This is a genomic window from Ruegeria sp. H6, assembly GCF_056532975.1.
Window position 1 is genome coordinate 449,121 of sequence record NZ_JBQFOA010000002.1, and the last position, 112,819, is coordinate 561,939.

A 112,819-nucleotide genomic window follows, 5' to 3' on the forward strand; every position below is an offset into this window, starting at 1 on the left:
AACAGGGCATCGACACGCTGCTGGTGGCGGACCCTTCGAACATGGCCTGGCTGACCGGCTATGACGGGTGGAGCTTTTATGTGCCGCAGATGGTCATCCTGCCCCGGTCAGATTCACCGCTTTGGTGGGGGCGCACGCAGGACATGGCCGGGGCCGCGCAGACCACGTGGCTGAGTTCCGATGCCCTGCACGACTGGCCCGAAGAGCATGTGCAGCACCCCGATCATCACCCGGTCGAGGCGCTGGTTGCCCTCTTGCGGGATCATGGCTGGACCTCGCGTATCGGGGTCGAGATAGACAACTATTATTACTCGGCCGCAAGTCATCGCATCCTTGAGCGGTCCTTTGGCCCCGACGCGATGATTGATGCGACGGGTCTGGTCAACTGGCAACGCGCAGTGAAAAGCAACGCCGAGATCGAAATGATGCAAAAGGCGGGCATTCTGACCGCCCATATGCACGGCGTGTTACGCGCGGCGTTCCGGGAAGGATTGCCCAAGAACCAATTGGTGGCCGAGGTTCAGGCCGCAGGCATCGCCGGACTGCCAGATCTGGCCGGTGACTACCCGGCCATCGTTCCGATCGCGCCCTCGGGGACCGAGGCTTCAGCCTCGCACATCACCTGGAATGACCGACCGCTTGCACGCGGAGAAGCCACCTATTTCGAGATATCAGGCTGTTATCGCCGCTACCACTGCCCGGCCAGCCGCAGCCTTTTTCTGGGCGATCCGCCAGAGGATATCCGCCGCGCCGAGGCTGCGGTGCTGACGGCCATCGACGACACTCTGACAGCGGCGCGCCCTGGCACCACCTGCGAGGATGTCGCGGCCTGCGTCTATGCCAGCTTTGCAAAAGCGGGCTATGTCAAAGCCAACCGCACCGGATACCCGATCGGTCTGAGCTATCCCCCTGATTGGGGCGAACGCACCATGAGCTTGCGCCCCGGCGACACAACAGTGCTGAAGGAAAATATGACCTTCCACCTGATGCCCGGGCTTTGGACGCCGGATTGGGGATTGGCCATCACCGAAAGCTTTGTGGTCACCGCAGATGGCGGCAAGCCACTGGCGGACATACCGCGAGAGATGGTCGTGAAGCCCTAGGCGCGCTGCGCGGTAAAGAAAGACCGCAACAATTCGGCGCATTCCTCGGCGGCGATACCGTCGTACACCTCAGGCACATGGTGTGATTGAGGGTGCGAGAATACGCGCGCGCCGTGGGCGACCCCACCGGATTTCGGATCGGACGCACCATAATAGACGCGTCGGATTCGGGCAGCGGCCAAGGCGGCAGCGCACATGGCGCAGGGTTCCAGCGTCACGTAAAGATCGTGCTCTGGCAAACGCTCAGAGCCAGCAGCAGAACAGGCGGCGCGTAGGGCCAATATTTCTGCATGCGCTGTCGGGTCCGCCAATTCGCGCGTGCGATTGCCAGCGGTGGCGACAACCGTGCCATCGGGTGAGACGATCACGGCACCCACAGGCACTTCGCCACGCTCAGCAGCTGCCCGCGCCTCCTCAAGCGCTTTTGACATATGGGATTTGAACACCATACCCCTGACTGCCCCAGAAACCTGCCTTTCGCAAGCGGGCGGGATGCGTTATGGCCGGGGGATGAGCAATACCCCTCCTCCCGGCGACCGGATCGCCAAAGTGCTGGCCCGCGCCGGAGTCGCCTCGCGCCGCGAGGCTGAACGCATGATCGAAGCGGGTCGCGTGACCGTCAATGGCAAGGAAATCAGCAGCCCCGCGCTGAATGTGACGACCAGGGACAAGATCACCGTTGACGGCAAACCGGTATCTGCACCGGAACCCTCGCGGCTGTGGCTCTACCACAAGCCTCCGGGTCTGGTGACCACGGCGCGCGACGAAAAAGGGCGGGCCACGATCTTTGACGATCTGCCAAAAGACATGCCGCGTGTCATGAGCGTGGGGCGGCTTGACCTGAATTCCGAGGGTCTTCTGCTGCTGACCAATGATGGCGGCATCAAGCGAAAGCTTGAGTTGCCAGCGACAGGCTGGCTGCGCAAATACCGCGTGCGCGTGAACGGGCGCCCGAAAGAGGAAGACTTTGAACCGCTGCGCAAAGGATTGGTCATCGACGGCGAGCGCTTTCAACCGATGACCGTGACGCTGGACCGTCAGCAAGGTGCAAATGCCTGGCTGACCATCGGCTTGCGCGAGGGCAAGAACCGCGAAATCCGGCGCGCCATCGAAGATATCGGCTTTGTGGTGAACCGGCTTTTGCGCGTCTCTTATGGCCCGTTTCAGCTGGGCACGCTGAAATCCGGCGAGGTTGAAGAAATCCGCCGCAAGGTGCTGCGCGATCAATTGGGGCTCGACGGGTCGGAAAAATCCGAGACGTCGCCAAAACGCCCGACCCGTCCGCAGCGAAAACGGGCGCCGACCGGCAGAAAAACTCGCAAGTGACGCGGGTTATGCAACCTTCCCCCTAGCGCCAAGCCTGTGCATCCTCTAAGTTTTCTATGAAGGCTGCCGTGGGGAAATATCATGTCCGGAACCGGAGTGCAGAAACTGGCCTATGTGGCCTTGCTGGCGCTGTTGTTCGGCGTCTGCACCGGCCTGCTGGGGGGCTTATAGGCGCATGGCCAAACGCTATGGCGGAAAATACAGCCCCCAAGACGGGTCCGAGGCCACTCAGGTCAAACAACGCGGCCAATTTGACGGCGCGCGTGTAGAACCGGCTGGTGCGCGGGCCAACCTGCTGTTTCTGCCTGCGGTTCCCTTGGTTTTTTTGTCGATCAACGATGGTGCCATCGGCATGACGATGGGGTTGGTCGCGGCGGGCCTGTTGACCGCTGCCGCGTTTTTGCTGCGCGAAGGGTTGCGGGCCGAAGCGGCTTATAACGCGCGTCGAACCGCGCGCCGCCCTGCATTTCCCCGCAAGATTTTCGCCAGCGTCCTGACCGGTCTTGGGGCCGCGCTGGCATCCTACCGGTCGGAATACCTGGATGCTGAAACGGTTGGACAGATCAGCCTGTTGGCCCCGGTTCTGTTTGGGGCAGCCGCGGCGGGGCTGCATTCGCTGTCATTCGGCCTTGATCCCCTGCGGGACAAGGGCATGGAAGGCGTCGACACCTTCCAGCAAGATCGCGTAGCACGCGTCGTTGATGACGCTGAAAAGCACCTGGCCGAGATGACCGACGCGATCAAACGCGCTGGCGACCGTCAGGTCGAGGCGCGGGTCGAGCGATTTCAGGATACCGCCCGCGATCTGTTCCGCACGGTCGAAGAAGACCCGCGCGATCTGGCGGGTGCCCGGAAATACATGACCGTTTATTTGCAGGGCGCGCGCGATGCGACGGTCAAGTTCGCAGATGTGTATGCGCGCACCCGGGATGCCCAGGCTTTGGCTGATTATTCGGCTTTGCTGGACGATCTGGAGCAAAATTTCGCGGCGCGAACCCAGAAAATGCTATTGGATGACCGCAGCGATCTGACGGTTGAAATTGATGTGTTGCGCGAAAGACTGCAACGCGAAGGTGTCCGGCTGGATTGACCGGCCGAATTTTGAACGAGGATTACCCCATGTCCGATGAAATCAAGAACAAGGCGGTCGAGGCCGAAACGCTGGTGCAGGAAGTGACTGCCGTGGCTTTGCCGGAACCTCAGGCCGAGATCATACCGCTGGAAGATGCGGATGAACCCGTTGGCGCAGAGATCCGCAAACGCATGGACGAGATCGACATGGACAACACCAACTCGATCGTTTCGTTCGGCTCGTCCGCTCAGGCCGAGTTGCAGGAGATTAGCCAGGCGATGCTGGCGGATGTGCGCAACAAGGATGTAGGCCCCGCCGGTGACAGCCTGCGCAACATCGTCACCACCATTCGTGGGTTTTCTGTCAGCGAGCTGGACGTGCGCCGTGAACGCAGCTGGTGGGAGAAACTGTTGGGCAAGGCCGCCCCATTTGCCAAGTTCACCGCGCAGTTCGAAGAAGTGCAAAGCCAGATCGACAAGATCACCGATGACCTACTGGGGCACGAGCACACCCTGCTGAAAGACATCAAATCGCTCGACCTGCTCTATGAAAAAACGCTGGGTTTTTACGATGAGCTCGCGCTTTACATTGCAGCCGGTGAAGAAAAGCTGACCGAGCTGGACAGCCAGGGCATTCCGGAAAAAGAGGCCGAGGTTCAGGCCGCGCCCGAAGACGCCCAGGTCATGAAAGCGCAGGAATTGCGCGATCTGCGGGCCGCCCGCGACGATCTCGAACGCCGGGTGCACGATTTGAAATTGACGCGACAGGTTACAATGCAATCCTTGCCGTCCATTCGTTTGGTGCAGGAAAACGACAAATCGCTGGTCACCAAGATCAACTCGACCCTGGTGAATACCGTGCCGCTTTGGGAAACGCAGCTGGCGCAGGCCGTCACCATCCAGCGCAGCTCTGAGGCTGCTGCGGCCGTGCGCGATGCCAATGACCTGACCAATGAGCTGCTGACTGCGAACGCGGCAAACCTGCGCGAGTCGAACAAGGTGATCCGCGAAGAGATGGAGCGTGGTGTCTTTGACATTGAGGCTGTGAAACAAGCCAACGCGGACCTGATCGGCACCATTAACGAAAGCCTTGCCATTGCGGACGAAGGCAAAGCCAAGCGCGCCGAGGCCGAGGTCGAACTGCAGAAGATGGAGGCAGAACTGCGCGACACGCTGGCATCGGCCAAAGCCCGCAAGGATGACGGGGACGACGCTGCCGGCAATCCGGCGCAGGGCTAAGGACGGCTTCGATGGGTCTGGCCGGAAGGTTTCAGCGTGCTTGCGCCACGGTTTCGCTGATCGCGCTTACCGCGTGCGAGACGGTGTTGGAAACAGCGCCTGACCCACAGCCGCGTCCAGCTCAGCCGCAGGTTGCGGCCAATGCCTATGTGCCGCCGTCCGCCGCCAGTCAGGATCTTGCGCGGTTTTATCGACGAATTGAGCGTGACCTGCAGACGCGCGGCCTGTTGCGGATTGACGGTGGCGGGCCGGACACGCCCTACGAGGCGGACGATCTGGCCCGGAACTTCGAGCGGATCGCGTTCTTTAGTGAATACCCCGACGATGTCGCCTCGATCGGGGCCCGGCAGACGGACGGGCAGCTCAGCCGTTGGTCCGGGCCGGTGCGTGTTCAGCCCGAATTCGGCCCCTCGGTCGCGCCTGAAATTCGCGAAAAGGACAAAGCGGATGTGACAGCCTATACCGCCCGGCTGGCAAAACTGACCGGGCATCCGATCTCGACCGTCAGTCGCAATGGCAATTTCCATGTGTTCTTTGCCGGTAAAGACGACAGCAGCTACGTGGTCGGTCGGCTCAAGCAGTTGATACCCAACATCGGTCAGGCGACCTTGGATCTGATCGCCAATCCGCGCCCCTCATTCGATTGCTTTGTCTTTGCATCTGCCACCAGCGGTTCGCCCAACGTCTATGTGCGTGCGGTTGCGTTGATCCGGGCAGAGCTGCCCGATCTTGTCCGGCTCAGCTGTATTCATGAAGAGATCGCGCAAGGTTTGGGCCTGCCCAATGACAGCCCGGCGGCGCGCCCGTCGATTTTCAACGACGATGATGAGTTTGCCTTGCTGACCAGCCATGATGAAAAGCTGCTGAGGTTGCTATACGATCCTCGTCTGAAACCAGGCACCACTGTTGAGCAGGCGCGGCCAGTGGTGCGGATCATTACCCGGGAGATGATGGGCCTGCCCCTCTGACCGATTTTACAGGAGAACCCCAATGGGAATTTTCGATTTTCTGACCGGAGAATTCATTGACGTCATTCATTGGGTCGACGACACGCGCGACACGATGGTCTGGCGGTTCGAGCGGGAAGGGCACGAGATCAAATACGGCGCCAAGCTGACCGTGCGCGAGGGACAATCGGCGGTCTTTGTGCACGAGGGACAACTGGCGGATGTGTTCACGCCAGGCCTTTACATGCTTGAAACCAACAACATGCCGATCCTGACCACGTTGCAGCATTGGGACCACGGCTTTCAATCTCCGTTCAAGTCCGAGATTTATTTCGTCAACACAACCCGGTTCAACGATCTGAAATGGGGCACGAAGAACCCGATCATGTTGCGCGACCCGGAATTTGGACCGACTCGTATTCGTGCCTTTGGTACCTACACAACTCGCGTCAAGGATCCGGCGAAATTTCTGGTCGAAATCGTCGGCACCGATGGCGAGTTCACGATGGATGAGATCAGTTTCCAGATCCGCAATATCATCGTGCAGGAATTCAGCCGCGTGATTGCCGGTTCGGGCATCCCTGTTCTGGACATGGCTGCCAACACCGCCGATCTGGGCAAACTGATCGCGGCCGAGGTCTCTCCGGTGCTGGAGGGTTATGGGTTGGAGATGCCCGAGTTCTACATCGAAAACATCTCACTACCGCCCGCGGTTGAGGATGCGCTGGACAAACGCACCTCGATGGGGCTGGCCGGGGATCTGGGCAAGTACACCCAGTATTCGGCGGCCGAGGCGATGACCGCCGCCGCCAACAACCCCGGTCAGGGCGGCGGCATGGGCGCTGGCCTTGGGATGGGTATGGGCATGGCGATGGCCAACCAGATGGCGAACATGGCAGCGGGTCAACCATCAGGCCCGTGGGGAGCCCCCGCCCCCGCTGCCCCGCAGACGCCCGCGCATGCGGCACCGCCGCCACCCCCACCCGTTGAGCATGTTTGGCATGTTGCGGTGGATGGCCAGACCAGCGGCCCGTTCTCGAAGGCCAAGATGGGACGGATGGCCACCGATGGCGAAATCACCCGCGACACCCATGTCTGGACCGCAGGTCAGGACGGATGGAAGAAAGCGGGCGATGTGCAGGAACTGGCGCAGTTGTTCACGATCCTGCCACCCCCGCCGCCGGGAAGCTAAGCGAGTGAATGAAGCCAATTACATGTCCCCATACTCCCGTCGCGACCTAAGTTGCGCCGTCAAATTGGCCGCGCTGTTTGGATGGGTGGGTGTAATTGGCGTACCACTTTTTTCTTCTGAATTTCGAAACGGTATCGATCTGAACTCGCTATCTCTTGTTTTTTGGTATGCGTTGTTTGGCTTGCCATTTTCTCTTTTTATTTGCTGGCTGTTAGTCAAACCGTTTCTACGTATCATGATGCGCCACCAAGTCAGCTATTTTCGCGCTATCATTTGGGGTGCAGGAATTGCGGGCAACATCATCGCTATTCGACTGATCATCAGGTTTCTTATAAGTTGGCGTTTGTCGCAGAATCCCAAAAGCACATCCAGTTTTGGCGACGGAACTGGCACCATCTCGGTAAACGGTGTCTATACCGACTACGGCTGGTGGTTATTTGCAAAAAGTTCTCTGAAATTTCTTATTATCTGTATTGTAGCAGCGTTGGTGGTGCGCATGATTATAGGCCCAGGGAACAGCAGCCCTCAAACAGAGGTCAGTCAATGACCGAAGAACACCGTTTCCCCTGTAACAACTGCGGTGCGGATTGCCGCTTTAACCCCGGTGACGGGACACTGATCTGCGATCATTGCGGCAATACCGAGGCGATCGGGGCGGGCCCTTGGGGAGGGGCCAGTCTGCGCGAGCTAGATTTTGATGCGGCCATTGCAGACCGCCTGCCGGACAGCGAGATCGAAGAGACGCGGGTTTTGAGCTGCCCGAACTGTGCCGCTCAGGTCGAGTTTGATCCGAACACACATGCTGCGGAATGTCCGTTTTGCGCCACACCGGTCGTGACCGATACGGGCGTGAACCGGCATATCAAGCCCCGCGGCGTGCTGCCGTTTGCGCTTGATGAACGCTCGGCGCACAAGGCGATGGGGGACTGGTTGGGCCGCTTGTGGTTCGCACCAAACGGCCTGAAGGACTATGCCCGCAAGGGGCGCAAGATGCAGGGCATCTATGTGCCCTACTGGACCTTCGACGCAGACACCAAATCCGAGTACCGGGGGGAACGCGGCGTTGTTTACTATGAAACCCGGACTGTGATGCGCGACGGGAAACGGGTGCAGCAACAGGTGCCAAAGGTACGCTGGAGCCCCAAATCGGGTCGCGTCGCCCGCTTTTTCGATGATGTGCTGGTGCTGGCCTCCCGGTCTTTGCCCAAATCCTACACGGACGCACTGGAACCCTGGGACCTGCCCGCGCTGGAGCCCTACCAGCCCGAGTACCTGGCCGGGTTCCGGGCCGAAGCGTATACCGTCGAGTTGAACGAGGGATACCAAGAGGCGCGCGGCCACATGGCTCGGGTGATCGAACGGGATGTGCGGTTTGATATCGGCGGGGATCGCCAACGCATCCATGCGCTGGATACCGAAATCCGGGATGTGACCTTCAAACACATTCTGCTGCCTGTCTGGATGGCCGCTTACAAATATCGCGGACAGACCTATCGCTTTGTCGTCAATGGACGGACAGGCCGGGTTCAGGGCGAACGGCCATGGTCGGCGATCAAAATCGCCATTGCGGTCACCCTTGGTCTGCTTGTGGCAGCCGGGGTCGGATATCTTGCGGCGACAGGGCAGCAATAGTGGTTAAGGCTTGCAGCCGACTGATATGCCGTTAGTTTTCTCTCAGGGCACTTGGGGGGACATGTGACACTTTCGGTTTTGAACCAACTTCTGCACGCGCGCCATTCCTGTCGGGCGTTTCGTCCTGAGCCCGTACCTCGCGACATGATCGAAAAGATCCTGACCAGCGCGGGCCGAGTACCCAGTTGGTGCAACGCCCAGCCGTGGCAAGTGATCATCACCAGCGCAGATGAGACGGACAGATTCCGCCGCGCCTTGCAGGCCGAAGTAGCAACCGCACCGGCAAACCCGGATCTGCCGTTTCCCACCGGATATTCCGGTGCCTATCAGGAACGCCGCCGCACCTGTGGCTGGGCATTGTACGAGGCTGTTGGCGTTGAAAAAGGCGACCACGAGGCTTCGGCCCGACAGATGCGCCGCAACTTTGATCTGTTTGACGCACCACATTGCGCGATCCTGTCCAGCCCTGCCGAGTTGGGGCCTTATGGTGCGATGGACAGCGGTGGCTTTGTCACGGCCTTCACGCTTGCAGCGCAGGCGTTGGGCGTCGCGACCATCCCTCAGGCAGCGGTGGCGGCCTATGGGCCGTTCCTGCATCGTTATTTCTCAATTCCCGAGGATCGGTTGATCTTGTGTGCGATCTCGTTCGGGTTTGCAGATACCGATCATCCCGCCAACGCCTTTCGGACAGAACGCGCGCCGTTGGACGCATTCGTCGACTGGCGCGACTAGACAGGATCAGGAAACATGCGCGCCCTTTTGCAAAGAGTATCTCGAGCATCTGTGACCACCGGCGGGCAAGTGGTTGGCCGTTGCGGCCCCGGATTGCTGATCCTTGTCTGCGCCATGCAAAGCGACGGGCCGGATCAAGCGGTGGAACTGGCGCTAAAAATCTCAAAACTCAGGATTTTCAAGGACGACAAGGGCAAGATGAACCGGTCGATCCTGGATGTTGGCGGGACCGCACTTGTAGTCAGCCAGTTCACTCTGGCGGCAGACACGTCGCGCGGAAATCGCCCCGGCTTTTCGAACGCTGCACCGGCTGAGGAAGGGCAACGTCTGTATGAGGGTTTCGTCCAACAGCTCTCGGGTCTGGGCATTGGCGTGGAGACGGGTGTCTTTGGTGCGGATATGGACGTTGAACTGGTCAATGATGGGCCGGTCACGATCATGATGGATATCTGAGACTGCGGCGTTTGGCGCAGCAAGGGGTAAGCGAATGACACAATCCAGCAATGCGCTTCGCGAAATCGAGGAGATCTCGGATCTGGTCCTTACGATGTCCGATGGCTGCCGTTTGTCGGCCCGCGTGTGGCGGCCGGTGGATTGTCTGGACGATCCCGTTCCGGCCATTGTCGAACACCTGCCCTATCGCAAACGCGACGGCACAACAGCGCGCGATGCGTTGACCCACCCATGGTTTGCCAAACGGGGCTACGCCTGCATTCGTGTCGATATGCGCGGCAATGGCGACAGCGAAGGATTGATGGAGGATGAGTATACCCAGCAAGAGCTGGATGACGCAGTCGAGGTGATCGCCTGGCTGGCCGACCAGCCCTGGTGCACCGGATCGGTTGGCATGATGGGGATCAGTTGGGGCGGCTTCAACTCTTTGCAAGTTGCGGCATTGCGGCCCGAGGCGCTGAAGGCGATTATCACCCTGTGTTCGACGGCAGATCGTTACGCGGATGACATTCACTACAAGGGCGGATGCCTTTTGAATGAGAACCTTGGCTGGGGCGCGACGATGTGGTCCTATTCCTCGCGCGCACCGGACCCGGCATTGCGGGACAACTGGCGTGCGCTTTGGCTGGACCGGCTAAAGGCCCAACCCTTTCTGCCGTCGCTCTGGCTGCGTCATCAAAGCCGGGACGCTTATTGGAAGCACGGGTCCGTGTGCGAGGATTTCGATGCCATTCAGGCGGCAACATTGGCCATCGGCGGTTGGGGGGACAGCTATAAGAACACGGTTCCCTATCTGGTCGAAAACCTGAACGCGCCGGTCAAAGGGATCGTTGGGCCATGGGTGCACAAATACCCCCATTTCGCCATTCCCGAACCTCGGATCGGTTTCCTGCAAGAGGCGCTGCGGTGGTGGGATCATTGGTTGAAAGGTCTGGAGACCGGGGGCGAAAACGACCCTGATTACCGCGCCTATCTGATGGATGGTGTGCGCCCGGCCCGTTGGTACACGGAACGCGCGGGCACCTGGATCGCAGAACACGGCAGCGCGACATCACATCTTGAAACCGTTGACATGGTGCTTAGCGATGCTGGCTTGGATCAGCCCGGCACATTGGACCAAAAGGTTCGCTCGCCGCATCACTGCGGTATGGACAGCGGTGAGTTCTGCGCGATCTGGCTGGGTCCGGACATGCCCGGTGACCAAAGGGCCGACGATGCCATGTCTGCCTGCTTTGACAGCCCGCCACTTAGCCAGGATATGGCGATTACCGGTGCGCCGCGCATCCGCTTGCGGCTGAGCGCGGATAAACCGCAGGCGCAATTGGCCGTGCGGCTCAATCACATTCATCTTGACGGGGCGTCCACGCGGATCACCTATGGTGTATTGAACCTGACCCATCGCGACAGCCATGCCGCGCCTGCCCCCCTGACAGAAGGCGAGCCTTATGAGGTTGAATTGAACCTCGACCATATCGCCTATTGCGTCCCCAAAGGTCACCGGCTTCGCGTCGCGATTTCCAGCGCCTATTGGCCATTGATCTGGCCTTCGCCGGACACTGCGGAACTTCACCTGACGGGCGGCAGTCTTTCGATTCCCACTCGGACGCGGCCAGGTCGGGACGAATACACGTTCCCGCCTGCAGAATCGGAGAAGCCACACCCGGTCGCGACTCTGCGGGACCCAAGCAATTCGCGGCGGGTAGAATCAGACATGAACACAGGCACTGTCCGACTGGTGATAGAGGATGATTTTGGACAGGTTCGCCACGAAGATCATGGCCTGATCAGCGGCAGCCGGGCACGCGAAGAATGGTCGATCCATCCTGACAACCCATTGTCAGCACGAGGGTTTTGCCACTGGACCCAAGAATTGTCTCGCGGCGACATACACCTGAGAACCGAAGCCACTTGCGAAATGTGGTCAGATCGCGACTGTTTTTTCCTGAAGGCGGAAATGCAGGCATTCGAAGGAGAAGAGCTCGTCTACTCAAATCAAATCAACGACAAAATACCGCGTCATGAGGTATGATGCGGGCAAACAATCGATCAAGTTTTAAACTTGCCCGGGCGGCAGAAATGCGCGAACATTGACTCATGCGTCAATAAAAAGCCCGATAGAGGCTAATCCAATCAACTGGGAGAATTTGGATGAACGATCAACTCACTCACATGTCTAAACTGGTCGCGGCCGGACGAATGTCGCGCCGTGAATTCATGGGCCGCGCTGCGGCACTGGGTGTTTCCATCGCGGTGGCGGGCAGCGTTTTTGCAACTGCCGCACGGGCGGCGGGACCTGTCAAAGGCGGTACAATCCGCGTTGGGATTCAAGGCGGTGGCTCTTCGGACAGTCTTGATCCGGCGCTCGCGGCAAACGCCACTGCAACGCAGGTTATTCGCTTGTGGGGCGAACCTTTGCTGGAACTGAATCCCACAGGTGGTCTGTGGCCGCGTCTGGCTGAAAGCTTTGAGGCCTCCGCTGATGCGCGCGTCTGGACCTTCAAGATCCGCTCGGGCGTGAATTTCTCGAATGGCAAAACAATGACGGCCGATGACGTTCTGGCCACGATGGAGCGTCACGCCGGCGAAGAATCGCAGTCCGGCGCACTTGGCCTGTTGCGCGGCATCCAGTCCATGAGCGTCGAGGGCGACAAGTTTATTGTCGAACTGGACAAACCCAACGCCGACCTGCCCTATCTGCTGACCGACTACCACCTGATCATCCAGCCCAATGGCGGCAAGGACGATCCGACCGCGGCGATCGGAACCGGGCCATATGTGCTGAGCGATGTGGAACCGGGCGTTCGTTTCGTCGGAACCAAGAATTCCGACTATTGGGACGACACTGTGGGCCATGCCGACACGATCGAACTGATTGTCATTAACGACGACACGGCGCGCGTAGCTGCGTTGCAGTCGGGTCAGGTGCACATGATCAACCGCGTGCCACCACGCACCGCGAATCTGGTTGGCCGCGCGCCTAACATCAATCTGCGCACCACATCGGGTCCGGGCCACTACGTGTTCATCATGCACGCCAACACCGCGCCTTTTGACAACAATGACCTGCGACTGGCGCTGAAATACGGCATGAACCGTCAGGAGATGGTCGACAAGATTCTGTTCGGATTTGGCTCGGTCGGGAACGACACGCCGATCAACAGCTCGTATCCGCTGTTCATCGAATCGGAACAGCGTGAATACGATCCGGACAAAGCGGCATTCCACCTCAAGGAATCCGGCTTTGATGGGTCGATCCTGTTGCGGACATCGGACAACTCGTTCCCAGGTGCGCCGGATGCTGCGGCCCTGTTCCAGCAATCCTGTGGTGCCGCCGGTATCAATATCGAGATCAAGCGCGAACCCAATGACGGCTATTGGTCCGAAGTCTGGAACAAGCAGCCCTTCTGCACCAGCTATTGGGGTGGTCGCTCGACGCAGGACTTCATGTTCTCGACAGCGTATCTGTCAACCGCTGACTGGAACGACACCCGGTTCTTCAATGAGCAGTTTGACCAGCTTCTGTTCGCCGCGCGCGGCGAGCTGGACGAAGCCAAACGGGCCCAGATGTATGCGGACATGTCCACCATTCTGCGCGACGAAGGCGGCCTGATCTGCCCGATGTTCAACCAGTTCATTGACGCCACAACCTCGGACGTGGAGGGTTGGGTCGATGCTCAGAACGGGTTTGATCTAAACAACTTCTATGCACCGATGACCATGTGGGTTGCTGCCTGATATGGGAATCGCTTTAAAACTTGTGGTCCAGCGCATTGCGCTGGGCCTTTTGCTGTTGTTGGCTGTATCTGTACTGATCTTCGCCGGCACGCTTATTCTGCCCGGCGACGTGGCCCAGTCGATCCTTGGCCAGTCCGCAACCCCCGAAGCGCTCGCCAACCTGCGCGAAGAGCTTGGGTTAAACGAACCTGCTGTCACCCGCTATTTCGATTGGCTGTTCGCCGCCATGCAGGGTGATCTGGGTACTGCGCTGACCAATGGTCGTGACATTGCCGAGAGTATCGGTCAACGCATGTCAAACACACTGTTTCTGGCCTTCTGGGCTGCCATTATTTCTGTGCCCCTTGCGATCCTGCTGGGCCTGATCGCTGTCCGCTACAAGGACCGCTGGCCTGACAAGCTGATCTCAGCGGTGACACTGGCGTCAATCTCGATCCCTGAATTCCTGATCGGTTACCTGCTGATGTATTTCATCGCCGTGAAACTGGGCTGGTTCCCATCTGTGGCGATGATTGGCGACCATATGAGCCTATTGCAAAAGCTGCAGGCCATTGCTCTGCCCGTCATGGTGCTGACGCTTGTGGTGCTGGCGCATATGATGCGGATGACCCGAGCGGCAATCCTGAACGTCATGCAATCGGCCTATGTGGAAACGGCTGAGCTCAAAGGTCTGACCGGCTTTCAAGTCATCGCCCGCCATGCCTTCCCAAACGCCATCGCCCCGATTGTCAACGTGGTGATGCTGAACCTCGCCTACCTGGTGGTCGGTGTCGTGGTGATCGAGGTGGTTTTCGTCTATCCGGGCATGGGTCAATACCTGGTGGATCACGTTGCGAAACGCGATGTTCCGGTGGTTCAGGCCTGTGGCCTCATATTCGCAGCCGTCTACATCGGCCTTAACATGGTCGCGGACGTCGTTTCGATCCTCGCCAACCCGCGTCTGAGGCATCCGAAATGAAGAACATCCCTATTTCCGCTCTGATCGGGTTGTTCCTGACGGCCCTCTACTTTCTCGTGGCGCTGTTCGCGCCGCTTATTGCGCCCTATGGCATGGCCGAAATTGTCGGCGGTGTGTGGGAACCCTCGAAGATCGAGATCATGCTTGGGATCGCGCCCGAGGGTTTCACCGAGTCGAACTTCTGGCTGGGCACCGACAACATCGGCCGCGATCTGCTAAGCCGGATGATCTATGGCGGGCGTACCACCATTTTCATCGCGACGGCCGCGACGATCCTGTCTTTCGTGACCGGCTCGGTCCTTGGCTTCTTTGCCGCCGTGATGGGCGGCTGGGTCGATCAGGTGCTATCGCGCTTTGTCGATCTGATCATGTCGATCCCGACGCTGATCTTCGCGCTTGTGGTGCTGTCTGTGATGCCTGTGACCGTGCCGATCCTGATCGTCGTGATGGGTTTGCTCGATTCGACCCGCGTCTATCGTCTGGCGCGCGCCGTGGCTGTCGACATCACCGTCATGGACTATGTCGAGGCCGCACGCCTGCGGGGTGAGAAAATCGGCTGGATCATCTTCCGTGAAATCCTGCCCAACGCACTGTCTCCGCTGGTGGCTGAAATGGGCTTGCGGTTCATCTTTGCCGTTCTCTTCGTTTCGACCCTTTCGTTCCTGGGTCTTGGTGTTCAACCGCCCGAGGCTGACTGGGGTGGCATCGTGAAGGAAAACAAGGAAGGCATCGTCTACGGCATTCCCGCCGCCCTGTTGCCTGCCGTGGCCATCGCGACGCTGGCGATCTCGGTCAACCTTGTGGCTGACTGGGTTCTCAACCGTACCACATCGCTGAAAGGAGGCCGGGGATGACTGATACCCTTCTCAAGGTCCGCGACCTCAAGATCGGCGCAACTGTTTATCCGCCGGGTGAGAAACCTCATGACATCGAGATTGTGCACGGGGTCAGCTTTGACCTTGAGCGCGGCAAGGTGCTGGGGCTGATCGGTGAATCCGGTGCCGGGAAATCGACCATCGGTCTGGCCTCGATGGCCTATGGCCGGGGCGGCGTTAAGATCACCGGCGGCGAAGTCTGGGTCAACGGTCGTGATATTCTCAAGACGTCACTTGGCGATATCCGCAAGCTGCGCGGGGGTGAGGTTACGTATGTATCCCAATCCGCCGCAGCGTCTTTCAACCCCGCCAAAAAGATCATGGATCAGGTGGTCGAGGCTGCGGTCGAGCAGAAGAAGTTCAGCCGCAAAGAGGCCGAAGCCCGGGCGCGCGAGCTCTTTGCGAAACTAGGCTTGCCCGATCCGGACAACATCGGTGATCGCTATCCGCACCAGGTCTCGGGCGGTCAGCTGCAACGCTGCATGACGGCCCTAGCGCTGTGTCCCGAACCCGATCTGGTGGTGTTCGATGAACCCACTACGGCGCTGGACGTGACCACGCAGATCGACGTTCTGATGGCCATCAAAGAGGCCATCGCAGACACCGGTGTTGCGGCACTTTATATCACCCACGACCTTGCGGTTGTTGCGCAGGTAAGCGACGACATCATGGTTCTTAAGATGGGCAACACGGTCGAATACGGCACCACGGATCAGATCATCAACAACCCGCAAGAGGAATATACTCAGGCGCTTGTATCGGTCCGCTCGATTGATCACGAAGAAAAACAGCCCACATCCGAACCGGTGCTGCAGGTCGACGGGATCACCGCGCGCTACAAGGGGCTGAATTTCGACGTGCTACACAACGTCAATGTTGAGCTTCATCCGGGGCAAACCCTGGCAGTTGTGGGCGAATCCGGTTCGGGCAAGTCGACGCTCGCGCGGGTGATCACCGGGCTTTTGCCACCACGCGATGGTGAGATCACCTTTGCCGGACGCAAGCTTTCGCCCGATCTGGCCGGGCGCACCCGCGAGGATCTGCGCGAATTGCAGATGATCTACCAGATGGCAGATGTCGCGATGAACCCGCGTCAAACCGTCGGTACCATCATCGGACGCCCGTTGGAGTTCTACTTCAACATGCGCGGATCGGAGAAACGAAAGCGGGTCATCGAGTTGCTGGATGAGATCGAGCTGGGCGAAAAGTTCATCGATCGCTATCCGGCGGAACTGTCTGGTGGTCAGAAACAGCGTGTCTGCATCGCCCGATCTCTGGCAGCTAAACCCAAGATCATCATCTGTGACGAAGTCACCTCGGCGCTCGATCCACTGGTGGCGGATGGCATCCTCAAACTGCTTTTGAACCTGCAAAAGATTGAGGATGTGGCCTACCTGTTCATCACCCACGACCTGGCGACGGTACGCGCCATCAGTGATAGTATCGCCGTAATGTATCAGGGACGCGTGGTGCGCTATGGGCCCAAGTCGCAAGTGCTGAGCCCACCGTTCGACGACTATACCGACCTGCTGCTCAGCTCGGTGCCAGAGATGCATCTGGGCTGGCTGGAAGAGGTTGTCGCGCACCGCAAGATGGAAAGCGCTGGCAACTGATCACGGGCCAAGCCGAAACACTGAAATCCCGGCGCTTGTCACAAACAAGTGTCGGGATTTTGCTATTCGGGGCGAGAATTGGCACGTCGCCCCCAAAAATCAGCGTAACCTGCCGAGAAATACCTCACACGAGAAAGAGCAAACATGGACCGCAAGCTGCTTCTGATCATTCTGGATGGCGTACCCTATCGCAATTTTCGGCGCCTGTTCGGCAACCTCGAAGGTTGGGTCGACAACGGAACAGCCCGTGTATGGAAACATCGCTCGGTGCTGCCATCCACATCGGCAAGCTGCTATGCTTCGATCCACACAGGTGTCACCCCGCAAGAGCATGGTTGCACCGGAAACGGCAATGTCTTTCGCCTGAAACACAAGGACATCTTCAGCCAGGTGCGCGAGGGCGGAGGCATCACGGGTGCCGTCACGCACAGTTTCTGGTCGCAGTTTTTCAATCGTCACCCCTTCGATTACGTTCGGGACGTGGAGTATGACGAACCGGACAGCAAAACGATCAACCATGGCCGGTTTCATTCGATGACCGGGTACGGCAAAGACAACCAGATGACGCCTAGCGATGTGGATCTGTTTGGATCACTCACCAACCTGTGCCTGCGGTTCGGATTGGATTATGGCATCCTGCACACCTGCACATTGGACAGCATGGGCCACAGGTTCTTTCATGACTGCCAGGAAATGGACCATGCCTGTTTTGTCATGGATGAGATGCTGGCCCCTTTCATCCCGCGCTGGCGCGACATGGGCTACGAGGTCATCGTGACGGCCGATCACGGACAAGATGAACGCGGCCACCACGGAGGGCGCAGCCCGTTGCAGCAGGAAACGGCGCTGTATTACTTTGGTGAGGCCGAAGGGCCGGATGCGGATACCGTGATTGATCAGCTACAACTTGCGCCGACAATCCTGACACGCATGGGCGCACCGGTTGCGGAAACCATGAAGGCCCAACCGTTCCTGCGCTAAGCCTCAGTCGTATGGCCAGATGCCCTGCCCCAACGCTTCGATCGCGACCGAGATACGTTCAAAGCTGTCCGCCGCGCGCCCGACGGAATGGCGCGCGCGAAGGTAGCCGTGAACCAGGCCCGGCTCATTGATCCAATGGGCATGCCCTCCTGCGGCGGAAATTTTTCTGCAATAGGCCGGGCCATCATCGCGGAGCGGATCACAATCAGCTGTCACCACAAGGGTCGGCGGCAAATGGGCGAAATCCGTATCCTGCAGCGGCGCAAAACTCGGATCGTTTTGCGGTGCGGCACCGCCACAGCGAATTTTCTCGTAAAACACAATATCATCGCGGGTCAAAAGCGGTGCCTGCGCGTGTTCGATATACGAGCCTTGGGAACTGTCCCCGCCCAGCCCCGGATAGATCAGCACCTGCCCCAGCACATCACTTAGCCGCCCGCGCGCATGATGGGCCACCGCAGCGGCAAGGTTCCCGCCTGCGCTGTCTCCGGCCAGAACGATCGGGGTGTCGAATTCCTGCACGATCCAATTGACCGCCGTCCAACTATCCTGAAACTGCGCCGGATGCACATGGTCCGGGCACAGGCGATAATCCACCGAGACAACCCGATACCCGGTCTGCGCGCAGATTTCGGCGCAGACATCGTCATGGCTGTCGAGCCCGCCGACAACAAAGCCGCCGCCATGGAAATAGACTACGGTTCGCGTTGGATCGCCGATTGAATAGACGCGGACCGGCACGCCGTCAGCCAGCCTGTCCTCGCATTCGATCCCGGCGGGTCTTGGTTGCCGGAACGCTGCGCACATGTCGTCATACACGCGGCGCTGATCTTCAACGGACAGATCCACCGCATCATCGGGATAGCATTCGGCGGTGCGTCTTATGAACGCCCATGTTTCTTCGTCAATCAGGCGTTCATAATCCATTGTCTCTCCGGCTTTAGTCAGACCATTCCCACGGCCGGGTGAACGATCCCAGCACTTTGGCAACATCGTCATCCGAAGAACCGTTCGCGTCAAGCTGCGCGACAAGGCCGCGCTTTTTATCATCGATGACCACGGCGACACGTGCTGCCACGCCCGCCTCTTCCAGCGCGCCGTTGTAAATGCGCGTGATTGCCTGTTTGCGCAGTTCGGGTTTGAACACTTTACCGACTGCAGTTTTAGGCAGTTCGTCGAGAATGGTCATGTGCTTGGGCTGTGCTGCGCGTTCGTGGACATGCACTTTGCAGAAATCCAGCAACTCCTGCTCGGTCGCACTGGCCCCGTCGACCAGTTCGACAAAGGCGCAGGGTACCTCGCCGGAATGTGCATCCGGCTGGCCGATCGCCCCGGCAAAGGCCACGGCGTCATGACCCAGCAGGGCCTCTTCAATTTCAGCCGGGTCGATATTGTGCCCGCCGCGAATGATCAGGTCTTTGGCGCGCCCCGTGATCCAGAGATAGCCATCCTCGTCAAACCGGCCCAGATCACCCGTCCGCAGGTATTTGTCGAAGTGGTAGAGGTTCGCGTTCTTGTCCGCCTCGGTATAGGTATTGCCTGCATAGACACCCGGGTTCGAGATACAGATCTCACCGATCTGATCCGCGCCGCATTCTGTCGGTCCATCCGGGCCGTCCAACAGGATTTTGACATCCGTGTAAGGGAACGGGATACCGATTGAGCCGATCTTTTTCTCACCATCCACCGGGTTGCACGAGACCAGACAGGTTGCTTCGGTCAGGCCATAGCCCTCGACGATCGTCACGCCGGTGGCATCCTCAAAGCGGCGGAACAGCTCGACCGGCAAAGGAGCGGACCCAGAAAAAGCGGTTTTGACCGAGGAGATATCGGCATCCACCGGTCGCTGCATCTTGGCGGAAATCGCGGTGGGTACGGTGATGATGAACGATACTTTCCAGCGTTCGATCAATTTCCAGAAATTGTCAAAGACGCCATCGCCGCGGTAGCCTGCGGGCGTTGGGAACACCACATGCGCGCCAGATGACACCGCCGCCATCACAATCACATGCACCGCAAACACATGGAACATCGGCAATGGGCACATGATGACGTCGTTTTCATCAAACAGCAGCGTCTTGCCCAGCCAACCGTTATAGATCAGGCCCGAATATTTGTGCTGCGCCACCTTGGGCATTCCGGTGGTGCCGCCGGTGTGGAAATAACAGGCAACCCGGTCCTCAGCGCTGTCTTCAAAGCTCAGCGTCGTCGGCTGTTTCGCAAGCTCTGCATTGAAGTTCTTGTAGTTTGCGTGGGCAAGCTTTTCCTTGTCGCCCATCTTGGGGCGCAGAAATGGCACCAGCCAGGATTTCGGAGGCGTCAGGTAGCGGTTCAGATCGATCTCAAGGATCGTGCCCACGCCCGGCGCATGGCGCACCGCCTCTTCGACCTTTTGGGCCACATCTGCCTTGGGGAAGGATTTCAGCGTGACTACCACCTTTGCTCCTGTTTCGCGCAGAATCGCCGCGATTTGCTCTGGCTCCAGCAGCGGGTTGATCGGGTTGACGACCCCGGCCACCGCGCCCCCCATCATAGTGATCAGCGTCTCGTTCGAGTTCGGCAGCACATAGGCCACCACGTCCTTTTCCCCGATACCCAGCGAACGGAACAGGTTGGCCGCCTGATTGACCTTGCCCAAAAGCTCGGACCAGGTCAGCGTTTCGGCTTTATCGGTCGGACCGGACAGCAACTGGAAACTGATCGCCTTGTGGTTGGGGAATTTCTCTGCCGTGCGTGATAGCAATTGATGGAAAGTTACCGGAAGATCCCGATCCTCCCACGGCATCTCCTGCTCTATCCGCGTCTTGTCTTCCAATCCCACAAACGCCATGTGGCTCCTCCCGCTTGTCTCTCCCGTTTCGCGCACGGGCTATGGGTTGCTTCCAAGATGGGAGCAAAAACCAGTGCACGCAAGCAAGGCCTTAGCTTTCGGTCAGGCAAAACAGTAGAATGACGCAGCGGCGGAACCTCGGGTTCCCGAGCGTCACCTTATTCGGCGGCGACGCCATCGGTAAATTGAAGCCGCGCCAGACGGGCATATAGACCACCCTGCGCCACCAGATCGTCATGGGTGCCCTGCGCAACGACACGACCGGCCTCAAGCACAACGATCCTGTCGGCCTTTTTCACAGTGGCCAGTCGATGGGCCACGATCAGCGTCGTACGCCCGGCCCGCATCTGGTCTACTGCGCCCTGAACCGCCCGTTCGCTTTCGGCATCCAGGGCCGATGTCGCCTCGTCCAGCAGCAACACCGGGGCATCCCTTAGAATGGCGCGCGCGATGGCGATACGTTGTTTCTGCCCGCCAGACAGCATCACGCCGCGTTCCCCAACAAAACTGTCATAGCCTTCGGGTAAGGCCGCGATAAAGTCATGCGCGGCAGCGGCGCGCGCGGCGGCCTCGACCTCGGCATCCGACGCATCCAGTCGACCAAAGCGAATATTCTCGCGCGCCGATGCAGCAAAGATCACCGGGTCCTGGGGAACCAGCGCCATGTGTTTGCGAAACTCTGCCCGGTCCAGATCGCGCAAGTCCATGCCATCCAGTGTGACGCGCCCGGCTTCGGGATCATAGAACCGCTGGATCAATTGAATGACGGTCGTCTTGCCCGCGCCTGAGGGGCCGACAAAGGCCACCGTCTCTCCGGGTTGAACCGTCAGCGTCAGATCGTCCAGCGCAACCACCTCGGGGCGCGAGGGATAGCGGAACGTAACATTGTCAAAACCAATCTCGCCGCGAATGGGTTCGGGCAGAACCTGTGTCTTCGCCTGATCGGATACCGTGTCTTGCGCGTTCAGCAATTCCACCAGCCGCTCGGTCGCCCCCGCGGCGCGTTGCAGTTCGCTCCAGATTTCAGACAGGGCCGCAACCGAGCCTGCCATAATGACCGAGTAGATCACGAACTGGATCAACACGCCTTCGGTCATCACCCCGTCGCGCACATCATTCGCACCCATCCACAGAACGCCAACAATTCCGGAAAACACCAGAAAAATCACGATGACGGTCAAGATCGCGCGCGTCTGAATACGCCGCAGCGACACCACGTATGAGGTTTCCGTCATTTCGCCAAACTGTGCGCGGCTGGCCTGTTCATGGGTAAAGGCCTGCACCGTCTGCACCGCGCCCAAGGCCTCACCCGCGTTGCCGGACGAGGCTGCAATCCAATCCTGATTTTCCCGGCTGATCACACGCAAACGACGGCCCAGCACCAAGATGGGCACAATGACCAGCGGAATTAGCAACAGCACCAACCCCGTCAGCTTAGCCGAGGTAAGCAGCATCAGAACAAGGCCACCGAAAAACATCAGCATATTGCGCAGAGCGATGGAGACGGATGATCCGATGACCGATTGGATCAGCGTCGTGTCGGTTGTGATACGGCTGAGGACCTCACCGGTCATGATGCGTTCGTAGAATTCGGGGCTCATGCCGATCACGCGGTCGAACACCGCCTTGCGGATATCGGCAACCACTCGTTCGCCCAGGCGTGTGACCAGCGTGTAGCGGACCCCGGTCCCGATGGCCAGGATCGCCGCAATGCCCAGCGCGGCCAGAAAGTACCAATCCAGCAGCTCACCATCTTCGATGCGAAAGCTGTCCACCACCCGGCGCACCGCCATCGGCAAAGTCAATGTCATGCCAGCGGTCAGAACCAAAGCGCACAGTGCGCCAAACATCATCAGCTTGTAGGGCCGCATGAACGGCCACAACGAAGCCAGCACCCCCAGCTTTTTGGACCCGGCCCGTTCTTCTTCGGCGCCCGGGGCAGGTTTGCTATCTGATCTGGCGGTCTCGGGTCTTGCCATTCTTGGCCCTGTTCTTGATCGGACGAAAGTGATCGCTTCTTGGCGATAGCCGCGCGCGGGGTCAAGCGTGCGTCACCGTTAGCTCACCCAACAGGTCCATTTGACGCAAGAGCTATTGGCTCAGGTGGGCCTTGAAAATCTGCAAGGTATGCGACCTGGATTTCGAACATTTCAACGACCTGAAAACGCGAATTTCACCGTGAAATCATATACATCAACAGGTTCAACCGGTTGTTAAAAGCACATACATGTTGCGGAGGTTTTCAGGCTGGAGCGGGCGGCGGGAATCGAACCCGCTTCATCAGCTTGGAAGGCTGAGGTAATAGCCAGTATACGACGCCCGCTCAGCCCGGCTGGGTGTATTTCATCACTTTTTGGCCGTCAATAGCCGATTTGGCAATTCCAGTGGGGAAAGTGCCAGGGGGCTTGCTCAGATTTCCTCGCCCGGCAAGGCGAGCGGGCCGTTTTCCCCCATCAGGTGGCGTTCGGACAACCAAGGGTTCAGCTCCAATGCCTTGGTCAAGGCGTCACGCGCTTCGTCGATGCGTTCCAGCCCCAGCAGCGTAAGGGCAAGCCCGCTGATGGCAGCGACGTGGTTGGGGGAGAGCTCGATGGCTTTGTCCAAATCCGGCAAAGCCGCCTGATAATCACGCTGCAAATAGTATGCAAAGGCGCGCTGGTTGTATCCTTCGGCATAGGCCGGGCAATAGGTGATCAACTGGTCAAAATCCTTGATCGCGCCGACAAAATCCTGCGCCTGCAATCGGGCTAGGCCGCGATCCAGAACCACTTGTGCACTATTGTCCGGGGCATCCATCCAATACGTCCACAGCTGGCTCGACAATGCGCGGGCGGCGCGCTCATCTTTTGCCGCCTGTATCTGTTCAATCAACTGGCTGACACCAGCAGAATGGTCCGGTGACGCCGGGCATTCCTCGGCCTGAGCGGCAAGGGTGCTTGCTGCAATGGCGACTATGGTCAGGGCAATCCGTTTCATGGGCCAATGGTGGCGCAGTGAATGGTTTCGTCAACAAAAACCCGTCACAGCACGCGGTATTGTGAGGGCTGCGCCGCGCCCGGCGCTTCAAGCAGCCTAACGCCAGATGTTCGGTACAAACGAAATCAACACTGCAACGCCATTGAAGCGGTAGTGAATTTTTTGTCCCGCTGTGCGGCAACAGCATGTCTTGACGCTGGGCTGGGAAAAGCCCAGCGTCGCGCCATGTTTCCAATTCGTGACCATAACCCATCGGGCCGCACGCCTTACGTCGTTTATGGGCTGATGGCTGCCAATATCCTGATCTTTCTCAGCTATGTAGGGTTCATTGGAGATGCGCGGCTTATCAGCGGGCTGTATCAGAATTACGCAATCATTCCCGCGCATGTTTCAGATGGCATTGCGCTGGAAACGCTGGTCACATCCATGTTTTTGCACGGTGGATGGATGCATTTGGCTGGAAACATGCTGTTTCTCTGGATTTTCGGCGACAATCTGGAAGATGAGATGGGGCATCTGCCGTTTTTGCTGTTCTATCTCATCGCTGGCATCGGCGCCGGACTGGTCCACGTTGCCACCGGCCCGGATTCAATCGTCCCGACGATTGGCGCCTCTGGTGCAATTGCTGCGGTGATGGGAGGATACCTGTTGCTGTTTCCCAAGGCCCGCGTCGATATCCTTTTGATCCTGATCGTCTATTTCAGGATCTTCTCGATCCCTGCATTTGTCATGCTGGGCGTTTGGCTGGCGATGCAGGCGTTTGGAACCCTGACCAGCGACCCGGATCAGGGCGGTATCGCCTATTGGGCCCATACCGGAGGATTCGTAGCAGGCCTGATCCTGTGTATCCCGCTTTGGCTGAAACGCGGGGGCCCCGCCTTTTGGGATCGAACCCACGGCCACCCGCCCCATCCCGAAAGCGAATACAAGCTGTCGCGGTCACGCATTCCGCGCGTGCCGCGCCGGTAAGGGGGTTAGCCCCGGATTACCTTGGCAAAACTGTCAAAGATCGGTTCATTGGCACAGATGACCTCGCCATCTTCCAGAACGCTGCCTTCAGGGTTCAGCGGCTGCACAAAGCCACCGGCCTCTTTCACGATGATGATGCCCGCGGCCAGGTCCCAGGCGTTCAGACGGCGTTCCCAATATCCTTCGTAGCGACCAGCAGCGACATAAGCCATATCCAGCGCGGCAGAGCCCCAGCGGCGCACACCGGCGCATGCGGGCATCAGACGGGCCAAATCCTGCAACGTTGCCGGCAGATCAGAACGACCTCCAAACGGCAAACCGGTGGCAAAGATCGATTCGATCATGCGATGGCGGCCCGACACGCGGATACGGGTGTCGTTCATCCAGGCGCCCTCGCCTTTTTCGGCAAAATACATCTCGTCCTTGGCGGCATCATAGATGACGCCCGAGACGATCTTTCCCTTATGCTCCAGAGCGATGGAAATGGCCCAATGCGGCAAGCCGTGCAAAAAGTTGGTTGTTCCGTCCAGCGGGTCGACGATCCAGCGACGGGTCGGATCTTCGCCATCAATCGCGCCGCCCTCTTCGGCCAGCCAACCATAGGCCGGGCGGGCGCCCAGCAGTTCCTCTTTCAGGATGGCTTCGGCTGCGATATCGGCCTTGGACACGAAATCGCCCGCGCCTTTCATCGACACCTGCAGGTTCTCGACTTCACGAAAATCCTTGACCAGAGACCGCCCCGCCTTGCGCGCGGCTTTGATCATGATGTTGAGATTTGCACTGCCAACCATTGTGAAAAGGCTCCTGTCCGGTCAAACCGCGCGTATACTGGGGCAATGCGCCCTTGCCAAGGGGGGTGTTGCGCATAGCGGACCCGCAATATTTGCCTATTGGGATTGCAGCTTGCGCGCCTCCGTCCGGGCAAGCCCGACCAATTCCTGAACATACGGTTTTTCCAGGTCCTCGGACCGCACCGCAGCATAGAGCCTGCGGGTGATCCCCTCTTTGGTCAGTGGTCGCGTCACATAGTCCGAGCTGTATTTGACCTCGCGCACAACCCAATCCGGCAGCACGGAAATCCCGCGGTTGGAAGCAACCAACAGCAAGATGACAGCCGTCAATTCCACTTGCCGTACCGCCGCCGGCTCCACGCGATTGGGGATCAGCAACTGGCTGAAGACATCCAGCCGCGTGCGTTCAACCGGATAGGTGATCAGCGTCTGGCCCCTAAAATCCTCGGCTTCGATGAAATCTTTTTCTGCCAAAGGATGAGAGGACGCCGCGACAAAAACCGCATTATAATCAAAAAGCTCGACAAATTCGATGCCCGGCAGATCTTCGGGGTCGGAGGAAACGACCAGATCAACCTCTTCTTTCTGCAGGGCGGGCAAGGCGTCAAAGGCCAGGCCGGGGCGGATATCGACATCGACATCTCCCCATGACTTCCGAAACGCCTCAAGCACTGGGAACAACCATTCAAAACAGGCGTGGCATTCGATCGCGATATGCATCCGACCCGTGCGACCGTCGCGCAGGGACGAGAACTCCTGCTGTGTTGCTTCGACCTGCGGTAAAATCTGTTCGGCCAGCCGCAACAGGCGCAAGCCTGCCGCCGACAGCTTCATCGGTTTGGAGCGGCGCTGGAACAGCTCGACCCCGGCCTGATCCTCGAGCCCCTTGATCTGATGGCTGAGCGCCGATTGGGTGATGTTCAACTGATCCGCGGCGCGCGCCAGCCCCCCGCATTCATGAATCGCCTTGATTGTCCGAAGGTGACGGAATTCGATATGCATCTTTCGCAAGGCTCATGTTGTTCTTGAATAATATGAGTTTGTCTCACAATCGTTCAGGTGGCACAAGGCCCATGTTGCCAACCAGTGAGACCAAGATGACCAAGCCCGAGATTTCCTTTGAGTTCTTTCCGCCCCAAACGCTTGAGGCCTCATTCCGGCTTTGGGATACGGTCCAGACACTCGCGCCGCTTGAGCCGCGTTTTGTGTCGGTCACCTATGGCGCGGGCGGCACAACCCGAGAGTTGACCCGGGATGCGGTCGCGACACTGCACAATTCTTCGGGGCTGTCGGTGGCGGCACATTTGACCTGCGTGGATGCCACGCGGCAGGAAACCCTTGAGATTGCTGACAGCTTTGCCCGTGCAGGCGTTGAAAACATCGTTGCCCTTCGCGGGGATCCGCCAAAGGGTCAGGACCGGTTTGTTCCGCACCCGGACGGGTTTGCCAATTCGGTGGAGTTGATCGAAGCGTTGGCCGAGACCGAGATGTTCAGCATCCGGGTGGGGGCTTATCCCGATATTCACCCCGAAGCACGGAATACACAGGCGGATATCGACTGGCTCAAGGCCAAACTGGACGCCGGCGCAGAAGAAGCGCTGACACAGTTTTTCTTTGAGGCCGAAACCTTTTTCCGCTTTCGGGATGCCTGTGAAAAGGCTGGCATCGACAAGCCGATTGTCCCCGGCATCCTGCCCATCGAAAACTGGAAAGGTGCCCGGAAGTTTGCCCAGCGCTGCGGCACCGTGGTACCAGCCTGGCTGGATCAGGCGTTTGAAAAGGCTATCCGCGATGACCGCGAGGACCTGTTGGCAACGGCCCAGTGCACAGAGCTTTGTTCGGACCTTATCGAAGGCGGTGTGGACAAATTGCACTTTTACACGCTCAACCGTCCGGAACTGACGCGCGATGTTTGCTTTGCCCTGGGAATCACACCGCGCGCAGCGCTTCAGAACGTGGCATGACGGCTCCATAGGGGTTCTTGCGCGCAATTGATCTGAACGCCCGATGCGGTTGCGTTGTCCAAACGGACACAATGCAATTCAAAGCGATCTTACTGTTACCATTCACTTGGGTAATACCCGGTAAAATTTGACAAAAAAGTGGCGAAAGGCACACTGGGGTCAGTGTAGTTTTTAACGAGTTTTCCGATTATGGAGCCCACAGCCAAGACACAGGCTCGGACCGACGCATTGCATGCACTTGGTCTTACCCTAGACGCCAGCGCCGCCGAGATTCGCGCCGCTTGGCGTGATATCGCCTTCCATGCACATCCCGATCACACCGATGGTGACTATTCGGGGTTTTCAAAGGCCAAAACAGCTTATGATTTTTTGCGCAAGGAAGGGTTTACCACCCAGGACCCGGATGCCCCGGCTATGCCGCGGCGCCCGCGCCTGAAACGGCGGTTGATCGACCTTGCCGATGACGAGATCGAAGCCTGCAGAAATCTGCTGAACCCGGATCGCGCGCTGGCGCATATGTCCGACGATGACGATGTGTCGTGCTCAGGATCGGGCATCGCGCCATCTGATCATGTACCGGACGCCATCGGCTGCTTTGGGCGTGACCTGACGTTTTTCGTCGCCACGTCCGTCTGTACCGGTTCAAACCGGGTGGCGTTGCCGACCTCGATTTTGGCTGCGCGGCGCAATGCGGAAACCGAGATTCTGTCGTTTCAGTCAAAGAATGCCGGTGGGGGCGAGGTTGTCATTCCAGACACGATCCGCGAGCGAAAGTTCCCCGGTGCAAGAAGCGTGAAAATCCGCTTTGAAGCCGACCAGGACACACGCGACGCGTTTGGGCTGACAAACTAAGAAAAAACCCGGCCGTTTCAGGCCGGGTTTTGATTTCTGACGGTGGATTAGTTGGTCACCGGACCTTCCGAAGTGAATTTTGGAATGACGCTGGTCGAAGCAGCGGCTGCTTCGATACCTGGCCAGTTGCCTTCAGCCAGATTGATATTGCCCGGAATGTCTTCTTCGAAGAAGCCAACCACAACATCGGTGATGTTCAGGTAAAGCTTGTCATCGACAATGCGCCACAGGTTCGGGTTGGCCGGCACTTTGCCGCCTTTCGAAACGCCATACGCGCAGTGACCATCATACTGAGGGGCATAATAGGCCGGGTTTTCCAGGAATTTGTCGCGATTCTCTTCGGTCGAGAACGCCCAGGTAGCGCCATTATATTCGGCGGTGATATCCGAACGCCCGCGCACGGCTTCGGGCTGAGATTGACCAACGGCCGCCTGATCCAAGCCGCGATAGGCGACGACATCATAGCCCGATACGGCAAAGCCGGTTCCATCAACATACTGATCACCCGCGAAGGCAGGGGCAGAAAAGGCCATCACAGCGGCAAGACTTAATGCGAAGCGTTTCATGTGTTCAATCCTCATGTGCTTTCGAATTTCGTGGCGCCCGTCTTTCGGGTCGTCCCAGACAATAAGAGTTTTTACCCTGCAGCGAAGTCCCCCTCGCGATGGTGTGACCGGTGACGAGAGAATGTGAGGCAATCCCGGCCGAATGTTACAAATCAACTGACAAGACAGGGGTTGGACTTTGACAAATGCAATATTAGCTGTGGTCTCAGCGGCCGCTGGGCCCGGCATCGTTTGGAAAGGCACAAGATGAGCGATCAATCAACATACACTCCCCCAAAAATCTGGACCTGGGACAGCGAAAGTGGCGGACGCTTTGCCAATATCAACCGACCCATCGCAGGCGCGACCCATGATAAGGATTTGCCGATCGGCAAGCACCCGTTCCAGCTTTATTCGCTGGCGACACCCAACGGGGTCAAAGTGACCGTCATGCTGGAAGAGCTTCTGGCCCTTGGCCATGAAGAAGCCGAATATAACGCCTGGCTGATCAACATCGGCGAAGGCGACCAGTTCAGCTCGGGCTTTGTCGAGGCCAACCCGAACTCGAAAATCCCAGCCCTGTGGGACCGGTCCGGGGACACCCCGATCCGGGTTTTCGAAAGCGCGTCGATCCTGTTTCATCTGGCCGAAAAGTTCGGGGCCTTCCTGCCCAAGGATGGCATCGCACGGACCGAGGTCATGAATTGGGTTTTCTGGCAGATGGGTAGCGCGCCTTATCTGGGCGGCGGCTTTGGTCATTTCTACGCTTACGCGCCTGAGAAATGGCAATACCCGATCGACCGCTTTGCAATGGAAGCCAAGCGCCAGTTGGATGTTCTGGATCGACAATTGGCCGAGAACACCTATATCGCCGGCGAAGACTATTCGATTGCCGACATGGCCATATGGCCGTGGTACGGCCAATTGGTTCTGGGTCGGCTGTATGACGCGGCTGAATTCCTGGACGTTGCATCCTACAAGAACGTCATGCGTTGGGCGAAAGCCGTTGACGAGCGTCCGGCGGTTCAGCGGGGCCGCATGGTCAACCGCGCCTTTGGTGAGCCGCATACCCAATTGCACGAGCGTCACGACGCGAGCGATTTTGAACACCGCACCCAGGACAAACTGGAAACGGCAGACTGATTATTTCAGAATTGGGGGCCGCGTCGGATCGCTTCCGGGCGCGGCACTTTGCAAACTGGGCTCTTGCAATTGCGGCAGGTCGAAACGCAGCCCGGTTTTTGCCAAAAGCGCCGTGGCCGGGTCGCTTGGTTCAAAGAATCCAACATCCAACGCGCCGGCTTCGATCCCTGAAAACGTCAATGCTTCGGACACCGCGCGTGCCAACGCGGGTTTCGCCCCTTCGACCGCGCCAACAAAGCCCAACAGATGACCCTGACCGCCTTCGGGTGAGGTTGTTCCAACCAGATAGGCCGCAGCAGCCAGCCCCGCCGCAGTTGACAGTTTGGTATCCAGAGCACTCAGCAACACATCCGGCAAACCGCCCGGTGCATTGAATTCGGCCAAGTGCTGCTGCACCTCTTCGGGTCCATGTTGCAAGGTGCTGGACAGCCATGACAGGGCTTCGGCGGGGATCAGCATGGCGGATGGCGCAGTATCAAGGTTCAGGCCCAGCCCAATCCCCTGCCCGGACAACATGTTGGACAGAACGCGACCAGAAAGGGCGATGTAGGGCACGGGGCGTCCGGCAAACTGCGCAAGCCGGTCTTCCCGGTCAAACGCCAGCACAAAGCGCCCGTCTGCCACATCGAACAATTCAGGCGAGATGTTTTCGCCCTGCGCCTCTTCGGTCAGCATCAAAAACAGCTCGCTGTCGGCCAGACGTTCAAAGAAACGCAATCTGGCCGCGCCATCCTCGGGTACTGCCTGCATGGCGCTATGGGCCTCATCCAAAGCCGTGATCTCAGTCATTCAGTACCTCTTTGACCCGAGCCCGCAGGACGGGCAGCAACTCGTCCTCAAACCACGGGTTTTTCTTCAGCCAAGCCGTATTGCGCCAGGACGGGTGAGGCAAGGCAAAGACACGCGGCGCATGATCTTTCCACGCCCGAACCGTCTCGGTCACGTTTGTCCGGGATTTCAGATGGTATTTATGCGCATGCCCGCCGACCAATACCGTCAAAGGAACATCGCCCAAGTCTGCCATCACCTTATCATGCCAGGTTTGTCCGCAAATCGTAGGCGGCGGCAGATCGGCGTTGCGGTCATTGTAGCCCGGAAAACAGAACGCCATGGGCACGATGGAAACAGTCGACCGATCGTAAAACGCCGCCTCATCCAACTGCAACCAATCCCTCAGGCGATCTCCGGACGGGTCGGTAAAGGGGCGACCGGATTCGTGCACCCGTGCGCCCGGAGCCTGGCCCGCGATCAAAATCCGGGCGCCAGGTCGAAACCAGACCACCGGACGCGGGCTGTGGGCCGTCGCGGTCTGCGCAAAGCGATCTGCACAAAGGCGGCAAGCCCGGATTTCTTCGACCAAACTGTTCATCTGTTCCCAAGATAATATTTACGAATTTGATGAAACTTAGGCACTCGGGACGCCGCACCCAAGTGCCTTGTGATGGAGCGAGAGATCACAGATCGGTTCAAATCTTTGGATGCGCATTGATCATTTGTTTCATAATTCGACATAATGTGGCCAACAAGGATCGGTAGAACACATGTCTTCAAGCCGACACAACAAGACGGAAAAACAGGCCCCGCATGCTGGAATTTGAGAATGTCAGCAAGTCTTTCTGGACCGGAACCCGCCGCAAGGTGATTCTGGACAGGGTCTCGTTTCGCGTGGAATTGGGCACGTCGCTGGGTGTATTGGCGCCGAACGGCACCGGCAAAACGACATTGATCAACATGATGGCGGGACTGGAAAAACCGGATGAGGGCGTGATCCGGCGCGATTGCCGGGTGTCTTTTCCCATGGGGTTCACAGGCGGGGTCGCCAAACGTCTGTCGGCGCTTGAGAACGCCCGGTATATCGCGAAAATCTATGGAATGGATCCGGACTATGTCGAGGCATATTGCAGTTGGCTGTGCAATCTGGGTGAGTATTTCAACCAGCCGCTGGGCACCTATTCCACCGGTATGCGGGCGCGGTTCACCTTTGCGTTGATGCTTGCGTTGGATTTCGACATGTATCTGATTGATGAGGGGATGCCCTCGTCCACGGATGTTGATTTCAACCAAAAAGCCGGGGATATCCTGAAAGAAAGGCTGCGCACCACGACGCTGGTGATCGTGTCCCATAGCCCCGCAGTGCTTGAAAAATTTGCGCGCCAGGCGGCGGTCCTTCTGGATGGCCAACTCTACATGTTCGACTCCTTGGAAGAGGCAAAGCAGTTATATGACTACCAAACCCAAGGTTAGAAAATACAATTCCGACCAGACGCCCCAGGGCGAAGGTACGGCCAAGGCCCGGTCCGAGGCTATTTCGCGCATTCGCAAGGGCACTCAGGCCAGTAAATCGGGCGAAGATGTGCAGCCTGGTACCGAGTTGGATGCCATCAAGCGTGAAGGCCTGACAGGCCGGCAATTGCGCATGGCCCGAAGGTTGGCCCAAAAGAACGGTTTGGCCGCTACATCGGATTACGACGCCGTCCGTCTGTTGCGCAAAAAAGGGATCGATCCGTTTCAGCGAACCAACTTGTTGGATCTGGCCGCAAATGATCAACCGGATGCAGAAGCCTCGGATGTAAAGGTACAGCTGCCGCAACCTGCCGTGCAGAAACCGCGCAACCTGCCCGGCCCCGAGCTGAGCCCGGCCGAGCGGCGCGAGTTCGAGATTGGTCAGATACAAAAAGACATCGCGCGCAGGCGTCGTCGCAAACTGTTTGCCCTGTTTGCGCGACTTGCCTTTTTCGTGTTTCTGCCAACAGCGCTTGTAGGCTATTATTTCTACCAGGTCGCGACGCCCATGTATGCCAGCGATTCCGCATTTTCGATCGATTCCGCTGATGCAGGTGGCGGCCTTCTGCAGGGAACGCAATTCGCGACGGCGGAAGATTCGGTAAAGACGCAAGAATACCTTGAATCCAAAGACGTTCTGGTGCGCCTCAATAAAGACATCGCATTTGCCGAGATATTCCAACAGCCCTGGATTGACCCGATCCAGCGCCTGTCACCTGACGCGACCCTGGAAGAGACTTACAAACTGTACAAAAAGATGGTGACGATCGGCTTTGATCCGACCGAGGGGATTTTGCGTATGGAGGTTGCCGCCCCCGATCCCAATCTGGCGGTCAACCTGTCGAACCTTCTGATTTCTTATGCTGAGGAACGCATCAACGCCTCGACCGAGAAGAAACGGGAAAGCCAGATGCGTGACGCAATCGAGATATTCGAAAACGCAGAACAAGCACGAAGAGAAGCGCAGGAAGACTTGATCGAACTGCAGCTTCAAGGGGCTATTCTGGACCCGCAAAGCGTGATTGCCGGTTTGCGCTCGCGCATAGAGCAGATCGAAACGCAATTGCTGGACAAGGAACTGCAATTAGCCGCGCTTTTGGACAACACACGACCGAACAAAGCCCGGGTTGATGGCGTTCAGGCCGACATCTCGCGCATCCAACAACAGCTGGACGAGCTGAATGCCGAAATGCTGGATGCTTCTGCGGGCGAAAACTCGCTGGCCCGTTTGAGCTTGCGCATTCAGATGGCACAGGCGGACCTGACCGCGCGGGATATGATGCTGCAAAACTCAATGCAGCAAATGGAAACCGCCCGATTTGAGGCGAATAAGCAGGTGCGATATCTCACCGTCGCTGTGAACCCTGTCGCAAGTGAAGAAGCCAGCTATCCGCGCAAGTTCGAAAATACGATTTTGGCTTTCCTGTTGTTTGCTGGTATCTACCTGATGATCTCGCTTACCGCGTCGGTCCTTCGTGAACAGGTATCCTCGTAAGTAACATGAAACATGTAAAAATCGCCGACCTGACCGTCGGCAACGACCTTCCGCTGACACTGATCGCTGGTCCCTGTCAGCTTGAATCGGCCGATCACGCCCAGATGATTGCCGGAGTTTTGAAAGAAGCCTGCGACAAGGCGGGCGCCCAGTACGTCTTCAAGGGCTCGTTCGACAAGGCCAACCGGACGTCTGTAAACGCCAAACCCGCCTTGGGCCTGGATAAAGGGTTGCAGGTTCTGCAATCGGTGAAGGACAGCATCGGCGTTCCGGTGCTGACCGATATCCATGAGGCAGAGCAATGCGCCCCCGTCGCCGAGGTTTGTGATATCCTGCAAATCCCCGCCTTTTTGTGCCGCCAGACCGCCCTGTTGCTGGCTGCCGGGCGCACAGGCGCGGCGATCAATGTCAAAAAGGGGCAGTTCCTGGCCCCCTGGGATATGCCCAATGTGGTGGCCAAAATCGAAAGCACGGGCAATGACCGTATCCTTTTGACTGAACGCGGTGCGTCTTTTGGGTATAACCGCCTTGTTGTCGACATGCAGTCGCTGCCCGAAATGGCACGCACCGGATATCCGGTGGTGATGGATGCAACCCATGCTGTGGCACAGCCCGGCGGTCTGGGCGGGTCGTCAGGCGGTCAGCGAGAGTTTGCCCCGGTTCTGGCCCGCGCCGCGGTTGCCACCGGGGTTGGTGCGGTCTTTACCGAAACCCATCAGGACCCCGACAATGCGCCCTGTGATGGGCCGAACATGATCTATTTGGATCAGATGCCCCGGCTGATCGATACCCTGATGCAGTTTGACACTCTGGCCAAAGCCAACCCTGTTCAGATTTAACGATCGAGATTCTTATGCCCAAGCCGACACCCGAGGTGGCCCAGAACACCTGGCGTTTTCTGCGCGACCCGATGATCAAGCCAACCGGCTTTCGCGAATATGACGCGCGCTGGAAATACCCGGATGAGATCAACCTGCCCGGCATGACGGCTTTGGGCCTGGGATTGGGCACTCAGATGCATCGTCGGGGCATTGAACCGGTTATTGCTGTTGCAAACGACTATCGCGATTATTCACTGGCGGTGAAGAACGCGCTGATCCTTGGGTTGATGCAAGCCGGCATTCAGGTCAGAGATATTGGCCCAGCGCTGAGCCCGATGGCCTATTTCGCCCAGTTTCACCTAGACGTCCCGGCGGTTGCGATGGTTACAGCCAGCCACAACCCGAATGGATGGACCGGCGTGAAGATGGGGTTTGATCGCCCGCTAACGCATGGTCCCGATGAAATGGCCGAGCTGCGCGATATCGTTCTGAACGGCGAAGGCGTGGCACGCGCCGGTGGGGCATATGAGTTCGTGGATGGCGTGAAAGAGGCCTATCTCGACGATCTGGTTGGCGACTTTAAAATGTCTCGCCCGCTCAAGGTCGTGTGCGCCACGGGCAATGGGACTGCCTCGGCCTTTGCGCCTGAATTGTTCGCGCGGATGGGCGTCGAGGTTGTGCCCAGCCACAACAGGCTGGACTACACCTTTCCCAACTACAATCCGAACCCCGAAGCCATGGAGATGTTGCACGACATGGCAGCCGCCGTGAAATCCAGCGGCGCGGATATGGCGCTGGGGTTCGATGGTGATGGCGACAGGTGCGGCGTTGTGGATGACGAGGGCGAAGAGATTTTCGCCGATAAGGTCGGTGTCATCATGGCGCGTGATCTGGCAAAGATCTATCCCGGCGCCACCTTTGTGGCAGATGTGAAATCCACCGGCTTGTTCGCCAGCGACCCAGAGCTCAAGGCCCATGGGATCAAGGCGGACTATTGGAAAACCGGCCACAGTCATATGAAACGCCGCGTGAAACAAATCGGCGCGCTGGCGGGGTTCGAGAAATCCGGACACTACTTTCTGGCCGATCCCATTGGCCGGGGATACGACTGCGGCATGCGCGTGGCCGTCGAGCTTTGCAAACTGATGGACCGGAACCCCGATCAAAGCATGTCGGACCTGCGCAAGGCACTGCCCAAAACCTGGGCCACGCCAACGATGTCCCCCTATGCCGCCGATACCGAAAAATACGACATACTCGACCGGTTGGTGACCAAACTGGTCGCCAAGGCCGATGTCGGCGAGACGCTGGCTGGACGGGCGATCAAAGAAGTCGTGACCGTCAATGGGGCACGTGTGATCCTGGACAACGGCAGCTGGGGCCTCGTGCGCGCGTCGTCCAACACGCCCAATCTGGTCGTTGTCTGCGAAAGCAGCGAAAGCGAGGATGAGATGCGCGCGATTTTCGCGGAAATCGACGCCGTTATCCGCACAGAGCCCGGAGTAGGCGACTACGACCAGACGATCTGAGGGCTGGCAGTCGCCCTCAGTTCCCGCCCAACAGTTTGCGCAGGCTCTTGTTTACTTCGGTCTCAAGTTTCTTGCGCACCGCATCTTCGACCTGATCGCTGTCGGTAATCGTGGTGTCCAGTTCCTTGCCGACCTTCTCCAGCACTTTCTGTTTGGCGTCATCTTCCAGCTCTTTGACTTTTCCTTCCGCCGCAGCTTCCAGAACCTTGGTGAGGTCAGGCTTGATCGACGGGTTGCTCCACGGTCCTTTGATGCGCACGGGAACTGAAATCCCTTCGCCCGAGTTTGCCCGCAACGCAACCGGCGTGAACAGATAGTCGATATCTTGTTTGCCAAGACCAATGCGCCCTTTTCCGTCCGCCCGGAAATTGTCCAGCTTCATCAGCAGGTCATCGTTCTGAAGATCGCCGTTCTTCATGGTGAAGCTAGCCGTCAGGCTGTTGAAGACTGTGGTGCCACCTGACCCTTCGCCCCGTCCCATCAGCCGGTCCAGATCGATGCCCGCAATCACCCCGCTGCCGACATTGATATTGCCCTTGCCGCTGAGCGAGTTCATGATCTGATCTTCGGTCTGCCCAACGCCCAGAAACTCCAGCGAACCGGACCCTTCGCCCGACAGGCGGTCGATACCGCCCAAGGTTTCAAGCGCCTGTTTCAACTCGATCCCTTTGGCCTTCAGATCTCCCCCAACCGACAGACCGTTTCGGTTGTTGGCCACCACCTGTCCGTTCAGTTGACCGGAAAACAGCGTTGCCGGGTTCATCTGCAAAACTGCCCTGGATCGGTCCAGAGACAGCGTCAGATCGCTTTTGCCAAAAGACATCCCCGGTACGTCAATCTTGTTGGCCTGCAACCGGATCGACCCGTTTGCAAGCGCCAGCGCCGAGGCATCAATCGGGTCGGTGGACCAGCCGTCGCTGCTGGACGAAGTTGACGCGCCACCCGAACCCGAGGCCTCTGAGTCCGCGAATTTGGACAGGTCCAATTCGTCCGCTTTCAACCGCGCCGTGATGTTCGGCGGGTCAGAGATTGTGATGTCCGCCTCACCCGTGATCGTGTTGTCATCCAGCTTGGCGGTCATGTTCCGCATCGAAACGCGCCCGTCGCTGGTATAGGTCATCTGCCCATCGATCCGGGCCACGCGCCCCAACCCTTTCGGCACGGTAACGCCGTCCTGCCCAAAGGCCGTCAGCATTTTATGGGTGTTTTTAGCCGTGACCGCGACTTTGCCGTCCATTTCACCGGCCAGATTGACACGACCGTCAAATGACACATCTCCGCCCGGCGCCAGCAACTCAAGTTGCAAGGGCGTCACTACACCCGACGAAAACGCGGGCAGATCGGGGATGGTCATATCTACCTGAACCGTACCGCCGGGCACGGGCATCTGGGCTTCCATCTGCATGGGCGCAGAGACGCTGGGCCAGCTTGCAAAAAGGTCCACATTGGCAAAATCCATGCTGGTTTCGCCGTTTTCGATATAGATCAGCCGCGCCTGCGACAGCTCAAGACGATCAAGTGTCACCGGCGCCCCTTCGACCGTCTCTGCGGTGCTGGTCGTCGAAGTGGTCGCGCTGTCGGGATGGTGCAATTCCCAGTTCCCACGACCATCAGACAGCTCAAGCCGCAATACCGGATTCTGCGCAACAACCCGTCTGATGCGAAGCTCACCTCCCAGCAGGGCCGAGGCATCGACGCCGACAGCAAGGCTCTGCGCGCTCAGCATCGGGTCAGGCCCGGCCCATGGCGCATTACCAAAGGTCACGGGCCCAGTCTCCATCCCCAGAACGGGCCAGAATGAGATACGGACATCACCCGACAGTTCAAGATCACGGCCGGTTTGCGCCTTGACCTGCTCAGCCAGAATCGCGGCCAGCTTGTCGCCCGGCATCAAAAGCAACGCGCCGATCACCAGTCCGAAAACCGCGACAAGAATGAAAACCAGTCTGAAAAGCCATTTCATGTTCAGCCACCCGCCTTTTCGGCATTTCTGCTCTTTTGCCCAAGTCAGCCCTGTGCGCGTGACATTTGCAAGGGGAAGCTTTCCCCACTATATGCCGCGCCATGAGTAGCAATCCGCCAAATCTCCGCCCCGACCTGGCCCCAGCGGCCCAGATCACCGATACCCCGCGCCGGGGCCAGCCAACGCTTGGTATGGTGTCTTTGGGCTGCCCCAAAGCTCTTGTCGACAGCGAGCGGATCCTGACGCGTCTTCGGGCCGAAGGGTATGGGATCTCACCTGACTATGCCGGTGCGGATGCCGTGATCGTGAACACTTGCGGATTTCTGGACAGCGCCAAGGCCGAATCCCTCGACGCCATCGGCGAAGCCCTGACCGAGAACGGCAAGGTCATCGTCACGGGCTGTCTAGGGGCCGAGCCGGATTACATTCGCGAACATCACCCGCGCATTCTGGCCGTCACCGGCCCGCATCAATATGAACAGGTGCTGGATGCGGTGCACGCGGCAGTGCCCCCCGATCCAAATCCGTTTGTTGATCTGCTGCCTGCATCGGGCGTCAAGCTGACCCCGCGCCACTACAGCTATCTCAAGATTTCCGAGGGCTGTAACCACAAGTGCAAGTTCTGCATCATCCCCGACATGCGTGGCAAACTGGCCAGCCGCCCGGCTCATGCGGTCCTGCGCGAGGCCGAGAAACTGGTCGACAGCGGCGTGCGCGAGTTGCTGGTTATTTCACAAGATACCTCTGCCTATGGGCTGGATCGCAAATACGACGTGAACCCGTGGAAAGACCGTGAAGTGCGCAGCCACATCACCGATCTTGCGCGCGAGTTGGGACAGTTCGATGCCTGGGTCCGGTTGCACTACGTCTACCCCTACCCGCATGTGCGCGAGTTGATCCCACTGATGGCAGATGCCGGGTGCAATGTGTTGCCTTATCTGGATATCCCGTTTCAGCACGCGCACCCGGACGTTCTGAAACGCATGGCGCGCCCGGCTGCGGCGGCAAAAACTCTGGACGAAATCGCAGCGTGGCGCGAGATCTGTCCGGATATCACCCTGCGCTCGACCTTTATTGTCGGCTATCCCGGCGAGACCGAGGCCGAATTCCAGACCCTGCTGGACTGGATGGATGAGGCGCAGTTGGATCGGGTTGGCTGTTTTCAGTACGAGAATGTGGATGGGGCCAGATCAAACGACTTGCCCGATCATGTGGCGCCCGAGGTAAAACAGGAGCGTTGGGAACGGTTCATGGAAAAGGCCCAGGCCATTTCCGAAGCCAAGCTTGCCGCGAAGGTCGGGCAACGGATTCAGGTCATCGTCGATGACGTAGATGATGAGGCCGCAACCTGCCGCACCAAGTCAGATGCCCCAGAGATTGATGGCAACCTGTTCATCGACGAAGGGTTTGAATCGTTGACACCCGGCGACATTGTAACAATCGAGGTGGACGAGGCTGACGAATACGACCTGTGGGGTCGCCTGATCGCCTAGAACATCCCCAGCAGCGCAACGCCCCACGCAACGCCTGCGGCAACCGCCGTCAAGGCGACGGCAGCGCTGGCGGCGTCCTTGGCCTGCCCGGCCAGAACATTGTGCTCGGTCGAGGTGTGATCCACCGCCCGCTCGATTGCGGTGTTGAACAACTCGGCCACCAGAACCAGCACCCCCAGAACCAGGATCAGGGCGCGCAACCCGTCGCCCACGGGCAAACAAACCACCAGAATAGCCGAGATGACATTGGCCCAGATCCAGACCCGAAACGAGTATTCTTCTTTGTAGGTTGCAACAATTCCTTGCCAGCTCCAGCGGGTGCGGTCGCGCAAACGGACAAAGAAGTTTTTCATTCTGCAGCTCCTGGTCTGAGGCAGAACGGGTTTATGCCCGTTCTCTTCCCCGGCCAACAAAAAAACCGCCCCTCGGGCGGCTGCAAACAGGCGTGGAAAGCAGGCGGCCCGTAATTGGGCCGCCCGCCAGATAGGTTACTGAGCGACCGGGTTACATACGGTCTGGCCCGCTTCGGTCGTGGCCAGCTCGGTGCCTGCCGGACATGTCGGCGTACCGAACTTGTCGTATTCAGGGGTGATATAAACCGGGGCCGGTTCTTCCTGCTGCGAGCATGCAGTCAGTACAAATGCCGTAGCGCAGATGGCAGCGAGTTTGAGTTTCATGTCCGTCAGTCCTCTATTACTTTTCTGATATTGCCCAATTTTTCGGGGCCGAGACCAGAATAGGCTCAAGACGCCTATCTGGCAACCGAGTTGATCACAAAGCCGTGAGACAAGGCGAAACCATGCTGGTCAGGCGATCTGCGACCCCCAGCAAACAGGTTCCGAAAGACCCGTTTCACGGCTTGAGGCGATCAAAAAGCCAAGTGTTGCGGCAGTATTCAGGTGTCCGATCCGCCGATGCGATTTTCGCCAGATGCCCCTCGCAATGATCCGGGTTCGAGCACCCTGAACAGCGCAAAACAGCGTCCGAGATTTCGTCAATTGTGACTGCTCCCGACAGAGCAGCCTCTTGCAGGTCAACTCCCAGCGTGGTTGCCATCTTGTCAACCAGTCCGGCGTGACGGCGCAGCGTTTCCTTGTCGGACATGCGGTTCCCTTTCCAGCTTGTTCTGCCAAAAGATAACCGATCCGCCGCTCATATCGTTTGATTCAGGTCAATTCGGCACACCCAGGTGATCCAGATAGGCCCGGGTCGCATCCTGAACACGGCGAAACCGATCTCCACCCAGTTTTTTCCCGCCGTACCAGCGGGTTACCACGATCACATGATCCGTCAGGCCGGCCCGCTCCATCATGCGCAGAATGACCATGCCTGCCCCGGCCTCTCCGTCATCTGCTTTCAATCCTCCGGTCGGTAGGACTGCGGCCCATGTGTTGTGCGTGGCCTTGGCATAGGCTTTGTCTGACTTGAGCTCTGCCAATAATGCATCCACATCTGATCGGTCGCCAACAGGGCCGCCGGACACAGCGTATTTTGATTTGCGATCCGTCAGGACCACGCCCAAACAGGTCAGCCCGCTCATCGCGACAGCCCCAATCCGCGCGCCGTGGTTATTACCGCCTCAACCCGTTTGGCATTCGGTGGATGTGACGCAAAAAAGATATCGCCAGGGTCAGGGATCCTTTGGAAATACCTCAGCCCGATTAACGGATCGTATCCTGCGTTGTGGGTGATACGTGTCCCCAATTGATCCGCTTCCAATTCGAACGTTTTGGAATAAGCCTGGGTTCCGACCTTGGCGCCCAACTCCTGAGCGCGCTCGATTCCCGCGCCTGAGTCGCCCTGCACCCGGGCCAAATCGCCGAAAATCTGCGCGCTTTCCCGGGCATTTTGCGCCTGTTTGGCGATATGGCCAAGAATGTGATGCGCCGCCTCATGCCCCATGACAAAAGCCATCTCGTCTGCGTTGTTCGTAGACGCGATCATGGCTTGCGTGAAAATGATCAGCGGCTGGCCGTCTTCACCGAGTGTTTGAAAAGCGTTGGCCTCGGCGCCCGGGTTTATACCGACAAGGATGACGAAATCACAATTGACGGTTCTGGACCTGCGTCGACACTCCTGTCGCGATGCGGTGCCGACGGCTTGGCTGACCTGCTGGAACGTGGCTGATTTGGCCTGCAACTCGGGCGATCTTGGCTGCCATTTCTCGGCTTCGACAGCAATGATCGACCCCGTGGAACAGGCCGCCAACAGCAAGATCAAACCCAAGGCAAGACGCCGCATCCAAGTTCCTTCCATTCCACACGGCCCACTTGCAGGCGTCGTTTCACCATTGACGGCAAAGCAACCGGGTTTCAATGCCCGACGGGTTGCAATGACGGCAATCGCGCGGCACTGTGACCGTATGTTTTCGATTGAGCATGAATTCGACTCGACTGTCATTACTCTGATCGACGAAGGCCCTAAGCCTTTGCAAGAGGACATCGTCATCAACAACTTCGCCGAATGTGTCACGCTGGAACAACTGGACCCGCGCACCGACACGATCCAAAAGATCACTCTGTCCCCGGAACAGGTTCGCGATCTGGCCGCGGCCCTCGATCTGCCCGAAGGCGTCTATCAGATTCAGGAACGCGACCCGGGCAAAGCCTGATCTACGCGCCAAGGCAAAACCTGCTCGCGCTTCGCGGACTTTTTGCTATTTCGATTGAAATTTCACGCGTCTCGCCATCAATTTGCACTTGAATCCAGGCCGCTGCGCGCCGAGATAGAACCTGCCTATGTAAAAAAGGTTAACATATGTCGCTCAAAAACCCTCAAGCGTTAGAATTTCTGCAATCCCGCAGATCCCGGCCCGCCAAAACCCTTGTTGGCCCTGCCCCGACCAGGGACGAGTTGCATCCGCTTTTGGTCGCCGCAGCCCGCAGCCCTGATCACGGCAAACTGGAGCCCTGGCGTTTTATGGTGCTGGAAAAAGGCGCCATGCCCCGTCTGGCGGAATTGACCGAAGCCCGCGCCCGGGAGTTGGGCAAAAGCGAAGAAGACGTCGCCAAAGCCCGCAGCCAGTTTGACATGGGTCACCTCGCGGTCGCCGTGATTGAGGTTCAAAAGCCGTCCGAGAAAATTCCGGCGGTCGAACAGACCTATTCGGCCGGTGCGGTCTGCCTTGCGCTTTTGAATGCCGCTCTGGCCGCTGGATGGGGGGCCAACTGGTTGTCTGGCTGGCAGTCCCATGACCGCGCGTTTTGTGAACACGCCTTGGGTCTGGCCGCAAATGAGCGTGTCGCTGGGTTCATTCACATTGCCACCGAAGGTGCCGTCCCGCCCGAACGACCCCGGCCCGATGTCGGGTCGCTGACCCAATGGGTTTCGGAATGATCATCCTCAATTCGTTTTTCGCAGCACTAGGCCAGATCGGAGATCCCAGGTTCCGTTCGGTTCTGTTGCGCGGGGTCGGTTTGACGATTGTTGTCCTGATCGCGGCCTGTGCGGGCGCGATTTGGCTGATCAACATTCTGTCGGGAAACGAAATCTCGCTGCCCTTCATCGGCGAGGTGCCCTGGTTGAACGATGTTCTGAACTATTCCGGGATCGTTTTGGTCCTGATATTGCCCGTTTTCCTGATGATTCCGGTCGCATCGGCCATCATTTCGCTGTTTCTGGACGAGGTCGCGCAGGCGGTCGAGGACCAGCATTATCCAACGTTGCCCAAAGTGGACCCGGTGCCGCTGTCGGACGCAATCAGCGACGCGCTGAGTTTCTTAGCGGTGCTGCTGGTCGCAAACCTTCTGGCGCTGATCCTTTACTTGATGTTCGCGCCGCTGGCTCCGTTAATCTTTTGGGCCATGAACGGGTTCTTGCTGGGGCGGGAGTATTTCACATTGGTCGCCATGCGCCGCCTTGGCCGGGAAGGGGCGCGTAATCTGCGCGCCAAACACGGATCGACCGTTTGGGTCGCGGGCACGCTGATGGCAATTCCCCTGTCGATCCCGTTTGTGAACCTACTGATCCCGGTGATCGGAGTGGCGACATTTACGCACATCTTTCACAAGCTTGGCGGCCAGAGGCCCTGAATTACTCGCGCGGCTCCAACTGGTTAAGCCAGTCAAAGTCGCGCACCGAGATCAGACCGGAAATGATGACGCCCGCAATAATCGCCCACAGCACAAAGGTAATACCTGTGGTGATCCACAGCTTCTTCTTCATGTGATGCACTTCGGGCGCCCCGGCATGGGTTCCGGGCACGATATCGCCCAGATCGCCTTGCGTCTTGATGCGCACGGGAAGCACAATCAAAAGCGTGAGAAACCAGATAACGGCGAACAGAACCAGCGCTGCGGTGATCGTCATCGAGTGGCCTCAGACCTGCTCAAGCTCGACAAGGCAGCCATTGAAATCCTTTGGATGCAGGAACAGAACAGGTTTGCCATGCGCGCCGATTTTCGGCTCGCCCGATCCAAGGACACGCGCGCCGGTTTCCTTCAAGTGGTCGCGGGCGGCAATGATATCTTCCACCTCGTAGCAAACATGATGAATGCCACCAGCCGGGTTCTTTTCCAGGAATCCGTTGATCGGGCTGTTTTCGCCCAGCGGATACAGAAGCTCGATCTTCGTGTTTGGCAGTTCGATGAACACCACAGTGACACCGTGATCGGGTTCATCCTGCGGCGCGCCCACTTTGGCCCCCAGCGCGGAACGGTATTGCTCGGCCGCGGCTTCGAGGTCGGGAACAGCTATGGCTACGTGGTTCAGGCGGCCGATCATGGAACTCTCCTGTGGTCTCGCGTTGCACAGGTTATGGGGTCTGACCCGACAAAGGGCAAGTGCGCCAAATTGCCCATTAACCCTGTATTAGCCAGATGTTCCTAGCGTGAGTCATCCGCTGAACAGGAGCACTGCCATGGACGATTCGGGACCTTTCGCCTCGCCACCGCCACCAACCAAACTGCGCCCGCTGCTGGGGCAGACGATATTGGTGGTCGAAGACAGCCGCTATGCGTGTGATGCCATTCGCCTGATGTGCCTGCACAGCGGCGCGCGTATTCGCCGGGCGGATTGCATCAAATCTGCGCGGCGACACCTGAAACTCTATCGCCCGTCCGTCATCATCGTTGATCTGGGGCTGCCCGACGGATCCGGTGCGGATCTGATCGCCGAACTGGCGCAAGACGCCCCAAGGATCAGCGTGATCGTGGGCCTGTCCGGGGATGACAATGCCGAGGATACGGCACTTGGCGCAGGCGCGGATGGGTTCCTGGCCAAGCCGTTGACCTCTTTGGCACAGTTTCAAACCTCGATCCTGCAGCTTTTGCCCGAAGATCGCCGTCCCGGCGGATTGGCCTCGGTCCGGGATGAGGTGATCGAGCCTGACCCGCTGGCTTACATGGATGACATGGCCCATATCGCGGGTGTTTTGACCGGTCCGAATGATCAAAACACGTTGGACTACGCGGCGCAGTTTCTGCGCGGCGTGGCACGGGACGCGGATGACAAGGTGTTGGCTCAGGCCGCACAAGACCTCAGCACTTCGCGGGCACAAGGCGCTCCAATCACGGCACTTGCGGCGCGGTTGGCCGGATTGGTGCAAAATCGCCTCGAACGGAAGGAGGCGATCTGACATGGAAATCGCGTATTTTGTGACCGCTTTCCTGTTATGTGCCTGGACGTACCGGCAAACGCGGCGGTCAGCCCGACGCATCAGAACGCTGCGCCGGGGGGTCGGAAACCCGCTGGATTAAACGCCGGCCACTCGGGCCGGCGATAGGCGATTATTCCTGGGGGATAAGCCGCAGACCCAGCTCCATCAACTGGTCCGAGGTTGGATCAGAGGGCGCATCCATCATCAGGTCTTCGGCGCGCTGGTTCATCGGGAACATCATGACCTCGCGGATGTTGGCCTCATCGGCCAGCAGCATCACGATCCGGTCGATCCCTGCGGCACAACCACCGTGCGGCGGCGCGCCATAGTGGAACGCATTGAACAGCGCGCCAAAGCGGGATTTGACCTCATCCGCGCCATAGCCTGCCAGTTCAAAGGCTTTCAGCATGATTTCCGGCTTGTGATTTCGGATAGCGCCCGAAACCAATTCATATCCGTTGCACGCCAGATCGTACTGATATCCACGCACGTCCAGAGGATCGCCCTGCAAGGCCTCCATCCCGCCTTGCGGCATTGAGAACGGGTTGTGTTCAAAGTCGATCGCGCCGGTTTCCTCGTCCTGCTCGTAGATCGGGAAGTCCACGATCCAGGCAAAGGCAAAGCGGTCTTTCTCGGTCAGACCAAGTTCCTCACCGATCACATCGCGCGCCTTGCCCGCGACCTTTTCAAAGGCTTTCGGCTTGCCACCCAAGAAGAATGCAGCATCGCCAACACCCAGACCCAACTGCTGGCGGATCGCCTCGGTGCGTTCGGGGCCAATGTTCTTGGCCAACGGCCCTGCGGCCTCCATCCCCTCGCCCTGATCGCGCCAGAAGATATAGCCCATGCCCGGCAAACCTTCTTTTTGGGCAAAGGCATTCATACGGTCACAGAACTTGCGGCTACCACCTTTCGGCGCGGGGATGGCGCGAATCTCGGTGCCGTCCTGCTCCAACAGCTTTGCGAAAATCGCAAAGCCAGAATCGCGGAAGTGGTCGGAGACCACTTGCATTTTGATAGGATTGCGCAGGTCGGGCTTGTCGGTGCCGTACCACAGCGCGGAATCCTTATAGGAAATCTGCGGCCAGTCCTGATCGACCTTACGACCACCGCCAAACTCTTCGAATACACCGGTCAGAACAGGTTGGATCGTGTCGAATACGTCCTGCTGTTCAACAAAGGACATCTCAAGGTCAAGCTGGTAGAAATCGGTGGGCGAACGGTCGGCGCGTGGATCTTCGTCGCGGAAACAGGGCGCGATCTGGAAATACTTGTCAAAGCCAGACACCATGATCAGCTGTTTGAATTGCTGCGGCGCCTGTGGCAGGGCGTAGAACTTGCCCGGATGCAGACGCGACGGCACCAGAAAGTCGCGTGCGCCTTCGGGCGAGGACGCGGTGATGATCGGCGTCTGATACTCGCGGAAACCCTGATCCCACATGCGGCGGCGCATCGAGGCCACAACGTCCGAGCGCAGTGTCATGTTCTGCTGCATCGCCTCACGGCGCAGGTCCAGATAGCGATAGCGCAGGCGGGTTTCCTCGGGGTATTCCTGATCGCCGAACACCATCAGCGGCAGCTCATCGGATGCGCCCAGAACTTCCAACTCACGCACGTAAACCTCGATCTCGCCGGTCGGCAGTTTCGGGTTCACCAACTCGGGGTCGCGCGCTTTGACGGTGCCGTCGATGCGGATGCACCATTCGGACCGGACCTTTTCCAACTCGGCAAACGCTGCGCTGTCGCCATCACACAGAACCTGAGTGACGCCGAAATGGTCGCGCAGGTCGATGAACAGCACGCCGCCATGATCTCGGACCCGATGCACCCAACCGGACAAGCGAACAGTTTCACCGACATTGGCGGCGGTCAGAGCGGCGCAGGTGTGGCTGCGATAGGCGTGCATGGATGATATCCCTTCGGGCGCAGAATTGGTCGCGCCGATACACCCCGTCAGGCCCGGAAAGTCAAGGCGGGATGGCACATCAGAAGGGTCTTTGAACGTTGCCCGAGTAGAAATAGACACCCAGGCCCACCGCAAAGATGATATTGCCCGCAATGGCATGCAACAGCACCGCATAGAAGAACGAGCCGCGTTTCTTGTAGGCCCAGGCAAAAAGCAGCCCACCCGCAAAGGTCATGGCGGCGACAAGCCAGCTCCAATACATCAGATGTGCAAAGGAAAAAATCGCGGCATTCAGCACGTAAATGGCGCGCCCGTCAGGTAAAATCGCTTGATAGCGCCTGAAAAACAGTGCGCGAAACAGCAACTCCTGTGGCAAAGCGGACAATAGCGGGTAACCAATCCAGATAAACGCCAGCATCTCGGGCCGGTATTTCAACAAACCAAATGCCACGTCCGGGCGCGTGGCATAGATCAATCCAACGCACAAAACCGTCATCGCAATTGTGAACACCAGAACCTCGGCCCAGGACCAATTGGCCCAACCATATCGCAGCTCGGCCCAGTGAAAGCCCGGTGTCACGTGCAACAGCACAATGCCCAGACCGGTCGACGCAAACAGTGCCGGAAACATCCAATTCGGGGGAAACAGAACTGCGATCATCAGGGGAAGACCGATGAAGAACAGGCCAAACTCCAGCCGCAAGCGCGTGTGTGAGGCCCCGGCTTCGAAGAAAGTGCTGTCTCGTGTCACGTCTGCACCCATTCTGCCGGGATCAGCCCGCGCAACGAATTTCCCACATAGACAGAGCGTGCATTTTGCAGGTCGGTCAAGGTCAGAACCGCTTCGGTCACCTTTTTGCGATCCAACAGCTCTTGACGCAGAACACCCGGCAACAGACCGCAAGACAGCGCTGGCGTCACCAAAGTACCGTCAGCCGTCTCGACAAACAGGTTGGTGATCGTACCCTCGCAAAGCTCGGCGCGTTCGTTCAGAAACAAAAGCTCATCCACCCCATCGGGCAGGGCCGCTCGCGCTGTATCATAGACAGCGCGCCGTGTCGTCTTGTGCCGCAGCCATGGATCATCCGACGCCAGAACCTGATCCGCGTTGGCCACGCGCCAGAGCGGAGGCTTATCAGCCAGCGCTGCGATCGTCAGGTCAAAACACCCGTATGTATCCAGCGTCAGGCGACAGCGCAGCGGTTGATCGCCATTTGAGGGTTCAAGCGCGCCGTTCGCAGCGTCCAGATCGAAGGGAAGCCCTAAGGCGCGGGCCGTGCGGGCCATGCGCGCCAGATGTGCTGCCTTACGCACGAACCCATCGCCGGGCCGATAGGCCAACGTTTCGATCAGGCGGAAATCAGGCTCAATTGGCGGGCGAAGCGGGCTTTCCATAGCGCCTCCTCATATTCCGATGGGGCCGTGCTGTCCCAGACGACACCGCCGCCGACATTCAGGATCGCCCGATTGTTTTCGACCATCAGGGTGCGGATGGCCACATTGAATTCCGACCGTCCATCCGGCGCGGCCCAGCCAATGGTGCCGCAATAAATGTCGCGCGGCCAGGGCTCCAGATCCGAAAGAACCTCCATCGCGCGAATCTTGGGCGCCCCGGTGATCGAACCACAGGGAAAGAGCGCCGTCAGAATGTCCGCCAACCCGACGCCCAGATGCAGTTGCGCCTGTACCAGTGACACCATTTGATGCAGGGTCGCATAGGTTTCGACCTTGAAAAGCTCGGGCACATTGACCGAACCGGGCAGCGCAACGCGGCTGATATCGTTGCGCAGCAAGTCAACGATCATCAGGTTCTCGGCCCGGTTTTTTTCGTCTGCTGCCAGAAACGCGCGCCGACGTTCGTCTTCTGCTGGATCATCACTGCGCGGCTGCGTGCCCTTCATAGGCCGGGTTTCAATCCGACCGTTGGTGTCAGTGCGAAAGAACAATTCGGGCGAACGGCTTAGAAGATCAGGCAACCCCTCTTGCTGGACCAGCGCACCATGGCCAACCGGCTGGCCCGCCGCCAACATGGCGTAAAGGCCTGCGCTGTCTCCGGTGGCCTCAAGATCGATCGGAAAGGTCAGATTGGCCTGATAGATGTCCCCGGCCCCGATGGCGTCATGAACAGATCGAAACGCCTGCGCATAGCGCGTTTCGTCCCAGCGCGGCTTGAAACCCGTGACCGCGCCGCCGGGATTGGGCAGGCCCACCCGATCGGGCGCATCATACACGCCAAAGCACAACAGCGGCAGACGGCGATCCCCCGGCAACCGGTCCAAAAGGCACGGTTCCAGCACATAGCCCAGCTCATAACTGGCATATCCGGCCAGCCACGCTCCATCGGCGCGTGCAGCATCCAGCGCCGCCAGCGCCTGGGGCACCTGGTCTGCGTGATCTGCTTGGATGATATGAGACGGGCGCTCAAACCGGGTACCCCGCCCGGCCGGGCCTTGATCGAAACGAATACGCACTTGCATCCCCATTTGACGTGCAACGCGATATAATGAAGTCGCGTCGATGGAAAAGAGGAGAAAGCGGCAATTTCACCCTTGTTTCCGATCCCCCTTGCACCTTTTCGCGCGGTCCCTATAACGCAGGACAATTTGGGTGCCGGGATGGTGCCCTGACTCGCGGAAAATTGAAGGGACCAGGCCATGCCGAGAAGAACCGACATCCAGTCGATCATGATCATCGGGGCGGGCCCCATTGTCATCGGACAGGCCTGCGAGTTCGACTATTCCGGCGCACAGGCTTGCAAGGCGCTGCGCGAGGAAGGGTACCGGGTCATACTGGTGAACTCGAACCCTGCCACCATCATGACCGACCCCGGTCTGGCCGATGCCACCTATATTGAACCGATCACCCCCGAAGTGGTCGCCAAGATCATCGAGAAAGAACGCCCCGACGCGCTGCTGCCCACGATGGGCGGGCAGACTGGCCTGAATACCTCGCTGGCGCTGGAAGAGATGGGCGTGCTGGAAAAGTTCGGGGTCGAGATGATCGGCGCCAAGCGCGACGCGATCGAAATGGCCGAAGACCGCGCCCTCTTCCGCGAGGCGATGGACCGGCTGGGCATCGAAAACCCCAAGGCCGAGATCGTGACCGCGCCCAAAGACGACACAGGCAAGAAAGACCTGGATGCCGGTGTTGCGCTGGCTCTGGACACGCTGGAAACCGTGGGCCTGCCTGCCATCATCCGCCCCGCCTTTACGCTGGGCGGCACGGGTGGCGGCGTGGCCTATAACCGTGAGGATTACATCCATATCTGCCGCTCGGGCATGGATGCTTCGCCCGTTGGTCAGATCCTGATCGATGAAAGCCTTTTGGGCTGGAAAGAGTATGAGATGGAGGTGGTGCGCGACACCGCCGACAACGCCATCATCGTCTGTTCCATCGAAAACGTCGACCCGATGGGTGTGCACACGGGCGACTCGATCACTGTGGCCCCAGCGCTGACGCTGACCGACAAAGAATACCAGATCATGCGCAATCACTCGATTGCCGTGCTGCGTGAGATCGGGGTCGAGACCGGTGGGTCGAACGTGCAGTGGGCGATCAACCCGGTCGATGGCCGTATGGTGGTGATCGAGATGAACCCGCGGGTGTCTCGCTCGTCTGCGCTGGCGTCCAAGGCGACCGGCTTCCCGATTGCCAAAATCGCCGCAAAACTTGCCGTGGGTTATACGCTGGATGAGTTGGACAATGACATCACCAAGGTCACGCCTGCCTCGTTCGAGCCGACAATCGACTATGTCGTCACCAAAATCCCGAAATTCGCGTTCGAGAAATTCCCCGGCTCGGAACCCTACCTGACTACCGCGATGAAATCGGTGGGTGAGGCCATGTCCATCGGCCGTACCATCCACGAATCGATGCAAAAGGCGCTGGCCTCGATGGAATCGGGCCTGACCGGCTTTGATGAGATTGAAATTCCCGGCCTGAACGTTGGCGTCTGGGACGAGGCCGATGACAAGGCCGCCGTGATCAAGGCAATCAGCCAACAGACGCCGGACCGTCTGCGCACCATCGCGCAGGCGATGCGGCACGGGCTGACTGATGACGAAATCTTCGGCGTCACCAAGTTCGACCCGTGGTTCCTGGCCCGTATCCGCGAGATTATCGAGGCCGAGCGTCAGGTGCGCAAAGACGGCCTGCCGGTGACCGAAGAAGGTATCCGCAAGCTGAAAATGCTGGGCTTTACCGATGCGCGACTGGGCAATCTGACCGGTCGGGATGAGGATAACGTCCGCCGCGCCCGCCGCAATCTGGGCGTCACTGCCGTGTTTAAGCGCATCGACACCTGCGCCGCCGAATTCGAGGCGCAAACGCCTTATATGTACTCGACCTACGAGGCCCCGATGATGGGTGAGGTCGAATGCGAAGCGCGGCCCAGTGATCGCAAAAAGGTCGTCATCCTCGGCGGTGGTCCGAACCGGATCGGTCAAGGCATCGAGTTCGACTATTGCTGCTGCCACGCCTGTTTCGCGCTGACGGAAACCGGCTATGAGACCATCATGGTCAACTGCAACCCCGAGACGGTCAGCACCGACTATGACACCTCGGACCGTCTGTATTTTGAGCCGCTGACCTTCGAACACGTGATGGAAATCCTGACGAAAGAGCAGGAAAACGGAACGCTGCACGGTGTGATCGTTCAGTTCGGAGGGCAAACGCCGCTGAAACTGGCCAACGCGTTGGAGGCTGAAGGTATCCCGATCCTTGGCACCACGCCAGACGCGATCGATCTGGCCGAAGACCGGGAACGGTTCCAGGCGCTGGTCAACGATCTGGGTCTGAAACAGCCCAAGAACGGCATTGCCTCGACCGACGGCGAGGCCCTGGCCATTGCAGATGAGATTGGCTTTCCGCTGGTGATCCGCCCGTCTTACGTTCTGGGCGGTCGCGCGATGGAAATCGTCCGCGATATGGATCAGTTGAAACGCTATATCAACGAGGCCGTTGTGGTCTCGGGCGATAGCCCTGTTCTGCTGGACAGCTATCTGGCGGGTGCGGTTGAACTGGATGTGGATGCACTGTGTGACGGCACCGACGTCCATGTGGCGGGTATTATGCAGCATATCGAAGAGGCCGGGGTGCACTCGGGCGATTCAGCCTGTTCGCTTCCACCCTATTCGCTGTCAAAAGAGATCATTGATCAGATCAAGGATCAGGCGTTCAAACTGGCCAAAGCACTGAACGTGGTCGGTCTGATGAACGTCCAGTTCGCGATCAAAGATGATGAGATCTACCTGATCGAGGTGAACCCTCGTGCCTCGCGCACCGTGCCCTTTGTGGCAAAAGCTACCGACAGTGCCATCGCGTCCATCGCGGCGCGTGTGATGGCCGGCGAGAAACTGGCGAACTTCCCGATGCGCCCGGCCTATCAGGAAGGTCAGGACACCAAGATCGCGGACCAGATGACGCTGGCCGATCCCGACATGCCCTGGTTCTCGGTGAAAGAGGCTGTGCTACCCTTCGCCCGTTTCCCTGGTGTCGATACGATCCTGGGCCCCGAGATGCGCTCGACCGGTGAGGTTATGGGCTGGGACCGGAGCTTCCCGCGCGCCTTCCTGAAGGCACAGATGGGGGCCGGAATGGTTCTGCCATCGCAGGGGCGCGCCTTTATCTCGATCAAGGATGCCGACAAGGGCGAGGCCATGCTGGATGCCGCACGGGTGCTGACCGAACGGGGCTTTGCGCTGGTCGCAACCCGCGGCACGCAAAGCTGGCTGTCCGAACAGGGCGTCGCCTGCGATGTGGTCAACAAAGTGTATGAAGGCCGCCCCGATGTGGTCGACATGCTGAAAGACGGTCAGGTCCAGTTGGTCATGAACACCACCGAAGGGGCGCAGGCGGTCGAAGACAGCAAGGCGATCCGCTCCATCGCCCTTTATGACAAGATCCCCTATTTCACCACCGCGGCCGCCAGCCATGCCGCTGCATTGGCGATCAAGGCGCAAGCCGAAGGCGACGTCGAAGTTCGGTCGTTGCAGGGCTGAATTGGCATAGCCCCGGCCTAGCTCCGGGGTATTTCTGCCGCTCTTGCAACATAACTCGGCAGAGAGACTGCGATTGTTTGGGTTCCCTCGGGTCAAGAAACCTTGATCTAACCGATCCGTGACTGCATTTTGGGCAAATCCAAAACCGCAGGTCCAGCCATGTACACGCCCGCCATTACCGGCACCGGTGTTTTCACACCCCAAAACGTCATCACAAATGCCGAACTTGTCGAGGCGTTCAACGCTTATGCGGACAAGCAGAACGAGTTGAATGCGACGGCGATTGCAGCGGGTCAAGCCGAACCTATGCAGCATTCATCCGAAGAGTTCATCGTCAAGGCCTCGGGCATCGAAAAGCGGTACGTGATGGACAAGGCGGGTGTGCTTGATCCCGAAATCATGCATCCCACACTGCGTCAGCGCAGCGATGAGGAACCCGGGATCATGACGGAAATGGCGGTCGCGGCCTGCGAAACCGCGCTGGCCCAAGCCGGGCGCACGGCGGCGGATGTCGATCTGGTGATCTGCGCGGCCTCGAACCACGAACGGGCCTACCCCGCGATTGCCATCGAAATCCAACAGGCGCTTGGGATTGGCGGGTTCGGGTTTGACATGAACGTCGCCTGTTCCTCGGCCACGTTTGGTATTCAGGCGGCTGCCGACATGATCCGTTCGGGCTCGGTTCGGGCAGCACTTGTGGTCAACCCCGAGATCTGTTCCGGCCATCTGGAATGGCGCGACCGCGATTGCCACTTTATCTTTGGCGATGTGGCGACCGCCACACTGATCGAACGGATCGAGGACGCAACGGGCCCCCATTTCGAGGTGATCTCGACCCGGTGTGAGACACAATTTTCAAACAACATCCGCAACAATAATGGCTTCTTGCGCCGCTCTCGCCCCGACGGCGTGAAAGATCGCCGCGACATGCAGTTCATGCAAAATGGGCGAAAGGTCTTCAAAGAAGTTCTGCCGATGGTCAGCAAACACATTGCCGACCATCTAGAAGCCGAAGGCATCAGCAACACCGATCTGAAACGTCTATGGTTGCATCAGGCCAACAAGACGATGAACGACTTTATCGGCAAAAAAGTCATGGGACGCACCCCTGAGCCCGCTGAGCAGCCAAACATCTTGCAGGATTATGCGAACACGTCCTCGGCAGGGTCGATAATTGCCTTTTCCAAGTACTCGGACGATCTGACCAATGGCGATTTCGGGCTGATCTGCTCGTTCGGGGCCGGGTATTCCGTGGGGTCGGTGATCGTAAAGCGCCACGCCTGATCGGCTTGGCTTTGCCGGGGCGATCTCAGCTTACGCTTTCTTCTTCCAGATGCAGCTTCATCTCGATCAGAACCTGTTGCAGCAGGCTGGTTTCTTTCAACAGCCGTTTTGCTTCGTTCACGGTGATGATGCCGTCTTCAATGGCGGCCTGATATTCGGTCATCAGCATGGCAAAGCGCTGGCTTAGTGCGATTACATCCGCATTGACACCGCCGGTGCGAGGTTCGTTGGAATTTCGTCCGTCATAAGACAGCGTAATATTCTGCAAATCAGCAAGGGCCGAAGTCACATGCGGGTACGACGCCGCATTTTCCAGATGCGCGACCGCATCCACCGGCATAAACCGGTCCGCATGCTCTGCGTTGTCCGAATAATATCGTCCAAGGGTGGCCTTTGATTTTCCGGTGATCTCACACGCTGCTTCGATCCCCACATCTTTGACCAAAGCTTCGGTGTGTTTTTTCAAATAGGCCCCGATATCTGCCATTCTGTTACCCTTGTTGCCCCAAAATTTCTTCTCGCCACCCCCACCGTTAACCATACGGGGGAATGGGCAGAGAAATTTCCCATATTCGATTCATAATTGAAATGCCATATTTTGACTATCCCTCAGATATGCAGGGATTTTGTGAGTGAGTGGCGGCAGTTCATGCCGGTAATGAGTGAAAGTAGGGTAGATTTTCCCCTACATTGTTTTGGCCTTATGTTGGCCGATGGCGCTGCTGTTGTGGAAGCGGGGTTTTCCATCCCCAAGAGCTTCGGCTCGGCCTCGTGACTGCAACGGCGGCGTCGTCTTTTTTTAAGTCAAACTCATGGCTTGCCCCTTTTGGTGTTGGGATTTAGACCCATCGCATGGCCAAGCTGTATTTCAACTATTCGACCATGAATGCGGGTAAATCGACGGTATTGCTGCAGGCTTCGCACAATTACCGTGAACGTGGTATGTCCACATATCTTATGACCGCCGAAATAGATGGCCGCGCGGGCGAAGGCCGTATCGCGTCGCGGATCGGCATCTCGGAAAAGGCGGATACTTTCAAACCATCCGACGATGTTTTTGCGATGATTGAGAATCGCTTGTCACAAGGTTCGGTGGCCTGCGTCTTTGTGGATGAGGCGCAATTTCTGACCGAAGATCAGGTCTGGCAGTTGGCGCGCGCCGTTGACGATCTGAAGGTTCCAGTGCTGGCCTATGGGTTACGGGTGGATTTTCAGGGCAAGCTGTTCCCCGGATCCGCCGCATTGCTGGCGTTGTCGGATGAGATGCGCGAGGTGCGCACCATCTGCAAATGCGGCCGCAAGGCGACGATGGTGATTCGGCAGGACGAAAACGGCAACACGATCACTGAAGGCGCGCAGGTGCAGATCGGCGGAAACGAAACCTATGTCTCGCTGTGCCGCAAACACTGGCGCGAGGCCATGGGGTCTTAAACCGGGTTAGGCAATGGCCGACCGGCCATGAACGCCGCCACATTGTCCAGCGCCATGTTCCCCATATTCGTGCGCACTTCCTCGGTCGCCGTTCCGAGATGCGGGAACAAGGTGGCATTGTCCAGATCGCAAAGCGCTTGCGGCACAACCGGCTCAATTTCGTAAACGTCCAGCCCGGCGCCGGCGATTTGCTTTGATTGCAAAGCCTGGATCAGGGCGGCTTCGTCAACAACTTCTCCGCGGGCAATATTCACCAGAATGGCGGACGGTTTCATGACGTGCAGCACATCTGCATCGATCAGATGGTAGGTTTCCGCGCCGCCCGGAACGGCCAGCACAAGAAAATCCGCAGCCGCGGCAAGGGTCCGTAGATCGGGAACGAATTCTGCCGCAAAGTCCAACTCTTTGCGACCGCGCGCTAGGTACAACGTTTTCATGCCAAAGCCAAAATGACACCTTCGCGCAATGGCTTGGCCGATGCGTCCCATACCGACGATGCCGACGGTTTTTCCGGTCACATGATGCCCCAGCATCTGAGTTGGATGCCATCCCTGCCATTGGCCAGACCGCACCAGACGTTCGCCTTCGCTTGTGCGGCGCGCTGTGGACAGCAGCAGTGCCATGGCAATGTCTGCGGTCGCATCGGTGACCGCGCCGGGCGTGTTGGAGACCTGAACACCCGCAGCATGCGCCGCTTGCACGTCAATATGGTTGTAGCCGACGCCAAAATTGGCCAGCAACCGACACCGTGGCGTGGGTGTTTCGGCAAATATTTCGGCCGAGAACTGATCGCCGAGTGTTGGCACCACGATGTCGAACTCGGTCAGCGCCCGCAGCAACTCTGATCGCGACATGGGCGCGGTTTCGCTTCGGATTTCAACGTCGAACTCGGACCGGGCCCGCGCCTCGACCGCTGGCGTCATGGGCCGCGCGATCCAAAGCCTCATCAATGCATCCTTCCACCTTTGGGCACCGTGCTGTCGGGCCCGATCAGCACAATCTCGCCGTCCTCATCCGGCAGGCCCAGAACCAGAACTTCGGACATGAACCGGCCGATCTGACGCGGCGGGAAATTGACCACCGCCATGACCTGTTTGCCGACAAGAGATGCGGGATCATAATGGGCGGTGACCTGGGCAGAGGTCTTCCGCTCACCGATCTCGCCCCCGAAATCGATCCACATCTTGATCGCGGGTTTGCGCGCCTCTGGGTAAGGCTCTGCCCGCAGAACTTCGCCGACACGGATGTCGACCTTCAGGAAATCATCAAACGAAATCTCACTCACGTGACAGCTCCTTGGATCGTTGGGTTGCGGCTGTGACCGCGCGTTGCAGCAAGTCCGGGAAACCGGTTTCCTGATGCATCAGAACCTCTAGCGCAGCTTGGGTGGTGCCATTGGGTGAGGTCACATTGACCCGCAGTTGCGCCGGGTCGTCTTCGGCGGCCTTAGCCAGCGCGCCAGCGCCGGCAACAGTCGATTTGGCAAGCTTCATGGCCAAATCATGCGGCAACCCGTTGGCTTCACCCGCCTTGGCAAGCGTTTCGATCAGGTGAAACACATAGGCCGGACCTGATCCGCTTAGGCCAGTGACCGCATCCATCTGGGATTCGCTGTCGAGCCGCACCGTTTCACCGATCGCCGTCAGCAGATTTTCAGCCAGCGCCAGATCGTCATCCGTTGCATCGCCGTTGCCCACCAGCGCGGTGATCCCCTGACGGATCGCAGCCGGTGTGTTCGGCATGGCCCGAATGATTGGCGTGCCCGCCCCCAGGATATTTTGGAACATGTCGATCGATGTTCCGGCTGCGACCGAGACGAACAGGCTTTTGCCGCCGCCCAGCGCTTGAATCGCGGGCAAAGCCTCGCCCATCATTTGCGGTTTGACCGCCACGAGCACGACCGCAGGTGATTCCGGCAATGGCGTGTTGAGGTTGACGTTTTGCGCCTTCAGCCAGTCGGAGGGAAAAGGATCAATCACCCAGACCGAGGCAGGCGGCAATCCGTGATCCAGCCAACCCGTCAGCATCGCCGAGCCCATTTTCCCGCATCCCAGCAGCACCAGCCCCTGGTCTGCGACGCGCGACATGTCCATGATTTGCCCCTCCCCATCGTTCAGGCTTGGGGCAAAGCTTTACGCGCGGCCGTAGGCCTCTGCAATGGCGACTTGCATGGCGTCCTCGGGGTCGCGATTGCCCCAGGTGACAAGTTGAATGGCCGGGTAATACCGCTCAGCGCTCAGCACCGCGGCGTTGATCATCGTGTCAATCTGTTCCGGGCTGGCCATCTGACCGCCCGCCAGTACCAGACCATAGCGATAGACCATCAGCTTTTGTTTGGCCCAATAGGTAAAGGCACCGGCCCAACACTGATCGTTCATCTTGTTGAGAAGTTCATAAAGAACGGTTTCACGCTCGGACGGGGGCTCCATCTCGAACGAACAAACCATGCGCAGTGTTTCGTCATAGTTCGACCAGGCCAGTGTGATTGAATAGGTGCGCCACTGTCCTTCGACAGCCATGGCGATCTGATCATCCCCGATCCGGTCAAAATCCCAGTCGTGGTGTTCCGCAAGATGTTCAACAATGTCAATCGGATGAAGGTCTTCTTCGAGATACTGCTCGGAAAGGGCCATAATGCCACCTCACTAATCTCTAGCATTTTGGGGCTGGCAGCGCCCCAGCGCTAGTTGCCTGCTCTACAAACCGGGCTTCCCCCTTTGGCCTGTACTAAATATGGTGCGATGTGGCTGACTCTGTGACAACCCCCATTTTTGGGGATAACAGCAATAAGTTGTGGACAGTTGGCAACGGCGCTCAAAATATTGGCGGCTGCGGCAGCTTTGTCTTGATAAAATTCTGCAACGCGTCATCATTCGCCGCACCGCATTGCCCGATCCTGATCGGCAGGCGCGCGACGGCGGTTTCTCAGAAAATTTCAGATTGGGCAGAGGTGCCGGACTATTTGTCCAGTTTTGCCTCCAGCGCGGCGATGCGCGCCTCAAGTGCCGCGTTTTCCTCGCGCGCTTTCTGGGCCATGGCGCGCACGGCGTCGAATTCTTCCCGGGTGACAAAGTCACGATCGGCCAACCAACGGTCGATCATAGATTTCATCGCATTCTCGGCCTCATCCCGCGCACCCTGGGCCACACCCATTGCGTTGGTCATCAGCTGGGACATGTCATCTAGAATATTGTTGCGCGTTTGCATGAGTTCACTCCGATATCGCGGTTGCTCCCTTATATGGGCAATGATTGGCTCAGTCTCAAGGTTGACTTGTCCCGCCCTGCACGGGCAATGAGACGCACATGCAGGCTGTCATTCAATTTCCCGATTTATCCCCCGAGCTGTTTTCGATCTCTGTGTTCGGCTTCGAATTCGCCCTCAGATGGTATGCGCTTGCCTATATCGCCGGCATCCTGATCGCCTGGCGTCTGGCAGCGATGGCGCTGAAGCGCCCTGCCCTTTGGGCGCGCGAGACGCCACCGATGCGCCCCGACCAGCTGGAAGACTTCATCACATGGGTCATTCTGGGTGTCATCCTTGGCGGCCGTCTGGGTTTTGTCCTGTTTTATCAACCGGCCTATTACCTGACGCACCCGCTTGAGATACTGAAAGTCTGGCAAGGGGGCATGGCATTCCACGGTGGATTGCTGGGCGTTATTCTCGCCTCGTTTCTCTATGCCAAACGTCATGATATCCCCGCGCTGTCGCTGGGTGACCTGGTTGCCTACACTGTACCGCCGGGCCTGTTTCTGGGCCGACTGGCCAATTTCACCAATGCCGAGCTTTGGGGGCGCCCCAGTGAATTGCCCTGGGCCGTGATCTTTCCCGGTGCCGCAGCGCAGGATTGCACCAATGTTGCTGTCGGTCTATGCGCCCGCCACCCCTCGCAGCTGTATGAGGCTCTGTTGGAGGGACTGCTGCTGGGTGCGCTTCTGCTTTGGCTGGCCTATCGGCGTGGCGCATTCAAATGCCCGGGCCTTATCATGGGCGTGTTCCTCGCGGGTTATGGCGCATCGCGATTTCTGGTCGAATTTGTCCGCCAACCCGACGCGCAGTTCATATCGGCCGGAAATCCGCTGGGACTGGCCTGGCATATCGGCGGCTATGGTCTGACGATGGGGCAGTTTCTGTCATTGCCGATGATCGCGTTGGGCCTGTGGTTTGCGTTGCGCGCTCGGCGACAGGCATGAGCCTGACCGACCAACTGTTAGAGCGCATCCGGCTGGATGGCCCGATGCGCATCGCGGATTACATGGCAGAGTGTCTGCTGCATCCCGAATTCGGCTATTACGCGACCCAGGACCCGTTCGGGTCAAAGGGCGACTTTATCACCGCCCCAGAAATCAGCCAGATGTTCGGAGAACTGATTGGTCTCTCTCTGGCACAGTCGTGGATGGATCAGGGCGCACCATCGCAGTTCACTCTGGCAGAGTTGGGCCCTGGGCGCGGTACGCTGATGTCCGACATCCTGCGCGCCACGGCATCAGTTCCCGGATTTCACGACGCCGCACGGATCGTACTGCTTGAGGCCTCACATGTCTTGCGCACCAAGCAAGCCGAGACCCTGCAAGGCTATGACCCAAAGTGGGTTCAGTCGGTGGACGAGTTGCCCAACCAGCCGCTGTTTCTGGTTGCAAACGAGTTTTTCGATGCCCTGCCGATCCGGCAGTTTGTGCGTGACGGCACCGGGTGGCGAGAACGCCTGATCGGTGCTGATGACGGTGCATTGACCTTTGGATTGGGCGCTGCTGCGGAACAGCCTGGCCTGACCGACCGGCTGGACGACACCCAAGACGGTGATCTGGTCGAAATCTGCGCCGCTGCAACACCTATCATTGCAAAGCTTGCGCATCTGATCGCCACCTGTGGGGGCGCTGCCTTGATCGTGGATTATGGCGATTGGCGATCCTTGGGGGATACGTTTCAGGCCCTGCAAAACCATCGGCCCGTTGATCCGTTGGCGCATCCGGGACAGGCAGACCTGACGGCGCATGTAGATTTCGAACCGCTGGCGCAAACGGCGCGTGCAGCCGGGTGTGCCCATACCCGATTGACGCCACAAGGTGTGTTTCTGGAAAGGCTTGGCATAACGGCCAGGGCACAAGCGCTGGCAAGACGCCTGTCCGGGACAAATCTGGAAACGCATATTGCCGCACATCGACGGTTGACGCATCCCGATGAAATGGGAAACCTGTTCAAAGTGCTGGGCCTGTTCCCGGCAGATGCGACACCTCCACCGGGAACGGAACGATGACTCTGGAAATTCTGACTTCGGATTTGCTGTCACCTGTGCATCATGGCTTTTTCAGCCGACGCGGCGGGGCCTCTTCCGGTATCTTTTCGGGATTGAATTGCGGCCTGGGCTCCTCGGACCAGTCCGAAGCCGTCGCTTTAAACCGCCGCCGTGTTGCTGAGGCGATGGGAGTTGATCAGACCAGTCTGGTCGGCGTGCACCAGGTGCATTCGCCAACGGTCGTAACCGTCGATCAGCCGCTTGACGGCGAAAAACCCAAGGCGGACGCCCTAGTGACCGCCACGCCCGGCCTGGCCCTGACAATTCTGACAGCTGATTGCCAGCCGGTCTTGTTTTCAGACCACTCGGCAGGCGTCATCGGTGCCGCACACGCCGGATGGCGCGGTGCGTTGGATGGTGTGCTTGAGGCCACTTTGGACGCAATGGAGGCATTGGGCGCGTCGCGGGCGACAACATCGGCAGTGATCGGACCAACGATTTCGCAGCGCGCGTATGAGGTCGGGCCCGAGTTCATGGATGCCTTTCTGGTCGAATCTGCTGAGAACGCCCGGTTTTTTGCCAATGGCGACGGCGACCGGCTGAAATTCGACCTGCCAGCCTATGGGCTTCATAGGCTGCGCACGGCTGGAATCGGCAATGCCGAATGGTCGCGACACTGCACATATTCCGATTCGGATAGGTTTTTTTCTTACCGGCGTGCGACCCATGCACAAGAAGTTGATTATGGGCGCTTGATCTCGGCCATTCGGCTCTGAAACTGGGCTGAAATAAGGCAGTCGCGCCTCCTTTCCGACACATTTATTGTGTTTATCTGACTCAGAATCGTTTCAAATTGTCGTCAGTGTTCAGTGTGTTATCTGAGAAATCAGCCCGAAGGCTGACGCCTGGTAAGAAAAGAGGTGTCTGAGTCCTTCCTTTTGTCCTCAATTCATCCCGCATCAGCCTTATCTGTGCCGCAAACCCGCGTCAGATTGAGTGTTGTAACGGAAATCCGGGGTCAAACCCGAAGCAGGCAGGACAAAAAACATGAACACGAAATCACGCTTTCTGAGTGCCGTTGTTGCGGCGGTTAAAGACAGGGAACTCGAAATGCCCTGGAAGCGGGTTTCAAGCAATTCAGTCAGAGTTGCTCGTCGTTTGGCCGAGCGTCGCTGACCGAAATCCCCAACGGACCAAGCTGCCGGTCCTATGGGCATAACGCACTGGATTGTGCTCCGGTCCTGTGCGCTGCGACGCAGATGGGTTTGCGTCGCGTCTGTTAGGGGCGTGTGTGTGCGGGCAATTGATGTCCGCGTTTAATGAGTTTGTCTGGGGGGTCAGATTTTGACCAAAAAAGAAGTTTTTCTTTCGTGGTTCGGTCCGGTTTCGGTGCCCGTTCTGCGTCTGCCCTAAGAATAAAGGCAAAGAACAAGACCGTCTGGCAGGACGTCACGGGGGTTATGCCTGCCTGTACGGAAAAAAGAGGGGTCGGAATACGTATGTCTATTCCTAATTCTCTGGCACGAGCGGCCAGAAATGCTGTTGAGACGTCTTCAATACTGCGCGACGCACCGCGTCCCAGTACTGTACAAAAGGCGCAGCTGCGGCGCTATGAAGTAAGCACTCTGCTCAGCAATGGCGATGTAGAGCAAACGCGCCACATCGCGCCTGCATTGCCCATGTTCGAAGACGCGTTTTGCGCCTTCACCCGTGGATCTTTGGTTGAAACACCCCAAGGGCCCATGGCGATCGAAGATCTTATGCCCGGAGATGACGTTCTCACTCAGGACGGCGCATCTGAAACCGTGTTGTGGAAGGGTTCGGTAACGCTGGTTCCGGGGCGCGAAGATACACGCGGCCGAACGCGGCCGCTGACACGCATCATGGCAGATACGTTCGGGATGCAGAAACCGCTGTCAGGTGTCATCACAGGTCCAGCCGCCCGACTGCTTGGGACACCGACACACATGCGCCACCTGAACGGGGGGCGACCGATGTTGACGCCGGTGCACGAGTTTCAAGATGGCATGAGCGTGATCGAGACACTGCCGCCAACTCCGGTCGAGCTGTTTCACATCTGCCTAGCCCGACATTCCGTGATCCGCGTCGATGGCCTGCAGTTCGAAACCTATCATCCCGGCGTAAACGCGGTTCGGATGATCAGTCATTCCTTGCGTTCGCTCTATCTGAACCTATTTTCACACATAGATTCGCTGAATGACTTTGGGCCGCTGCTTTTGCCGCGTGCCGGGGACGGCGAAGTCGACGCCATTACCGCGTGATGGCATATCGTTACTGTTCTGCAAGTGTGGGGGCATCATGCAGATACTACTGAGTTGGGTCGTATACCTGACGGTGGCAGCGTTTCTGCCACCCTGTAGCGCCAATCAGAGCCGGGTTGCCGTCAGGCCATCCGGTTCATCCGGTCTTCCAATACGTCAAATGGCACGCCTGGCTCGTCTTTTGCGCCTCGGATAACAAGCGACGTCTTGACGCTGGCCACGTTCGGCGTGGTCAGCAACTCACCTGTCAGAAATTGCTGAAAACTGCTCAGGTCCGGTGCGACGCATTTCAGGATGAAATCCACCTCGCCGTTCAGCATGTGACATTCCCGAACCAGAGGCCATTCGCGACAGCGGTTTTCAAAGGCGCTGAGTTCGGCTTCGGCCTGACTCTCAAGACCGACCATGGCAAAAACCTGAACCTCGAACCCCAACTCGCGCGCATTGACGTCGGCGTGGTAGCCGTGGATATATCCCGCCTCTTCCAGTGTCCGAACGCGGCGCAGACAGGGCGGAGCAGAGATTCCGACCCGCTTCGCCAGCTCGACATTGGTCATTCGACCGTCAGCCTGCAACTCCGCAAGAATTTTTCGGTCGATTTCATCCAGCCGGGTCGTGACCATTAAATGCTCCTGAATTTTTCAGTTCTTATATCAGCACCCCACCGATGCGCAATAATATTTCACAATCGCGCAATATTCCGTATCACCTGATGGAATATCGCGGGTGATTCATGCTCCAAACCGATAACAGATGCGTGCGTTTAATAGGGCTTTAAGCCCCGTCTTTGCATCGCTATATCCAACCGCGGTGGGCCTGCGGCCCAACGAATGGCAGAAACAGTGGGGGTACCATGGCCGACACAAGACATACCAAGGTTCTGATCATCGGTTCGGGACCGGCCGGATACACAGCTGGCGTTTATGCCAGCCGCGCCATGCTGGAACCCATTCTTGTGCAAGGTATCGAGCCCGGCGGCCAGTTGACCACCACGACCGAGGTCGAAAACTGGCCCGGTGACACCGAGGTTCAGGGCCCTGATCTGATGGTGCGGATGCAGGACCACGCCAAAGCGATGGGCGCTGAGGTCATCGGCGACATCATCAATGATCTGGACCTGAGCCAGCGCCCCTTTACCGCCAAGGGCGACAGCGGCACGACCTATACCGCCGATGCGGTCATTCTGGCCACGGGCGCACGTGCCAAGTGGCTGGGTCTGCCGTCCGAGGAGAAGTTCAAAGGCTTTGGTGTATCGGCCTGCGCAACCTGTGACGGGTTCTTCTATCGCGGACAGGAAATCGTGGTGATCGGCGGCGGCAACACCGCTGTGGAAGAGGCGCTGTTCCTGACCAATTTCGCCAGCAAAGTTACCCTGATCCACCGCCGCGATGAACTGCGGGCAGAAAAAATCCTGCAGGATCGCCTGCTCAAGAATGAAAAGATCGAACCCCTTTGGTTCCACCAGCTGGAAGAAGTTGTGGGCACCGATGCGCCCCTGGGTGTTGAGGGCGTGAAGGTCAAGAACGTGCAAACCGGCGAGATTTCTGAGATCCCGTGCAAAGGTGTTTTTGTCGCCATTGGTCACGCACCGGCCAATGAGCTGGTCAAGGACACGCTGGAAACCCATATGGGTGGCTATGTCGTGACCAAGCCTGGCACAACCGAAACATCAATCCCCGGCGTGTTCGCCGCGGGCGACCTGACCGACCACGTTTATCGGCAGGCGGTCACCAGCGCCGGCATGGGCTGTATGGCGGCTTTGGACGCGGAACGGTTTCTGGCCGAACAGGATTAAGGCGCATCCGCGTCATGACATCCGATCACGGACGGTTTTCACCCTCGGGCAAGGGTCACTTGACCCCTGCCTGCAGGCAGACCACAGTCATTCAATGCAATGCAGCAGATGGATGATCTGATTGAGTAGTTTGCTTTGGCGCGGCGGATGGGTGACGCGGCTTAGGATCGCAAGCGGCCTTGTGCTGTTTGTCTTTGCATTTTTCCACTTCATCAATATCGGGCTGGGCCTGTTTCACACCGATCTTCTGCATGGAATGCAGGACGGGCGAAATGCAGTAACGCGCCATGGCATCGGCAGCGTGATCCTGTATTTCGCATTGTTCGTTCATGCCGGGCTGGCCATCATTTCTCTGGCGCAGCGGCGAACGCTGCGCATGCCGTTCAGCATGGCCCTGCAGGTGATATTGGGGCTTCTGATCCCATTACAGCTGATCGCGCATATCGTCCACACCCGCTATGCGCATGAGGTTTTCGGCGTCAATGACGAGATGGGCTATATCATCATCTTGATGTGGCCCAGCACGGCGATCTGGTTGCAAAGCCTGCTGTTGCTGGTCGTCTGGATCCATGGCTGTATCGGGCTGCACATGTGGCTGCGTATCACCAGATGGTGGCACCAGTTGGTACCCTACCTCATCGGGTTTGCGGTATTTGTGCCGGGCTTTGCCCTGGCCGGAGTGTTGACCGAAGGGCGCCGCATCTGGACCGATTTCGCCGATCCTTTCCTGCGCGAGCAGTATATCGAGCATTATAACTGGCCCTCGACGGAAGAGTTTCAGGCCCTCTTCGGAGTGACCGGTAATTCGCGAACCATCTTTGTGGCTTTGCTGGTGCTTGCGGGCCTGATCTATGTCGGGCGCAAGCTCTGGCGGCGCAGGCATTCCGTTCGTGTTCGCTATGTCAACGGGCCCGAGGTTGTGTCGGAAAAGGGCATGACTTTGCTTGAGATGTCGCAAGCCAACGGCATCCCTCATACCGCGCTTTGCGGTGGCAAGGGCCGCTGCACCACATGCCGCGTGATCGTTGAGGACGGTGCAGAAAAGCTGCCACCACCCAGTGACGTCGAAGCCCGCAGCCTGAGCGCCGTTGGGGCCGCCGAAGGCACCCGGCTGGCCTGTCAATTGCGGCCAAGCGATCCGCTGACCGTGTTTCGCGTGTTTCGTCCGGATGGCGGGCGCGACCGCGCCCACGCCAGCCACGGGCAGGAACGGCAATTGGCGGTGCTGTTTTTGGACATGCGCGGCTTTACCGCTCGCACAGCCGGACAACTGCCTTATGACATCGTCTTTCTGTTGAACCGCTTTTTCGATGCGATCGTGCCGTCGATCCTGTCCCATGGGGGCATCGTGGACAAATATATGGGCGACGGGTTGCTGGCGATGTTCGAAACCTCTGACGAGGCCAGCTCGGCCCGCGCGGGGCTAGAAGCGGCTGCGGATATTGGACGCGCACTTGAGCGGTTCAATCAGCGTCTTGCAGCCGAGGGCAGCAAGGAGATCCGCATCGGCATGGGGCTGCACCTGGGCGATCTGGTCCTGGGTGAGATTGGGGCGGCCAAACACGCGCCCCGCACGATCATCGGTGATGCAGTCAATGTTGCCAGCAGGCTGGAGGGCGAGACCAAAGCGCTGAGCGCCGAGTTGCTGGTCTCCGCAAACGTCCTGCGCGCCGCGGGCCTGGACAGCCATCCTGACGGCATGCGCGATTTTCAGTTGCGCGGCGTAGCGGATCCGGTTCCCGCTTTGCCCGTCAAACGTGCTGCGGATCTGGAACAGTTTTTGCAGCCTTTGGAACAGACGGCTTAAACACCCGAAGAATTCGCGCGTGAAACGAAAAACTGGTCCAAAGCCCGGCAAAAGGTCGGAACATCTTTCCGAAACAGGCAAAAACCGCGCATTTCTTCCTTTGTTTGGGCATCTCTATGGACATTGGCCGGATAGCGCGGCAAATGCCTCGCAAATCCACAATGAAACATGCGCCAAAACGCGACGACAAGAGAATTGATATGACGATGTTGAGCAACCTGACTCCGATCCCGGAGCTATTTGTTTCCTACGAATCCGCGCAAAAACTTAAGGTCGAAGCTGCGGACCTGACCAGCTGGGACCTAAGCCCGCGTCAGATTTGCGATCTTGAGCTGCTGATGAACGGTGGTTTTAACCCGCTCAAGGGTTTTTTGACCGAGGCGGATTACAACAACGTCGTCGACAACATGCGTCTGGCCGACGGTACGCTTTGGCCGATGCCGATCACGCTGGATGTCAGCGAGGACTTTGCCGACACTATCGAGCTGGGTCAGGACATCGCCCTGCGCGACCAGGAAGGCGTGATCCTGGGCACCATGACCGTGACCGACCGCTGGACCCCAAACAAGGCGCATGAGGCCGAGAAGGTCTTTGGCGCGGATGACGATGCACACCCGGCAGTGAACTACCTGCACAACGTCGCAGGCAAGGTGTATCTGGGCGGCCCTGTGGTCGGCATCCAGCAACCCGTTCACTATGATTTCCGCGCCCGACGCGACACCCCGAACGAGCTGCGCGCCTATTTCCGCAAACTGGGCTGGCGCCGCATCGTGGCGTTCCAGACCCGCAACCCGCTGCACCGCGCGCATCAGGAATTGACCTTCCGCGCCGCCAAGGAAGCGCAGGCCAACCTGCTGATCCACCCGGTTGTCGGCATGACCAAACCCGGCGACGTGGACCATTTCACGCGCGTGCGCTGCTATGAGGCGGTGCTGGACAAATACCCGGCCTCGACCACCTCGATGAGCCTGCTGAACCTGGCCATGCGGATGGCTGGCCCGCGTGAGGCCGTCTGGCATGGTTTGATCCGTGCCAACCACGGTTGCACCCACTTCATCGTCGGCCGCGACCACGCCGGCCCGGGTAAGAACAGCCAGGGTAAAGACTTCTACGGCCCCTATGACGCGCAAGACCTGTTCCGTCAGTTTCAGGACGAAATCGGCGTCGAAATGGTCGACTTCAAGCACATGGTCTATGTGCAGGAACGCGCTCAGTACGAGCCCAACGATGAAATCGCCGACAAGGACAACGTCACGATCCTGAACATTTCGGGCACAGAACTGCGCCGCCGTCTGGCCGAGGGCCTGGAAATCCCCGAATGGTTCAGCTTTCCCGAAGTTGTGGCCGAACTGCGTAAGACCAAACCGCCGCGCAGCCAGCAGGGCTTTACCGTGTTCTTCACCGGCTTCTCCGGCTCGGGCAAGTCCACCATCGCCAACGCGCTTATGGTTAAGCTGATGGAGATGGGGGGCCGTCCGGTGACGCTGCTGGATGGTGATATTGTTCGTAAGAACCTGTCGTCCGAATTGGGATTCTCGAAAGAACATCGCGACCTGAACATCCGCCGCATCGGTTATGTTGCCAGCGAGATTACCAAGAATGGTGGTATTGCGATCTGTGCGCCTATCGCCCCATATGCCACGACCCGCCGCGCCGTTCGTGAAGAGATCGAGCAATTCGGTGCCTTCTGCGAGGTACACGTCGCCACCAGCATCGAGGAATGCGAACGCCGCGACCGTAAGGGCCTGTATAAGCTGGCACGCGAAGGCAAGATCAAAGAGTTCACCGGCATCTCGGACCCTTATGATGTGCCTCAGAACCCCGAACTGAGCGTCGAGACCGAGAATGTCGAGGTCGACAACTGTGCCCATCAGGTGCTGCTGAAACTGGAAAGCATGGGCCTGATTGCAGGCTCCTGATCAAAGATTGATCCAATAACAAAGGCCCCCGGAATTCCAGGGGCCTTTTTGTTCCTCAGTATGGGCTGGTGTCAGCCCGGCAGATCGACCTGACCGCGCATCAATACATATCCCTGCCCTGCAACCTTGATACCGGTCATTGCATCAACCGGCCCGACCCGCGTGACCGTGGCCTGCCCCGGGCGCCCCATATCGTGGCCTTGTTGCGCAACGAACGTGTCCTTGTCCATCAGACCATGTTTCCAAAGATAGGCCGCCATCGCACCCGTGGCGGACCCGGTAAAGGGATCTTCGGGCGGGCTGGGCGGCGCCAACAAGAGGCGCGAGAACGTGTCTCCTGCCTCTGTCGCACCTTGCAACGTCACAAGAAACGGCTCGGCCATGTCCGAGCCGGAGAACCCGGCTTTCTCGGCCACCTTGCGCAGCGGACCTTCAACGAGGCGGGCCGCCCGCAAAGCGTCGTGATCGCGCAAGACCGTAATACAAAATGGCAGTCCGGTAGACACGAATTGCGGTGGCGAAACTATCGCGTCCTCGGGCAAACCGACGGTTGCGGCAACCAGATCAGTGGGCACATACTCACCAAATTGCGGTGCGACCTGAGTCATCTCGATCTCGTCCCCGTCCAGTCGGATGGCAACGATACCGGCCCCGGTTTCCAGGCTTAGCTCATCGCCTTTGACCATGCCGCGTGATCGCATGGCGGCAACGGTCGCGATTGTGGGGTGACCGGCAAAAGGAATTTCCCGGCTTGCCAGAAAATACCGGACCCGGACATCGGCCACGTCGGAGGGGCCTGTAAACGTGCACTCCACCAATGAGGTTTCGCGCACGTAAGACATACAGGTTTCCTGCGACAATCCCGCCCCGCCATGAACAACCGCGCAGCCGTTGCCACCGAATGCGCGGTCGGTGAATGCATCGACCCAATCGAATTCAAACCGACCCATAAGCGCACTCCAACAAAAAAAAAGCGTCGCCGCATGTTTCACCGGCAACGCATCCAATGTCACGCCATTTCGGCAGAGCGCTTAGCCTGCGCTAATGCACAGCCACCGGGGACAGGTCATGTTCGCGGGCCAGCACAAAGGCCAGCTTGCGATCGGCGACCAGCGCCAGTTGCTGCCCATCGGAATCGTGCACCGCGTAAAGCTGGTCCAGATCACCCGCCTGATCGCGCAGATCGCGGGGCAGATCGGCCACATCAACTGTCTTCACATAGACGATGCCGTCGCCTTCGGTGTTCAGTTCAATCGGTGTATTCATTGCTCTTACCCCTTTCTTATGTTGATCGTTTGCACCACGGTTTCGGGAACCGCCCGGGTCAGGTCCACATGCAGCAGACCGTTTTCCATGATCGCTTCGCCCACTTCGACGCCATCGGCCAGCACGAACATGCGCTGAAACTGGCGTGCCGCGATGCCGCGATGCAGGAATATGCGCCCCTCGCTATCGTCGCGTTGCCGACCTAGGATCACCAATTGGCGATCCTCGATTGTGATCGACAGATCCTCTTCTGCAAAACCGGCCACAGCCAGGGTGATGCGATAGGAAAAGTCCGAGGTCTGTTCGATATTGTAAGGTGGATACCCTTCGTTACCGGCCTTTGCAGACCGTTCCAGAAGACGTTCCAACTGCTCGAACCCCAAAAGATGCGGGTAAGAGCCCAAGGTAAGTTTCGACACGTATTTTCGTCCTTTTTTGTCAAAGCGACGTCTGTTTCGGCCCCATTCTGGCAACCGTGTACGATAGAATATGGGATTATGTCGGGATGTCCACAAGGTCTGGTCGGATAAAGCCTGACACACTATCTTGTGTGTCAAGCACCACTAATCAGCCGAGTCGCCAATGAACGCGCCCACCGACCTTTCCATGAAAACCGACGATGTTCTGCGGGTCGAGCTGGAGGTTTTTCGCCGCCAGCACCGTGATCTGGACGAAGCGATCGAGGCGCTGCATGACCGCGGGACAGCCGATCAGTTGACGCTGAAACGGTTGAAAAAGGAAAAACTGCGTCTCAAGGACATCATCCGCATCATCGAAGACCGACTGACCCCTGATATCATTGCTTGATGGCCGTCTGACGCATTGCCAGCCAATCGGATTTGGCTATAGTGCGCGCTCTTTCCTTAGGGCGGGGATAAAAGCGGATGAGCGATGTGAATGTGGGGATCATCATGGGCAGCCAGTCGGACTGGCCCACGATGAAAGAGGCCGCCGATATTCTGGATGAATTGGGTATTGCTTACGAAAAACGCATTGTCTCGGCCCATCGCACGCCGGATCGTCTTTGGGATTACGGCAAAACCGCCGTGTCCCGTGGCCTGCAGGTCATCATCGCTGGTGCTGGTGGTGCCGCGCACCTGCCAGGGATGATGGCATCAAAAACGCGGGTGCCGGTGATTGGCGTACCTGTTCAGACGCGGGCCTTATCCGGCGTGGATTCGCTCTATTCCATTGTCCAGATGCCCAAAGGGTTCCCGGTCGCGACCATGGCCATCGGGTCGGCTGGTGGTGCCAATGCCGGGCTCATGGCCGCTGGCATTCTGGCGCTTCAGGACCCGGCATTGGCCGAACGGTTGGACGCGTGGCGCGATGCACTGTCCGTGTCTATCCCCGAGGAACCTCAGGGATGAGCCGGGTCGGGTTTCTCGGGACCGGCCACATCGCAGCCCCGATTGCGCGTTTGATGGCCGCGAAAGGTCACCAGATAAGCGTGACAGAACGGAACGCTCAGGTCTCGGCCAAGCTGAAACAAGAGCTTGGAGCTACGGTTGGCGATCCTCAGACCGTGATCGATGCATCGGACATCGTGTTTCTGTGCCTCCGCCCTCAGGTCGCGGTCGAGGTTTTGACCCCGTTGCGGTTCCGCGACGAACAGAAAATCGTCTCGGTCATGGCGGGTGTGTCGGCGGAACAGCTTGCATCTCTCTGTGCCCCGGCGGCGGATTTCGTCCAGACCATCCCGCTGGGATTTTTGCAGACCGGCGGATGCCCGATGGCGGCCTATGGCAATGATCGCCTGCTGGCCGACCTGTTTGAGCCGGAAAACCCGGTGGTGAAGGTCGAGACCGAGGCCGCGTTGAACGCGCATTTCGCGATCTGCGCCATGGTTCCGGGCCTGCTCGACCTCATGACAAGCGGGGCTGAATGGCTAGCGCATGAGACTGGCGATGCAGATGGGGCAGAGTTTTATGTAACCCAGCTGATGTCCGGGTTTCTTGCCGCCATGGAACAAGGTGGGGCCGGTCGTCTGGCGGAAGAACGGGATGCGCTGGCCACCGAAGGCACCTTGAGCCTGCAAATGACACAAACCTTGCAGCGCGGCGGTGCCCATGACGCGTTGAACGATGCGCTCACCTCGATAGGCAAAAGGTTGGAGAATTGATGATGGCAGAGAAGCTCGCCCCCGGCGCAACGATCGGGATTTTGGGCGGTGGACAGCTTGGCCGGATGCTCTCGGTCGCGGCGGCACGGCTGGGCTTTGTCAGCCATATTTACGAGCCGGGTGCAAACCCTCCGGCGGGACAAGTCGCAGACCGGGTGACAACCGCAGGCTATGACGATGCCGATGCGTTGCAGTCTTTTGCCGCATCTGTCGATGCCATCACTTACGAGTTTGAAAACATACCGACCCAAGCGCTGGATGTGTTGGAGGCACACCGCCCCATCCGCCCGGGGCGCGAGGCCTTGCGGGTCAGCCAGGATCGGCTGACCGAAAAGACTTTTCTGCACAGCCTGGGCCTGAAAACGGCCCCTTTCGCTGACATCACCGATCTGCAAAGCCTGCAGGCAGCGATCGATGAAATCGGAACACCTGCAATCCTGAAGACGCGGCGGTTCGGCTATGACGGCAAGGGGCAGGCGCGGTTGAAAACCGCTGAGGATGCCGAAGAGGCGCTGAAAGATATGGCCGGTGCTCCATCCATTCTTGAGGGCTTTGTAAACTTCTCGCATGAGGTTTCGGTCATCGCCGCGCGCGGGCTGGATGGGCAGGTCGCCTGTTTCGACCCCGGCGAGAATGTGCATCGGGACGGCATCCTGCACACAACGACCATTCCTGCCCGCCTTTCACCAACGCAACGAACGGATGCGGTATTACTGGCCGCCAATATCCTCAACGCGCTGGACTATGTCGGTGTCATGGGGGTTGAGCTGTTCGTGACGCCCGAGGATCTGATCGTGAACGAAATTGCGCCGCGCGTGCATAACTCGGGGCACTGGACCCAGAACGGATGTGCCGTGGATCAGTTCGAACAGCATATCCGTGCGGTTGCCGGTTGGCCCCTGGGGGATGGCCAGCGGCACAGCGATGTCGTCATGGAGAACCTGATCGGGACAGATATGGACCGTGTGCCTGCTCTTGCCACCGAACGGGATGTTGCATTGCACCTCTATGGCAAGGCCGAGGTCAAGGCGGGCCGCAAAATGGGGCATTTCAACCGGATCATACGCTGACCGGGATCGCACTGGCGTGCGATGCCTCCGGCGGGAGTATTTGGGAAAAGATGAAGTGTCGATCAGGTGACAAACCGAGCGGCGATGTCCCCTGACATATAGCTTATGCGACCCTGCGCCAGGGTTGCGGACACACGATGGGTGTCAGCGTTCAGTATCACGATGTCGGCACGTTTTCCCGGAGTCAGGTGGCCGCGATCCGACAGACCCAGAACACGCGCCGGTCCGCTGGAGATAAGCGCCCATGCACCTGCCAGATCCAGCAGGCAGGAACGCGCCAGCATCAACGCTGCGCGTCGGGGGCTGGGGTAGTGATAGTCAGAGGCCAGAGCATCGCACAGCCCCATCGCAATCAGGTCCAGCGCGCTGGCGTTGCCTTTGTGCGACCCGCCCCGGACCACGTTGGGCGAGCCCAGGATGATGTGATCTCCGCCATCCCGTGCGGCTTGCGCGGCATCCACCGTTTCAGGAAATTCCGAGATCACGGCGCCGCGCGCGCGCCAGTCCGCGCGGCACTGTGCGGTCCCATCGTCATGGCTGCCCAGACGAACCGCTGTTTCGGTCAGTTTCGCACACAGATCGTCCAATGCCGCCGGTACATCGTCGCCTCGTTCGTGCATAGACAGCAGCATCTGAAAGTGCTGTTCCGGGTTACGACCGGCCTTCAACGCCTGCCCCGTCAGACGCGGTGGTTTGCGCCCTTCGGCCAGACGATCATGAGGCAGGTGGTCATTGAACACGACGTAAGGCACCTGCCAATCGGCGATCCGCGCCGGCAGATCGGCATAGTCATCCAGCATATGCGTCTCAAACCGCAACTGGGGGATCAGATCGGTCACGACATCGTCTTTGACCGCTGCGATGGCCTGAAACACCTGCGCGGCAAATTCCGGGCTGCGCACGCCCCCTTCCCAACTGTGAAACTGGGCCAGAACGGCTGTGGTAATACCGTTAGCGGCCAGTTCTGCCTCGACCGAGAGAATGCCTTCGGCCATTTGCTTCATCGCGCCACGGCGCGGCGCAATATGGCGTTCGAACCCGTCACCGTGCAAATCCACTATGCCCGGCAGAATAAGGTAGCCCGTCAGGTCGACCTTTCGGGAAGTCGGCGTGGGTTGGACTTGACCGCCGCCGATTGTCAGATCCGCGCGCGCAACGCCTTGATCCGGCAAGAGGACATCTGCACCGGTGAACGTCAATTCAAGTGATGTCATCTGGTGGGCTCCGAAACGGGTTCAGAACAATCCTGCCCGATACAAATCTCGTCAATGACGTCCATCACGCCGTCGATCCACGTGATTTCGGGGTCAAACGCGCCAAACTCGATAAAGTGTAGCGCCTGCGCCATAACGCGCGGATTGTTCATCATGAAGGTGTGGGTCACCGGCAGCACGATGTGGTCGGCCATCCCCTGAACCCGTGTGCTCTCGACCGAGACCTTGCCGTCATCCGGCCCGTCGATCATCGAAGAGAATATCAGGTTCAGCGAGTTCTGACCGGCAATCACACCCAATTCGAAATCGACCGGGGGCAAGCGACGCGGCACGCCTTCGGGGCCGGTTCCAAGTGCCAGCCCGGCGGGACCGTGCAACAGGCCAAAAACCTCCCAATCGCCCAGTTCATCGACCAATTGGCTGCCCTGGTTCGGAGGGCCCAACATCACCACGCGGCCCAGATTTTCGGGTTTGTTATCCTGCAGCCAGTAGCGCAGAAGAATGCCGCCCATCGAATGGGTCACCACATTGGCCTGATCACTGCCACAGGCAGCAAAGGCGCCGGGTAGGGTTTGATCGGCTAGGTCCGCAATCGGCAGGTCGGTCGAAGGGTATCCCGGGCGCACAACTTTGTAGTCATGCGCCTTGAACAGTTGCTCCATGACAGAAAAGGACGCCTCTGTCCTGGCGAGCCCGTGCAACAGGATTACGCATTTCGCGTTTGCCACAACGGGCACAAACATCAAAAACAAGGCGACAAGAATTCTCATGCCTGCCAGATAAGGGCAATGGCGCGCTTAGGGAAGCCCTAGCCCCGCGGCAACCGCACCACCGCCAGCGCGATCCCGCCCAAGACCAGGGCTGTTCCGATCAGCAATCCAACGGACACCTGTTCGCCCAACAAGACCGCACCCGCAAAAATGGCGATGATTGGCACGCTCAATTGCACGACAGCGGCAATAGCGGGAGCAAGTTGCGGCAAGACGCGATACCACAGCGCGTAACCCAATCCGGAAGTGGCCGCGCCAGACACTGCCGCCAGCACATAGCCCATGCCGGTCATCTGCCAATCAGCGCCGACCACAAACACGGATGCGACCGTCAAAGGCAAAGCCACAACGAAATTCGCTGCTGTTCCCGACAAAGCATCCGGCTCGGACCGGCCGGCCAGTGAATATGCGGCCCAACCAATACCGGCGGCGATCATGAGGATTGCACCTTTCGCATCAACCACAACAGCACCAGACGGCCACAGAACATAGGCAAGCCCTGCCAATGCGATCGCCGCCCCGGCAAGTTGCCGTGCGGTTGGCTTTGCCCCTGAAAGGGCTGTCACGGCAAACATCGTAACCTGCACGATACCGAACAGGATCAATGCGCCCAAGCCTGCATCGAGCGAAATATAGGCCAGCGAAAACCCGATCATGTAAACGAACAGCGACCCTGCCCCGATCACTCGCCTTGTGTTCATCAGCGGCAATTGTCCCCCCTGCCCCAGAACGAGCAGTGACAGGATCAGAGCGCCCGACAAGACGCGCACCACGGCAAACCCAACCGGATCGCTCGTCCCGCTTTCAACGGCCAGACGGGTCAAAATAGAGTTTGCCGCAAAAGCGCACATGGTCAGGGTGGTGAGTAATATCAGTCGCATATCAACCGCATACCTGTTTCAGACCGGATTGCACACTCACTTTCCCGCAGGCAAATTGGCCATCCTTCTTTTGTTCAAAAATACCTCCGCCGGAGGCATGGCCGCGCAGCGGACATTCCAAAACGAAACAGGGCCGCCCGAAGGCGACCCTATCTTTTTGCTGTGTGGCGTCCCTGTCGGCATTTTTGACCTTATTGGCCAAATGCCGATCGGGGTCGTCAGAATTCGCCAGGGCGAATTCGACGTGCTTACATCATGCCGCCCATGCCGCCCATGTCGGGCATGCCGCCAGCAGGTGCCGCGCCTTCCTTGGCGGGCTTGTCGGCGACCATGGCTTCGGTGGTGACCAGCAGGCCAGCAACCGATGCCGCGTCTTCCAGAGCGGTACGGACAACTTTGGCCGGGTCGATCACGCCGAACGAGAACATGTCGCCATATTCTTCGGTCTGCGCGTTGAAGCCAAACGCTGCGTCGGACGATTCACGGACCTTGCCCGCTACAACCGCACCGTCAACACCTGCGTTCTCAGCGATCTGGCGCAGCGGCGCTTCGATAGCTTTGCGAACGATGTTGATACCGGCATTCTGGTCAGCGTTTGCGCCTTCCAGCGATTCCAGTGCTTTACCGGCCTGAACCAGAGCAACACCACCGCCCACAACAACGCCTTCCTGCACAGCAGCGCGCGTTGCGTTCAGAGCATCGTCCACACGGTCCTTACGCTCTTTCACTTCAACTTCGGTCATGCCGCCGACGCGGATCACGGCAACACCGCCTGCCAGTTTGGCAACGCGCTCTTGCAGCTTCTCACGATCGTAATCCGACGAAGTTTCTTCGATTTGAGTGCGGATCTGAGCAACACGTGCTTCGATCTCGGCTTTCTCGCCAGCACCGTCGACGATGGTGGTTTCGTCTTTGGTGATTTCGATTTTCTTGGCGGTGCCCAGCATGTCCATGGTGACGGACTCGAGCTTCATGCCCAGATCTTCGCTGATCACCTGACCACCGGTCAGGATTGCGATGTCCTGCAGCATGGCTTTGCGGCGATCGCCGAAGCCAGGTGCTTTGACAGCAGCAATTTTCAGGCCGCCGCGCAGTTTGTTGACCACGAGGGTCGCCAGCGCTTCGCCTTCAACGTCTTCGGCAATGATCAGCAGCGGTTTCTGCGACTGGATCACCTGCTCCAGCAGCGGAACCATCGGCTGCAGCGAGGACAGTTTCTTTTCGTGCAGCAGGATCATGCAGTCGTCGAGCTCTGCAATCATCTTGTCTGCGTTGGTGACGAAGTAAGGCGACAGGTAGCCACGGTCGAACTGCATACCTTCGACAACATCGGTCTCGGTTTCCAGACCTTTGTTTTCTTCGACGGTGATAACGCCTTCGTTGCCAACCTTCTGCATCGCGTCTGCGATCTGCTGGCCGATTTCGGCTTCGCCGTTGGCCGAGATGGTGCCAACCTGAGCGACTTCGGCCGAGTCTTTGACTTCGCGCGAAGCCGACTTGATGCCTTCAACAACCTTGGCAGTTGCCAGATCGATGCCGCGCTTCAGGTCCATCGGGTTCAGACCCGCTGCAACCTGCTTCAGGCCTTCGCGAACGATGGCTTGCGCCAGAACGGTTGCGGTGGTGGTGCCGTCACCGGCTTCGTCATTGGTGCGGCTGGCGACTTCTTTCACCATCTGCGCGCCCATGTTTTCGAACTTGTCTTCCAGTTCGATTTCCTTGGCAACCGAAACACCGTCTTTGGTGATGCGCGGTGCGCCGAAGGATTTGTCCAGAACCACGTTGCGGCCTTTGGGGCCCAGGGTCACTTTAACCGCGTCGGCCAGAACATTAACGCCTGACAGCATACGGTTGCGGGCATCGGTGTCGAACTTGACGTCCTTTGCAGCCATGTCGTTTCTCCTTGAGAAAATGTATTGAGATGAAGATCAGAGTGAAGCGCGCGGCTTACTCGATGATCCCCATGATGTCGCTTTCTTTCATCATCAGCAGCTCTTCGCCGTTGACCTGGACCTCGGTGCCCGACCATTTGCCGAACAGGATCTTGTCGCCAGCTTTTACAGCCATTGCGATCAGTTCGCCGCTGTCCTTGCGCGCGCCTTCACCGGTTGCAACAACCTCGCCTTCGCTGGGTTTTTCTTTCGCGCTGTCAGGAATGATCAGGCCGCCTGCGGTTTTCTCTTCGCTTTCAACGCGACGGACCAGCACACGGTCATGAAGCGGTTTCAATGCCATCTTTGCAGCTCCTTGGGCTCAAAGTTTGTTTATCCTCCCCTCGCCTGTTGGCGAGGCGTTAGCACTCGGGTCATCCGAGTGATAACGACGCATAGCTAGGGGGTGCGGTGGGGCGAGTCAACAAGCTGTGAAGAATTTTCTTTAACCCAGAGCGGGACACACGACCAGGTGGCAAGAAGGGCAGGTCTTAATCCGTGCTTTCCCAACTGTAGGCCCAGTGTTTCAATCCCTCAGAGCCCGCGTCAGACAGGGCATAGACACCCTTTTCCACCTTGTCGAACCATCCATAGTGATTGTCCCGCATCAGCCGAGTGGCCCCAGGCACACCGGTCGCGCCGGCAACCTCGGCCCCTTTGGTCGCACCGTGTTCAGCCAGATGCGCGGCGCATTTCAACGCATCCTGCCGATAGGCCGTAACAATCCCATGCCGCGTCGCCCCGCCCGCGTTCGGATCTCCCTCCAGGCGGTCAAACTCACGCAACAAACGCGCCGCTTTGGCCTTGGTCTTTCGGGGGGCATAGGGGCCGGGGTCACAATGCACCTCGGCCCGACCGTCCGGGCGAACCGTGATCAACCCCAGCCCCAACCGACGGCACATCGCTAGATTATCGCGCAACGCACGCCGGGCACTACGCCCTTTTGGCTTGCACACCGCGATATAGACCCGATCCGTCACTTTCAGCCGAGCAATTGCCTGATGAAACAGCGCAAGCGAGAACCGTAGTTTCAACTCGACAATGACTGGATCCTCGCCGGGCCGCATGGCAACAACGTCAGCTGCACCCACTTCGCCCTTCACGAGGTACCCCTGACGTTCGAGCAACGCCTTGACGGGAGGATAGAGGTCTTGTTCGCGGTTCATCACCCAAAAGTCTATGTCACGTTTTTGTCCCGGTCTATCCGCCCTGAATGCCGATGCCCCAAATCCAATTTTCCTGCAGTGCGTTCAAGGGATTTGCCAAAGTCCAAGTTTCTTGATTCAATGAACCCAGATAGAACTCCCCTATAGATTTTTGTTGAGGTCAGAGCAAATTTGAAGAAGAACATTCGCCCACTTCTGATCGCAGAAGCCGCCAATCCAGAGTGGGTCAGTGTTCCACTGATTGGCTGGTCGCTGGCTCGTGCAATCCAAAAGGAAACCGATGCGCACATTGTGACTCAAATTCGCAATCGCGATGCCTTTCTGCGCGCAGGATTGACGGAAGGCAAAGACTTTACCGCTATCGACACCGAGGCGTTGGCTGCGCCGGCCTTCAAATTGGCTCAGGTCCTAAGAATGGGCGAGAATCGAGGCTGGACAATGGTGTCAGCGATTCAATCCCTAACCTATCCCTTTTTTGAAAGGAAACTGTGGCACCTGTTTGGTGACCGCATTCGAGCCTGCGAATTTGACCTGGTGCACAGAATTACGCCGCTTTCACCAACGGCAACAAGCCCAATTGCGGGTTGGTGCAAACAGCATCATATTCCTTTTGTTGCTGGGCCGATAAACGGTGGCGTAGCTTGGCCACCGGGCTTTTCAAAGGAAAGGCTCAGTGAAAGAGAATGGCTTTCATATGTCAGGTCCGCCTACAAATACCTGCCTGGAAGAGGCAAATCTCTGAACTCGTCATCAGCAATAATTGCCGGTTCACACAGCACCAGAGCGGAGTTGCCCCAGGCGATCCTCCCCCGGACCGTCTATATCCCGGAAAATGCGGTAGATACCGACCGATTCAATAAGACCACCTCACCCTCGGACAAGCTTCCGTTGCGCGCTTGTTTCGTCGGCCGATTTGTACCGTACAAAGGACCGGATATGGTGGTCGAGGCAGCGCTTCCCCTTTTGAGCAAAGGTAGACTGACGCTGGATATGATAGGCGACGGCCCAATGCTGGAACGTCTGAAATCTCTTGCAGCGTCGCAGGGCGTTAGTGATCAGATAAGTTTTCATGGATGGCTAGAGCACAAATCCGTTCAAAACATCATGTCGAAATGTTCGGTTCTCGCCTTCCCCTCTGTACGTGAATTCGGCGGGGGCGTTGTTCTTGAGGCGATGGCTTTGGGCGTGGTCCCAGTGGTCGTTGACTATGCCGGCCCTTCAGAACTGGTCACAGATAAGACGGGCTATCGCCTGCCTCTGGGAAATCGTGAAGAAATCATCGAAGCCTTGAGAAACCAGCTAACCGAGCTTTGCGACAAACCCCAAATCTTGCACGAGGTCTCACGCGCTGCAGTTGATCGTGTGGAAAAACTATATACCTGGACAGCCAAGGCCCGCCAGGTTCTGAGTGTCTATGAATGGGTTTTGTCCCCAGCCGGCGACAAACCTACGTTCGAATTCTAAAGTTCAGCAGCCTCCAAAAAACACGTGCAGTTGCGCAGAGTGTGGAATAGAAGCGGCCCAAACTCGATTTACCTAGGATCACGCACATGACCATTCTCGTTTTTGGCCACAAATCGCCCGACACCGACTCGACCGGATCGCCTATTCTCTGGGCCTGGTATCTGAACGAAATCAAAGGTGAAGATGCCAAGCCGGTGTTGCTGGGTGAACCCAACACCGAAGCTGCCTTTATGCTGGAACGCTGGGATCTGACCAAACCTCAGATCATCGGCGATGTGGCCGAAGACGCGCCGGTTGTCATCGTTGACACCAATAACCCGGCAGAATTGCCCGCAAGCATCAACAGCGCCGATATCCGTGCCATCATTGATCACCACAAGCTGGTCGGCGGCCTGGAAACCAAAGGCCCGATCGACATCACCGTGCGGCCATTGGCCTGCACGGCGACGATCATGATCGATCTGATCGGCGATGATATCGCCAAGATGCCCGAGGCCGTCAAAGGTGCCGCCCTGACCTGCATCCTGTCGGACACACTCGAATTCCGCTCGCCTACCACCACGGCGCATGACCGTGCCGTGGCCGAGAATCTGGCCACCGATCTTGGCCTCGACATCGCGTCTTATGCGGCGGACATGTTTGCGGCCAAATCCGATGTGTCCTCGTTCTCGGACGCCGAGCTTCTGCGGATGGACAGCAAGGAATACGAAGTCGACGGCACCAAGTTCCGCGTCTCGGTTCTGGAAACCACGGCGCCCGGCGTTGTGCTGGACCGCAAGGACAGCCTTGCTGCGTCCATGGTCGATGTGGCGCGCGAAGACGGCGTTGATCAGGTTCTGTTGTTTGTTGTCGACATCCTGAACGAAGAAGCCACCCTGCTGGTGCCCAACGATCTCGTCAAAAGTGTCGCGGAGAAAAGCTTTGGCGCAACTGTCGATTGTGACAGTGTCGTCTTGCCCGGCATCATGAGCCGGAAGAAGCAGATCATCCCCAACCTCAAGGTCTGACCCGATAGGAAGGGCGCCCCAAAGCGGGCGCCTTTTTTCTTGGCAACGCTCCCTCTGGCCAAACGGGAAACGCTCTGCCATAGGCTTGAGCCAACCCGTTTTCCCGCGCCACATGAGGGACCCATGACCCAAATCATCTCAACGCTCGCTGACATCTCGGATCGCTACAAGGCGCTGTTCGTTGACCTCTGGGGCTGCGTTCACAATGGGATCACCGCCTACCCCGAAGCCGTCGCCGCACTGCAAGCCTATCGCAGCAAGGGCGGCTATGTTGTCCTGGTGACGAACTCGCCGAAACCCCGGGCCGGTGTATCCGTACAACTGACCGATTTCGCGGTGCCTGCGGATGCCTATGACACAATCGCAACCAGCGGCGATTCGGCGCGGTCGGCCATGTATCAGGGGGCTGTGGGCCATAAGGTCTATTTCATGGGCGAATGGAAGCGCGACGCCGGGTTTTTCGAACCTCTCAAACTTCTGCACCACCCGATCCAGATCGAGCGTGTGCCCCTGGACGAGGCCGAAGGCATCGTTTGCTGCGGCCCGTTCGATCCGATGGCTGATCCGGCAGTGAACCGGCCCGAGTTTCTGTTTGCCAAGCAAAAAGGCCTAAAGCTGCTATGCGCCAATCCCGATATTGTCGTCGACCGTGGCGAGGTACGGGAATGGTGCGCCGGTGCGCTGGCGCGACTTTATACCGAGATGGGTGGCAAGAGCCTGTATTTCGGCAAACCCCATCCGCCGATCTACGATCTGGCGCGGCGCAGACTGCAGGAACTTGGCGCGGATGTCAGCGACTCGGAGATTCTGGCCATCGGTGACGGCCCACAGACGGACATTGCCGGGGCGATGGGCGAAGGCATCGACTCGCTTTTCATAACCGGCGGCCTTGCAGCGGCCGAGACCAAAACGTCGCATCACCCCGATGAAGATGCCCTAAGGTCCCATAACGAAAAGGAAAAGATCAATCCGACCTTCTCGATCGGACGATTGCGCTAGCCAATAAAGGCTTGATTTTCTGCACTCGCAAAGTAATAAAGCTACCCATGAGGGCCGATTCTTGGTTTTTTGTTGCTCTCACAATCTGAATTGAGGGCACCATGTTGGACAACCTGCCGCGCGGAACGATCTGTATCGAAGACATCGAGATGGGCATGAGCCGCCACCTGCGCAAAGTGGTGACGGATCAGGACATAGAGATGTTTGCCGAGGTTTCGACCGACCGAAACCCCGTTCACCTGGATGACGACTATGCCCGCGACACGATCTTTGGTGGACGCATCGCGCATGGGATGCTGACCGCTGGCCTGATCTCGGCCGTGATTGGTGAACAGCTGCCCGGGCATGGAACCGTCTATATGGGGCAATCGCTGAAGTTTCTCGCCCCCGTGCGCCCGGGCGACATGGTCCATGCCGAGGTCACGGTGGTCGATATCGATTTCGCGAAACGCCGGGTCAAACTGGATTGCAAATGCGCGGTGGACGGCAAGAACGTCCTGGTGGGCGAGGCCATGGTGCTGGCGCCGTCACGTAAGTTCGACTGACCTTTCCAGATCACCGCATACCAGCCGCTTGAACCTGTCTGCCAGTCCAGCTAGGCAAGCGGTATGCAGATTATCCGGGACTTCCAGTTTGTCGAGCCTGAGGATCGCGGGGCCAGCGTGGCCATCGGGAATTTCGACGGTGTTCATGTGGGCCATCGGTCGGTCATCGACCTTGCCCGCAATGCAGCCCCGAACGCGCCTTTGGGCGTGCTGACGTTCGAACCGCATCCGCGCGAGTATTTTGCACCAGACACTCCGCCTTTTCGCCTGATGCGTGGCAACACACGGGCGCACAGGCTTGAAAAACTGGGGGTCAAGAAGCTCTATGAGCTGCCTTTCAATGCAGCCCTTGCCGGATTGACCCCGGAAGAATTTGCGCGAAACGTCATTTGTGACGGGTTAGGACTGTCGCATGTGGTGGTTGGGGCCGATTTCTGCTTTGGCAAAGGCCGCATTGGCACAGCAGATGACCTTGTGAAATTCGGTCGGGACATGGGCTTTGGCGTCACCATCGCCCCCCTCATGGAACGTTCCGAAAATGTGGTATCCTCGACCGCTATCCGTTCCGCGCTCAGCGATGGACGCCCGCGTGACGCGGCGGCGATGCTGGGCCACTGGCACCGCATCGAAGGCGAGGTTGTTGGGGGCGAACAGCGTGGGCGAGAGTTGGGGTTCCCAACGGCCAATATGTCAATCGAAGGGCTGCACCCGCCCCGATTTGGCGTCTATGCGGTTCTGGTCGATGTTCTGGACGGCCCGCATCAGGGCAATTACCTCGGTGCCGCCTCGATCGGCACGCGCCCGATGTTCAACGGAGAGGTTCCGAACATCGAAACCTTCTTGTTCGATTTTTCCGGCGACCTTTATGGCGCGACCCTTTCGGTGGGGCTGGTCGATTACTTGCGGCCCGAACTCAAGTTTGACGGGCTCGAAGCGCTGATCGCCCAGATGACATCCGACTGCGATCAGGCCCGCGAGATTCTGACCGCGCTATGAAAAAGGACCCAATCGATCGGGCGGGCCTTCCCCCGCGTTTTTGGGAGCGTAAAGCCCTGCGCAAGATGAACCAGCGCGAATGGGAAGCCCTGTGTGACGGATGCGGCAAATGTTGCCTCAACAAGCTTGAAGACGAAGACACCGGTGAGGTTGCCCTGACCTGTGTGGCCTGCCGCCTGCTGGATGATGAGAGCTGCCGCTGCACCCAGTACGACATCCGGCACCAATTCGTGCCCGAGTGCATCGTCATGACGCCCGACAATATCGACGACCACGCCTATTGGCTGCCGCAAACCTGCGCCTACCGCCTGCTGTGGGAGGGAAAGCCCCTTTACGACTGGCACCCATTGATATCAGGTACACCGGAAAGCGTTCACGCCGCTGGCGTATCGGTCCAGGGCCGCACCGTTTCCGAGTTCGAAACCCCCATGGAAGAATGGGAAGACTACATCATTGAGGAGCCGAGCTGATGCATTTTGCCTCTGACAATTCCGGGCCCGTCCACCCCGAGGTTCTGGCCGCACTGACCGAGGCCAACCAAGGCTATCAGATGGCCTATGGTGCCGACAGTCTGATGAACGAAGTGCGTGACCGTATTCGCGGCATATTCGAAGCGCCCGGTGCCGCCGTATATCTGGTGGCAACGGGCACCGCCGCGAATTCGCTGGCTTTGGCGACGCTGTCCAACCCCTGGGAGACCATTTTCTGTTCGCCGCACGCGCATATCCATGAGGATGAATGCAATGCGCCCGAATTCTACATCGGTGCAAAGCTGACCCTCGTTCCGGGCGGCGACAAGATGACACCCGATGCGTTGCGTGGATCCATCGAGGGGGAAGAGACACGCGGCGTACATGGCCCTCAGCGCGGCCCGGTTTCGATCACTCAAGTGACCGAACGCGGTTCGGTTTATACGCTTGAGGAACTGCAAGCGCTCTGTGGTGTTGCCAAGGAATTCGGTTTGCCGGTTCACATGGACGGAGCGCGCTTTACCAATGCGCTGGTTGCACTGAATTGTTCCCCGGCGGATATGACCTGGAAATCCGGTGTGGATGCGGTGAGCTTTGGCGGGACCAAGAATGGCCTGATGGGCGTCGAGGCGGTTGTCTTCTTTGACGAGACCAAGGCCTGGGAATTCGAACTGCGGCGCAAACGCGGGGCGCATCTGTTTTCCAAGCATCGCTACCTGTCGGCCCAAATGGCGGCCTATCTGCGCGACGATCTGTGGTTGCGATCCGCACGACAGGCCAACGCCAGCTGCGCCCGGCTGGCCGAGGGGTTACGCGCAGCAGGGGCAGCTTTTGCACACGAACCGCAGGCCAACATGATCTTTGCGGATCTGCCGCGCAAAACACATCAGCGCCTGCATGACGCCGGTGCGCAATATCATCTGTGGAGCGGCAGTCTGGAGGGCGACGACGCGGCTGAGATGCTGACCTGCCGACTGGTTTGCGACTGGTCGATCACCAATCAGCAGATCGACCAGTTTCTGGCTTTGCTTTAGCGGTTCGGGGGGCACAGCCCCCCACCATGGCAATTTGAACCAGACGTGGCTGGCGGATCAGGCTAGAGAGTGCTCAGGTGCCGGTCCAGATCGTCCAGCCTGTCCTGCCCCCAGAACCGCTGGCCGTCTTCGGTGACATAGAACGGAGCTCCGAACACGCCTTTGTCCACAGCCTCCTCCAGGTTGGCTGCATAGGTTTCGGCACCGGTCAACAGACCGCTATCGGCCAGGTTGGGGTCAAAACCCGCCTTTTCGAGGCACTCCCGGATGACCGCATCATCCGCAATGTCCTTTTCTTCGGCCCAGCAGGCGCGCAGGAACGAATGGCACAGCGCACCCAGATCACCCGAACCGTCCTGTGCGGCAGCGATGATTGCGTATGACGACGGCGCTGCGTTTGTGGGCCAATGTGCAGGCTTCAGGTTCAGCGGCATCCCAAGGGTCTTGGACTGGCGCTGAAGCTCTTGCAAACGATATTCGATGCGCGAGATGTGCCGGTCCTTGGGCGGTGTTCCCCCGGTGCGGCCAAACAGGCCCATGATGTCCAGCGGTTTGTAATTGATGGTTGCCCCGTGCTTTGCCGCCACGTCCTCCAACCGCGTTCCGGCAAGATAGGTGAAGGGGGACAGTGTCGCAAAAAAGTAGTCAATCTGGGTCATCTGTATTTTCTCCGCTGCGTTATCTATGCGGGACGGTAAGGCCATGCTAAGCGGTGTCAACATCACGAATCTGTCACATTGCCATTGCTGCCCGGGGATAATCAGCCGATGCCGACACTTCACGAACCCAAGCTTATCGCTGGGAACGCCAATCTTCCATTAGCCGAAACAATCGCACGCCGGATGAGCCTGCATCGCGGTGTCGATCAGGGTCTGGTCGACGCGCGCGTCGAACGCTTTAACGATGGCGAGATTTTCGTCGAAGTGTTCGAAAATGTCCGGGGTGAGGATATGTTCATCATCCAGCCGACCTCGAACCCTGCCAATGACAATCTGATGGAGCTGCTGATCATCGCTGACGCGTTGCGCCGGTCGTCTGCGGCGCGCATCACCGCCGTGATCCCCTATTTCGGTTATGCCCGTCAGGACCGTCGCACCAAGGCCCGCACGCCGATCAGCGCCAAGCTGGTGGCCAACATGCTGACCGGTGCGGGAATTGAGCGTATCCTGACAATGGACCTGCACGCGGCGCAGATTCAGGGCTTTTTCGATATGCCGGTGGACAACCTCTATGCTTCGCCGATCTTTGCGCTGGATGTGAAAACGCAGTTCAAGAACCAGATGGATGAAATCATGGTTGTCTCGCCGGACGTCGGCGGGGTTGCCCGGGCGCGTGAGTTGGCGAAACGGATCGGCGCGCCGCTGTCGATTGTCGACAAACGCCGTGAAAAAGCCGGTGAAGTGGCTGAAATGACCGTGATCGGCGATGTCAAAGACAAGATCTGCCTGATCATCGACGACATTTGCGACACCGCGGGGACGCTGTGCAAAGCCGCGCAGGTTCTGGTCGACAATGGGGCCAAGGAAGTCCATTCCTATATCACCCACGGCGTCATGAGCGGCCCTGCGGTTGAACGCGTTACCAATTCGGTCATGAAATCGCTGGTGTTGTCGGACACGATTCAGCCCACACCAGAGGTCGCAGCGGCCAAGAACATCCGCATTGTACCGACCGCGCCGATCTTTACGCAGGCGATTTTGAACATCTGGAACGGCACCAGCGTGTCATCCTTGTTCGAAGACAAAACGCTGACACCGATCTACGAGTCGCTCTATCATATGGACTGACGCGCAGGAGGGCCCGCAGCCGGCCCTCTAATTCGTTTGAATGGGCTCACGCCTTTGCTATGACATCCTGACGGGTCATTGACCACTCAGGTTTCTTAATGCCGCCGCAGTTTCACCTCTTTTATTCGCAACATTGCGTTGACGAATAGTTTTTGATTTGGGTGAAGTCTTCAAATGGCCAACGCGAATTTCCAAGACAGAGTGCAACGTATTCAGGCCAACGCGGCTGTGCAGGCGTCAAGACGATCCAAATCCTCGGCAAAGGCTTCGGGCGGCGGTCGCCTCATCTCGCTCGCGACATCGGCGGTTCTAACCGTGACCGGCGGCAAGGCGGTGCAATACGCCAACGAGAACTATGAGACGCTTCGCGACAATGGCGAAATGGGAATGGCCCTGGGATTTGGCGCGGGCGGGCTTATCCTTGCGCTGATCGGGATCAGCATGCTTTTGCGGTCATTGACCGGTTCAAAGCCCCGCCGCGCCCCGAAAGCCGTAGAAAAGCGCAAACCGTCAGAGGCCGCGCGCCTGCTGTTTTCGCTGATCGGTCTGGTTTTGGGCGGGGTCTCGTGCCTCTGCATGCTGATGGCCGAGGCCTCATCGGCCTACAACACCGAGGCCGCGCGTCTCTTCGCCGAAGAAAGCGTCCGCATCGCGACCTCGCTGCTGATCGTCGCGCTGGTGTTCGGGCTGATCGGGCTTTTGCGGCGTGGCCGGGGCATGGGCTATGTGTTGGTCTATTTTATCTTCGGCGCAGCTTTGGCGTATGGCGCAGTTTACGGCCTGGGCGTTGATTTTCAGGACTGGAATGCGTTCGTAGCCAAGGTGCAATGAGCAGGTGACCTGAACGGTCCGAACAACATCCGAATTTGGATGCCGAGATACTTTGGCAGCTACCTCACGAAATGTCCCAATCATCTTCATGGGCCACTTCGCCGATGGCGGTCCATGTTACACGAATACGGGCGATGCGCGTGTCGGACCATGTGCGAAATACGGCGTTGAACCCCTCTGGCGTGATATCCTGGGCCATGATTTCGGCGCGCAGGGCCGAAGATGTATCCACATCCCACAGTGACACGCCAATCTGAACAACAGGCTCCGACCTGAAAGGTTGACTGAAGGTTATTGCAGACCGCCTTTCCCGCGGACCTTCGCCGGTCCACATCTCACCGCCATCGGCAAACTCGGAAAACATCACGGTCTCGCCCTGGTCGATGCCAATTGGGTGCGAAATAAAACTTCTCATACTATCGTCATTTTCTTTGTATTCTAGAACCTTACCCCCCGCCCCCTGCAAAATCACGACAAAAAAAACGGCCCCGCAACTGCGAGGCCGTTCAAATTTCTTTGCGCTAGGGCCTTACAGGCTCATATGCGTGCCAAGGGCTTCCATGTCAGCCAGAAGCTTGGCGGCATCATCGACGATGGTTTGATCATCGCCGCCTTTGGCCGCTTCGTGCGACGCACGCGCTTCGGCGATCATCTCGTCCAGATGCGAGCGGGTCACTTCGGCAACCGGAATGGCCTTTTCGGCCAGCACCGACAGGCTGTCGCCATTGATCTGGGCAAACCCGCCGGTGACCAGGTATTCGCTGGACCCTTCGGGTGCCTCAACCTTCAACAGGCCGGGGCGCAGCGTGGTGATGGTGGGGGCATGATCAGGCATCGCCGTCATGTCCCCGTCCGCGCCGGGAAGCTGGACCGCGCTGGCCTCAAGCGAAGCAAGGCTCCGCTCGGGGCTGACAAGGTCGAATTGCATCGTGTTTGCCATCAGGGATACTCCTTAGGCGGCTTCTGCGGCCATCTTTTCCGCTTTGGCGATCACTTCGTCGATGCCGCCAACCATCAGGAAGGCCGCTTCGGGCAGGTGATCGTATTCGCCAGCCACAACAGCTTTGAACGAAGCGATAGTCACGTCCAGAGGAACCTGAACGCCTGGCGAGCCGGTGAAAACCTCGGCCACGTCGAACGGCTGCGACAGGAAGCGTTCGATCTTACGGGCACGGGCCACGGTCAGTTTGTCTTCTTCCGACAGTTCGTCCATGCCGAGGATGGCGATGATGTCCTGCAGCGACTTGTAGCGCTGGAGAATCTGCTGAACGTCGGTCGCAACGCCGTAATGCTCTTCCCCAACGATGGCCGGGTCCAGCAGACGCGACGACGAGTCGAGCGGGTCAACAGCCGGGTAGATGCCCTTTTCCGAGATCGCACGGTTCAGAACGGTGGTCGCATCCAGGTGCGCAAACGAGGTTGCCGGCGCGGGGTCGGTCAAGTCGTCCGCAGGAACATAGATGGCCTGCACGGATGTGATCGAGCCCGACTTGGTCGAGGTGATGCGTTCCTGCAGGGCGCCCATGTCGGTGGCCAGTGTCGGCTGGTAGCCCACCGCCGAAGGAATACGACCCAGCAGAGCCGAAACCTCGGAGCCCGCTTGCGTGAAGCGGAAGATGTTGTCGACGAAGAACAGAACGTCGGTCCCGGATTGGTCGCGGAACTGCTCGGCTAATGTCAGACCGGTCAGAGCAACACGCGCACGCGCTCCGGGAGGTTCGTTCATCTGACCGTAAACCAGCGCAACCTGTGATTCCGACAGATTGTCAGGCTTGATCACGTTCGATTCGATCATCTCGTGGTACAGGTCGTTCCCTTCACGAGTCCGTTCACCAACACCCGCGAACACGGAAAAGCCCGAGTGCACTTTTGCGATGTTGTTGATGAGTTCCATGATCAGAACGGTTTTGCCAACGCCAGCACCGCCGAACAGGCCGATTTTACCACCCTTGGCGTAGGGGGCCAGCAGGTCAACAACCTTGATGCCGGTGACCAGAATTTCTGACTCGGTCGACTGTTCGTCGAACTCGGGTGCGGGCTGGTGGATCGCGCGGGCTTCGGTCGCTTCAACCGGGCCCTTTTCGTCGATCGGCTCGCCGACCACGTTCAGGATGCGGCCCAGCGTGGCGTTGCCAACCGGAACCGAGATCGGAGAACCGGTGTCGGTGACGGCTTCGCCGCGAACCAGACCTTCGGTCGCGTCCATCGCGATGGTACGGACGGTGTTTTCACCCAGGTGCTGAGCCACTTCCAACACCAGGCGTTTGCCGTTGTTGGTGGTTTCCAGCGCGTTCAGAATTTCAGGCAGCTGATCTTCGAAGTGCACGTCAACGACGGCCCCGATGATCTGTGTGACTTTGCCTTTTGCATTCGCCATGTTTCGTCTCCGGTATGTCTCTACAGCGCTTCGGCGCCGGAAATAATTTCAATCAGCTCGTTGGTGATCACGGCCTGACGCGAGCGGTTGAACTGGATCGTCAGCTTGTCGATCATCTCACCCGCGTTGCGTGTCGCGTTGTCCATCGCGGACATCCGTGCACCCTGTTCAGACGCTCCGTTTTCGAGCAGAGCCGAGAAGATCGCGGTCGCAACCCCCTTGGGCAGCAGGTCGGCCAGAATGGCCTCTTCGCTGGGCTCGTAATCGAAAATGGCACCGCTGTCGTCACCCTCGGCTTCCTCGAATGAGGCGGGGATGACCTGCTGTGCCGTCGGGATCTGGGTCACGACGTTGACAAACTTCGAGTAGAAGATCGTGGCAACATCGAACTCAGCCCCGTCAAAGCGGGACAGGATGTCCTTGGCGATGTCCTGCGCGTTGGTGTAACCAATGCGCTTGACCTCGCTCAGGTCGATATGTCCAACGAACAGATCGGCAAAGTCGCGCTTAAGTGCGTCGCGACCTTTTTTACCAACGGTCAGAACCTTGACCGTCTTGCCTTTGCCGCGCAGCTCGTCCGCTTTGGCGCGGGCCAGCTTGGCGATGTTCGCGTTGAAGCCGCCACACAGGCCGCGTTCAGCTGTCATGACAACCAGCAGATGGACATCATCACTGCCCGTACCCCGGAGCAGCTTGGGGGCGCTGTCGCTGCCCCCGACCGAAGCCGCCAGCCCCGCCATCACGGCATTGAACCGCTCGGCATAGGGGCGCGAGGCTTCGGCAGATTCCTGGGCGCGGCGCAGTTTTGCGGCCGCGACCATCTGCATGGCCTTGGTGATCTTGCGGGTCGATTTGACCGACTCGATCCTGTTTTTAAGGTCCTTCAGACTAGGCATCGGAACCCCCCGTTACGCGAAGGTCGCGGCGTATTCGTCGATCGCTGCCTTGATCTTGTCTGCCGCGTCACCTTTGACCTTGGGATCTTCGTCGGTGATCCATTCCAGCAGGTCAGCATGCTTGCCGCGCAGGTGCGACAGCAGACCGGCCTCATAGCGGCCAACGTCGGACACGTCGATCTTGTCGAGGTAGCCGTTGGTGCCTGCGAAGATCACGCAGACGATTTCCGCGTTGGTCAGTGGCGAATACTGCGGCTGTTTCATCAGCTCGGTCAGACGCGCGCCACGGTTCAGCAGCTGCTGCGTCGCGGCGTCAAGGTCCGAACCGAACTGCGCAAAGGCCGCCATTTCGCGGTACTGCGCCAGCTCCAGTTTCACCGGGCCAGCAACCGATTTCATCGCATCGGTCTGAGCCGAGGAGCCCACACGCGAAACCGACAGACCGGTGTTCACAGCAGGACGGATGCCCTGATAGAACAGTTCGGTTTCCAGGAAGATCTGACCATCGGTGATCGAGATCACGTTGGTCGGAATAAAGGCCGAAACGTCACCACCCTGGGTTTCGATAACCGGCAGAGCGGTCAGCGAGCCTGCGCCGAAGTCTTCGTTCAGCTTCGCCGAACGCTCCAGCAGACGCGAGTGGAGGTAGAAAACGTCACCCGGATAGGCTTCACGTCCGGGCGGGCGGCGCAGCAGCAGGGACATCTGACGATACGAAACGGCCTGCTTCGACAGGTCATCATAGATGATCAGCGCGTGACGGCCATTGTCGCGGAAGTATTCGGCCATCGCGGTTGCCGAGTAAGGCGCCAGGAACTGCATCGGGGCTGGGTCGGACGCGGTCGCGGCTACGACGATCGAGTATTCAATCGCACCGGACTCTTCCAGCTTCTTCACCAGCTGCGCAACGGTCGAACGCTTCTGACCAACAGCCACATAGATGCAGTACAGTTTCTTCGATTCGTCGTCGCCTGCTGCGTCGTTATAGACTTTCTGGTTCAGGATGGTGTCCAGAGCCACAGCGGTTTTACCGGTCTGACGGTCACCAATGATCAGCTCCCGCTGGCCACGGCCAATCGGGATCATCGCGTCAACCGATTTCAGGCCGGTTGCCATCGGTTCGTGCACCGATTTACGCGGAATGATGCCCGGGGCTTTGACGTCTGCAACGCCACGCTTCGACGCGTTGATCGGGCCTTTGCCGTCCAGCGGGTTGCCCAGACCGTCCACAACGCGGCCCAGCAGTTCGTCGCCGATTGGAACGTCCACGATCGAGTTGGTGCGCTTGACGGTGTCACCTTCTTTGATGTCACGGTCAGAACCGAAGATAACGACACCCACGTTGTCGCTTTCCAGGTTCAGGGCCATACCCATGATGCCGCCGGGGAATTCGACCATTTCACCCGCTTGCACGTTGTCCAGGCCGTATACACGGGCAATCCCGTCACCGACGCTCAGCACGCGGCCGATCTCGGCCACTTCGGCTTCCTGACCAAAATTCTTGATCTGGTCCTTCAGGATTGCAGAAATCTCTGCAGCTTGGATTCCCATTTATCCGACCTCTTTCATTGCATTCTGTAGGGAGTTGAGCTTCGAACGGATCGAGCTGTCGATCATTTTCGAGCCCACTTTAACGACAAGACCGCCGATGAGGCTTTCATCCACGGTCGCATTGATTGTCACCGTCTTGCCCACACGCTCGGACAGCGTTTTGGACAGTTTATCCAGTTGTGTCTTGGTCAGCGCCTTGGCCGAGGCGACATCGGCGGTCACTTCGCCACGCTCTTCGGCCAGCATATCGCGCAGCACCTGCACCAATTGCGGCACAACAAACAGGCGGCGTTTCTGCGCCATCAGACCCAGTGTGTTCTGCAGGATGGGGTTCAACCCCATCTTAGCAGCGATTGCAGTGATCGCACCTTCTTGCTCGGCGCGTGAAACCAGCGGCGAAGCGATCAGGTCGCGCAGCTCGGCGCTGTCGCCCAAGGCTGCTGCCAAATCGTTGATGCCGGTTTCCAGACCTGCAAGGTCCTTGTTCTCTTTGGCGATCTCAAAGATCGCGGTGGCATAGCGCTCGGCAATGCCTGTGGAAATCGAAGCTGGTTCGGACACGTCCACCCTTCCGATATTTTGGGCCCCGAATTCGCGTTGCGGCAGCTACCCCGGGGGCGTGAAGAAACCCCGTCCAGAAGGCCGGGGATCAAAATCACCGGGGATGTAGCAGAGGTGAACGGACCTAGCAACATAATATAGTGGCGGCAGAAATATCCACAAATCCTGCAATTACATAGACTTAACCCAACTGCGACCCTTTGGATCAGTTGAGCACGGTGAAAAATGTTACCAAATTGCAGGTTTTTGCGATTCCTGTGGCCAATTTCCCGCAATTTTTCCGCTGAAAAAGGGCTCAAATCGCTACGCGGGCTTCAGCAAACCATCCAACGCCTTGATCGGCCGCTTTGCCGCGTCTTTGGTGACGCTTCCGCTTGGGGGACGGACCAGTTTGCTGGCCTCGACCATCAGCACCCCGCCTGCCATGACCGTGGGCAGCCTCTGGCCCGTCTTTTCGATCAGGTTGCCGGATTTCAGCCAAAACCGTCGGTACGTCGGCGGCAGATACAGCGCCGAGCAGTGATTTTCGGGCACAAAATGATGCGCGCGCAGCTGGCTTTCCAACTGGCTTGCGGAATAAGGCCGCCCAAACCCAAAGGGCGTCCTGTCCGACCGGGACCAAAGCCCTGCCCGGTTTGGCACCACAAACAAAACCCGTCCGCCGGGGCCCAGCACACGCCAACACTCGTCCAGCAATTGTGCAGGCCGTTCCGAAGTTTCCAGCCCGTGCATCACCACCAGCTTGTCGACATGCCCGGTTTCAATGGGCCATTGGGTTTCCTCGGTCAGAACCGACACATTGGGCATGCCAGCGGGCCATGGCATCACGCCTTGCGGGCCCGGCATCAGGCCAATCACGCGCCGTGCCTCGGCAAGGTAAGGACGCAGCAAGGGCACGGCGAAACCGAATCCCGCAACCGTCTGCCCCTTGGCTTCGGGCCACAGGCCGGTGACCCGCCCACGAATGGCCGCCTGAGCCGCACGCCCCAGGGTGCTGCGATAATAAAAATTCCTAAGATCCTGCACATCAAGATGCATTGCGGACACCCGGTCAATCGGCTTAGCTGGGCGCAGTCTAGCAACGAAAGGGCAAAAGACCATGCCTCTTGAAATCGTCACAATTCCCTGCCTCAGCGATAACTATGCCTTTCTTGCGCATGATGCAGGCAGCGGTGAAACCGCCCTGATCGACGCGCCCGAAGCGGCACCGATTCTCAAGGTGTTAAGCGACAAGGGATGGCGCCTGACGCATGTGTTGCTGACACATCATCATTGGGATCATGTAGAGGGGTTGGCGGACATACTCGCCCAGCACCCCGCCAAAGTCATCGGCGCCGCCGCTGATGCGCATCGCCTGCCCCCGCTGGATCAACAGGTGTCCGAGGGCGACAGTTTTCAGATTGGTGGTGAACCCGTCCAAGTGATCGACGTTTCAGGCCACACGGTCGGGCATGTGGCGTTTTACATGCCAAACAGCCATGCAGTTTTCACCGCCGACAGCCTCATGGCGCTTGGATGCGGGCGCCTGTTTGAAGGCACCGCGCCACAAATGTGGGACTCACTCAGCAAACTGGCGGCCTTGCCGGACGAAACAATCGTCTATTCCGGCCATGAATACACACAGTCCAACGCGAAATTTGCGATCACCGTCGACCCGGACAATAGCGCGCTGAAAGACCGTATGGCCGAGATCGAGCAGGCGCGCGCTGCGGGGCAGCCGACCGTGCCCTCGTCTCTGGCGTTGGAAAAAGCCACAAATCCGTTCCTTCGCGCTGCCGATCCGGCGATTCAGGCGCATCTGGGCATGGAAAACGCAGACCCGGCGTCGGTTTTTGCCGAGATCCGATCTAGAAAAGACAGTTTCTGATGCCTATTTGGGCCTCTTCACGGTCACGGTCACAACAAATGTGACGACGAAGTGAAAGAAAACCCTTGAAGCCGGGCCACGATCAACCAAACTCTAATACTATGAGGACATGGTTGGGATGGGGATCCGGCCGAAACCTGCCCCCCTTCCGACCCAAGATAGAGGAGCACCCGCGTGCCTTCATTCTCGAGCACACTTGAACAAGCCATTCACGCGGCCCTGGCGGCTGCGAATGAACGGCGGCATGAATTTGCAACGCTGGAGCATTTGCTACTGGCGCTTTTGGAAGAACCCGATGCGATCCGGGTGATGAAAGCGTGCAGCGTCGATCTGGATGAGCTTCGCAGCACACTCGTGGAATTCATCGACGAGGATCTGTCGAACCTGGTGACAGACATCGACGGATCGGAGGCGGTGCCAACCGCTGCTTTCCAGCGCGTCATTCAGCGCGCAGCCATCCATGTCCAAAGCTCGGGTCGCACCGAAGTAACGGGCGCCAACGTGCTGGTCGCGATCTTCGCCGAGCGCGAGAGCAATGCCGCTTACTTCCTGCAAGAACAGGATATGACCCGCTATGACGCGGTGAATTTCATCGCACATGGCGTGGCAAAGGACCCCGCCTATGGCGAAAATCGCCCGGTTACCGGCGCGGATGAGGTTGAAGACGAAGCACAAACCTCCAGCACCGACTCCGAGCAGAAGGAAAGCGCGCTGGGGAAATACTGCGTCGACCTGAACGCCAAATCGCGGGCGGGCGACGTTGATCCCCTGATTGGACGCGCCGCCGAGGTTGAGCGCTGCATTCAGGTGCTGTGCCGCCGCCGCAAGAACAACCCCCTGTTGGTGGGTGATCCGGGCGTTGGCAAAACCGCCATCGCCGAAGGTCTGGCCCATAAGATCGTGGCCGGTGAAGCGCCGGATGTTCTGTCGGAAACCACCATCTATTCGCTGGATATGGGGGCGCTGCTTGCAGGCACCCGCTATCGCGGTGACTTCGAAGAACGCCTGAAGGCCGTTGTGACCGAGTTGGAAGATCATCCCGACGCGGTTCTGTTCATCGATGAAATTCACACCGTGATCGGTGCCGGGGCAACCTCGGGCGGTGCAATGGATGCCTCCAACCTGCTAAAACCTGCCTTGCAGGGCGGCAAGCTGCGCACCATGGGCTCGACCACGTACAAGGAATTCCGTCAACATTTCGAAAAGGACCGCGCGCTCAGCCGACGGTTCCAGAAAATCGACGTGAATGAGCCTTCGGTCGAGGATAGCGTGAAGATCCTGCGCGGCCTCAAGCCGTATTTCGAGGAACATCACGAGATCAAATACACCGCCGACGCGATCAAGACTGCTGTTGAGTTGGCCGCGCGCTATATCAATGACCGCAAGCTGCCCGACAAGGCCATCGACGTGATCGATGAAGCCGGCGCCGCGCAGCATCTGGTTGCCGAAAGCAAACGGCGCAAGACCATCGGCGTCAAAGAGATCGAAGCCGTCGTGGCCAAGATCGCGCGGATCCCGCCCAAGAACGTCACCAAGGACGATGCCGAGGTTCTGAAAGACCTCGAAGCCTCGCTGAAACGGGTGGTGTTTGGTCAGGACGAAGCGATCGAGGCGCTATCGAGCGCGATCAAACTGGCCCGTGCTGGATTGCGTGAGCCTGAAAAGCCCATCGGCAACTACCTGTTCGCCGGTCCGACCGGTGTGGGTAAAACCGAGGTCGCCAAACAGCTGGCGGATACGCTGGGTGTGGAACTGCTGCGCTTTGATATGTCGGAGTACATGGAGAAACACGCGGTTTCCCGTCTGATCGGCGCGCCTCCGGGTTATGTAGGATTTGATCAGGGCGGTCTGCTGACCGACGGCGTTGATCAGCATCCCCATTGCGTGCTGCTGCTGGACGAGATCGAAAAAGCGCACCCGGACGTGTTCAACATCCTGTTGCAGGTGATGGACCATGGCGAACTGACCGATCACAACGGCCGCACGGTAAACTTCCGCAACGTGGTTCTGATCATGACCTCGAACGCGGGCGCGCAGGAACAGGCCAAGGCCGCCATCGGCTTTGCCCGTGACCGTCGCGAAGGCGAAGACACCGCCGCGATTGAACGCATGTTCACGCCGGAGTTCCGCAACCGTCTGGACGCCGTGATCTCGTTCGCGCCGCTGCCGAAACAGGTCATCTTGCAGGTGGTCGAAAAGTTCGTCCTGCAGCTGGAAGCGCAGCTGTTGGATCGCAACGTCACCATCGATCTGACGCCCAAGGCCGCCGAATGGCTGGCTGACAAAGGTTATGATGACAAGATGGGTGCACGTCCGCTGGGCCGTGTCATTCAGGAGCACATCAAGAAACCTCTGGCCGAAGAGCTTTTGTTCGGCAAACTCGCCAAAGGCGGCGTGGTCCGCGTTTCGGTCAAGAAAGGCGAGCTGAACCTTGAAATTCTGGGACCGGATCAGCCGCGCATTCCGGGCGACAAGCCTCCGCTTTTGACCGCGGACTAAACCCGGCATATTCACGATCAAGGGCGCCCGTCAACTTCGGTTTGCGGGCGCTTTTTTAGTGGTAAAGTACAACTCAAAAGAGGTGCCGCATGAGAAAGATCGGAGCGTTGATCTTCCCTGGGTTCGAGTTGCTGGATGTATTTGGCCCACTGGAAATGTTTGGCCTGCTTACAGACGACTACCACCTTGAGCTCGTTGCCGAAACAAAAGGTGCGGTGCAAAGCAATCAACACATTCAAGCTGTCGCCGAACGTTGCATCGACTCCGCCCCAAACTATGACATTCTCTTCGTTCCCGGTGGTTCTGGGACACGGCGTGAAGTCAACAATCTTCGCCTGCTGGAATGGATTGCCGGCCAGTCAAACACGGCTGAATACACTCTTAGCGTCTGTACCGGTAGTGCTTTGCTGGCAAAGGCAGGGGTGTTGGATCGCCGTCGTGCTACAACCAACAAAGCCGCTTTTGCCTGGGTTTGCGAACAAGGGCCCGGCGTTAATTGGGTTTCGCAGGCAAGATGGGTAGAAGATGGCCCGTTCCTGACATCATCCGGAGTGTCCGCCGGCATGGACATGGCGCTTGGGGCCATCACATTGATGCATGGGGATGCCACGGCCCGAAAAGTCGCCACCTGGTGTGAATACTCCTGGCACGAAGACAAGACCTTCGACCCGTTTGCCCGCATTCACGGTCTGACCGACGGTGCGAATGCTTAGCGTTCGGTCAGCTTCAACTCGATCCGTCTGTTCTGGGCTCGGGCTTCGGGCGTATCGGCCGGATTGACAGGTTGGAACTCACCAAACCCGTTGGCGGCAAGGCGTGATGGTGGGATGCCAAGACCGTCGACCAGATATCGGACCACCGACAGCGCGCGGCCCTGGCTCAGCTCCCAATTGTCGCGATAGCGCCCGGATCCGGCCAGCGGCACGTTGTCCGTGTGACCATCCACCCGGATGACCCAGTTCAACCCATCGGGTATCTCCGCCGCGACGCTGCGCAGGATATTGGCAACTTTCGCGACCTCCAACTGACCCTCAACCGACAAATCAGCCGATCCGGTGTCAAACAAAACCTCGGACGAGAACACAAAGCGGTCGCCTTCGATGCGCACGCCCTCCTGATCGCCCAGCACGTCACGCAGCCTGCCAAAGAACTCGGACCGGTAGCGTTCCAGGTCTTCGGCCTGCTCGGTCAGTTCCTGGTTCTGCCCTTGCAGCGCCTCGGCCTCGGCTTCCAGACGCAGGCGCTCGGCCTCTTCAAGCAGGCGACGGCGGCGTTCTTCCGAGGCCGCCCGGGCGAGGGCGGCGTTCAAGTCCTGCCCAAGTGTCTGTATCTGAATTTCCGCGGCTTCGTTGCGTGTCTCATAATCATCCAGCAATGCCTGCAACGACCCAAGCTGACTGCGCAAAGCGGACATCTGTTGGTTTAGCAAAGCGGTTTGACGCTGCGCCTCGGTCGAGGTTTCCTGTTCCGAGGCCAACGCATCCTGCGCCAACGCCAACAGCGCGGCGCGTTCTTCGGCCAGCGACTTTTGCTCATCCGCATCCGCTTGTGCCAACTGCTGCGCCTCAAGTGCGGCTTGCAATCGCGCTTCCAACTCTTCGGCGTTGATTTCGCCAAATTGCCGTTCCAGCTCGGCCTTGGCCGCGCGCGCAGCGGCCAGCAAGGTCAGTGTTTCTTCGGCTTCTTTACGCTGTGCCTCAAGAGCCAAGGTCATGGCCGTCAGCTCGGCATCAGCGTTTTGCAAACGGTCGCGCAGGGCTTCTGCCGCAGCAGCCTCGGCCAGACGCGCGGCTTCTTCGTCGGACAGTCTTTGTTCCAGATCGGAAATCTGCGCGGATTGTGCCGCGTCGCTGGTTTCAAGTTCGGCGACCATAGCCTCCAGCGCCTCGCGACGGGCAGCAGCAAGGCGCGCGGCCTCGGCCTGCGCGTCGATTTCATCCCGACTTTGCGCCAGCGCAAGGTTCAGCGCGTCCTGTTCACTCAGCAGTTCATCACGTTCGCTTTCCAGCGCTGCGATATTACCCTGCGCGCGTTCCTGATCGGCCAAAAGAGTGGCAACCTGTGCTTCGAAATCGGTGATCCGCAACTGGGCGCGCACAAGATCATCCTCAACCTCGGTCAAGGTGGTGTTCAGGGCCCCCAAACGCGCCTGCAAACGGCTGTTTTCCCGTTCCTCCAGCCCCAAAGCGCCAGCAAGCGCTGCCACTTCGGCGGACAATGCGGTCAGTTCATCCTCTTGCCCCGAGATCGTCTCGCGCAGCACAAACTGCACGACCATGAAAATGGTCAGCACAAAGGTCAGGACCATCAAAAGGCCCGTCATCGCATCCACGAATCCCGGCCAGACCGAACCCTGGAAACGCTGTCCTGTACGGCGGGAGAGGGCCATCCGTTAGTCCCCTTCCGGAGGGGTGCGCACCGCGCCACGGGGCAAGGTCAGTGCCTTGACCAACAGTTCGAAATCCTTGCGCAGTTCGTTCATGCTGTCCTGCCGACCGGCCGAGATTTCTTCGAGAATTCGAAGCAGCTGCACATCCATCGACCGGAGGCGCATCCGGCTTTCGGCATCTATGCTTTCGCCCGCGCCATGGTCGCGCATGTGATCCAGCAAGGCATCCTGACCCAAAGCCACGCGTTCCAATGCCGCGGTCACACCTTCGCTTTGGGCCTGACGCTGGTTCATGTCACCGATCACATCCACAAGCTGGCCCAGCTTGGCAGATACATCGGCGCGGTCCTCTTCTTGCGCTGAGAACATGTCCTGCAGCGCATCCATTTGTTCGGCCATCGTGTCCAGCACCGGTGTCAGAACCGCCAGCTCGGCCCCGCCTTCGTCGGAACCACCAAAGCCGACGCGCGTGATACCAGACAGCCATTCTTCGAGCTCACGGTAAAAGCGGTTCTGCCCGTGACCTGCAAACAACTCAAGCAATCCAACGATCAACGACCCTGCCAAACCCAGCAGCGACGACCCAAACGCGACGCCCATACCCTGCAACTGCGCCTCTAGCCCCGTCATCAGACGGTTAAAGACGGTCAGGCCCTCTTCGCCTTCTTGCGGGTTGAGGCTGCGGATGGTGTCGACAATGGCGGGAACGGTTGTGGCCAGTCCAAAGAACGTCCCCAAGAGGCCCAGATAGATAAGAACATTGGTGATGTAGCGGGTGATCTCGCGTTCTTCTTCAATCCGCTCGGCCACCGAATCCAGAATGGACCGACCTGAACTGGAACTGATATGCGACCGCGCACCTCGCGAACGCAGCAAAGCGGCCAGCGGTGCCAACAATTGCGGCGGTTTGGTATCGTCGCGCTCAACACCGCCGATAAACGCCTCGATCCAGCGGACCGAGCCAATCAGCTGAGTGACCTGAAAGAAACAGGCCAGCACACCGATAATGAAAACCAAAAAGATGAAGCCATTCAGATACAGGTTGGCTTCGAACACCGGCAGCACATAGGGCAGCGCCAGAAACACCCCCAAGCCAGACAAACCGATTGCAATCAGCATCATCAGGATTTGACGGATGGGTTGCGAGAAATGTGGTCTCGCGCCCTGCTGTACTTGCGCCATGCGCGTGGTTCCCGGTTTTTGTCTGCTCTGCGCTGAACCTAGCGAAAACCTGCCGATGACGCCAAGGGTTTATGCGGTAATTGTCCGCACCCGTTGCGACAACCACTCAAGATCGGGGTCGCGCAGTCCGATCTCATCCAAATGAGAGGCGGTGTTGTAGAGGTATTCCGTGTTCGGCCCGCGCCCGCCAACGGCATAGGCGATGATCTGGGCCTGCTCTTCCAACGGCATACCCCCGCAATACTGCACGTGGTGGGGATCGATCACATATGTGACAGCATTCACCACCGCGCCGCTGTCCAGATGCACATCCAGCATACGCTCAAGATAGGCCGAGGAAATCAGCTCGCGCTCGCGCAATTCATCCAAGGTGCGCTCTTCGTGCCCCGGTTCGACGGCAAAGGCGATGCCGGTGCAGCGCGCGCCCTCATGCTCGTCTAGCGCCAGGACCAGACCAGGGTGTTCTTCGGTTCCCCTGTGGTGGATCGAACTCATGCAAAAGGATCGCGCATATCCGTGCAATGTGGCCCGTTCACTTTGCGCAATCGGAAAGCCCGGGTTCCACAACAGCGATCCATATCCAAAAACCCACATCGTCATTCTACTGGTCCTTGCCCGTTTGCGCCTATAAACATCAAATCCAAGGCAGGAAAAAGGGCCATTTGTCATGCGCCGTCTGATACGAGTATTCATATTTATCGCCCTTGCTTGGAGCGCATACTGGTTCATCGCAGGATATGGGCTGCGCTCGGCCATCACGACGTGGTTCGACAAGCAACAGGAACAAGGCTGGCAGGCCGATTTCTCGTCGGTTGAAACCGCAGGATACCCGACCCATCACATGACCCGACTGGTGAACCCGGCTTTGGCTGATCCGTCAAACGGCACAGCCTGGAGCGCGGATTGGATCGAGTTTCAAAGCCCCGCGATCTGGCCCGGGCGTCAGGTATTGAGGTTCTCGGATGCGCCCCAGCGGCTATCGTATTTTGATCAGACCGCAACCATTCAAGCCGACACGCTGCTGGCGGAACTGCAATTGCAGCCGGGTGTGGCGTTGGTGCTTGAGAAAATGGCTCTGACGGCTGGCCGCTGGTCGATCACCGAAGAGGGCGAAGCTTTGGCCGGTGGCGGCACGCTTGGGCTGGTCATGGAACAATCCGAAGACCCCGCAACCTATGCCATCGCGGCGCAGATCGACGGGTTTACCCCGGGGGACGAGCTGCGGCGTTTGATGCGATCGGCAACCACCCTGCCGCAATCCTTCGAGACACTCGAACTGGATATGACCACGACGTTCACCAAACCATGGGACCGCAGTGCGCTGGAACAAGGCAGGCCGCAGCCAGAGCTGATTGACCTGCGCCTGGCCGAGGTCAAATGGGGTGAGTTGCGGTTATTCGCGGCCGGTGAGCTTGAGGTGGATGCACAGGGCATCCCAACCGGAGAGGTTGCGATCAAGGCAGAGAATTGGCGCGACATGATCGCAATGGCCAATGCAGCAGGCGCGTTACCGGATCAGGCGGTGGACCCTGTGACACGCGCGTTGAACTTCATGGCGGGGCTGGGCGGGAATCCAAACGCGCTGGACCTTCAGTTGAATTTCCGCGACGGGTTCGTGGCGCTTGGTCCGGTTCCGCTGGGCCCTGCCCCGCGGATCATACTGCGTTAACGGCAATAGGGCCCATTGCGGTGGCGTGCCGTATCCAGATGGAAATGATCGCGGTGATAGCGGTCTGAATTTGGGCCCAACACTGTTCCAAACGGCCCGCACGCACCGCGCCACACTTTGATCAACTGCTTTTGAGACGGGTTTTTGCGCCAACCGTTCAGGACCGTCACAACTTCGCCATCCGCCATACGAAACGCAGAGATATCAATGGCCCGCCCCTTGCCATGCTCGGAAATGCGGGCACCTTTGCGGTTGTTTCGGGTGCGGCAGGCATAATGCGCGGCCACCTGCAACTCGACCACGGGGCCACGGCGTTTGAACGTGGGTTTCACTGTCTTGTCGACCCATTTGTTCAGCGCAATGGCCGTGCCGCAATCCATCGTCGATGGCCGGCTGAGTGTGACGCCCGAGATCGAGGTGATCTGAACGGCATCCTTGATCCCGCAGGCTTTGATCCGACCGGGCACCTTACCGATCGGTTTGCCCTGAATCGCGATATCTCCGCATACCGAGCCTTTGCGCAGCTTGCGCCGTTTGAACAGCACTTCCTGTTCAAGCGATTCCGGCCTGAGGAAAGGTTTGATCGAAGAGGTCGGGCCCAGCGCAGGCAAATCCGCGGGGCGTGCCGCAGCGGCCGTGACCTGCGGCGAAGCCGGGCGCAACTGCGGGCGCATTTTTGATACGACAGCCACCGCTGGAATGGCCTGAACGCTCGTGTCAGGGCGCGCCACTGGGAAAAGCGATGTTTCGGGCGGGGCCGCATGGCTGTGGGTTGCCACAACAAGTGCAAAAATACTTGCCCATCCGCCTCGAAACACCTTCATGACTATGCCTTTCCGCGCCCAAAATCCGGTGCGTCCGTATCCTGCCCTGCATCAATAATCCCGCGGCGAATAGCACGGGTACGGGTGAAATAGTCGAAAAGCTGATCGCCGTCACCCATTCGGATCGCCCTTTGCAGGGCAAACAGCTCTTCCGTAAATCGTCCCAGAATTTCCAATGTGGCGTCCTTGTTTGTCAAAAAGACATCTCGCCACATGGTCGGGTCCGAGGCCGCGATCCGTGTGAAATCCCGAAAACCCGCGGCTGAATATTTGATCACCTCGGTATCTGTGACCCGGCGCAGATCGTCGGCGACACCCACCATGGTATAGGCAATCAGGTGCGGGGCGTGGGATGTGACCGCCAGAACCAGATCATGGTGATCCGCGTCCATCTCGTCGACATTCGACCCCATTCCTTCCCAAAGGGCGCGCAAACGCGCAACTGCATCCGCATCGGCATCTTCGGCGGGCACCAGCAAACACCAACGGTTGTCGAAAAGTTCCGCAAACCCGGCCTCGGGGCCGGAATGCTCGGTCCCGGCCAAGGGGTGCGCAGGTACAAAATGCACGCCGTCGGGGATAAACGGGCCAACATCTTCGATGACGTGCCGCTTGACCGACCCTACATCCGACACGGTCGCGCCCTTTTTCAGCACCGGCGCGATATCCTGGGCGACCGCGCCCATCGCGCCCACGGGGACGCATAAAATGACCAGATCAGCGCCCTCGACCGCCTCTTTGGCGCTGTCGCAGACCCGATCGCACAAACCGATCTTTCGCGCTGTGTTTCGTGTTGCCTCGGACCGGGCAAATCCCGTGACCTCACCCGCCAATCCAGCCCGTTTGATTGCCCAGAACATGGACGAGGCGATCAGGCCCAACCCAATCAGCGCCACACGGTCGTAAATCTGGCTCATGCAGCGCCTCCTTTGAATGCAGTAATTGCCGAAACCACGCGGCGGCAGGCCTCTTCGTCGCCGACGGTGATCCGCAAGGCGTTCGGAAGGTTGTAGCCCGCAACCCGGCGCACGATCAAACCCTGAGTTTTAAGATAGTCATCGCAGGCCTCGGCCTCGGTCTGATCGGCAAACCGCGCCAGGATGAAATTGGTGCAGGACGGGTCAGAGGGGACGCCGATCTTTTCCAGTTCAGCTGCCAGCCAAACCCGCAGGCGCGCGTTTTCGTCAAAACAGTAGGTCAGGTATTCCTCGTCCTTCACCGCTGCTTCCGCCGCCGCCAGCGCCGTAAGCGACAGGTTGAACGGTTGCCGCACTCGGTTCAGGACATCGATGATGCTTTTATGTGCATAGCCCCAACCAACGCGCATCCCGCCCAGACCGTAGATCTTCGAGAACGTGCGGGTCATGATGACATTCGGATACTGATCCACCAGCCCCGCGCCGCCGTCAAAGCCATCGACAAATTCCGTATAGGCGCCGTCCAGAACCAGCAGCGTTGTTTCGGGCAGCGCATCGGCCAACCGGCGCAGCTCATCTTCGGATACCATGGTCGAGGTTGGATTGCCCGGATTTGTCAGGAAAACGATCCTGGTCTGTGGCGTGACCGCAGCCAGGATTTCGTCCACATCCACCCGGCGATCCCGTTCCGGTACCATCACGGGCGTCGCACCCGCCATACGCGCGATAATGGGATACATGGAAAAGCCGTGTTCGGTGTGGATGACCTCATCCCCGACACCCGCATAAGCCTGCGCGATGAATTGCAGGACCTCGTCGCTACCGACGCCGCAGATGATCCGGTCGGGGTCCAACCGATAGCGTTCGCCAATGGCACCCCGCAGGCTGGCGTGATCCGTGCTGGGATAGCGATGCAAGGTTGCGGCACTGTCCCTGATTGCCTCGATCGCTTTGGGGCTTGGTCCAAACGGGTTTTCGTTCGAGCTCAGCTTGATCACATGTTCCACGCCGGCCACATGCGACTGTCCGCCCTGATACAGCGCGATGTCCATAATGCCGGGTTGTGGGGTGATCTTGATCATAAGAGGCTCCGTTGATTGAGCCTCTCATACCTGTCTCAACGCGTTGAGAAAAGCGGCAATTCCCTCAGGCCGCCTTGAAGCGGGCGGTTGCCGGATCGGCACTGTAATAGGGCGCGTATTCCGCTGTCCGGTGGGACAGGTCATTGACGCTGTCGATGATAAAGCGAACGGTCTCTTCCCGCATCAAATACGAGAAGTTCAGCCTTACCCAACCGGGCTTTTTCATCTCTTCCCCCGCTGACAACGCTGCATGCAGGCTTTCCGATGTCTGCTGGTCAATGCCCAGCAACCGATGCGCATAAGGCCCGGCACAGGCGCAACCGCCGCGTGCCTGAATGCCGTAGATGTCACTCAGCATGCGCGTGAACAGCTGCTGATGCACCGGCGGGCCTGCCCCGTCGCGGATCAGGAAGGAAAAGATCGGCAAACGATGCGGGTGATCAACGCCCAAAAGCGTCAGGTGAGGGTTGTCGCCCCACCCCTCAAGCGCCATCTGATTATACTTGGCCTCGCGCCGCGCGATTTCATCCGTGCCGACCGCATCTTTGACAACAAAGGCCAGCGCAGCCCGGATGTCGCCTATGACATTCGGTGTTCCGGCCTCTTCGCGCGTCGCAAGATCCGCGCTGTAATCGTGCCGCCAAGGCGAGACGAAACTGACCGTTCCGCCACCAGGCCAGCTTGGGCTGCAGCGTTGCACGGCAGCGCCGTTGACGATCAACACGCCCGAGGCACCCGGACCGCCCGGAAACTTATGCGGCGAAACCACGATTGCATCCTTGCGCGCATCCTCCGGGCCCATATGCATCGGCAGATATGGACCGCCCCCGGCATAGTCCCAGACCGCAAGCGCTCCGTATTGTTTCAACAACCGTGTAACGGGATCAGGATCAGTGACAATGCCTGTCACATTCGACGCGGCCGAAAAGGACCCGATCAACAGGTCCGAATCTGCATTCGCGACCAAAGCAGCTTGCAAAGCCGCCATATCCAGCCCACCCCCGGGCGCCTCGGGGATTTCGATCACCTCGGCCTTGCTTTCCCGCCACGGCAGGATGTTGGAGTGATGTTCATAGGGACCGATCAAAACAACCGGTCGATCAGCGTTCTGTACCTTGAACAAGCTGACCAACCGGTTGAGCCCCGCAGTCGCGCCAGAACCGGTGAAGATCACCGTTTCCGCACCCCTCGTGCCGACGATGCGGGATATTTCAGACCGCGCCTCGCGGCGCAGCCGGGTCATGTATGACCCGCAATAAGAAGCCTCTGTGTGGCTGTTGGCATAAAACGGCAACACATGCTCGGCCACAAAGTCTTCGACCTGCCGTAACGCACGGCCCGAAGCGACGTAATCCGCATAGACCAGCGGGACGTCCTCGTGCAGACCGGGTATCATCACGTTTTCACCGATCAGTCCTTGGTGAAGTGTATCAGCGCGAGTGGCGGCCTGAACGTCGGCACGAAAACGAGAAAAGGGCATTGCATTGGCTCCTTGTTGCAATCCCAACATGATTGATTTTTCTTAGATATACTTCTCCTTTTTTTGCTGAATTGCTTGTAATTTTGTGTCAATTGATCTGCTATGTCGCATAAATTAGATCAAATTGACACACGCATCCTCAAAGAGCTGCAAAAAGACGCCACCCTCTCCCAAAGGGAATTGGCGGATCGCGTGGGGTTGTCGCAAAATGCATGTTGGCGCAGGCTGAGGGCCTTGAACGAAGACAAGGTTCTGGTGGGCACCACGGCCCGGATCGCGCGAGAGAAACTTGGCCTGAATTTGGTGGTCTTTGTCATGCTGCGCACACGGCACCATTCTGCGGACTGGCTGCAAGCCTTCCGCAGCCATGTGCTGACAATTCCTGAGGTGGTCGATTTCCACCGGATCGGCGGCGATTATGACTATCAGCTCAAAGTCGTGACGCAGGATATGACCACTTATGACAAGGTCTACCAGCGTTTGATCGAAAAGGTGGAACTCGACAGCGTGACCTCGTATTTCGCGATGGAGGCCATCGCCGAAGGCCGTCCCCTTCCGCTCTGACCCACCTTTTCTTGCGATCAAAAGCGCTTGGGTACGCCCACGAGAGGGCCCGAGCACAAAAAAAAGACCGCGCTGAAAGCGCGGCCTTTCGAATTCAGTGGAGCGGCGAAGATTAGTTCTTCGCGTAGAATTCAACAACCAGGTTCGGTTCCATCATGACCGGGTAAGGCACATCGCTCAGGCCCGGAGCGCGGACGAAGGTCGCGGTCATTTTCGAATGGTCCGCGTCGATGTAGTCAGGCACGTCACGCTCGGCCAGCGCGGCGGCTTCCAGAACGATGGCCAACTGCTTGGACTTGTCGCGCACTTCGATCACGTCGCCTTCTTTGACACGGTAGCTGGGAATGTTTACCCGCTTGCCGTTCACTTTGACATGGCCGTGGTTTACGAACTGACGTGCGGCAAACACGGTCGGAACGAACTTGGCGCGGTAGACGACGGCATCCAGGCGGCGTTCCAGCAGACCGATCAGGTTTTCACCGGTATCGCCTTTGACACGCTCGGCTTCGGCATAGATGCGGCGGAACTGCTTTTCGGTCAGGTCGCCATAGTAACCTTTCAGCTTCTGCTTGGCGCGCAGCTGCAGACCAAAGTCCGACAGTTTACCCTTGCGGCGCTGGCCGTGCTGGCCGGGGCCGTATTCACGACGGTTGACCGGGGATTTCGGACGACCCCAGATGTTTTCGCCCATCCGGCGGTCGATTTTGTACTTGGCAGACGTGCGTTTGGTCACGGCTGATCTCCTTTATTGTGGCATTTCGGCTTGATCCGAAAACCGGTTCCCACTTTTCGGGCCGAAATAGCGTCGCCGCTCAGGCCGTTGGATTCGGTTCAGACCAGCTGAGTGCCGGGTTATAAAGGGCGTTGTCCTCTTGAGGTTTCCCCCATGACAGGCATCCCCTTGCGGGGGCCACCAACACCAATGAAGCCGCGCTTATATCCGGGAGAAAGCCAGAGTCAACACATCATCGCACCGAAAACGGTGCCATTGAAATTCTGTTCGAGAAACGGTCGACGCTATTCCGCAGCGACGCCATGTACCGCTGCGGCATCGGCCCCGGGGTTTTGATGCGCCGGAAACAGAACAACCGTGTCGTCTGTGCCTGTTCTGGCCGTATTTTGCGGGACCTGCACAACGGCGCTGATCCAGAATTCCTGATCCCGGCTCGGGCATCCATTCTCAAACAGCATGATCGGAGAGGTCTCGCCCTCGACAAACACGAGATCGGCAACATAGCGCTGCGCGCCATTCACCAATTCGACCCGTCCATAATGCTGGTTGGTTTCATGCACCGCCTGTCCGCTGACCTGGTTCTGAATCGGCCCCCGCCATGACCACGCAGCCCCAACAAAAAGATCGGACAGAGGCGCTGCCTCAAGCCCGTTCAATTCCGTCTGGGTCCAAAATACGACTACTTGACCGTTTGCACCGGTTCTCATCTGCCCGCCCGCACTGTTAAACATCCCACCTTTAACGACGCATAGTTTATGCAAAAAGAATGGGGCAGAAAAGAGACACAATCGGGGTCTTCACATAAATGTTGCTTCAGAGTCAGATTTAATTTCTGCGCATTCCCAACCGAGCCCAATCGGATTGTGGTTGTCATTTGATCCATTCTTGCCTAGTCAGAGCCTCACCTCGGGGTGCGTGCTTTGCCGCGCTGAGACGTTTTGGACGAACCCGTTGAACCTGAACCGGCTAGAACCGGCGGAGGGAAGGGTAGCGGTTTCATCCATCCTTGCCCTCTCGCCGCAATGGAGGATGATATGAAACATCTGATGATTGCTGCGGGACTTCTGAGTGCAACTTCGGCCATCGCGGCCGATAAACCTCAGCTGACCGTGTATACTTATGACAGCTTCGTGTCCGATTGGGGCCCCGGACCCAAGGTCGAAGAAGCGTTCGAGGCGATCTGCGACTGCGATCTGAACCTTGTGGGCGTCGAAGATGGCGCAGCGCTGTTGTCGCGCATCCGGCTTGAAGGTGCGAATTCCGATGCGGATGTGGTGCTGGGGCTCGACACGAACTTGATCACAGCCGCGAAAGAGACAGGGTTGTTTGCGCCCAGCGCCGTCAGCGCCGACTACACTTTGCCGATCGAATGGACGGATGATGTTTTCGCGCCCTATGACTGGGGTTACTTTGCCTTTGTCCACAATGCGAATGCGGCTGCACCAGCCAACTTCCGCGAGTTGGCCGACAGCGACACCAAGATCATCATTCAGGACCCACGATCCTCGACCCCGGGGTTGGGCCTTTTGCTTTGGGTGCAGACGGCTTATGGCGACGAAGCTGCGGATATCTGGGCCGGACTGGCGGACAATATCGTGACGGTCACCAAGGGCTGGTCCGAAGCATACGGCCTGTTTCTGGAAGGTGAGGCCGACATGGTCCTCAGCTACACAACCTCGCCCGCCTATCACCTGATCGCTGAGGAAGACGACAGCAAAGCCGCGGCGGCCTTTGATGAGGGGCACTATATGCAGGTTGAAGTTGCGGCCAAACTGGCGGGAACGGATCAGCCGGAACTGGCGGATAAATTCCTAAACTTCATGGTCACAGATGCGTTCCAACAGATCATTCCGACCACGAACTGGATGTACCCCGCGGTAACGCCCGCATCGGGTCTGCCGGATGGGTTCGACACGCTGGTTGAACCCAAGAAGGCGCTGTTGCTTTCCCCGGATGACGCCGCCGCCGTGCGGGATCAGGCACTGGCAGCATGGCTGGGCGCGCTCAGCCGGTAAGCCCATGGCCCGGTATCGGCGCGGCTGCTCTGGCTGCTGCGCTGATACTCGGCACGCTAGCCGCTGTTGCCTTTCGGGCTGATGCGGCGGGCAGGCTTGGCCCGGCCGATTGGGCCGCCTTGCGCTTTACGCTGACACAGGCGGTTCTGTCCGCCCTGTTCAGCGCGGCCCTGGCTATACCCGTGGCGCGCGCCCTGGCTCGCAGGCGTTTTTGGGGCCGACGCGCCCTGATCGCACTGCTTGGTGCCCCTTTTATCCTGCCCGTCATCGTCGCCATCCTCGGATTGCTGCAAGTCTTCGGGCGCGCCGGATGGATTTCCGACATATTGGCTGTTTTTGGCCTGCCGCCGATACGGATCTATGGGCTGCATGGGGTCGTGCTGGCGCATGTGTTTTTCAACCTGCCACTGGCTACGCGCCTGATCCTGCAGGCGTGGCAGGAAATTCCGGCTGAGCGCTTTCGCCTTGCCGCACAGCTGGGCTTTCGCGGCACGACCATGTTTCGCGTGATCGAGCTGTCGATGCTGATGCGCATTCTGCCCGGAGTCGTCGCGGTCATCTTTTCCATTTGCCTGACCAGCTTTGCCGTTGCGCTGACGCTTGGCGGCGGGCCTCGCGCCACAACCATCGAGCTGGCGATATTTCAGGCCTTTACCTACGATTTTGACCTCGGCCGGGCCGCCCTGCTGTCGGCGGTGCAACTGGCCCTGACCGCCGCCGCCGCTCTGGCGGCGCTAAAGTTTTCGCGCAGCGAAGGGTTCGGGTCGGGCCTAGACCGGGCCATCCGCCGCTGGGACGAAGGTTCAACACTCCCCGATGCGCTTTGGATCTTTGCCGCCGCCGCGTTTCTGCTGTTGCCTCTGGCTGCCGTTGTCGTCTCGGGGCTGGGCGGGTTGCTTGATCTGCCCGTGCAGGTGTTTCGCGCGGCGTTGACCTCGGTTCTGGTCGCAACCGCCAGCACCGCTCTGCTTTTGGTTCTGGCGCTGCCAATGGCTGCAGCTGTTGCCACGAGACGGCGCAGCTTTGTTGAGCTGTGCGGCATTCTGGGATTGGCCGCTTCCCCCCTTGTGATCGGCACAGGGCTATTCATCTTGATCCGACCAGTGGCAAACCCCGCCTCGCTGGCGTTGCCGGTGACGGCGCTGGTCAATGCGGTGATGGCCCTGCCCTTTGCCCTGCGCATCCTTATCCCTGCGGCACGGGATGTGGTTTCACGTCAGGGTCGGCTTGCCTTGTCTCTGGACATGAACAAGACCAGTTTCATGACCCGGATTCTGCTGCCTCGAATGCGCCCGCAGATCCGCTTTGCCGCCGGCCTTGCTGCTGCTTTGTCCATGGGCGATCTGGGGGTGATTGCATTATTTGCCGACCCGCAAATCGCGACGCTGCCCTTGCAGATCTATCGCCTGATGGGGGCATATCAGATGCAGGCCGCAGCCGGAGGTGCGCTGCTGCTGTTGATTTTGTCGATGGGTGCATTCTGGCTTTTGGACCGCGGAGGGCGCGCGCATGCTGAAACTTGATCAATGTAATATCACAAATGGCGGCTTCTCTTTGCACGCGGACCTTACGATCGACCCAGGGTCCAGCGTGGCGATCATCGGTCCGTCCGGGGCGGGCAAGTCCACGTTGCTTGAGGCGATCGCCGGGTTTCGCGAGCTCACCCGGGGGCAGATTCTGTGGAAAGGTAACCGCATTTCCGATCTCGCACCGGGCAAGCGCCCCGTGGCGATGTTGTTTCAGGATGGCAATCTGTTTCCGCATCTGACGGTCGCACAAAACGTCGCCCTTGGCATACGCCCAAACGGGCGACTGACCTCCGATGAACAGGCTCAGGTCGAAACCGCGCTGGCGCGGGTGGCTTTGGCCAGGTTCGAAAGGCGCAAACCGGCTG

General features: G+C 58.6%; 115 protein-coding genes, 1 tRNA gene and 1 riboswitch (2 of these 117 only partly in view). Of the genes, 60 read left to right on the forward strand and 56 right to left on the reverse strand.

Annotated features, from left to right (window positions below; genetic code table 11):
• On the forward strand, positions 1–1,103 hold the 3' portion of the coding sequence (locus ACR0AG_RS06920; protein WP_480837538.1) for a M24 family metallopeptidase. Its footprint begins 70 nt before the window's first position; the window shows 1,103 of its 1,173 coding nt (coding positions 71–1,173); its start codon lies off the left edge, out of view; the stop codon is at positions 1,101–1,103.
• Here ACR0AG_RS06920 and ACR0AG_RS06925 read toward each other — a convergent pair.
• Positions 1,100–1,552: a nucleoside deaminase gene (locus ACR0AG_RS06925; protein WP_480837539.1), complete on the reverse strand. Its 453-nt coding sequence runs from the start codon at positions 1,550–1,552 to the stop codon at positions 1,100–1,102. The two genes, ACR0AG_RS06920 and ACR0AG_RS06925, sit on opposite strands and share 4 nt — an antisense overlap.
• 61 nt (positions 1,553–1,613) lie before the next feature.
• On the opposite strand from ACR0AG_RS06925, the gene ACR0AG_RS06930 reads away from it, so the two are divergent.
• From ACR0AG_RS06930 to ACR0AG_RS07000, 15 genes are all read left to right on the forward strand, one after another.
• On the forward strand, positions 1,614–2,429 hold the full coding sequence (locus ACR0AG_RS06930; RefSeq protein WP_480837540.1) for a pseudouridine synthase: 816 nt from the start codon (positions 1,614–1,616) through the stop codon (positions 2,427–2,429).
• 175 nt (positions 2,430–2,604) lie between these two features.
• Complete coding sequence (locus tag ACR0AG_RS06935; RefSeq protein WP_480837541.1) at positions 2,605–3,519, forward strand: 5-bromo-4-chloroindolyl phosphate hydrolysis family protein; 915 nt, start codon at positions 2,605–2,607, stop codon at positions 3,517–3,519.
• A gap of 29 nt (positions 3,520–3,548) precedes the next feature.
• Positions 3,549–4,739: a toxic anion resistance protein gene (locus ACR0AG_RS06940; RefSeq protein WP_480837542.1), complete on the forward strand. Its 1,191-nt coding sequence runs from the start codon at positions 3,549–3,551 to the stop codon at positions 4,737–4,739.
• An 11-nt stretch (positions 4,740–4,750) separates the two neighbouring features.
• Complete coding sequence (locus ACR0AG_RS06945) at positions 4,751–5,707, forward strand: DUF2927 domain-containing protein (protein ID WP_480837543.1); 957 nt, start codon at positions 4,751–4,753, stop codon at positions 5,705–5,707.
• A 22-nt stretch (positions 5,708–5,729) separates the two neighbouring features.
• Positions 5,730–6,878, forward strand: coding sequence for an SPFH domain-containing protein (locus ACR0AG_RS06950; protein WP_480837544.1), 1,149 nt, complete (start codon positions 5,730–5,732; stop codon positions 6,876–6,878).
• Between the two features lie 4 nt (positions 6,879–6,882).
• The gene (locus tag ACR0AG_RS06955; RefSeq protein ID WP_480837545.1) at positions 6,883–7,425 is read left to right on the forward strand and encodes a hypothetical protein; all 543 of its coding nucleotides are present in this window, start codon (positions 6,883–6,885) and stop codon (positions 7,423–7,425) included.
• On the forward strand, positions 7,422–8,510 hold the full coding sequence (locus tag ACR0AG_RS06960; protein ID WP_480837546.1) for a TFIIB-type zinc finger domain-containing protein: 1,089 nt from the start codon (positions 7,422–7,424) through the stop codon (positions 8,508–8,510). The genes ACR0AG_RS06955 and ACR0AG_RS06960 overlap by 4 nt, the downstream gene beginning before the upstream one ends.
• 63 nt (positions 8,511–8,573) lie before the next feature.
• The gene (locus tag ACR0AG_RS06965; RefSeq protein WP_480837547.1) at positions 8,574–9,242 is read left to right on the forward strand and encodes a nitroreductase; all 669 of its coding nucleotides are present in this window, start codon (positions 8,574–8,576) and stop codon (positions 9,240–9,242) included.
• A gap of 15 nt (positions 9,243–9,257) precedes the next feature.
• The gene (dtd, locus tag ACR0AG_RS06970; RefSeq protein WP_480837548.1) at positions 9,258–9,695 is read left to right on the forward strand and encodes a D-aminoacyl-tRNA deacylase; all 438 of its coding nucleotides are present in this window, start codon (positions 9,258–9,260) and stop codon (positions 9,693–9,695) included.
• A gap of 34 nt (positions 9,696–9,729) precedes the next feature.
• The gene (locus tag ACR0AG_RS06975; protein WP_480837549.1) at positions 9,730–11,724 is read left to right on the forward strand and encodes a CocE/NonD family hydrolase; all 1,995 of its coding nucleotides are present in this window, start codon (positions 9,730–9,732) and stop codon (positions 11,722–11,724) included.
• Positions 11,725–11,843: 119 nt separating this feature from the next.
• Positions 11,844–13,430, forward strand: a complete 1,587-nt coding sequence (locus ACR0AG_RS06980) for an ABC transporter substrate-binding protein (protein WP_480837550.1) — start codon at positions 11,844–11,846, stop codon at positions 13,428–13,430.
• 1 nt (position 13,431) lies between these two features.
• Entirely contained in the window at positions 13,432–14,388 is a 957-nt protein-coding gene (locus ACR0AG_RS06985) for an ABC transporter permease (RefSeq protein ID WP_480837551.1), read from the forward strand.
• The gene (locus tag ACR0AG_RS06990; RefSeq protein ID WP_480837552.1) at positions 14,385–15,242 is read left to right on the forward strand and encodes an ABC transporter permease; all 858 of its coding nucleotides are present in this window, start codon (positions 14,385–14,387) and stop codon (positions 15,240–15,242) included. The genes ACR0AG_RS06985 and ACR0AG_RS06990 overlap by 4 nt, the downstream gene beginning before the upstream one ends.
• The gene (locus tag ACR0AG_RS06995; protein ID WP_480837553.1) at positions 15,239–16,876 is read left to right on the forward strand and encodes an ABC transporter ATP-binding protein; all 1,638 of its coding nucleotides are present in this window, start codon (positions 15,239–15,241) and stop codon (positions 16,874–16,876) included. The genes ACR0AG_RS06990 and ACR0AG_RS06995 overlap by 4 nt, the downstream gene beginning before the upstream one ends.
• A 144-nt stretch (positions 16,877–17,020) precedes the next feature.
• On the forward strand, positions 17,021–17,857 hold the full coding sequence (locus tag ACR0AG_RS07000; RefSeq protein ID WP_480837554.1) for an alkaline phosphatase family protein: 837 nt from the start codon (positions 17,021–17,023) through the stop codon (positions 17,855–17,857).
• Between the two features lie 3 nt (positions 17,858–17,860).
• Here ACR0AG_RS07000 and ACR0AG_RS07005 read toward each other — a convergent pair whose 3' ends face one another.
• The 5 genes from ACR0AG_RS07005 to ACR0AG_RS07025 form a co-directional block, all read right to left on the reverse strand.
• Positions 17,861–18,784: an alpha/beta hydrolase gene (locus ACR0AG_RS07005; RefSeq protein WP_480837555.1), complete on the reverse strand. Its 924-nt coding sequence runs from the start codon at positions 18,782–18,784 to the stop codon at positions 17,861–17,863.
• A 13-nt stretch (positions 18,785–18,797) separates the two neighbouring features.
• On the reverse strand, positions 18,798–20,687 hold the full coding sequence (locus ACR0AG_RS07010) for an acyl-CoA synthetase (RefSeq protein WP_480837556.1): 1,890 nt from the start codon (positions 20,685–20,687) through the stop codon (positions 18,798–18,800).
• Between the two features lie 158 nt (positions 20,688–20,845).
• The gene (locus ACR0AG_RS07015; RefSeq protein WP_480837557.1) at positions 20,846–22,666 is read right to left on the reverse strand and encodes an ABC transporter transmembrane domain-containing protein; all 1,821 of its coding nucleotides are present in this window, start codon (positions 22,664–22,666) and stop codon (positions 20,846–20,848) included.
• Between the two features lie 269 nt (positions 22,667–22,935).
• Positions 22,936–23,010: transfer RNA gene (locus ACR0AG_RS07020), tRNA-Gly, on the reverse strand.
• A gap of 86 nt (positions 23,011–23,096) precedes the next feature.
• Complete coding sequence (locus tag ACR0AG_RS07025) at positions 23,097–23,663, reverse strand: tetratricopeptide repeat protein (protein ID WP_480837558.1); 567 nt, start codon at positions 23,661–23,663, stop codon at positions 23,097–23,099.
• A gap of 225 nt (positions 23,664–23,888) precedes the next feature.
• On the opposite strand from ACR0AG_RS07025, the gene ACR0AG_RS07030 reads away from it, so the two are divergent.
• The gene (locus ACR0AG_RS07030) at positions 23,889–24,632 is read left to right on the forward strand and encodes a rhomboid family intramembrane serine protease (RefSeq protein WP_480837559.1); all 744 of its coding nucleotides are present in this window, start codon (positions 23,889–23,891) and stop codon (positions 24,630–24,632) included.
• 5 nt (positions 24,633–24,637) lie between these two features.
• Here ACR0AG_RS07030 and ACR0AG_RS07035 read toward each other — a convergent pair whose 3' ends face one another.
• Positions 24,638–25,423: an inositol monophosphatase family protein gene (locus ACR0AG_RS07035; RefSeq protein WP_480837560.1), complete on the reverse strand. Its 786-nt coding sequence runs from the start codon at positions 25,421–25,423 to the stop codon at positions 24,638–24,640.
• A 96-nt stretch (positions 25,424–25,519) separates the two neighbouring features.
• On the reverse strand, positions 25,520–26,425 hold the full coding sequence (locus ACR0AG_RS07040; RefSeq protein WP_480837561.1) for a LysR family transcriptional regulator: 906 nt from the start codon (positions 26,423–26,425) through the stop codon (positions 25,520–25,522).
• Between the two features lie 95 nt (positions 26,426–26,520).
• Between ACR0AG_RS07040 and metF the strand changes: the two genes are divergently transcribed.
• Both metF and ACR0AG_RS07050 read left to right on the forward strand, forming a co-directional pair.
• Entirely contained in the window at positions 26,521–27,387 is an 867-nt protein-coding gene (gene metF, locus ACR0AG_RS07045; protein WP_480837562.1) for a methylenetetrahydrofolate reductase [NAD(P)H], read from the forward strand.
• 189 nt (positions 27,388–27,576) lie between these two features.
• Positions 27,577–28,239 (forward strand): J domain-containing protein, encoded by a 663-nt coding sequence (locus tag ACR0AG_RS07050; RefSeq protein WP_480837563.1) that lies wholly within the window; start codon positions 27,577–27,579, stop codon positions 28,237–28,239.
• 47 nt (positions 28,240–28,286) lie between these two features.
• Here ACR0AG_RS07050 and ACR0AG_RS07055 read toward each other — a convergent pair whose 3' ends face one another.
• Complete coding sequence (locus tag ACR0AG_RS07055; protein WP_480837564.1) at positions 28,287–28,805, reverse strand: YHS domain-containing (seleno)protein; 519 nt, start codon at positions 28,803–28,805, stop codon at positions 28,287–28,289.
• A gap of 246 nt (positions 28,806–29,051) precedes the next feature.
• Between ACR0AG_RS07055 and yghU the strand changes: the two genes are divergently transcribed.
• Positions 29,052–29,927, forward strand: a complete 876-nt coding sequence (yghU, locus tag ACR0AG_RS07060; protein ID WP_480837565.1) for a glutathione-dependent disulfide-bond oxidoreductase — start codon at positions 29,052–29,054, stop codon at positions 29,925–29,927.
• On the opposite strand, the gene ACR0AG_RS07065 is transcribed toward yghU, so the two are convergent.
• Together ACR0AG_RS07065 and ACR0AG_RS07070 are read right to left on the reverse strand one after the other, a co-directional pair.
• Positions 29,928–30,716: an SseB family protein gene (locus tag ACR0AG_RS07065; protein ID WP_480837566.1), complete on the reverse strand. Its 789-nt coding sequence runs from the start codon at positions 30,714–30,716 to the stop codon at positions 29,928–29,930.
• Complete coding sequence (locus tag ACR0AG_RS07070; protein WP_480837567.1) at positions 30,709–31,296, reverse strand: uracil-DNA glycosylase family protein; 588 nt, start codon at positions 31,294–31,296, stop codon at positions 30,709–30,711. The genes ACR0AG_RS07065 and ACR0AG_RS07070 overlap by 8 nt, the downstream gene beginning before the upstream one ends.
• A 215-nt stretch (positions 31,297–31,511) precedes the next feature.
• Here ACR0AG_RS07070 and ACR0AG_RS07075 point away from each other — a divergent pair, with 215 nt between their 5' ends.
• From ACR0AG_RS07075 to ACR0AG_RS07090, 4 genes are read left to right on the forward strand one after another with little or no spacing between them, the layout of a single operon-like run.
• Positions 31,512–32,171: an ABC transporter ATP-binding protein gene (locus ACR0AG_RS07075; RefSeq protein WP_480837568.1), complete on the forward strand. Its 660-nt coding sequence runs from the start codon at positions 31,512–31,514 to the stop codon at positions 32,169–32,171.
• A complete protein-coding gene (locus tag ACR0AG_RS07080; protein WP_480837569.1) occupies positions 32,149–33,705 on the forward strand; it encodes a KpsE/RkpR family capsule polysaccharide export protein in 1,557 nt (518 codons plus the stop codon). Before ACR0AG_RS07075 ends, ACR0AG_RS07080 begins: the two co-directional genes overlap by 23 nt.
• Before the next feature lie 5 nt (positions 33,706–33,710).
• Positions 33,711–34,544, forward strand: a complete 834-nt coding sequence (gene kdsA / locus ACR0AG_RS07085; RefSeq protein ID WP_480837570.1) for a 3-deoxy-8-phosphooctulonate synthase — start codon at positions 33,711–33,713, stop codon at positions 34,542–34,544.
• Positions 34,545–34,558: 14 nt separating this feature from the next.
• Complete coding sequence (locus tag ACR0AG_RS07090; protein ID WP_480837571.1) at positions 34,559–36,055, forward strand: phosphomannomutase/phosphoglucomutase; 1,497 nt, start codon at positions 34,559–34,561, stop codon at positions 36,053–36,055.
• Positions 36,056–36,071: 16 nt separating this feature from the next.
• Here ACR0AG_RS07090 and ACR0AG_RS07095 read toward each other — a convergent pair whose 3' ends face one another.
• Positions 36,072–38,018, reverse strand: a complete 1,947-nt coding sequence (locus ACR0AG_RS07095) for an AsmA family protein (protein ID WP_480837572.1) — start codon at positions 38,016–38,018, stop codon at positions 36,072–36,074.
• A 101-nt stretch (positions 38,019–38,119) separates the two neighbouring features.
• Between ACR0AG_RS07095 and rimO the strand changes: the two genes are divergently transcribed.
• Positions 38,120–39,511, forward strand: coding sequence for a 30S ribosomal protein S12 methylthiotransferase RimO (gene rimO, locus ACR0AG_RS07100; RefSeq protein WP_480837573.1), 1,392 nt, complete (start codon positions 38,120–38,122; stop codon positions 39,509–39,511).
• Here rimO and ACR0AG_RS07105 read toward each other — a convergent pair.
• The 5 genes from ACR0AG_RS07105 to ACR0AG_RS07125 form a co-directional block, all read right to left on the reverse strand.
• A complete protein-coding gene (locus ACR0AG_RS07105; RefSeq protein WP_480837574.1) occupies positions 39,508–39,864 on the reverse strand; it encodes a diacylglycerol kinase in 357 nt (118 codons plus the stop codon). The genes rimO and ACR0AG_RS07105 overlap by 4 nt on opposite strands.
• 135 nt (positions 39,865–39,999) lie before the next feature.
• Positions 40,000–40,188 carry a hypothetical protein gene (locus ACR0AG_RS07110; RefSeq protein WP_480837575.1) on the reverse strand — a complete coding sequence of 63 codons (189 nt, stop codon included), beginning with the start codon at positions 40,186–40,188 and terminating at the stop codon, positions 40,000–40,002.
• A 175-nt stretch (positions 40,189–40,363) separates the two neighbouring features.
• Positions 40,364–40,615 carry a DUF6455 family protein gene (locus ACR0AG_RS07115; protein ID WP_480837576.1) on the reverse strand — a complete coding sequence of 84 codons (252 nt, stop codon included), beginning with the start codon at positions 40,613–40,615 and terminating at the stop codon, positions 40,364–40,366.
• A 67-nt stretch (positions 40,616–40,682) separates the two neighbouring features.
• Positions 40,683–41,051 (reverse strand): YigZ family protein, encoded by a 369-nt coding sequence (locus tag ACR0AG_RS07120; RefSeq protein WP_480837577.1) that lies wholly within the window; start codon positions 41,049–41,051, stop codon positions 40,683–40,685.
• Entirely contained in the window at positions 41,048–41,752 is a 705-nt protein-coding gene (locus ACR0AG_RS07125; RefSeq protein ID WP_480837578.1) for a M48 family metallopeptidase, read from the reverse strand. The genes ACR0AG_RS07120 and ACR0AG_RS07125 overlap by 4 nt, the downstream gene beginning before the upstream one ends.
• A gap of 121 nt (positions 41,753–41,873) precedes the next feature.
• Between ACR0AG_RS07125 and ACR0AG_RS07130 the strand changes: the two genes are divergently transcribed.
• The 3 genes from ACR0AG_RS07130 to ACR0AG_RS07140 all read left to right on the forward strand — a co-directional run bounded on the left by ACR0AG_RS07130 (position 41,874) and on the right by ACR0AG_RS07140 (position 43,542).
• On the forward strand, positions 41,874–42,122 hold the full coding sequence (locus tag ACR0AG_RS07130) for a hypothetical protein (RefSeq protein WP_480837579.1): 249 nt from the start codon (positions 41,874–41,876) through the stop codon (positions 42,120–42,122).
• Between the two features lie 146 nt (positions 42,123–42,268).
• Positions 42,269–42,847 carry a nitroreductase family protein gene (locus tag ACR0AG_RS07135; protein ID WP_480837580.1) on the forward strand — a complete coding sequence of 193 codons (579 nt, stop codon included), beginning with the start codon at positions 42,269–42,271 and terminating at the stop codon, positions 42,845–42,847.
• Complete coding sequence (locus ACR0AG_RS07140) at positions 42,844–43,542, forward strand: EI24 domain-containing protein (RefSeq protein ID WP_480837581.1); 699 nt, start codon at positions 42,844–42,846, stop codon at positions 43,540–43,542. Before ACR0AG_RS07135 ends, ACR0AG_RS07140 begins: the two co-directional genes overlap by 4 nt.
• A 1-nt stretch (position 43,543) precedes the next feature.
• Here ACR0AG_RS07140 and ACR0AG_RS07145 read toward each other — a convergent pair whose 3' ends face one another.
• Both ACR0AG_RS07145 and mce read right to left on the reverse strand, forming a co-directional pair.
• Positions 43,544–43,819: a DUF1467 family protein gene (locus tag ACR0AG_RS07145; RefSeq protein ID WP_480837582.1), complete on the reverse strand. Its 276-nt coding sequence runs from the start codon at positions 43,817–43,819 to the stop codon at positions 43,544–43,546.
• A gap of 9 nt (positions 43,820–43,828) precedes the next feature.
• A complete protein-coding gene (gene mce / locus ACR0AG_RS07150) occupies positions 43,829–44,233 on the reverse strand; it encodes a methylmalonyl-CoA epimerase (protein WP_480837583.1) in 405 nt (134 codons plus the stop codon).
• Between the two features lie 136 nt (positions 44,234–44,369).
• Between mce and ACR0AG_RS07155 the strand changes: the two genes are divergently transcribed.
• Positions 44,370–45,086 (forward strand): response regulator, encoded by a 717-nt coding sequence (locus ACR0AG_RS07155; protein WP_480837584.1) that lies wholly within the window; start codon positions 44,370–44,372, stop codon positions 45,084–45,086.
• Between the two features lie 151 nt (positions 45,087–45,237).
• Here the strand turns inward: ACR0AG_RS07155 and aspS are convergent, their stop codons facing one another.
• From aspS to ACR0AG_RS07175, 4 genes are all read right to left on the reverse strand, one after another.
• On the reverse strand, positions 45,238–47,013 hold the full coding sequence (aspS, locus tag ACR0AG_RS07160) for an aspartate--tRNA ligase (RefSeq protein ID WP_480837752.1): 1,776 nt from the start codon (positions 47,011–47,013) through the stop codon (positions 45,238–45,240).
• A gap of 79 nt (positions 47,014–47,092) precedes the next feature.
• On the reverse strand, positions 47,093–47,764 hold the full coding sequence (locus ACR0AG_RS07165) for a CPBP family intramembrane glutamic endopeptidase (protein ID WP_480837585.1): 672 nt from the start codon (positions 47,762–47,764) through the stop codon (positions 47,093–47,095).
• Positions 47,761–48,408 (reverse strand): aminotransferase class IV family protein, encoded by a 648-nt coding sequence (locus ACR0AG_RS07170; RefSeq protein WP_480837586.1) that lies wholly within the window; start codon positions 48,406–48,408, stop codon positions 47,761–47,763. The genes ACR0AG_RS07165 and ACR0AG_RS07170 overlap by 4 nt, the downstream gene beginning before the upstream one ends.
• On the reverse strand, positions 48,363–49,490 hold the full coding sequence (locus ACR0AG_RS07175) for an aminodeoxychorismate synthase component I (RefSeq protein ID WP_480837587.1): 1,128 nt from the start codon (positions 49,488–49,490) through the stop codon (positions 48,363–48,365). The genes ACR0AG_RS07170 and ACR0AG_RS07175 overlap by 46 nt, the downstream gene beginning before the upstream one ends.
• A gap of 177 nt (positions 49,491–49,667) precedes the next feature.
• Here ACR0AG_RS07175 and carB point away from each other — a divergent pair, with 177 nt between their 5' ends.
• Complete coding sequence (carB, locus tag ACR0AG_RS07180; RefSeq protein ID WP_480837588.1) at positions 49,668–53,012, forward strand: carbamoyl-phosphate synthase large subunit; 3,345 nt, start codon at positions 49,668–49,670, stop codon at positions 53,010–53,012.
• A 159-nt stretch (positions 53,013–53,171) separates the two neighbouring features.
• Positions 53,172–54,296 carry a beta-ketoacyl-ACP synthase III gene (locus tag ACR0AG_RS07185; protein WP_480837589.1) on the forward strand — a complete coding sequence of 375 codons (1,125 nt, stop codon included), beginning with the start codon at positions 53,172–53,174 and terminating at the stop codon, positions 54,294–54,296.
• Between the two features lie 25 nt (positions 54,297–54,321).
• Here ACR0AG_RS07185 and ACR0AG_RS07190 read toward each other — a convergent pair whose 3' ends face one another.
• Complete coding sequence (locus tag ACR0AG_RS07190) at positions 54,322–54,783, reverse strand: hypothetical protein (RefSeq protein ID WP_480837590.1); 462 nt, start codon at positions 54,781–54,783, stop codon at positions 54,322–54,324.
• 365 nt (positions 54,784–55,148) lie between these two features.
• On the opposite strand from ACR0AG_RS07190, the gene ACR0AG_RS07195 reads away from it, so the two are divergent.
• A complete protein-coding gene (locus tag ACR0AG_RS07195) occupies positions 55,149–55,727 on the forward strand; it encodes a thymidine kinase (RefSeq protein ID WP_480837591.1) in 579 nt (192 codons plus the stop codon).
• Here ACR0AG_RS07195 and ACR0AG_RS07200 read toward each other — a convergent pair.
• The 5 genes from ACR0AG_RS07200 to ACR0AG_RS07220 all read right to left on the reverse strand — a co-directional run bounded on the left by ACR0AG_RS07200 (position 55,724) and on the right by ACR0AG_RS07220 (position 58,934).
• Entirely contained in the window at positions 55,724–56,674 is a 951-nt protein-coding gene (locus ACR0AG_RS07200) for a 2-hydroxyacid dehydrogenase (protein WP_480837592.1), read from the reverse strand. The two genes, ACR0AG_RS07195 and ACR0AG_RS07200, sit on opposite strands and share 4 nt — an antisense overlap.
• Positions 56,674–57,012: a tRNA-binding protein gene (locus tag ACR0AG_RS07205; protein WP_480837593.1), complete on the reverse strand. Its 339-nt coding sequence runs from the start codon at positions 57,010–57,012 to the stop codon at positions 56,674–56,676. Before ACR0AG_RS07205 ends, ACR0AG_RS07200 begins: the two co-directional genes overlap by 1 nt.
• Positions 57,005–57,820: a pyrroline-5-carboxylate reductase gene (gene proC / locus ACR0AG_RS07210; protein ID WP_480837594.1), complete on the reverse strand. Its 816-nt coding sequence runs from the start codon at positions 57,818–57,820 to the stop codon at positions 57,005–57,007. Before proC ends, ACR0AG_RS07205 begins: the two co-directional genes overlap by 8 nt.
• Positions 57,821–57,859: 39 nt before the next feature.
• A complete protein-coding gene (locus tag ACR0AG_RS07215; RefSeq protein WP_480837595.1) occupies positions 57,860–58,360 on the reverse strand; it encodes a type III secretion system chaperone family protein in 501 nt (166 codons plus the stop codon).
• A 325-nt stretch (positions 58,361–58,685) separates the two neighbouring features.
• Positions 58,686–58,934, reverse strand: coding sequence for an accessory factor UbiK family protein (locus tag ACR0AG_RS07220; RefSeq protein WP_480837596.1), 249 nt, complete (start codon positions 58,932–58,934; stop codon positions 58,686–58,688).
• A 98-nt stretch (positions 58,935–59,032) separates the two neighbouring features.
• On the opposite strand from ACR0AG_RS07220, the gene lgt reads away from it, so the two are divergent.
• The 4 genes from lgt (at position 59,033) to ACR0AG_RS07240 (ending at position 63,245) form a co-directional block, all read left to right on the forward strand.
• Entirely contained in the window at positions 59,033–59,920 is an 888-nt protein-coding gene (lgt, locus tag ACR0AG_RS07225; protein ID WP_480837597.1) for a prolipoprotein diacylglyceryl transferase, read from the forward strand.
• The gene (locus ACR0AG_RS07230) at positions 59,917–60,984 is read left to right on the forward strand and encodes a class I SAM-dependent methyltransferase (protein ID WP_480837598.1); all 1,068 of its coding nucleotides are present in this window, start codon (positions 59,917–59,919) and stop codon (positions 60,982–60,984) included. The genes lgt and ACR0AG_RS07230 overlap by 4 nt, the downstream gene beginning before the upstream one ends.
• Entirely contained in the window at positions 60,981–61,739 is a 759-nt protein-coding gene (pgeF, locus tag ACR0AG_RS07235) for a peptidoglycan editing factor PgeF (RefSeq protein ID WP_480837599.1), read from the forward strand. The genes ACR0AG_RS07230 and pgeF overlap by 4 nt, the downstream gene beginning before the upstream one ends.
• Before the next feature lie 723 nt (positions 61,740–62,462).
• Positions 62,463–63,245 carry a Hint domain-containing protein gene (locus tag ACR0AG_RS07240; RefSeq protein ID WP_480837600.1) on the forward strand — a complete coding sequence of 261 codons (783 nt, stop codon included), beginning with the start codon at positions 62,463–62,465 and terminating at the stop codon, positions 63,243–63,245.
• A 122-nt stretch (positions 63,246–63,367) separates the two neighbouring features.
• Here the strand turns inward: ACR0AG_RS07240 and ACR0AG_RS07245 are convergent, their stop codons facing one another.
• Entirely contained in the window at positions 63,368–63,868 is a 501-nt protein-coding gene (locus tag ACR0AG_RS07245) for an Lrp/AsnC family transcriptional regulator (protein WP_480837601.1), read from the reverse strand.
• A gap of 230 nt (positions 63,869–64,098) precedes the next feature.
• Between ACR0AG_RS07245 and trxB the strand changes: the two genes are divergently transcribed.
• The 3 genes from trxB to ACR0AG_RS07260 all read left to right on the forward strand — a co-directional run bounded on the left by trxB (position 64,099) and on the right by ACR0AG_RS07260 (position 68,766).
• The gene (trxB, locus tag ACR0AG_RS07250; protein ID WP_480837602.1) at positions 64,099–65,040 is read left to right on the forward strand and encodes a thioredoxin-disulfide reductase; all 942 of its coding nucleotides are present in this window, start codon (positions 64,099–64,101) and stop codon (positions 65,038–65,040) included.
• Between the two features lie 121 nt (positions 65,041–65,161).
• On the forward strand, positions 65,162–66,847 hold the full coding sequence (locus tag ACR0AG_RS07255; protein WP_480837603.1) for an adenylate/guanylate cyclase domain-containing protein: 1,686 nt from the start codon (positions 65,162–65,164) through the stop codon (positions 66,845–66,847).
• A gap of 200 nt (positions 66,848–67,047) precedes the next feature.
• The gene (locus tag ACR0AG_RS07260; RefSeq protein WP_480837604.1) at positions 67,048–68,766 is read left to right on the forward strand and encodes a bifunctional sulfate adenylyltransferase/adenylylsulfate kinase; all 1,719 of its coding nucleotides are present in this window, start codon (positions 67,048–67,050) and stop codon (positions 68,764–68,766) included.
• A gap of 71 nt (positions 68,767–68,837) precedes the next feature.
• Here ACR0AG_RS07260 and ACR0AG_RS07265 read toward each other — a convergent pair whose 3' ends face one another.
• The 3 genes from ACR0AG_RS07265 to ACR0AG_RS07275 all read right to left on the reverse strand — a co-directional run bounded on the left by ACR0AG_RS07265 (position 68,838) and on the right by ACR0AG_RS07275 (position 70,451).
• Positions 68,838–69,716, reverse strand: a complete 879-nt coding sequence (locus ACR0AG_RS07265; RefSeq protein WP_480837605.1) for a PhzF family phenazine biosynthesis protein — start codon at positions 69,714–69,716, stop codon at positions 68,838–68,840.
• 91 nt (positions 69,717–69,807) lie between these two features.
• Entirely contained in the window at positions 69,808–70,032 is a 225-nt protein-coding gene (locus ACR0AG_RS07270) for a DUF1150 family protein (protein WP_480837606.1), read from the reverse strand.
• Between the two features lie 5 nt (positions 70,033–70,037).
• Complete coding sequence (locus ACR0AG_RS07275; RefSeq protein WP_480837607.1) at positions 70,038–70,451, reverse strand: Hsp20 family protein; 414 nt, start codon at positions 70,449–70,451, stop codon at positions 70,038–70,040.
• 163 nt (positions 70,452–70,614) lie between these two features.
• Between ACR0AG_RS07275 and ACR0AG_RS07280 the strand changes: the two genes are divergently transcribed.
• The 4 genes from ACR0AG_RS07280 to ACR0AG_RS07295 all read left to right on the forward strand — a co-directional run bounded on the left by ACR0AG_RS07280 (position 70,615) and on the right by ACR0AG_RS07295 (position 73,224).
• On the forward strand, positions 70,615–70,839 hold the full coding sequence (locus ACR0AG_RS07280; protein ID WP_170570986.1) for a DUF465 domain-containing protein: 225 nt from the start codon (positions 70,615–70,617) through the stop codon (positions 70,837–70,839).
• Positions 70,840–70,916: 77 nt separating this feature from the next.
• Complete coding sequence (gene purE / locus ACR0AG_RS07285; RefSeq protein ID WP_480837608.1) at positions 70,917–71,402, forward strand: 5-(carboxyamino)imidazole ribonucleotide mutase; 486 nt, start codon at positions 70,917–70,919, stop codon at positions 71,400–71,402.
• Entirely contained in the window at positions 71,399–72,154 is a 756-nt protein-coding gene (locus ACR0AG_RS07290) for an NAD(P)-binding domain-containing protein (RefSeq protein ID WP_480837609.1), read from the forward strand. The genes purE and ACR0AG_RS07290 overlap by 4 nt, the downstream gene beginning before the upstream one ends.
• A 2-nt stretch (positions 72,155–72,156) precedes the next feature.
• Complete coding sequence (locus tag ACR0AG_RS07295) at positions 72,157–73,224, forward strand: 5-(carboxyamino)imidazole ribonucleotide synthase (protein WP_480837610.1); 1,068 nt, start codon at positions 72,157–72,159, stop codon at positions 73,222–73,224.
• A 62-nt stretch (positions 73,225–73,286) separates the two neighbouring features.
• Here ACR0AG_RS07295 and ACR0AG_RS07300 read toward each other — a convergent pair whose 3' ends face one another.
• The 6 genes from ACR0AG_RS07300 to ACR0AG_RS07325 form a co-directional block, all read right to left on the reverse strand.
• Positions 73,287–74,438, reverse strand: coding sequence for an alpha-D-ribose 1-methylphosphonate 5-triphosphate diphosphatase (locus ACR0AG_RS07300; protein ID WP_480837611.1), 1,152 nt, complete (start codon positions 74,436–74,438; stop codon positions 73,287–73,289).
• On the reverse strand, positions 74,435–75,208 hold the full coding sequence (locus ACR0AG_RS07305; RefSeq protein ID WP_480837612.1) for an alpha/beta hydrolase: 774 nt from the start codon (positions 75,206–75,208) through the stop codon (positions 74,435–74,437). The genes ACR0AG_RS07300 and ACR0AG_RS07305 overlap by 4 nt, the downstream gene beginning before the upstream one ends.
• A gap of 38 nt (positions 75,209–75,246) precedes the next feature.
• Complete coding sequence (locus ACR0AG_RS07310) at positions 75,247–76,089, reverse strand: DMT family transporter (protein ID WP_480837613.1); 843 nt, start codon at positions 76,087–76,089, stop codon at positions 75,247–75,249.
• Between the two features lie 248 nt (positions 76,090–76,337).
• Positions 76,338–77,981 carry a chaperonin GroEL gene (gene groL, locus ACR0AG_RS07315; protein ID WP_480837614.1) on the reverse strand — a complete coding sequence of 548 codons (1,644 nt, stop codon included), beginning with the start codon at positions 77,979–77,981 and terminating at the stop codon, positions 76,338–76,340.
• Between the two features lie 55 nt (positions 77,982–78,036).
• Positions 78,037–78,324, reverse strand: coding sequence for a co-chaperone GroES (gene groES, locus ACR0AG_RS07320; RefSeq protein WP_010441779.1), 288 nt, complete (start codon positions 78,322–78,324; stop codon positions 78,037–78,039).
• Positions 78,325–78,511: 187 nt separating this feature from the next.
• Positions 78,512–79,186 carry a DUF2161 domain-containing phosphodiesterase gene (locus ACR0AG_RS07325; protein WP_480837615.1) on the reverse strand — a complete coding sequence of 225 codons (675 nt, stop codon included), beginning with the start codon at positions 79,184–79,186 and terminating at the stop codon, positions 78,512–78,514.
• A 171-nt stretch (positions 79,187–79,357) separates the two neighbouring features.
• On the opposite strand from ACR0AG_RS07325, the gene ACR0AG_RS07330 reads away from it, so the two are divergent.
• The 7 genes from ACR0AG_RS07330 to ACR0AG_RS07360 all read left to right on the forward strand — a co-directional run bounded on the left by ACR0AG_RS07330 (position 79,358) and on the right by ACR0AG_RS07360 (position 85,701).
• Positions 79,358–80,650, forward strand: a complete 1,293-nt coding sequence (locus ACR0AG_RS07330) for a glycosyltransferase family 4 protein (protein WP_480837616.1) — start codon at positions 79,358–79,360, stop codon at positions 80,648–80,650.
• A gap of 86 nt (positions 80,651–80,736) precedes the next feature.
• Positions 80,737–81,657 (forward strand): manganese-dependent inorganic pyrophosphatase, encoded by a 921-nt coding sequence (locus ACR0AG_RS07335; protein WP_480837617.1) that lies wholly within the window; start codon positions 80,737–80,739, stop codon positions 81,655–81,657.
• Between the two features lie 123 nt (positions 81,658–81,780).
• On the forward strand, positions 81,781–82,656 hold the full coding sequence (locus ACR0AG_RS07340; protein WP_480837618.1) for a TIGR01459 family HAD-type hydrolase: 876 nt from the start codon (positions 81,781–81,783) through the stop codon (positions 82,654–82,656).
• Positions 82,657–82,757: 101 nt separating this feature from the next.
• A complete protein-coding gene (locus ACR0AG_RS07345) occupies positions 82,758–83,201 on the forward strand; it encodes a MaoC family dehydratase (RefSeq protein WP_170571012.1) in 444 nt (147 codons plus the stop codon).
• 63 nt (positions 83,202–83,264) lie between these two features.
• Positions 83,265–84,197 carry a bifunctional riboflavin kinase/FAD synthetase gene (locus ACR0AG_RS07350; protein ID WP_480837619.1) on the forward strand — a complete coding sequence of 311 codons (933 nt, stop codon included), beginning with the start codon at positions 83,265–83,267 and terminating at the stop codon, positions 84,195–84,197.
• On the forward strand, positions 84,194–84,667 hold the full coding sequence (locus ACR0AG_RS07355; protein WP_480837620.1) for a YcgN family cysteine cluster protein: 474 nt from the start codon (positions 84,194–84,196) through the stop codon (positions 84,665–84,667). The genes ACR0AG_RS07350 and ACR0AG_RS07355 overlap by 4 nt, the downstream gene beginning before the upstream one ends.
• A complete protein-coding gene (locus ACR0AG_RS07360; RefSeq protein ID WP_480837621.1) occupies positions 84,667–85,701 on the forward strand; it encodes a threonine aldolase family protein in 1,035 nt (344 codons plus the stop codon). The genes ACR0AG_RS07355 and ACR0AG_RS07360 overlap by 1 nt, the downstream gene beginning before the upstream one ends.
• 62 nt (positions 85,702–85,763) lie before the next feature.
• Here the strand turns inward: ACR0AG_RS07360 and ACR0AG_RS07365 are convergent, their stop codons facing one another.
• Positions 85,764–86,360, reverse strand: a complete 597-nt coding sequence (locus ACR0AG_RS07365) for a DsbA family protein (protein WP_480837622.1) — start codon at positions 86,358–86,360, stop codon at positions 85,764–85,766.
• 108 nt (positions 86,361–86,468) lie between these two features.
• Here ACR0AG_RS07365 and ACR0AG_RS07370 point away from each other — a divergent pair, with 108 nt between their 5' ends.
• Complete coding sequence (locus ACR0AG_RS07370) at positions 86,469–87,488, forward strand: ribose-phosphate pyrophosphokinase (RefSeq protein WP_480837623.1); 1,020 nt, start codon at positions 86,469–86,471, stop codon at positions 87,486–87,488.
• 174 nt (positions 87,489–87,662) lie between these two features.
• Positions 87,663–88,319, forward strand: coding sequence for a hypothetical protein (locus ACR0AG_RS07375; RefSeq protein ID WP_480837624.1), 657 nt, complete (start codon positions 87,663–87,665; stop codon positions 88,317–88,319).
• Between the two features lie 64 nt (positions 88,320–88,383).
• On the opposite strand, the gene ACR0AG_RS07380 is transcribed toward ACR0AG_RS07375, so the two are convergent.
• From ACR0AG_RS07380 to ACR0AG_RS07410, 7 genes are all read right to left on the reverse strand, one after another.
• Entirely contained in the window at positions 88,384–88,734 is a 351-nt protein-coding gene (locus ACR0AG_RS07380) for an H-type lectin domain-containing protein (protein ID WP_480837625.1), read from the reverse strand.
• A gap of 114 nt (positions 88,735–88,848) precedes the next feature.
• Positions 88,849–89,259, reverse strand: a complete 411-nt coding sequence (locus tag ACR0AG_RS07385) for a F0F1 ATP synthase subunit epsilon (protein WP_480837626.1) — start codon at positions 89,257–89,259, stop codon at positions 88,849–88,851.
• A gap of 12 nt (positions 89,260–89,271) precedes the next feature.
• Positions 89,272–90,696 (reverse strand): F0F1 ATP synthase subunit beta, encoded by a 1,425-nt coding sequence (atpD, locus tag ACR0AG_RS07390; protein ID WP_480837627.1) that lies wholly within the window; start codon positions 90,694–90,696, stop codon positions 89,272–89,274.
• Between the two features lie 20 nt (positions 90,697–90,716).
• Complete coding sequence (locus tag ACR0AG_RS07395) at positions 90,717–91,592, reverse strand: F0F1 ATP synthase subunit gamma (protein ID WP_480837628.1); 876 nt, start codon at positions 91,590–91,592, stop codon at positions 90,717–90,719.
• 12 nt (positions 91,593–91,604) lie between these two features.
• Entirely contained in the window at positions 91,605–93,143 is a 1,539-nt protein-coding gene (atpA, locus tag ACR0AG_RS07400; protein WP_480837630.1) for a F0F1 ATP synthase subunit alpha, read from the reverse strand.
• On the reverse strand, positions 93,144–93,704 hold the full coding sequence (locus tag ACR0AG_RS07405; RefSeq protein ID WP_480837631.1) for a F0F1 ATP synthase subunit delta: 561 nt from the start codon (positions 93,702–93,704) through the stop codon (positions 93,144–93,146).
• Between the two features lie 303 nt (positions 93,705–94,007).
• A complete protein-coding gene (locus ACR0AG_RS07410) occupies positions 94,008–94,742 on the reverse strand; it encodes a class I SAM-dependent methyltransferase (protein WP_480837632.1) in 735 nt (244 codons plus the stop codon).
• 61 nt (positions 94,743–94,803) lie between these two features.
• On the opposite strand from ACR0AG_RS07410, the gene gloB reads away from it, so the two are divergent.
• The 3 genes from gloB to ACR0AG_RS07425 all read left to right on the forward strand — a co-directional run bounded on the left by gloB (position 94,804) and on the right by ACR0AG_RS07425 (position 98,783).
• Entirely contained in the window at positions 94,804–95,571 is a 768-nt protein-coding gene (gene gloB / locus ACR0AG_RS07415) for a hydroxyacylglutathione hydrolase (RefSeq protein WP_480837633.1), read from the forward strand.
• A 174-nt stretch (positions 95,572–95,745) separates the two neighbouring features.
• Positions 95,746–98,070 (forward strand): ATP-dependent Clp protease ATP-binding subunit ClpA, encoded by a 2,325-nt coding sequence (clpA, locus tag ACR0AG_RS07420; RefSeq protein WP_480837634.1) that lies wholly within the window; start codon positions 95,746–95,748, stop codon positions 98,068–98,070.
• Positions 98,071–98,159: 89 nt separating this feature from the next.
• On the forward strand, positions 98,160–98,783 hold the full coding sequence (locus ACR0AG_RS07425) for a DJ-1/PfpI family protein (protein ID WP_480837635.1): 624 nt from the start codon (positions 98,160–98,162) through the stop codon (positions 98,781–98,783).
• Here the strand turns inward: ACR0AG_RS07425 and ACR0AG_RS07430 are convergent.
• From ACR0AG_RS07430 to ACR0AG_RS07440, 3 genes are all read right to left on the reverse strand, one after another.
• Entirely contained in the window at positions 98,780–100,459 is a 1,680-nt protein-coding gene (locus tag ACR0AG_RS07430; RefSeq protein WP_480837637.1) for a peptidoglycan -binding protein, read from the reverse strand. The genes ACR0AG_RS07425 and ACR0AG_RS07430 overlap by 4 nt on opposite strands.
• A 3-nt stretch (positions 100,460–100,462) precedes the next feature.
• Positions 100,463–101,641 (reverse strand): biopolymer transporter ExbB, encoded by a 1,179-nt coding sequence (locus ACR0AG_RS07435; RefSeq protein WP_480837638.1) that lies wholly within the window; start codon positions 101,639–101,641, stop codon positions 100,463–100,465.
• A gap of 69 nt (positions 101,642–101,710) precedes the next feature.
• Positions 101,711–102,241: a gamma-glutamylcyclotransferase gene (locus tag ACR0AG_RS07440; protein WP_480837639.1), complete on the reverse strand. Its 531-nt coding sequence runs from the start codon at positions 102,239–102,241 to the stop codon at positions 101,711–101,713.
• A 67-nt stretch (positions 102,242–102,308) separates the two neighbouring features.
• Here ACR0AG_RS07440 and ACR0AG_RS07445 point away from each other — a divergent pair, with 67 nt between their 5' ends.
• Positions 102,309–103,310: a DUF2125 domain-containing protein gene (locus ACR0AG_RS07445; RefSeq protein WP_480837640.1), complete on the forward strand. Its 1,002-nt coding sequence runs from the start codon at positions 102,309–102,311 to the stop codon at positions 103,308–103,310.
• Here ACR0AG_RS07445 and ACR0AG_RS07450 read toward each other — a convergent pair.
• The 4 genes from ACR0AG_RS07450 to ACR0AG_RS07465 form a co-directional block, all read right to left on the reverse strand.
• Entirely contained in the window at positions 103,307–104,134 is an 828-nt protein-coding gene (locus ACR0AG_RS07450) for an extensin-like domain-containing protein (protein ID WP_480837641.1), read from the reverse strand. The genes ACR0AG_RS07445 and ACR0AG_RS07450 overlap by 4 nt on opposite strands.
• A 2-nt stretch (positions 104,135–104,136) precedes the next feature.
• A complete protein-coding gene (locus ACR0AG_RS07455; RefSeq protein WP_480837642.1) occupies positions 104,137–105,051 on the reverse strand; it encodes a prephenate/arogenate dehydrogenase family protein in 915 nt (304 codons plus the stop codon).
• Entirely contained in the window at positions 105,048–106,133 is a 1,086-nt protein-coding gene (gene hisC / locus ACR0AG_RS07460; protein WP_480837643.1) for a histidinol-phosphate transaminase, read from the reverse strand. The genes ACR0AG_RS07455 and hisC overlap by 4 nt, the downstream gene beginning before the upstream one ends.
• Before the next feature lie 64 nt (positions 106,134–106,197).
• Positions 106,198–107,613 carry an aminotransferase class V-fold PLP-dependent enzyme gene (locus tag ACR0AG_RS07465; RefSeq protein WP_480837644.1) on the reverse strand — a complete coding sequence of 472 codons (1,416 nt, stop codon included), beginning with the start codon at positions 107,611–107,613 and terminating at the stop codon, positions 106,198–106,200.
• Positions 107,614–107,715: 102 nt separating this feature from the next.
• On the opposite strand from ACR0AG_RS07465, the gene ACR0AG_RS07470 reads away from it, so the two are divergent.
• Positions 107,716–108,177 (forward strand): Lrp/AsnC family transcriptional regulator, encoded by a 462-nt coding sequence (locus tag ACR0AG_RS07470; protein WP_480837645.1) that lies wholly within the window; start codon positions 107,716–107,718, stop codon positions 108,175–108,177.
• 112 nt (positions 108,178–108,289) lie between these two features.
• On the opposite strand, the gene rpsD is transcribed toward ACR0AG_RS07470, so the two are convergent.
• Positions 108,290–108,910, reverse strand: a complete 621-nt coding sequence (gene rpsD, locus ACR0AG_RS07475) for a 30S ribosomal protein S4 (protein WP_170683418.1) — start codon at positions 108,908–108,910, stop codon at positions 108,290–108,292.
• A 284-nt stretch (positions 108,911–109,194) separates the two neighbouring features.
• Positions 109,195–109,641 (reverse strand): hypothetical protein, encoded by a 447-nt coding sequence (locus ACR0AG_RS07480; protein ID WP_480837755.1) that lies wholly within the window; start codon positions 109,639–109,641, stop codon positions 109,195–109,197.
• A 166-nt stretch (positions 109,642–109,807) separates the two neighbouring features.
• Positions 109,808–109,911, forward strand: a riboswitch (TPP riboswitch).
• 33 nt (positions 109,912–109,944) lie between these two features.
• Here ACR0AG_RS07480 and thiB point away from each other — a divergent pair.
• The 3 genes in view from thiB to ACR0AG_RS07495 are tightly spaced (each overlapping or abutting the next) and all read left to right on the forward strand, a layout consistent with a single transcriptional unit that may run on beyond the window.
• Complete coding sequence (gene thiB / locus ACR0AG_RS07485) at positions 109,945–110,925, forward strand: thiamine ABC transporter substrate binding subunit (protein WP_480837646.1); 981 nt, start codon at positions 109,945–109,947, stop codon at positions 110,923–110,925.
• Positions 110,901–112,448, forward strand: coding sequence for a thiamine/thiamine pyrophosphate ABC transporter permease ThiP (locus ACR0AG_RS07490; protein WP_480837647.1), 1,548 nt, complete (start codon positions 110,901–110,903; stop codon positions 112,446–112,448). Before thiB ends, ACR0AG_RS07490 begins: the two co-directional genes overlap by 25 nt.
• On the forward strand, positions 112,435–112,819 hold the 5' portion of the coding sequence (locus ACR0AG_RS07495; RefSeq protein ID WP_480837649.1) for a thiamine ABC transporter ATP-binding protein. The gene runs 311 nt beyond the window's last position; 385 of the gene's 696 nt are visible here — the first part of the coding sequence; it begins with the start codon at positions 112,435–112,437; its stop codon lies beyond the right edge, outside the window. Before ACR0AG_RS07490 ends, ACR0AG_RS07495 begins: the two co-directional genes overlap by 14 nt.

Coding starts and splice junctions, on each gene's coding strand:
- ACR0AG_RS06925 (WP_480837539.1), bottom strand. CDS start 1,552: ATGGTGTTCAAATCCCATATGTCAAAAGCGCTTGAGGAGGCGCGGGCA.
- ACR0AG_RS06930 (WP_480837540.1), top strand. CDS start 1,614: ATGAGCAATACCCCTCCTCCCGGCGACCGGATCGCCAAAGTGCTGGCC.
- ACR0AG_RS06935 (WP_480837541.1), top strand. CDS start 2,605: ATGGCCAAACGCTATGGCGGAAAATACAGCCCCCAAGACGGGTCCGAG.
- ACR0AG_RS06940 (WP_480837542.1), top strand. CDS start 3,549: ATGTCCGATGAAATCAAGAACAAGGCGGTCGAGGCCGAAACGCTGGTG.
- ACR0AG_RS06945 (WP_480837543.1), top strand. CDS start 4,751: ATGGGTCTGGCCGGAAGGTTTCAGCGTGCTTGCGCCACGGTTTCGCTG.
- ACR0AG_RS06950 (WP_480837544.1), top strand. CDS start 5,730: ATGGGAATTTTCGATTTTCTGACCGGAGAATTCATTGACGTCATTCAT.
- ACR0AG_RS06960 (WP_480837546.1), top strand. CDS start 7,422: ATGACCGAAGAACACCGTTTCCCCTGTAACAACTGCGGTGCGGATTGC.
- dtd (WP_480837548.1), top strand. CDS start 9,258: ATGCGCGCCCTTTTGCAAAGAGTATCTCGAGCATCTGTGACCACCGGC.
- ACR0AG_RS06975 (WP_480837549.1), top strand. CDS start 9,730: ATGACACAATCCAGCAATGCGCTTCGCGAAATCGAGGAGATCTCGGAT.
- ACR0AG_RS06980 (WP_480837550.1), top strand. CDS start 11,844: ATGAACGATCAACTCACTCACATGTCTAAACTGGTCGCGGCCGGACGA.
- ACR0AG_RS06985 (WP_480837551.1), top strand. CDS start 13,432: ATGGGAATCGCTTTAAAACTTGTGGTCCAGCGCATTGCGCTGGGCCTT.
- ACR0AG_RS06990 (WP_480837552.1), top strand. CDS start 14,385: ATGAAGAACATCCCTATTTCCGCTCTGATCGGGTTGTTCCTGACGGCC.
- ACR0AG_RS06995 (WP_480837553.1), top strand. CDS start 15,239: ATGACTGATACCCTTCTCAAGGTCCGCGACCTCAAGATCGGCGCAACT.
- ACR0AG_RS07000 (WP_480837554.1), top strand. CDS start 17,021: ATGGACCGCAAGCTGCTTCTGATCATTCTGGATGGCGTACCCTATCGC.
- ACR0AG_RS07005 (WP_480837555.1), bottom strand. CDS start 18,784: ATGGATTATGAACGCCTGATTGACGAAGAAACATGGGCGTTCATAAGA.
- ACR0AG_RS07010 (WP_480837556.1), bottom strand. CDS start 20,687: ATGGCGTTTGTGGGATTGGAAGACAAGACGCGGATAGAGCAGGAGATG.
- ACR0AG_RS07015 (WP_480837557.1), bottom strand. CDS start 22,666: ATGGCAAGACCCGAGACCGCCAGATCAGATAGCAAACCTGCCCCGGGC.
- ACR0AG_RS07025 (WP_480837558.1), bottom strand. CDS start 23,663: ATGAAACGGATTGCCCTGACCATAGTCGCCATTGCAGCAAGCACCCTT.
- ACR0AG_RS07030 (WP_480837559.1), top strand. CDS start 23,889: ATGTTTCCAATTCGTGACCATAACCCATCGGGCCGCACGCCTTACGTC.
- ACR0AG_RS07035 (WP_480837560.1), bottom strand. CDS start 25,423: ATGGTTGGCAGTGCAAATCTCAACATCATGATCAAAGCCGCGCGCAAG.
- ACR0AG_RS07040 (WP_480837561.1), bottom strand. CDS start 26,425: ATGCATATCGAATTCCGTCACCTTCGGACAATCAAGGCGATTCATGAA.
- metF (WP_480837562.1), top strand. CDS start 26,521: ATGACCAAGCCCGAGATTTCCTTTGAGTTCTTTCCGCCCCAAACGCTT.
- ACR0AG_RS07050 (WP_480837563.1), top strand. CDS start 27,577: ATGGAGCCCACAGCCAAGACACAGGCTCGGACCGACGCATTGCATGCA.
- ACR0AG_RS07055 (WP_480837564.1), bottom strand. CDS start 28,805: ATGAAACGCTTCGCATTAAGTCTTGCCGCTGTGATGGCCTTTTCTGCC.
- yghU (WP_480837565.1), top strand. CDS start 29,052: ATGAGCGATCAATCAACATACACTCCCCCAAAAATCTGGACCTGGGAC.
- ACR0AG_RS07065 (WP_480837566.1), bottom strand. CDS start 30,716: ATGACTGAGATCACGGCTTTGGATGAGGCCCATAGCGCCATGCAGGCA.
- ACR0AG_RS07070 (WP_480837567.1), bottom strand. CDS start 31,296: ATGAACAGTTTGGTCGAAGAAATCCGGGCTTGCCGCCTTTGTGCAGAT.
- ACR0AG_RS07075 (WP_480837568.1), top strand. CDS start 31,512: ATGCTGGAATTTGAGAATGTCAGCAAGTCTTTCTGGACCGGAACCCGC.
- ACR0AG_RS07080 (WP_480837569.1), top strand. CDS start 32,149: ATGACTACCAAACCCAAGGTTAGAAAATACAATTCCGACCAGACGCCC.
- kdsA (WP_480837570.1), top strand. CDS start 33,711: ATGAAACATGTAAAAATCGCCGACCTGACCGTCGGCAACGACCTTCCG.
- ACR0AG_RS07090 (WP_480837571.1), top strand. CDS start 34,559: ATGCCCAAGCCGACACCCGAGGTGGCCCAGAACACCTGGCGTTTTCTG.
- ACR0AG_RS07095 (WP_480837572.1), bottom strand. CDS start 38,018: ATGAAATGGCTTTTCAGACTGGTTTTCATTCTTGTCGCGGTTTTCGGA.
- rimO (WP_480837573.1), top strand. CDS start 38,120: ATGAGTAGCAATCCGCCAAATCTCCGCCCCGACCTGGCCCCAGCGGCC.
- ACR0AG_RS07105 (WP_480837574.1), bottom strand. CDS start 39,864: ATGAAAAACTTCTTTGTCCGTTTGCGCGACCGCACCCGCTGGAGCTGG.
- ACR0AG_RS07110 (WP_480837575.1), bottom strand. CDS start 40,188: ATGAAACTCAAACTCGCTGCCATCTGCGCTACGGCATTTGTACTGACT.
- ACR0AG_RS07115 (WP_480837576.1), bottom strand. CDS start 40,615: ATGTCCGACAAGGAAACGCTGCGCCGTCACGCCGGACTGGTTGACAAG.
- ACR0AG_RS07120 (WP_480837577.1), bottom strand. CDS start 41,051: ATGAGCGGGCTGACCTGTTTGGGCGTGGTCCTGACGGATCGCAAATCA.
- ACR0AG_RS07125 (WP_480837578.1), bottom strand. CDS start 41,752: ATGCGGCGTCTTGCCTTGGGTTTGATCTTGCTGTTGGCGGCCTGTTCC.
- ACR0AG_RS07130 (WP_480837579.1), top strand. CDS start 41,874: ATGTTTTCGATTGAGCATGAATTCGACTCGACTGTCATTACTCTGATC.
- ACR0AG_RS07135 (WP_480837580.1), top strand. CDS start 42,269: ATGTCGCTCAAAAACCCTCAAGCGTTAGAATTTCTGCAATCCCGCAGA.
- ACR0AG_RS07140 (WP_480837581.1), top strand. CDS start 42,844: ATGATCATCCTCAATTCGTTTTTCGCAGCACTAGGCCAGATCGGAGAT.
- ACR0AG_RS07145 (WP_480837582.1), bottom strand. CDS start 43,819: ATGACGATCACCGCAGCGCTGGTTCTGTTCGCCGTTATCTGGTTTCTC.
- mce (WP_480837583.1), bottom strand. CDS start 44,233: ATGATCGGCCGCCTGAACCACGTAGCCATAGCTGTTCCCGACCTCGAA.
- ACR0AG_RS07155 (WP_480837584.1), top strand. CDS start 44,370: ATGGACGATTCGGGACCTTTCGCCTCGCCACCGCCACCAACCAAACTG.
- aspS (WP_480837752.1), bottom strand. CDS start 47,013: ATGCACGCCTATCGCAGCCACACCTGCGCCGCTCTGACCGCCGCCAAT.
- ACR0AG_RS07170 (WP_480837586.1), bottom strand. CDS start 48,408: ATGGAAAGCCCGCTTCGCCCGCCAATTGAGCCTGATTTCCGCCTGATC.
- ACR0AG_RS07175 (WP_480837587.1), bottom strand. CDS start 49,490: ATGCAAGTGCGTATTCGTTTCGATCAAGGCCCGGCCGGGCGGGGTACC.
- carB (WP_480837588.1), top strand. CDS start 49,668: ATGCCGAGAAGAACCGACATCCAGTCGATCATGATCATCGGGGCGGGC.
- ACR0AG_RS07185 (WP_480837589.1), top strand. CDS start 53,172: ATGTACACGCCCGCCATTACCGGCACCGGTGTTTTCACACCCCAAAAC.
- ACR0AG_RS07190 (WP_480837590.1), bottom strand. CDS start 54,783: ATGGCAGATATCGGGGCCTATTTGAAAAAACACACCGAAGCTTTGGTC.
- ACR0AG_RS07195 (WP_480837591.1), top strand. CDS start 55,149: ATGGCCAAGCTGTATTTCAACTATTCGACCATGAATGCGGGTAAATCG.
- ACR0AG_RS07200 (WP_480837592.1), bottom strand. CDS start 56,674: ATGAGGCTTTGGATCGCGCGGCCCATGACGCCAGCGGTCGAGGCGCGG.
- proC (WP_480837594.1), bottom strand. CDS start 57,820: ATGGACATGTCGCGCGTCGCAGACCAGGGGCTGGTGCTGCTGGGATGC.
- ACR0AG_RS07215 (WP_480837595.1), bottom strand. CDS start 58,360: ATGGCCCTTTCCGAGCAGTATCTCGAAGAAGACCTTCATCCGATTGAC.
- ACR0AG_RS07220 (WP_480837596.1), bottom strand. CDS start 58,934: ATGCAAACGCGCAACAATATTCTAGATGACATGTCCCAGCTGATGACC.
- lgt (WP_480837597.1), top strand. CDS start 59,033: ATGCAGGCTGTCATTCAATTTCCCGATTTATCCCCCGAGCTGTTTTCG.
- ACR0AG_RS07230 (WP_480837598.1), top strand. CDS start 59,917: ATGAGCCTGACCGACCAACTGTTAGAGCGCATCCGGCTGGATGGCCCG.
- pgeF (WP_480837599.1), top strand. CDS start 60,981: ATGACTCTGGAAATTCTGACTTCGGATTTGCTGTCACCTGTGCATCAT.
- ACR0AG_RS07240 (WP_480837600.1), top strand. CDS start 62,463: ATGTCTATTCCTAATTCTCTGGCACGAGCGGCCAGAAATGCTGTTGAG.
- ACR0AG_RS07245 (WP_480837601.1), bottom strand. CDS start 63,868: ATGGTCACGACCCGGCTGGATGAAATCGACCGAAAAATTCTTGCGGAG.
- trxB (WP_480837602.1), top strand. CDS start 64,099: ATGGCCGACACAAGACATACCAAGGTTCTGATCATCGGTTCGGGACCG.
- ACR0AG_RS07260 (WP_480837604.1), top strand. CDS start 67,048: ATGACGATGTTGAGCAACCTGACTCCGATCCCGGAGCTATTTGTTTCC.
- ACR0AG_RS07265 (WP_480837605.1), bottom strand. CDS start 69,716: ATGGGTCGGTTTGAATTCGATTGGGTCGATGCATTCACCGACCGCGCA.
- ACR0AG_RS07270 (WP_480837606.1), bottom strand. CDS start 70,032: ATGAATACACCGATTGAACTGAACACCGAAGGCGACGGCATCGTCTAT.
- ACR0AG_RS07280 (WP_170570986.1), top strand. CDS start 70,615: ATGAACGCGCCCACCGACCTTTCCATGAAAACCGACGATGTTCTGCGG.
- purE (WP_480837608.1), top strand. CDS start 70,917: ATGAGCGATGTGAATGTGGGGATCATCATGGGCAGCCAGTCGGACTGG.
- ACR0AG_RS07290 (WP_480837609.1), top strand. CDS start 71,399: ATGAGCCGGGTCGGGTTTCTCGGGACCGGCCACATCGCAGCCCCGATT.
- ACR0AG_RS07295 (WP_480837610.1), top strand. CDS start 72,157: ATGGCAGAGAAGCTCGCCCCCGGCGCAACGATCGGGATTTTGGGCGGT.
- ACR0AG_RS07300 (WP_480837611.1), bottom strand. CDS start 74,438: ATGACATCACTTGAATTGACGTTCACCGGTGCAGATGTCCTCTTGCCG.
- ACR0AG_RS07305 (WP_480837612.1), bottom strand. CDS start 75,208: ATGAGAATTCTTGTCGCCTTGTTTTTGATGTTTGTGCCCGTTGTGGCA.
- ACR0AG_RS07310 (WP_480837613.1), bottom strand. CDS start 76,089: ATGCGACTGATATTACTCACCACCCTGACCATGTGCGCTTTTGCGGCA.
- groL (WP_480837614.1), bottom strand. CDS start 77,981: ATGGCTGCAAAGGACGTCAAGTTCGACACCGATGCCCGCAACCGTATG.
- groES (WP_010441779.1), bottom strand. CDS start 78,324: ATGGCATTGAAACCGCTTCATGACCGTGTGCTGGTCCGTCGCGTTGAA.
- ACR0AG_RS07325 (WP_480837615.1), bottom strand. CDS start 79,186: ATGAACCGCGAACAAGACCTCTATCCTCCCGTCAAGGCGTTGCTCGAA.
- ACR0AG_RS07335 (WP_480837617.1), top strand. CDS start 80,737: ATGACCATTCTCGTTTTTGGCCACAAATCGCCCGACACCGACTCGACC.
- ACR0AG_RS07340 (WP_480837618.1), top strand. CDS start 81,781: ATGACCCAAATCATCTCAACGCTCGCTGACATCTCGGATCGCTACAAG.
- ACR0AG_RS07345 (WP_170571012.1), top strand. CDS start 82,758: ATGTTGGACAACCTGCCGCGCGGAACGATCTGTATCGAAGACATCGAG.
- ACR0AG_RS07350 (WP_480837619.1), top strand. CDS start 83,265: ATGCAGATTATCCGGGACTTCCAGTTTGTCGAGCCTGAGGATCGCGGG.
- ACR0AG_RS07355 (WP_480837620.1), top strand. CDS start 84,194: ATGAAAAAGGACCCAATCGATCGGGCGGGCCTTCCCCCGCGTTTTTGG.
- ACR0AG_RS07360 (WP_480837621.1), top strand. CDS start 84,667: ATGCATTTTGCCTCTGACAATTCCGGGCCCGTCCACCCCGAGGTTCTG.
- ACR0AG_RS07365 (WP_480837622.1), bottom strand. CDS start 86,360: ATGACCCAGATTGACTACTTTTTTGCGACACTGTCCCCCTTCACCTAT.
- ACR0AG_RS07370 (WP_480837623.1), top strand. CDS start 86,469: ATGCCGACACTTCACGAACCCAAGCTTATCGCTGGGAACGCCAATCTT.
- ACR0AG_RS07375 (WP_480837624.1), top strand. CDS start 87,663: ATGGCCAACGCGAATTTCCAAGACAGAGTGCAACGTATTCAGGCCAAC.
- ACR0AG_RS07380 (WP_480837625.1), bottom strand. CDS start 88,734: ATGAGAAGTTTTATTTCGCACCCAATTGGCATCGACCAGGGCGAGACC.
- ACR0AG_RS07385 (WP_480837626.1), bottom strand. CDS start 89,259: ATGGCAAACACGATGCAATTCGACCTTGTCAGCCCCGAGCGGAGCCTT.
- atpD (WP_480837627.1), bottom strand. CDS start 90,696: ATGGCGAATGCAAAAGGCAAAGTCACACAGATCATCGGGGCCGTCGTT.
- ACR0AG_RS07395 (WP_480837628.1), bottom strand. CDS start 91,592: ATGCCTAGTCTGAAGGACCTTAAAAACAGGATCGAGTCGGTCAAATCG.
- atpA (WP_480837630.1), bottom strand. CDS start 93,143: ATGGGAATCCAAGCTGCAGAGATTTCTGCAATCCTGAAGGACCAGATC.
- ACR0AG_RS07410 (WP_480837632.1), bottom strand. CDS start 94,742: ATGCATCTTGATGTGCAGGATCTTAGGAATTTTTATTATCGCAGCACC.
- gloB (WP_480837633.1), top strand. CDS start 94,804: ATGCCTCTTGAAATCGTCACAATTCCCTGCCTCAGCGATAACTATGCC.
- ACR0AG_RS07425 (WP_480837635.1), top strand. CDS start 98,160: ATGAGAAAGATCGGAGCGTTGATCTTCCCTGGGTTCGAGTTGCTGGAT.
- ACR0AG_RS07430 (WP_480837637.1), bottom strand. CDS start 100,459: ATGGCCCTCTCCCGCCGTACAGGACAGCGTTTCCAGGGTTCGGTCTGG.
- ACR0AG_RS07435 (WP_480837638.1), bottom strand. CDS start 101,641: ATGGCGCAAGTACAGCAGGGCGCGAGACCACATTTCTCGCAACCCATC.
- ACR0AG_RS07440 (WP_480837639.1), bottom strand. CDS start 102,241: ATGACGATGTGGGTTTTTGGATATGGATCGCTGTTGTGGAACCCGGGC.
- ACR0AG_RS07445 (WP_480837640.1), top strand. CDS start 102,309: ATGCGCCGTCTGATACGAGTATTCATATTTATCGCCCTTGCTTGGAGC.
- ACR0AG_RS07450 (WP_480837641.1), bottom strand. CDS start 104,134: ATGAAGGTGTTTCGAGGCGGATGGGCAAGTATTTTTGCACTTGTTGTG.
- ACR0AG_RS07455 (WP_480837642.1), bottom strand. CDS start 105,051: ATGAGCCAGATTTACGACCGTGTGGCGCTGATTGGGTTGGGCCTGATC.
- hisC (WP_480837643.1), bottom strand. CDS start 106,133: ATGATCAAGATCACCCCACAACCCGGCATTATGGACATCGCGCTGTAT.
- ACR0AG_RS07465 (WP_480837644.1), bottom strand. CDS start 107,613: ATGCCCTTTTCTCGTTTTCGTGCCGACGTTCAGGCCGCCACTCGCGCT.
- ACR0AG_RS07470 (WP_480837645.1), top strand. CDS start 107,716: ATGTCGCATAAATTAGATCAAATTGACACACGCATCCTCAAAGAGCTG.
- ACR0AG_RS07480 (WP_480837755.1), bottom strand. CDS start 109,641: ATGTTTAACAGTGCGGGCGGGCAGATGAGAACCGGTGCAAACGGTCAA.
- thiB (WP_480837646.1), top strand. CDS start 109,945: ATGAAACATCTGATGATTGCTGCGGGACTTCTGAGTGCAACTTCGGCC.
- ACR0AG_RS07490 (WP_480837647.1), top strand. CDS start 110,901: ATGGCTGGGCGCGCTCAGCCGGTAAGCCCATGGCCCGGTATCGGCGCG.